97 protein-coding genes, 1 tRNA gene and 1 other RNA gene (2 of these 99 cut by a window edge) are annotated in these 115,343 nt (G+C 49.9%); 49 read left to right on the top strand and 50 right to left on the bottom strand.

Annotated elements, in window-relative coordinates; all coding sequences use genetic code 11:
- The 20 genes from LLG46_05385 to LLG46_05290 form a co-directional block, all read left to right on the top strand.
- Positions 1-564, top strand: partial view of a sigma-70 family RNA polymerase sigma factor gene (locus LLG46_05385; protein ID MCE5322736.1) — the 3' portion only. The gene continues 1,152 nt to the left of window position 1, outside the view; the window shows 564 of its 1,716 coding nt (coding positions 1,153-1,716); the start codon falls outside the window, past its left edge; the stop codon is at positions 562-564.
- A 119-nt stretch (positions 565-683) separates the two neighbouring features.
- Entirely contained in the window at positions 684-1,595 is a 912-nt protein-coding gene (locus tag LLG46_05380) for an AEC family transporter (protein ID MCE5322735.1), read from the top strand.
- A gap of 67 nt (positions 1,596-1,662) precedes the next feature.
- Positions 1,663-2,697 (top strand): NAD(P)-dependent oxidoreductase, encoded by a 1,035-nt coding sequence (locus LLG46_05375; GenBank protein ID MCE5322734.1) that lies wholly within the window; start codon positions 1,663-1,665, stop codon positions 2,695-2,697.
- Positions 2,698-2,971: 274 nt separating this feature from the next.
- On the top strand, positions 2,972-3,262 hold the full coding sequence (gatC, locus tag LLG46_05370) for an Asp-tRNA(Asn)/Glu-tRNA(Gln) amidotransferase subunit GatC (GenBank protein MCE5322733.1): 291 nt from the start codon (positions 2,972-2,974) through the stop codon (positions 3,260-3,262).
- A 2-nt stretch (positions 3,263-3,264) separates the two neighbouring features.
- A complete protein-coding gene (gene gatA / locus LLG46_05365) occupies positions 3,265-4,734 on the top strand; it encodes an Asp-tRNA(Asn)/Glu-tRNA(Gln) amidotransferase subunit GatA (GenBank protein ID MCE5322732.1) in 1,470 nt (489 codons plus the stop codon).
- Between the two features lie 72 nt (positions 4,735-4,806).
- On the top strand, positions 4,807-5,169 hold the full coding sequence (locus LLG46_05360) for a four helix bundle protein (protein ID MCE5322731.1): 363 nt from the start codon (positions 4,807-4,809) through the stop codon (positions 5,167-5,169).
- A 46-nt stretch (positions 5,170-5,215) separates the two neighbouring features.
- Positions 5,216-6,667, top strand: a complete 1,452-nt coding sequence (gene gatB, locus LLG46_05355) for an Asp-tRNA(Asn)/Glu-tRNA(Gln) amidotransferase subunit GatB (protein MCE5322730.1) — start codon at positions 5,216-5,218, stop codon at positions 6,665-6,667.
- A 101-nt stretch (positions 6,668-6,768) separates the two neighbouring features.
- Entirely contained in the window at positions 6,769-7,272 is a 504-nt protein-coding gene (locus LLG46_05350) for a hypothetical protein (protein MCE5322729.1), read from the top strand.
- 126 nt (positions 7,273-7,398) lie between these two features.
- Positions 7,399-8,136 (top strand): sugar phosphate isomerase/epimerase, encoded by a 738-nt coding sequence (locus LLG46_05345; protein ID MCE5322728.1) that lies wholly within the window; start codon positions 7,399-7,401, stop codon positions 8,134-8,136.
- A gap of 58 nt (positions 8,137-8,194) precedes the next feature.
- The gene (locus tag LLG46_05340) at positions 8,195-8,842 is read left to right on the top strand and encodes a creatininase family protein (GenBank protein ID MCE5322727.1); all 648 of its coding nucleotides are present in this window, start codon (positions 8,195-8,197) and stop codon (positions 8,840-8,842) included.
- Positions 8,843-8,956: 114 nt separating this feature from the next.
- On the top strand, positions 8,957-11,443 hold the full coding sequence (locus LLG46_05335; GenBank protein ID MCE5322726.1) for a TIGR03960 family B12-binding radical SAM protein: 2,487 nt from the start codon (positions 8,957-8,959) through the stop codon (positions 11,441-11,443).
- 339 nt (positions 11,444-11,782) lie between these two features.
- A complete protein-coding gene (locus LLG46_05330; protein MCE5322725.1) occupies positions 11,783-13,504 on the top strand; it encodes an Rne/Rng family ribonuclease in 1,722 nt (573 codons plus the stop codon).
- 101 nt (positions 13,505-13,605) lie between these two features.
- The gene (gene rplU, locus LLG46_05325) at positions 13,606-13,917 is read left to right on the top strand and encodes a 50S ribosomal protein L21 (protein MCE5322724.1); all 312 of its coding nucleotides are present in this window, start codon (positions 13,606-13,608) and stop codon (positions 13,915-13,917) included.
- 71 nt (positions 13,918-13,988) lie between these two features.
- On the top strand, positions 13,989-14,246 hold the full coding sequence (gene rpmA, locus LLG46_05320) for a 50S ribosomal protein L27 (protein ID MCE5322723.1): 258 nt from the start codon (positions 13,989-13,991) through the stop codon (positions 14,244-14,246).
- Between the two features lie 268 nt (positions 14,247-14,514).
- Positions 14,515-16,365, top strand: coding sequence for a hypothetical protein (locus LLG46_05315; protein ID MCE5322722.1), 1,851 nt, complete (start codon positions 14,515-14,517; stop codon positions 16,363-16,365).
- The gene (locus LLG46_05310) at positions 16,362-16,931 is read left to right on the top strand and encodes a hypothetical protein (GenBank protein MCE5322721.1); all 570 of its coding nucleotides are present in this window, start codon (positions 16,362-16,364) and stop codon (positions 16,929-16,931) included. Before LLG46_05315 ends, LLG46_05310 begins: the two co-directional genes overlap by 4 nt.
- A gap of 250 nt (positions 16,932-17,181) precedes the next feature.
- A complete protein-coding gene (locus LLG46_05305) occupies positions 17,182-19,914 on the top strand; it encodes a glycosyl hydrolase-related protein (protein MCE5322720.1) in 2,733 nt (910 codons plus the stop codon).
- Positions 19,915-20,113: 199 nt separating this feature from the next.
- Positions 20,114-21,298 (top strand): MFS transporter, encoded by a 1,185-nt coding sequence (locus tag LLG46_05300; GenBank protein ID MCE5322719.1) that lies wholly within the window; start codon positions 20,114-20,116, stop codon positions 21,296-21,298.
- A gap of 81 nt (positions 21,299-21,379) precedes the next feature.
- The gene (locus LLG46_05295; protein MCE5322718.1) at positions 21,380-22,501 is read left to right on the top strand and encodes a site-2 protease family protein; all 1,122 of its coding nucleotides are present in this window, start codon (positions 21,380-21,382) and stop codon (positions 22,499-22,501) included.
- 102 nt (positions 22,502-22,603) lie between these two features.
- Positions 22,604-23,737, top strand: a complete 1,134-nt coding sequence (locus LLG46_05290; GenBank protein ID MCE5322717.1) for a hypothetical protein — start codon at positions 22,604-22,606, stop codon at positions 23,735-23,737.
- A 3-nt stretch (positions 23,738-23,740) separates the two neighbouring features.
- Here the strand turns inward: LLG46_05290 and LLG46_05285 are convergent, their stop codons facing one another.
- The gene (locus LLG46_05285; GenBank protein ID MCE5322716.1) at positions 23,741-25,180 is read right to left on the bottom strand and encodes a hypothetical protein; all 1,440 of its coding nucleotides are present in this window, start codon (positions 25,178-25,180) and stop codon (positions 23,741-23,743) included.
- Positions 25,181-25,273: 93 nt separating this feature from the next.
- Here LLG46_05285 and LLG46_05280 point away from each other — a divergent pair, with 93 nt between their 5' ends.
- Positions 25,274-27,217: a hypothetical protein gene (locus LLG46_05280; protein MCE5322715.1), complete on the top strand. Its 1,944-nt coding sequence runs from the start codon at positions 25,274-25,276 to the stop codon at positions 27,215-27,217.
- Between the two features lie 72 nt (positions 27,218-27,289).
- Here LLG46_05280 and LLG46_05275 read toward each other — a convergent pair whose 3' ends face one another.
- The 3 genes from LLG46_05275 to LLG46_05265 form a co-directional block, all read right to left on the bottom strand.
- Positions 27,290-27,997, bottom strand: a complete 708-nt coding sequence (locus tag LLG46_05275) for a ComF family protein (protein ID MCE5322714.1) — start codon at positions 27,995-27,997, stop codon at positions 27,290-27,292.
- Positions 27,994-29,259: a hypothetical protein gene (locus LLG46_05270; protein ID MCE5322713.1), complete on the bottom strand. Its 1,266-nt coding sequence runs from the start codon at positions 29,257-29,259 to the stop codon at positions 27,994-27,996. The genes LLG46_05275 and LLG46_05270 overlap by 4 nt, the downstream gene beginning before the upstream one ends.
- Positions 29,260-29,416: 157 nt before the next feature.
- Positions 29,417-30,151, bottom strand: a complete 735-nt coding sequence (locus tag LLG46_05265) for a DUF975 family protein (GenBank protein MCE5322712.1) — start codon at positions 30,149-30,151, stop codon at positions 29,417-29,419.
- Positions 30,152-30,375: 224 nt separating this feature from the next.
- Between LLG46_05265 and LLG46_05260 the strand changes: the two genes are divergently transcribed.
- Positions 30,376-30,921: a hypothetical protein gene (locus LLG46_05260; GenBank protein ID MCE5322711.1), complete on the top strand. Its 546-nt coding sequence runs from the start codon at positions 30,376-30,378 to the stop codon at positions 30,919-30,921.
- Between the two features lie 104 nt (positions 30,922-31,025).
- On the opposite strand, the gene LLG46_05255 is transcribed toward LLG46_05260, so the two are convergent.
- Both LLG46_05255 and LLG46_05250 read right to left on the bottom strand, forming a co-directional pair.
- Complete coding sequence (locus tag LLG46_05255) at positions 31,026-31,979, bottom strand: sugar phosphate isomerase/epimerase (protein ID MCE5322710.1); 954 nt, start codon at positions 31,977-31,979, stop codon at positions 31,026-31,028.
- 2 nt (positions 31,980-31,981) lie between these two features.
- Positions 31,982-33,220, bottom strand: coding sequence for a glucuronate isomerase (locus LLG46_05250; GenBank protein MCE5322709.1), 1,239 nt, complete (start codon positions 33,218-33,220; stop codon positions 31,982-31,984).
- Positions 33,221-33,579: 359 nt separating this feature from the next.
- Here LLG46_05250 and LLG46_05245 point away from each other — a divergent pair, with 359 nt between their 5' ends.
- The 8 genes from LLG46_05245 to LLG46_05210 all read left to right on the top strand — a co-directional run bounded on the left by LLG46_05245 (position 33,580) and on the right by LLG46_05210 (position 49,864).
- The gene (locus tag LLG46_05245) at positions 33,580-37,041 is read left to right on the top strand and encodes a DNA polymerase III subunit alpha (GenBank protein MCE5322708.1); all 3,462 of its coding nucleotides are present in this window, start codon (positions 33,580-33,582) and stop codon (positions 37,039-37,041) included.
- A 421-nt stretch (positions 37,042-37,462) separates the two neighbouring features.
- Positions 37,463-38,752, top strand: a complete 1,290-nt coding sequence (gene obgE / locus LLG46_05240; GenBank protein MCE5322707.1) for a GTPase ObgE — start codon at positions 37,463-37,465, stop codon at positions 38,750-38,752.
- Positions 38,745-39,854, top strand: coding sequence for a glutamate 5-kinase (proB, locus tag LLG46_05235; protein ID MCE5322706.1), 1,110 nt, complete (start codon positions 38,745-38,747; stop codon positions 39,852-39,854). The genes obgE and proB overlap by 8 nt, the downstream gene beginning before the upstream one ends.
- 292 nt (positions 39,855-40,146) lie before the next feature.
- Positions 40,147-41,298 (top strand): FIST C-terminal domain-containing protein, encoded by a 1,152-nt coding sequence (locus LLG46_05230; GenBank protein ID MCE5322705.1) that lies wholly within the window; start codon positions 40,147-40,149, stop codon positions 41,296-41,298.
- A gap of 2 nt (positions 41,299-41,300) precedes the next feature.
- Complete coding sequence (locus LLG46_05225) at positions 41,301-44,486, top strand: EAL domain-containing protein (GenBank protein ID MCE5322704.1); 3,186 nt, start codon at positions 41,301-41,303, stop codon at positions 44,484-44,486.
- Between the two features lie 107 nt (positions 44,487-44,593).
- Entirely contained in the window at positions 44,594-46,252 is a 1,659-nt protein-coding gene (locus tag LLG46_05220) for a tetratricopeptide repeat protein (protein ID MCE5322703.1), read from the top strand.
- A 47-nt stretch (positions 46,253-46,299) separates the two neighbouring features.
- Positions 46,300-48,045 carry an ABC transporter ATP-binding protein/permease gene (locus tag LLG46_05215; GenBank protein ID MCE5322702.1) on the top strand — a complete coding sequence of 582 codons (1,746 nt, stop codon included), beginning with the start codon at positions 46,300-46,302 and terminating at the stop codon, positions 48,043-48,045.
- Positions 48,035-49,864, top strand: coding sequence for an ABC transporter ATP-binding protein/permease (locus LLG46_05210; GenBank protein MCE5322701.1), 1,830 nt, complete (start codon positions 48,035-48,037; stop codon positions 49,862-49,864). The genes LLG46_05215 and LLG46_05210 overlap by 11 nt, the downstream gene beginning before the upstream one ends.
- On the opposite strand, the gene LLG46_05205 is transcribed toward LLG46_05210, so the two are convergent.
- The 3 genes from LLG46_05205 to LLG46_05195 form a co-directional block, all read right to left on the bottom strand.
- Positions 49,861-50,361 carry a GNAT family N-acetyltransferase gene (locus LLG46_05205; GenBank protein ID MCE5322700.1) on the bottom strand — a complete coding sequence of 167 codons (501 nt, stop codon included), beginning with the start codon at positions 50,359-50,361 and terminating at the stop codon, positions 49,861-49,863. The two genes, LLG46_05210 and LLG46_05205, sit on opposite strands and share 4 nt — an antisense overlap.
- A 256-nt stretch (positions 50,362-50,617) precedes the next feature.
- Complete coding sequence (locus LLG46_05200) at positions 50,618-51,829, bottom strand: hypothetical protein (GenBank protein MCE5322699.1); 1,212 nt, start codon at positions 51,827-51,829, stop codon at positions 50,618-50,620.
- Between the two features lie 26 nt (positions 51,830-51,855).
- Entirely contained in the window at positions 51,856-53,808 is a 1,953-nt protein-coding gene (locus tag LLG46_05195) for a hypothetical protein (protein MCE5322698.1), read from the bottom strand.
- 130 nt (positions 53,809-53,938) lie between these two features.
- Between LLG46_05195 and LLG46_05190 the strand changes: the two genes are divergently transcribed.
- From LLG46_05190 to LLG46_05180, 3 genes are all read left to right on the top strand, one after another.
- Positions 53,939-54,721, top strand: a complete 783-nt coding sequence (locus LLG46_05190; GenBank protein MCE5322697.1) for a L,D-transpeptidase — start codon at positions 53,939-53,941, stop codon at positions 54,719-54,721.
- A gap of 73 nt (positions 54,722-54,794) precedes the next feature.
- A complete protein-coding gene (locus LLG46_05185) occupies positions 54,795-55,427 on the top strand; it encodes a redox-sensing transcriptional repressor Rex (GenBank protein ID MCE5322696.1) in 633 nt (210 codons plus the stop codon).
- A 144-nt stretch (positions 55,428-55,571) separates the two neighbouring features.
- The gene (locus LLG46_05180; GenBank protein MCE5322695.1) at positions 55,572-58,295 is read left to right on the top strand and encodes a site-2 protease family protein; all 2,724 of its coding nucleotides are present in this window, start codon (positions 55,572-55,574) and stop codon (positions 58,293-58,295) included.
- A gap of 51 nt (positions 58,296-58,346) precedes the next feature.
- On the opposite strand, the gene LLG46_05175 is transcribed toward LLG46_05180, so the two are convergent.
- From LLG46_05175 to LLG46_05155, 5 genes are read right to left on the bottom strand one after another with little or no spacing between them, the layout of a single operon-like run.
- Positions 58,347-58,967, bottom strand: coding sequence for a dienelactone hydrolase family protein (locus LLG46_05175; GenBank protein ID MCE5322694.1), 621 nt, complete (start codon positions 58,965-58,967; stop codon positions 58,347-58,349).
- Between the two features lie 9 nt (positions 58,968-58,976).
- Positions 58,977-60,968 (bottom strand): alpha-galactosidase, encoded by a 1,992-nt coding sequence (locus LLG46_05170; protein ID MCE5322693.1) that lies wholly within the window; start codon positions 60,966-60,968, stop codon positions 58,977-58,979.
- Positions 60,969-60,970: 2 nt separating this feature from the next.
- Positions 60,971-61,945 (bottom strand): D-2-hydroxyacid dehydrogenase, encoded by a 975-nt coding sequence (locus tag LLG46_05165; protein MCE5322692.1) that lies wholly within the window; start codon positions 61,943-61,945, stop codon positions 60,971-60,973.
- Complete coding sequence (locus LLG46_05160; GenBank protein MCE5322691.1) at positions 61,942-63,048, bottom strand: hypothetical protein; 1,107 nt, start codon at positions 63,046-63,048, stop codon at positions 61,942-61,944. Before LLG46_05160 ends, LLG46_05165 begins: the two co-directional genes overlap by 4 nt.
- A 60-nt stretch (positions 63,049-63,108) precedes the next feature.
- A complete protein-coding gene (locus tag LLG46_05155) occupies positions 63,109-63,555 on the bottom strand; it encodes a hypothetical protein (GenBank protein ID MCE5322690.1) in 447 nt (148 codons plus the stop codon).
- Between the two features lie 317 nt (positions 63,556-63,872).
- Between LLG46_05155 and clpB the strand changes: the two genes are divergently transcribed.
- Entirely contained in the window at positions 63,873-66,500 is a 2,628-nt protein-coding gene (gene clpB / locus LLG46_05150; protein MCE5322689.1) for an ATP-dependent chaperone ClpB, read from the top strand.
- 136 nt (positions 66,501-66,636) lie between these two features.
- A complete protein-coding gene (locus LLG46_05145; GenBank protein MCE5322688.1) occupies positions 66,637-67,287 on the top strand; it encodes a class I SAM-dependent methyltransferase in 651 nt (216 codons plus the stop codon).
- A 57-nt stretch (positions 67,288-67,344) separates the two neighbouring features.
- Here the strand turns inward: LLG46_05145 and LLG46_05140 are convergent, their stop codons facing one another.
- Together LLG46_05140 and LLG46_05135 are read right to left on the bottom strand one after the other, a co-directional pair.
- Positions 67,345-68,448: a permease prefix domain 1-containing protein gene (locus LLG46_05140; GenBank protein ID MCE5322687.1), complete on the bottom strand. Its 1,104-nt coding sequence runs from the start codon at positions 68,446-68,448 to the stop codon at positions 67,345-67,347.
- Positions 68,449-68,458: 10 nt separating this feature from the next.
- Entirely contained in the window at positions 68,459-68,797 is a 339-nt protein-coding gene (locus LLG46_05135) for a helix-turn-helix transcriptional regulator (GenBank protein ID MCE5322686.1), read from the bottom strand.
- Positions 68,798-69,028: 231 nt separating this feature from the next.
- Between LLG46_05135 and LLG46_05130 the strand changes: the two genes are divergently transcribed.
- Genes LLG46_05130 through LLG46_05120 form a run of 3 tightly spaced genes read left to right on the top strand, consistent with a single transcriptional unit; the run spans position 69,029 to position 73,691 of the window.
- Complete coding sequence (locus tag LLG46_05130; protein MCE5322685.1) at positions 69,029-70,456, top strand: efflux RND transporter periplasmic adaptor subunit; 1,428 nt, start codon at positions 69,029-69,031, stop codon at positions 70,454-70,456.
- On the top strand, positions 70,453-71,166 hold the full coding sequence (locus LLG46_05125; GenBank protein MCE5322684.1) for an ABC transporter ATP-binding protein: 714 nt from the start codon (positions 70,453-70,455) through the stop codon (positions 71,164-71,166). The genes LLG46_05130 and LLG46_05125 overlap by 4 nt, the downstream gene beginning before the upstream one ends.
- Positions 71,160-73,691 (top strand): ABC transporter permease, encoded by a 2,532-nt coding sequence (locus LLG46_05120; protein ID MCE5322683.1) that lies wholly within the window; start codon positions 71,160-71,162, stop codon positions 73,689-73,691. Before LLG46_05125 ends, LLG46_05120 begins: the two co-directional genes overlap by 7 nt.
- A 2-nt stretch (positions 73,692-73,693) precedes the next feature.
- Here the strand turns inward: LLG46_05120 and LLG46_05115 are convergent, their stop codons facing one another.
- The 6 genes from LLG46_05115 to LLG46_05090 form a co-directional block, all read right to left on the bottom strand.
- Complete coding sequence (locus tag LLG46_05115) at positions 73,694-74,098, bottom strand: hypothetical protein (GenBank protein ID MCE5322682.1); 405 nt, start codon at positions 74,096-74,098, stop codon at positions 73,694-73,696.
- Positions 74,099-74,295: 197 nt separating this feature from the next.
- On the bottom strand, positions 74,296-74,676 hold the full coding sequence (gene trxA, locus LLG46_05110) for a thioredoxin (GenBank protein ID MCE5322681.1): 381 nt from the start codon (positions 74,674-74,676) through the stop codon (positions 74,296-74,298).
- Positions 74,625-76,097 (bottom strand): glutamate--tRNA ligase, encoded by a 1,473-nt coding sequence (gene gltX, locus LLG46_05105; GenBank protein ID MCE5322680.1) that lies wholly within the window; start codon positions 76,095-76,097, stop codon positions 74,625-74,627. Before gltX ends, trxA begins: the two co-directional genes overlap by 52 nt.
- A gap of 227 nt (positions 76,098-76,324) precedes the next feature.
- Positions 76,325-77,221, bottom strand: a complete 897-nt coding sequence (locus LLG46_05100; GenBank protein ID MCE5322679.1) for a tetratricopeptide repeat protein — start codon at positions 77,219-77,221, stop codon at positions 76,325-76,327.
- Between the two features lie 141 nt (positions 77,222-77,362).
- Complete coding sequence (locus LLG46_05095; protein MCE5322678.1) at positions 77,363-77,503, bottom strand: DUF5679 domain-containing protein; 141 nt, start codon at positions 77,501-77,503, stop codon at positions 77,363-77,365.
- Between the two features lie 168 nt (positions 77,504-77,671).
- Positions 77,672-80,899 (bottom strand): FG-GAP-like repeat-containing protein, encoded by a 3,228-nt coding sequence (locus tag LLG46_05090; GenBank protein ID MCE5322677.1) that lies wholly within the window; start codon positions 80,897-80,899, stop codon positions 77,672-77,674.
- Between the two features lie 627 nt (positions 80,900-81,526).
- On the opposite strand from LLG46_05090, the gene LLG46_05085 reads away from it, so the two are divergent.
- The gene (locus LLG46_05085; protein ID MCE5322676.1) at positions 81,527-81,697 is read left to right on the top strand and encodes a hypothetical protein; all 171 of its coding nucleotides are present in this window, start codon (positions 81,527-81,529) and stop codon (positions 81,695-81,697) included.
- Between the two features lie 10 nt (positions 81,698-81,707).
- On the top strand, positions 81,708-82,085 hold the full coding sequence (locus LLG46_05080) for a hypothetical protein (GenBank protein ID MCE5322675.1): 378 nt from the start codon (positions 81,708-81,710) through the stop codon (positions 82,083-82,085).
- 57 nt (positions 82,086-82,142) lie between these two features.
- Here the strand turns inward: LLG46_05080 and ispD are convergent, their stop codons facing one another.
- The 25 genes from ispD to LLG46_04955 all read right to left on the bottom strand — a co-directional run bounded on the left by ispD (position 82,143) and on the right by LLG46_04955 (position 100,974).
- The gene (gene ispD, locus LLG46_05075) at positions 82,143-83,294 is read right to left on the bottom strand and encodes a 2-C-methyl-D-erythritol 4-phosphate cytidylyltransferase (GenBank protein MCE5322674.1); all 1,152 of its coding nucleotides are present in this window, start codon (positions 83,292-83,294) and stop codon (positions 82,143-82,145) included.
- Positions 83,242-84,432, bottom strand: coding sequence for a TRAM domain-containing protein (locus LLG46_05070; protein MCE5322673.1), 1,191 nt, complete (start codon positions 84,430-84,432; stop codon positions 83,242-83,244). Before LLG46_05070 ends, ispD begins: the two co-directional genes overlap by 53 nt.
- Positions 84,433-84,496: 64 nt before the next feature.
- Positions 84,497-85,603 (bottom strand): NADH-quinone oxidoreductase subunit D, encoded by a 1,107-nt coding sequence (locus LLG46_05065; GenBank protein ID MCE5322672.1) that lies wholly within the window; start codon positions 85,601-85,603, stop codon positions 84,497-84,499.
- The gene (locus tag LLG46_05060) at positions 85,587-86,030 is read right to left on the bottom strand and encodes an NADH-quinone oxidoreductase subunit C (protein ID MCE5322671.1); all 444 of its coding nucleotides are present in this window, start codon (positions 86,028-86,030) and stop codon (positions 85,587-85,589) included. The genes LLG46_05065 and LLG46_05060 overlap by 17 nt, the downstream gene beginning before the upstream one ends.
- Positions 86,031-86,079: 49 nt before the next feature.
- On the bottom strand, positions 86,080-86,277 hold the full coding sequence (locus LLG46_05055) for a type II toxin-antitoxin system HicA family toxin (GenBank protein ID MCE5322670.1): 198 nt from the start codon (positions 86,275-86,277) through the stop codon (positions 86,080-86,082).
- The gene (locus LLG46_05050) at positions 86,274-86,474 is read right to left on the bottom strand and encodes a type II toxin-antitoxin system HicB family antitoxin (protein ID MCE5322669.1); all 201 of its coding nucleotides are present in this window, start codon (positions 86,472-86,474) and stop codon (positions 86,274-86,276) included. The genes LLG46_05055 and LLG46_05050 overlap by 4 nt, the downstream gene beginning before the upstream one ends.
- A 35-nt stretch (positions 86,475-86,509) precedes the next feature.
- Positions 86,510-87,007 (bottom strand): NADH-quinone oxidoreductase subunit B, encoded by a 498-nt coding sequence (locus LLG46_05045; protein MCE5322668.1) that lies wholly within the window; start codon positions 87,005-87,007, stop codon positions 86,510-86,512.
- Positions 86,998-87,375 (bottom strand): NADH-quinone oxidoreductase subunit A, encoded by a 378-nt coding sequence (locus LLG46_05040; protein MCE5322667.1) that lies wholly within the window; start codon positions 87,373-87,375, stop codon positions 86,998-87,000. The genes LLG46_05045 and LLG46_05040 overlap by 10 nt, the downstream gene beginning before the upstream one ends.
- Positions 87,376-87,393: 18 nt before the next feature.
- Positions 87,394-88,821 carry a lasso peptide biosynthesis protein gene (locus LLG46_05035; GenBank protein ID MCE5322666.1) on the bottom strand — a complete coding sequence of 476 codons (1,428 nt, stop codon included), beginning with the start codon at positions 88,819-88,821 and terminating at the stop codon, positions 87,394-87,396.
- A 66-nt stretch (positions 88,822-88,887) separates the two neighbouring features.
- Positions 88,888-89,304: a F0F1 ATP synthase subunit epsilon gene (locus tag LLG46_05030; GenBank protein MCE5322665.1), complete on the bottom strand. Its 417-nt coding sequence runs from the start codon at positions 89,302-89,304 to the stop codon at positions 88,888-88,890.
- Positions 89,305-89,320: 16 nt separating this feature from the next.
- Positions 89,321-89,773 (bottom strand): hypothetical protein, encoded by a 453-nt coding sequence (locus tag LLG46_05025; GenBank protein ID MCE5322664.1) that lies wholly within the window; start codon positions 89,771-89,773, stop codon positions 89,321-89,323.
- A gap of 31 nt (positions 89,774-89,804) precedes the next feature.
- Positions 89,805-91,205: a F0F1 ATP synthase subunit beta gene (gene atpD / locus LLG46_05020; GenBank protein ID MCE5322663.1), complete on the bottom strand. Its 1,401-nt coding sequence runs from the start codon at positions 91,203-91,205 to the stop codon at positions 89,805-89,807.
- 93 nt (positions 91,206-91,298) lie between these two features.
- On the bottom strand, positions 91,299-92,150 hold the full coding sequence (gene atpG, locus LLG46_05015; GenBank protein ID MCE5322662.1) for an ATP synthase F1 subunit gamma: 852 nt from the start codon (positions 92,148-92,150) through the stop codon (positions 91,299-91,301).
- Positions 92,151-92,152: 2 nt separating this feature from the next.
- On the bottom strand, positions 92,153-93,667 hold the full coding sequence (atpA, locus tag LLG46_05010) for a F0F1 ATP synthase subunit alpha (protein MCE5322661.1): 1,515 nt from the start codon (positions 93,665-93,667) through the stop codon (positions 92,153-92,155).
- A 243-nt stretch (positions 93,668-93,910) separates the two neighbouring features.
- Positions 93,911-94,447 (bottom strand): F0F1 ATP synthase subunit delta, encoded by a 537-nt coding sequence (locus LLG46_05005; GenBank protein ID MCE5322660.1) that lies wholly within the window; start codon positions 94,445-94,447, stop codon positions 93,911-93,913.
- The gene (gene atpF / locus LLG46_05000) at positions 94,444-94,938 is read right to left on the bottom strand and encodes a F0F1 ATP synthase subunit B (protein MCE5322659.1); all 495 of its coding nucleotides are present in this window, start codon (positions 94,936-94,938) and stop codon (positions 94,444-94,446) included. The genes LLG46_05005 and atpF overlap by 4 nt, the downstream gene beginning before the upstream one ends.
- 91 nt (positions 94,939-95,029) lie before the next feature.
- Positions 95,030-95,299, bottom strand: a complete 270-nt coding sequence (atpE, locus tag LLG46_04995; GenBank protein MCE5322658.1) for an ATP synthase F0 subunit C — start codon at positions 95,297-95,299, stop codon at positions 95,030-95,032.
- 18 nt (positions 95,300-95,317) lie between these two features.
- Entirely contained in the window at positions 95,318-96,049 is a 732-nt protein-coding gene (gene atpB, locus LLG46_04990; protein ID MCE5322657.1) for a F0F1 ATP synthase subunit A, read from the bottom strand.
- Positions 96,028-96,501 (bottom strand): hypothetical protein, encoded by a 474-nt coding sequence (locus tag LLG46_04985; protein ID MCE5322656.1) that lies wholly within the window; start codon positions 96,499-96,501, stop codon positions 96,028-96,030. The genes atpB and LLG46_04985 overlap by 22 nt, the downstream gene beginning before the upstream one ends.
- Positions 96,488-96,715 (bottom strand): AtpZ/AtpI family protein, encoded by a 228-nt coding sequence (locus tag LLG46_04980; GenBank protein ID MCE5322655.1) that lies wholly within the window; start codon positions 96,713-96,715, stop codon positions 96,488-96,490. Before LLG46_04980 ends, LLG46_04985 begins: the two co-directional genes overlap by 14 nt.
- Before the next feature lie 183 nt (positions 96,716-96,898).
- Entirely contained in the window at positions 96,899-97,903 is a 1,005-nt protein-coding gene (locus tag LLG46_04975; GenBank protein MCE5322654.1) for a Gfo/Idh/MocA family oxidoreductase, read from the bottom strand.
- On the bottom strand, positions 97,900-98,247 hold the full coding sequence (locus tag LLG46_04970) for a hypothetical protein (GenBank protein ID MCE5322653.1): 348 nt from the start codon (positions 98,245-98,247) through the stop codon (positions 97,900-97,902). Before LLG46_04970 ends, LLG46_04975 begins: the two co-directional genes overlap by 4 nt.
- On the bottom strand, positions 98,244-99,212 hold the full coding sequence (locus tag LLG46_04965; GenBank protein ID MCE5322652.1) for an ABC transporter ATP-binding protein: 969 nt from the start codon (positions 99,210-99,212) through the stop codon (positions 98,244-98,246). The genes LLG46_04970 and LLG46_04965 overlap by 4 nt, the downstream gene beginning before the upstream one ends.
- Positions 99,213-99,218: 6 nt before the next feature.
- On the bottom strand, positions 99,219-100,598 hold the full coding sequence (locus LLG46_04960) for a M56 family metallopeptidase (protein ID MCE5322651.1): 1,380 nt from the start codon (positions 100,596-100,598) through the stop codon (positions 99,219-99,221).
- Positions 100,579-100,974 (bottom strand): BlaI/MecI/CopY family transcriptional regulator, encoded by a 396-nt coding sequence (locus tag LLG46_04955; protein ID MCE5322650.1) that lies wholly within the window; start codon positions 100,972-100,974, stop codon positions 100,579-100,581. The genes LLG46_04960 and LLG46_04955 overlap by 20 nt, the downstream gene beginning before the upstream one ends.
- A gap of 242 nt (positions 100,975-101,216) precedes the next feature.
- On the opposite strand from LLG46_04955, the gene LLG46_04950 reads away from it, so the two are divergent.
- The 5 genes from LLG46_04950 (at position 101,217) to LLG46_04930 (ending at position 106,265) form a co-directional block, all read left to right on the top strand.
- Positions 101,217-103,211 (top strand): RecQ family ATP-dependent DNA helicase, encoded by a 1,995-nt coding sequence (locus LLG46_04950; GenBank protein MCE5322649.1) that lies wholly within the window; start codon positions 101,217-101,219, stop codon positions 103,209-103,211.
- Between the two features lie 392 nt (positions 103,212-103,603).
- Positions 103,604-104,308 carry a PEP-CTERM sorting domain-containing protein gene (locus LLG46_04945; protein MCE5322648.1) on the top strand — a complete coding sequence of 235 codons (705 nt, stop codon included), beginning with the start codon at positions 103,604-103,606 and terminating at the stop codon, positions 104,306-104,308.
- A gap of 227 nt (positions 104,309-104,535) precedes the next feature.
- Positions 104,536-104,611, top strand: a tRNA-Gly gene (locus LLG46_04940).
- A gap of 308 nt (positions 104,612-104,919) precedes the next feature.
- Positions 104,920-105,270, top strand: a transfer-messenger RNA (tmRNA) gene (gene ssrA, locus LLG46_04935).
- A 485-nt stretch (positions 105,271-105,755) separates the two neighbouring features.
- Positions 105,756-106,265, top strand: coding sequence for a class IV adenylate cyclase (locus LLG46_04930; GenBank protein MCE5322647.1), 510 nt, complete (start codon positions 105,756-105,758; stop codon positions 106,263-106,265).
- 233 nt (positions 106,266-106,498) lie between these two features.
- Here the strand turns inward: LLG46_04930 and LLG46_04925 are convergent, their stop codons facing one another.
- Positions 106,499-107,962 (bottom strand): hypothetical protein, encoded by a 1,464-nt coding sequence (locus tag LLG46_04925; GenBank protein ID MCE5322646.1) that lies wholly within the window; start codon positions 107,960-107,962, stop codon positions 106,499-106,501.
- 623 nt (positions 107,963-108,585) lie between these two features.
- Between LLG46_04925 and LLG46_04920 the strand changes: the two genes are divergently transcribed.
- The 3 genes from LLG46_04920 to LLG46_04910 all read left to right on the top strand — a co-directional run bounded on the left by LLG46_04920 (position 108,586) and on the right by LLG46_04910 (position 112,031).
- Positions 108,586-109,719 (top strand): Gfo/Idh/MocA family oxidoreductase, encoded by a 1,134-nt coding sequence (locus LLG46_04920; GenBank protein MCE5322645.1) that lies wholly within the window; start codon positions 108,586-108,588, stop codon positions 109,717-109,719.
- 173 nt (positions 109,720-109,892) lie between these two features.
- The gene (locus tag LLG46_04915) at positions 109,893-110,336 is read left to right on the top strand and encodes a pyridoxamine 5'-phosphate oxidase family protein (protein ID MCE5322644.1); all 444 of its coding nucleotides are present in this window, start codon (positions 109,893-109,895) and stop codon (positions 110,334-110,336) included.
- A 462-nt stretch (positions 110,337-110,798) separates the two neighbouring features.
- Positions 110,799-112,031: a hypothetical protein gene (locus tag LLG46_04910; GenBank protein ID MCE5322643.1), complete on the top strand. Its 1,233-nt coding sequence runs from the start codon at positions 110,799-110,801 to the stop codon at positions 112,029-112,031.
- A gap of 280 nt (positions 112,032-112,311) precedes the next feature.
- Here LLG46_04910 and LLG46_04905 read toward each other — a convergent pair whose 3' ends face one another.
- Both LLG46_04905 and LLG46_04900 read right to left on the bottom strand, forming a co-directional pair.
- Positions 112,312-113,313, bottom strand: coding sequence for a Gfo/Idh/MocA family oxidoreductase (locus LLG46_04905; protein ID MCE5322642.1), 1,002 nt, complete (start codon positions 113,311-113,313; stop codon positions 112,312-112,314).
- The gene (locus LLG46_04900; GenBank protein ID MCE5322641.1) at positions 113,298-114,254 is read right to left on the bottom strand and encodes a Gfo/Idh/MocA family oxidoreductase; all 957 of its coding nucleotides are present in this window, start codon (positions 114,252-114,254) and stop codon (positions 113,298-113,300) included. Before LLG46_04900 ends, LLG46_04905 begins: the two co-directional genes overlap by 16 nt.
- A gap of 267 nt (positions 114,255-114,521) precedes the next feature.
- Here LLG46_04900 and LLG46_04895 point away from each other — a divergent pair, with 267 nt between their 5' ends.
- Positions 114,522-115,343 carry the 5' portion of a PQQ-binding-like beta-propeller repeat protein gene (locus LLG46_04895; protein MCE5322640.1) on the top strand. 7,002 nt of this gene lie beyond the right edge of the window, so 822 of the gene's 7,824 nt are visible here — the first part of the coding sequence; it begins with the start codon at positions 114,522-114,524; the stop codon falls past the right edge of the window.

Raw genomic sequence — 115,343 nt, 5'->3', positions numbered from 1 at the left:
TGGCGTGAAGTCCTTGGCAAATGGGTGCCTACGGGTGAAGTATCAGGCGCCGTACACTGGCAAGAGCATATCACAGCAGTGCAAGATTCAGAAGTGCCTGAAGGTGCATTGACACAGAGAGTTTGGACAGGCCAAAGCAGTGATGGAGGCCAGACTTGGAATCATAGGGTATGGAAGCCGCAGGAGTATCCCGACAACTCAGGATTGACGATATACCCGCTGCCCGAAAAGCCCGAGCCATTACTTGTCAAGGCGCTCGATATCGCAAAGCCTTATTACAGTAACAGCCTGCAGTTCGCATCATTCGGCAAAGTAATGGCACTGGCGCAGGAGGTAAGGAGAGATGATGCCGCCGTGGAGGTCTGGGTAACGTTTAGTCGTGATAGCGGAAAGACCTGGCTTCAGAAAGCCGTCTATTCAAAGGGCGCTCTTGGCGAACCGGCAATTGCTTTTGATCCTACTGGCACGTTGATGCTTGCAGGCAGTTCGCGAACGAACAAAGAGGCGCATCCATGGGTGGTCCAGAGTCGTATTGGTAATGAAGCCGGCAAACCAGTGACATAAGTTTGCTTCCGGTTGTGTTATCTGTCAATCACGGCTTGCGGTTCGTTGCACGCCGTGATATTATTATCCTATCCGATGCTATTGCGAGGGTTCATTTGTCATCTCACTAGGAATTATACGTGGATAATACATTATTAACAGTGGCATCGATCTTCATTCTGCTCCTTATCGGCTACAGTGCAAAGAAAATAGGCGTCTTGAGTCATAAGGACGCACCGCTGATTACCTCATTAGTTATTAACTTTACCATGCCGGCGTTTGTTATATTGGCGATCCATGGCAAGCCGCTGAATATGGATATGGCAAAAGCGCCATTTCTGTTTTTTGCCGCTGAGATGGTCGTGATGGCTCTGGCATATCTTATTGCCCGCGCTCTAAGGCTCGACCGTCGGACCACTGGTGGGTTGATGCTTGTTTCGGCATTTGGAAACACGGGTTTTCTGGGATATCCGGTGGTCAACGCTGCATTTGCAGGGAATGTTCATGCCATGCCGTCTGCTGTGTTGATGGACGCATTCGGGATGATGGTCGTATTGTGCACGGTCGGCATAATTGTGGTGGAGAACTGCACAGGTTCGGCATTCGAGTGGCAGAGCATGCTGGGATTCCTTAAGACGCCACTGTTGTTCGGCACACTGCTTGCTTTGGTATTACGGACGGTTCACATACCCGATTTAGTTATGTCCTCGCTGCAATATTTATCCGCTGCGACTGTGCCGCTTGTGATGATAGCTATTGGACTGAACCTTTCGACATATTCTGTGAGGCAGTTTCCTGGGGCGCTTGCGGCAGCAGTGACGCTGAAACTGGCGCTCTTGCCTGCACTTGTTATATTGGTTATGCATCTTGCGGGTGTCAAAGGAACAGTGTATCAGGTGGGCGCGACTCTTGGCGCAATGCCTGCGGCTGTGGTGTCGGGTGTGATTGCGTCGAGATACGGTGCAAATGGAGCGTTCGTGGCTGCGGCAATCGCACTGGGCACACTTATAAGCGTGGTAACGATCCCGATTGTGCTGATGATTGTGCATTGACATTGGTCACCCACTTATAAACGTGTTAGTATTACTCTAGCAGAAAAAAACCACGAGAGAGTATATTATGAAAGTATTCGTTACCGGCGGGTCCGGTTTTCTTGGGATCAACTTAATTCGCTATCTATTGAGGAATAACTGCGAAGTCGTATCCTATGATATTGCCCCGTTTGATTATCCCGAGGCGGATCAGATTACATGGATACTCGATGATATACGCAAGAGCGATATGGTCGAGCTGACGATGAAGAGCTGCACACATGTCGTTCACTGCGCAGCCGCTCTGCCTCTGTATAGCAAAGAGGATATATATTCCACCGACATAGACGGCACAAGAAATGTACTGGAAGCTGCATCGAAGCTGGGTGTTGAGCGGGTGGTTCAGATATCGTCCACGGCTGTCTACGGCGTCCCGGACCATCATCCCATCTACGAGAATGACCAGCTTATCGGTGTGGGAGACTATGGTCAGGCCAAGATAGAGGCCGAAGCTGTGTGTGGCGAATATCGCAGCAGGGAGATGTGCGTGCCGATAATCCGTCCCAAGTCGTTTATTGGTCCAGAGCGTCTTGGTGTGTTCGCGCTGCTATATGATTGGGCGAAGGACGGCAGGGGCTTTCCACTGCTGGGAGATGGCAAGAACAGATATCAGCTTTTGGATGTGGAGGACCTTTGCGATGCAATATGGGCGAGCTTGACTCTGCCTTGCGAACAGGTCAATGATGTATTCAACATCGGAGCGGCTGAGTATGAGACGATGAAAGCAGACTTCCAGGCAGTGCTCGACTGCGCCGGTTTCGGCAAGCAGATCAAGTGTTTCCCTGCAGGTCCGGCTGTGGCAATCCTTAAGCTGCTGGAAAAACTCAAGCTTTCGCCGTTATACAAATGGGTCTATGATACTGCCTCGACCGATTCTTTTGTCTCCATAGAGAAAGCGCAAAACACACTCGGGTTCTCGCCCAAGTATTCCAATAAAGATGCCCTCATCCGCAACTACAAGTGGTATCTGGACAACTTGAACAGTTTTGAAAATACCAGCGGCATATCTCACCGTGTGCCATGGAGCCAAGGCATTCTAAGCATCGCGAAGAAGTTTTTCTAGCCTGATGGGAGGGCGAGGCTCCCGCCGAGCCTATACGGATGAACGTAACAGCTCACAAATTGCAAGTAAAAGTGAACATGCTGAGCATCGTCGAAGCATGCGGGTAAATTTTCACCTCTGATTACACTTATCCGCACCCTTCGACAAAGCTCAGGATGCTGGGGCACATATTTTTTCTCACAAAGTGCGAGCACTTAAGGATGAACAAACAACTTGTTAGCTGTTCGGCACGATGCTATAATTAGGCAAGCATATTCAAACTAGGAGATTTGGTTTGCAGCTCACAAAAAAAGACATAGAGAGCGTCGCTTATCTCTCCCGGCTGGAGCTTTCGGAAGAAGAAAAGGACAAGCTCACAGGACATATAAACCGCCTGCTGGAAAATTTCCAGACACTGCAGGAAATCAACACCGACGATGTCGAACCGACCTCACACGTCATCCCCGTCTCAAATGTTTTCCGCAAGGATGAGGTCAGACCATCGCTTTCCGCTCAGGATGTCGTATCGAACGGTCCTCAGGTGGCGGAAAACTGCTTCGTGGTGCCGAGGGTGGTGGAGACATAACAATGGCGGATAAATTATATGAACTGACTGCGCATGAGATAGCCGACCTGATCGCAAAGAAGCAGGTCAGCGCCGTCGAGGCAGCTGAGAGCTATATCCAGCGGATAGGCTGTGTTGATGACAAGGTGAAGTCATACGTCACCACCACTTCCGAACTGACTCTTGAGCAGGCAAAGGCCGTGGACGAGGCGATAGCTCGTGGTGAGAAACTTGGTGCGCTTGCGGGTGTTCCCGGCGCTATTAAAGACAATATGAGCACTCGCGGGATTCTGACGACCTGCTCTTCAAAAATTTTATATAACTACAAGCCGGTGTATGACGCCACCGTTGTGGAGCGCCTTGTCCAAGCGGGTGTCACCACTCTGGGCAAGACCAACCTCGATGAGTTTGCTATGGGTTCCTCGACTGAGAATTCAGGCTTTTTTGTAACCCATAACCCATGGGATTTGAACAGAGTGCCGGGCGGCTCGAGCGGCGGTTCTGCTGCTGCAGTAGCGGCTGATGAATGTGCTTTCGCACTCGGCTCGGATACGGGCGGGTCAATCAGACAGCCTGCATCGTTCTGTGGAGTGGTCGGTATGAAGCCGACGTATGGCCGGGTCTCACGATATGGACTTATCGCATTTGCATCGTCGCTCGATCAGATTGGACCGCTTACCAAGGATGTGACGGACTGCGCCCTGGTTATGAACGCGATATCGGGCAGGGACTGCCGTGACTCGACATCGCTTGATGTGGAGACCCCGGATTTCACTAAGTCGCTTGTGGAGGATGTCAAGGGTCTCAAGATAGGCGTGCCCAAAGAGTTCTTCGGGAAAGGAACCGATCCTGACGTAGAAAAAGCAATTCGCGGTGCTGTGGAACTGCTTGCCGGTCTGGGAGCGGAGCACAAAGAGACCAGCATGCCAAGTGTGGACTATGGCCTGCCAGTCTATTATATAATCGCTCCGGCTGAGTGTTCGTCCAACCTTGCCAGGTTCGATGGTGTGCGCTACGGTCTGCGCAGCGCAAAGTCGAAAGATACCATCTCTATGTTTCAGCGGACTCGTCAGGAAGGGTTCGGCCCTGAGGTCAAACAGAGAATAATGATCGGCACCTATGCCCTGTCTGCAGGATATTATGATGCATATTATCTTAAAGCGCAAAAGGTGCGCACTCTGCTCAGACAGGATTTCGAGAAGGCTTTCGAGGAGTTCGATGTGTTAATTACGCCGACGTCACCAAGAGTAGCGTTCGGCATAGGCGAACTGGTGGACGATCCGTTTGAAATGAAGCTGGCGGATGTGTGCACAATTCCCGTAAACCTCGCTGGGATCCCCGCCCTTTCGATACCGTGCGGATTCAAGGATGGAATGCCGATAGGTATGCAGATAATGGGCAGGGGTCTGGATGAGCAGACACTTTTGCGCGTAGCATATACGTTCGAGTGCAATACGGACTATCATCGAAAGAAGCCGGTTATTGACGGCTGATACAGCATAATTTAATTAGTATTGCCGTGCGTAGTAAATGCAGTTGGCGGCATAGCAGGAGGCATTAGAGGCATGGAAGCCGCTGACATGAAACGACGCACGAAGCTGTTTGCTTTGGGCGTCATCAAAACTGTGCAGGGTCTGCCGCGTACGACGGAAATGGGTGTCATCAGCAGGCAGTTGATAAGGTGTGGAACATCCGTGGGCGCTAACTATCGAAGCGCATGCCTGGCAAGGTCGAAGGCGGACTTTATTGCCAAGCTGGGTGTGGTAGCCGAAGAGGCCGACGAGGCTTTATACTGGATGGAGCTGTTGATCGATGGCGGGGTATGCAGGCATGAGAACTTGAGCGTTCTTATGCAGGAGGCGAGAGAACTGACCTCGATAATGATCGCGTCGATCAAAACAACCCGCACCACCCAATCTAAATACTAGAAATACTAAATATAAAATCCAAAATACTAAATCAGTCGGGGTTTTTATGGTTGAATACGAGCCTGTAATTGGTATGGAGGTCCATGTCGAACTCCAGACCAAATCAAAGATGTTCTGCGGATGCAAAGTCGACTTCGGCGGCGAGCCGAATACGCGGTGCTGCCCGGTGTGTCTGGGTCTGCCTGGGAGCCTGCCGGTGGTCAATGAGCGCGCGATCGAGTATATGGCCAAGGCCGCACTGGCTCTGAACTGCACCATCGCGCCGCAGTGCATCTTCCACAGGAAGAATTATTATTATCCCGACCTGCCCAAGAACTATCAGATATCGCAGTATGATAACCCTCTGGGCGCGAACGGTTATGTGGAGATATTTGCCGGCGGCAAGCATAAGAAGATCGCCATCCGCCGGGTCCATATGGAAGAAGATGCGGGTAAGCTGCTGCACATTGAAGGCGGCAAGAGCCTGGTCGATTATAATCGCTCCAGCATGCCTCTTATGGAGATAGTCACACTCAATCCGCCTCCTGCCGGCCTGGATCAGATCGAATCGGCTGAGGAAGCCAGAGAATATCTGCAGCGTCTGCGCCAGATATTGCTTTACCTGGGAGTCTCGGATGTCAAGATGGAAGAGGGCAGCATGCGATGCGAACCCAATATCTCCATCAAGCCTAAGGGTCAGGTCGAGTTCGGGACAAAGACCGAGATCAAAAACCTCAACTCATTCCGCGCGGTCTATATGGGTGTCGACTACGAGATCAAGCGCCAGGAGAAGACACTGCGTCGGGGAGACAAGGTTGTCCAGGAAACCCGTCGATGGGACGATGCGCGCGGTGTCACTGCCGCAATGCGCAGCAAAGAGGTCGAGCAGGAATATCGCTATTTCCCCGAGCCCGACCTCGTTCCGATGATCTTCAGTAATGAATGGGTCGAAAAACTCCGTTCGGAACTGCCCGAACTGCCTTTGGCAAAGATAAAGCGGTTTGAAGATCAGTATGGCCTGTCCGTGGCGGATGCTGAGGTATTGGCCGATTCACCCGAGCTTGCAGATTTTTATGATAACTGCGCCGAGTGCTCGAATGATCCAAAAGCCGTTGCCAACTGGATCACGGGTGAATTTCTTCGCCTGATAAATGCAACCGGCACATCCATTGCCGACACGAAGCTGACTCCGGGTCATATCTGCGGCATGCTCGATCTTATCGACGCGGGAACAATTAATCGCAACATTGCCAAAACAGTCTTCGAGGATATGTTTACTACCGGCAAGCAGGCCGCCTATATAGTCAAGGAAAAGAGCCTTGAGCAGGTTACCGATACCGGCGCAATAGAAGCCGCGATAGACAAAGTGATTGCAGCCCACCCTAAGGAAGTCGAACGGTTCAAGGGCGGCGAGGAAAAGCTCATTGGCTTCTTCGTCGGCCAGGTGATGAGAGAGAGCAAAGGGAAAGCCAACCCTGGCGTCGTAAACAAGATATTAAAGGACAAACTGCAGTCCTAGTGGAAAGTGGAAAGCTGATAGCCAAACAGAACTCTCTCCTGGGGGAGAGGACCGGGGTGAGGGCGCAGCGCTTAGTCGATGGGTTGAATGGACACCACTAGATGAGGTCAAGGAGAGCCTTTTTCAAAATTGGTTTTCTGGCAGCTTTTGTATGCCTTGCTGTCTTGCTTTGGTGGGGAATATTTTCCCACGACTGGAATCTGATGCGATTGCGCCATCGGTTTTTGCGAATCGAGCATCCCGCTGGCACAAAATTGGTGATGAAAAAGAGCGATCTTGGTTTGCTCATTGCCGCGAGTAATCACATGGATTATTTTGTTGGTGAAATGCGCAGTTATTCGGGAAGCCAAGCCAGAATTCGTCGCTTTTACTCAAATAAGACAATTTGGAATCCTATCGCTGGCAGACGGTATGATATCCAAGTCCTGTTTCCTGATGAATTGGATAAGTTGAGGGCTCGCGATCCTGTTGTTCTAGAGTTTGAAATACCTAGACCCGCTCTTGAAATGGCAAAGAATTGGAGTAACAAGAATCGCAATCATTTCTATATAGTATATGTATTTGATCCTGGTTATGCTTGCAGATTTGACCTAAGAGGTTGCTGACTGAGATGCCCCGTAGTTCGGTGGCAATATCTGATCGCAACCGAGCAGAGCCTCGCAATTGTCGTGGACTGACGACCGCCGACAGATGACTGCCGACGAATTTCGGCTTTTTGACTGAGAGAACATATGAGATTCGGATGCTGTGCGAACCTGGATGATATCCAGGCCGTTCAGGATGCTGGTTATGATTACATTGAGCTGCCTGCTGCTCTGGTCAAGGCGGAGTCGCCCGACTCCGAGTTTGAGGAGACGCTCGCTCTCGTCCGGTCGTATGAAATAGTCCCCGAAGTCTGGAACTCGCTTCTTCTTGAAGATATGAAAGTAACCGGCCCCGAGGTTGATACATATCGCATAGAGAGGTATATGCGCACAGCATTCCATCGTATCGAGGAACTCGGAGGCGAGATTGTTGTATTCAACAGTCCAGATGCAAGAAATATTCCCGAAGGCTTCTCTGATGATGAAGCCAGGCAGCAAATAATCGAGTTTGTCACTCTGGCCGGACGTATATCCGGCACCCATGGAATTACAGTTGCGATTCAACCTATAAGCTCTGCCGAATGCAATATGGTAAACACACTTGCCGATGCTCTTCAAATCGTGCATGATGCACATCACCCGTTTGTGAAACTGACTGCTGATCTTTATCAGATGAACCAGGAGAATGAGGGTCTGGATCAAATAATCAGGGCGCGCGCCGAAATCGTTCATGTTCACACATCCGACTATTCGCAGCCAGACTTTCTGGAAGTCCTCAAAGAAATTGGCTATAACGAGCGTATTTCAGTCAATTGTCGTGAAAGTGGCTCTGGTTCCGAGGCACTTCACCATCTCCGCAGACTCTACAGCGAAATCTTCTACTGAAATCTGATGCACTTGGGTATGAACATGGCGCATTACTCTCTAATGTGAGGGGAGCGTCATGAGATACGAACTGACAAACCCGCCAAATTTTGAGCATGCAAGGCAATCGGCGCCAATAGCCTATCTGCCATGGGGCGCTCATGAGTGGCATGATAAATATAATCCTCTCGGGACAGATACATTGAAAGCCCAGGGAATATGTGAGGAGTTGTGCGCTCAAACCGGCGGAGTGGTGTTTCCAGGAGTATATTGCGGTCATGGCACGATCAAAGGTGATGCCGAAAGCAGCTTCACCCTAGAGTTCAGCAGGGAATGTGTTGAACTGCTGGCCACTGAGTATCTACGTCAACTTGCAAAGGCTGGGTTCAAAGTAATTGTGGTCCTGATGGGTCACTACGGCTGTGAGCACATGGAAGCCATACGCGAGGTGGTATCCGATTTTAATGATAGCCATGATGATTCGGTTGCATGGGCATTTGCCGATTTCGATATGGTTGGTTCCGGGGGCTGCCCAAACATTGGTGATGCCTGTTTTGAGACATCATACATAATGTATCTCCATTCCGAGCTTGTGGATACTTTGTGTTTACCGGGGGAATGCGAATCTCTTGCGTCGTCGGCAAGAGGCAGAGCTGCAGTGAATATGGTAGTCGAAACAGCTTCGGCCGAGATTCAAAGACTGCTCAAGTCCAAATTGTCTGCCTGATTGAATATTTCTGTTCCTGCCATGCTGAGTTTGACGATCAAACACTTCGATGATATAATACGACGGTGGACGGCTGGCGAAACGTAATGATCGCCGGCTTTTTTGCATGATACTATGACATTATCAGCTACGGCGTTCAGCTTGAGGGGACGGATTAATGGAGTTCTGCCCCGAGTAGCGAAACCCGCGAGATATACAGGCGGCGAACTCAACTGTGTTGTGAAGCCGCTGGATGAGGTGAGCGTAAGGATTGCGCTCGCTTTCCCGGATGTTTATGAAGTCGGCATGTCGAATCTCGGGTTGAGGATTCTCTATCACATCCTCAATTCCGATGCGCACACTGCCGCCGAGCGTGTTTTTGCGCCTGCATTCGATATGGAAGAACAAATGCGGAGCGCGGGCATTCCTCTCTTCTCGCTGGAGTCATCGCTGCCGGTAAAGGACTTCGATATAGTAGGCTTTTCATTGGCCTATGAGATGAGCTACACAACCGTCCTCAACATGCTGGATCTCGCCGGGATTCCCATATTTGCGTCTGAACGTACGAATGATGATCCGGTCATAATCGCCGGGGGTCACTGTGCTGCAAATCCCGAGCCTATGGCTGATTTCATCGATGCGTTCGTGATAGGTGACGGCGAGGAAGTTGTTCTGGATATAGTGGGCACCTATCGCACGGCAAAGGGCGATAGGAAGCGCGTGTTGCATGCGTTATCTGAGATTGAGGGCGTGTATGTGCCGAGCTTGCGTAGTCTCGATACCCATATAAATGCCAGGCGCGTGGTTGACTTGGAGCACGCACCGTTCCCGGACAAACTGGTCGTGCCGTTTACAGAAACGGTACATGACCGGGTTGCACTTGAGATAATGAGAGGCTGCAGCAGAGGCTGCAGATTTTGCCAGGCGGGCATGTTGACCCGGCCTGTGCGCGAACGCTCTCTGCCGACGCTGTGCCGTCAGGCGAAGACGCTCCTTGACAATACTGGTTATGAAGAGGTTGCCCTTACATCGCTTTCCAGCGCTGATTATTCGCGCATAGGCGATTTGGTGCACACTTTGATAGACACACACGAGGCTGATAAGGTGGGTATATCGCTGCCGAGCCTGAGAGCCGATGCTGAGTGTGTGCATCTGGCGGCTGATATTCAGAGGGTCAGAAAGAGCGGGCTGACGTTTGCGCCCGAGGCCGGGACTCAGCGCCTGCGCGATGTGATAAACAAAAATGTGACTGAAGATGATTTGCTAAATGCCGTCGAGGCAGCCGTAGATTACGGCTGGAGAAGGATTAAACTATATTTTATGATTGGGCTGCCGACCGAAACTGACGAAGATCTCGAATGTATCGGCAGGCTGGTAACAAGTGTGATCGATATTGGTCGAAGACACAGGGCTCCACTGACCCTCAACGTGACGCTCTCGCCGTTTGTGCCCAAACCTCATACACCCTTCCAATGGCGTGCGATGGCGACTTTGGAGGAACTGGAGCGCAAAATTTCCGTTGTAAGGCCACTGTTGCGCGGTAAGAATATTTCACTTAGCTGGCATGACCCAAGGTGCAGCCGGATTGAGGCTGCGCTTGCCAGGGGCGATAGACGACTCGGTAAAGTGATTTTTGGTGCATGGGAGCGCGGCGGCAGGCTTGAGCAGGATAATTTCGATCATGAGCGCTGGCAGTGTGCATTTGAGTCGGCTGGGTTGAATATTACGGATTTTGCTAATCGTGAGATTCCAAAGGATTCGGCTTTGCCTTGGGATCATATAGATGTGGGTGTATCGAAAGAATTTCTTGCGCGCGAAGATGAAAAGGCTTCGACTGGCGATACGACGCCGGATTGCCGTTTGGGAACATGCTCGGCCTGCGGTGTCCGCAAGCAGATGGTTGGAGCGAAGTGTCCGCCTGAAATGTACCAAGCAACCCTTCACCCCCAACCAAATACTCAATCTAAAATACTAGATACTCAATTTTGTCGTGTGATGATTACCTTCAGCAAGGGTGAAAGCATTCGATGGATTGGTCATCTCGATCTGTTGAGAGTATTTGAGCGTGCAGTCAGGATGTCTGGAATTGACATTGTATACAGCCAGGGGTTCAATCCCCGGGCGAAGATGTCAATCGCATCCGCGCTTCCTCTTGGCGCGACAGCTGATGCCGAACTGATAACTCTGAGCATCCATCCTCCAATCGACCTCAAAGATATCGTTTCAAGGCTTCAGTCAGCGCTGCCCGAGGGGATAAAGCTGCATAATGCCGAGGTTCTTGCTGAGAATAAGAGAGGACCCGACGTAACAGGCAGCGAACTTATAGTTGAACTCAGCCTGCCGAGCGGTCGGTTTGCCGCCGATCTACAAAACGCAATCGATCGGCTCCTGAGCAAGTCTGCAATAATTCGTGAGCGTGAAAAGCGTGGAACCATAGATATTCGCCCCGGAATAGCGTCTATAGAGTTGTGTGACCCGCAAGGCAATCGTATTCGTATGAGGCTCAGGCACCTTCAGTTCACCGTAAAGCCCGCCGAGATTGTTGAAGAGTTAGCCGGAGATATTCCGGAAATACGCATTATATCGGTCCATCGGTCGGCACTGCTGAATGGTGAGCTTTAATTATAACTAGATAGAACTTTGCGTTGTAGAATGTCATTACACAATGCGAAATCTGCTTTTACAATGCCAGGTTCATAGCAGGTTGCATTCCTTACAAAGTGAAAGCAGGCCTGTGTCATTCTCGCGAAAGCGGGAATCCAGATATTAATCTTTCGTCAGAACGCCGATTACTGGATTCCCAGTCAAGCTGGGAATGACAAAAACCTGAGACGTTTTTTGTTGTGCAATGAGTAGCGCAATCTGAAATTGCGTTATTTATGATTCGGTCGCGATCGGATATCGCGCCCGAACTTGTAAGAAATTTACTGAACACTGGACAACGAAAGGAGGTGATAATGCATGTCCAAAGAGATAATTGTAAATGTTGACACACGTGAGACCCGCGTGGCTCTCGTCGAATCCGGCAAACTTGTCGAGCTTCATGTGGAGCGTGAAGAGCGTGTGGTCGGCAGCATATACAAGGCCAAGGTCGCGAATGTGCTTGTCGGGATGGATGCGGCGTTTGTCGATATCGGGTTGGAACGCAACGCGTTTTTGTATGTCGCGGATGTTTTGCCGGAGATGGATGATGAATATCCCAGCGCCCGAAAAGAGAGCGGCAAGCATCATCTGAAGATTCGAGATGTCGTAAAGACCGGCCAGGATGTTCTGGTGCAGGTCGTGAAAGGTCCGCGGGGCACCAAAGGCGCCCGTGTATCGACCAGAATATCACTGCCGGGCCGCTATCTTGTGCTGATGCCCGAGGCCGACAACATCGGGATTTCGAGGAAAATTGAGAGCGAAACTGAACGTGACCGTCTCAAAAAAATAGCGGAGGGCATAAGGCCGCTCGGTTATGGAATGATAGTTCGGACAGAGGCGGAAGGCCGCGGCGAAAATGAGCTTCGTGGTGATCTGGAATTCCTGATGAGAATGTGGAACCAGATACAGGAAAAGTCCACAAAGGTCGCTGCGCCGGGGCTGGTGCATCAGGATTTGAGTCTGATCTACAAGATGATACGCGATGTATTCGGTTCGGACGTATCCAAGATGATTATCGATTCCCCGGTCGACTACGAAAAGGCTGTCGAACTGATCGAACTCAGCTCTCCAAAGATGCGTTCCAGGCTGTTTTTGTATGACGAGCCTGAGCCCATCTTCGAACATTTCGGAATCGAATCTGAGATAGAGAGTTCGCTGCGGCGCAAAGTTTGGCTCAAATCGGGTGGTCACCTGACCATTGACCCGACAGAGGCCTTGACTGCGATCGATGTCAACACCGGCAAGTTTATCGGTTCCACCAGCCTGTCGGACACAATTTTGAAGACTAATCTTGATGCCGTCAATGAGATCACAAGGCAGCTTAGGTTGCGTGATATCGGCGGTATCGTAGTGCTCGACTTTATAGACATGGTCAATGTAAAGGACAGGCAAAAGGTCGTAGCGGCCATGGAACGCGAACTGCGCAAGGACCGTACGCGGACCAAGATATGTCATATCAGCCCGTTGGGTCTTATCGAGATGACCCGAAAGCGCACCGGCGAGACTCTCAACGAGATTGTGACGGAACCATGCCCGTATTGTCAGGGTAGGGGACGGGTTGAGAGTGCGGACACGGTGAGCCTGCGGATCGAGCGCGACCTGCGGCATCTGGTTGCAGATATGGATGAAGAAGCGTTTATGGTCACAGCAAACCCGGATGTGGTGATGTATCTGATCGGCAGCGGCGGCGAAGTGATCGACGAGATCGAGCGCCGCCTCAAACGTGCGATATATGTACGTGCAAGCGAGACTCTCCATATCGAAAAATACGAGATCGTTCCGGGCAATTTGCAGGAGATGGACGCTCAGATGACACCTTGGCGCAAGGGGGAGACCATCGAGTGCCAGGTTGTACGCAATCCGTTCTCGATGCTTCCCAAGGCGAGCGCATGGCTGGACGGATATCTTGTGGAGCTTGAGAACGGCGGCAAATATGTAGGTCGCCGTGTGAAGGCGAAACTTACCGATATTCACCGGTCGTATGCATTTGGAGAAGTTGCGACTTCCGAAAAGTCTATTGACAAGCCCGCGCGCTCGTGATAATATAGGTGGTTAGTCAATCATGGAGTATACTCATCCCTCCAGGTGCGCAACATCTGGGGGATGCTGGTGAATAGTTTATTTAGTAATGGGGGTTCGAAGTGTACGCCATAATCAAAGCTGGTGGCAAGCAATACGCAGTAGCACAAAACGATGTGATCGCCGTCAACAGACTTGCCGCGAATGAGGGCGATGAGATAGTCATAAATGAAGTGATGCTTGTCTCTGATGATAAGGGAGTCAACATCGGTACCCCGTATGTAGCTGGGGCGAAGGTCGTGGGCAAAGTGATGAAGCACTATAAAGGCCGCAAGGTCAACGGCTTCACCTACAAGCCAAAGAAAGATTCGCACAGACGTTACGGCCACAGGCAGTGCCTTACTAGTCTGGCGATTACAGATATCAAGGGTTAAGTGTTATGTTATGAGTTAGGTGTTTCAGACACAGTAACTCATAACTCACAACTCATAACAGAGGTTTTATCATGGCTCATAAAAAAGGTATGGGTAGTACCAGAAACGGCAGAGACTCCAACCCGAAACGGCTTGGTGTCAAAGAATTCGCCGGCGAGAAAGTGACTGCAGGAAGCATACTTGTCCGCCAGCGGGGCACTCCGCTGCATCCCGGCATCAATGTCGGCAAGGGCAAGGACGATACGCTATACTCTCTGATCGATGGGTTCGTCAAGTTCGAGACAGGCAACGGCAGAAGGAAAGTAAGCGTATATCCTGAAGCCGGGTAGATTTATCTAATAGTTTAAATAATAAAGGGATGTCCATATGGGCATCTCTTTTTTTGTACTACTATTATTTGTAGGAATTGCGCTGATAGCCACCAATGTATTGGGATTGCAACACGAACAACCGCAGCCAAAGCTCCAGCAGTCGGTAAATTTCGTTTCTCACAAAAAAATATGGATAAGCAGCGTCTTAATCTATGGAGGTCTTTCCAGTGGCAATATGAGCGTGAATGCGGTAGACCGGACAATGAAACTAAGGAGTAGACGATCTATGATGCGGACGATATCGTTTTTGTGCTTGATGATCGCAATCGTATTGGCTCCGGCCAATTGTCTATGGGCAGTCGGGAGGGTCAATGTTGACCCAAATGTCACAGGCGTGCAAACGGCAGCCGATTCGTCGGACATTGCCACGAAACTTGAGCAAAAGGCAGCTTATCAAGCCGAGCAGAAAAGCGTCAGTTCCATATTGTCTGATTTGAGCGTTCTATCAGGAATTAAATTCCAAGCAGGCATAAACAAAAACGACTGGCAAGTGCGCGATCGTAAAATGGTCATCCTTGCAAAAGATACTCCTCTTGTCGACCTGATGAACTCCATTGCCCGCGTTATGAACTTCAAATGGAAGCGTACTGAAGATAAAGGAACATGGACTTATCTTCTGTATATGGATAGAAAGGCCATTCTTGACAGCAGTCTCAGATGCGAACGCGAAGAGACTAAACGTAATGAGTCACGCCAGAAAGTGCTTGACGAGAGTGCGCAGGATGCGGAACTGAGCGAAGAGGACTTGGCAAAACTGAAGGAAGCGGATCCGGCCAGGTATCTCTATTCGGAGATGGGCTTTTCCAACTTCTTTAAAAAGTTTGTGAGTGAGTCTTCGGCTGCTGCAAACGCCTTTGCAACAGGTGATGTAGCTGTGGTAAATGCTTCGCAGCTCTCAGCATCCACCAAAGAAGCCATGCGCCAGTTTCTCTTGAACTTGTTGGCAACCGCATATGATGGACAGAACTTATCTGAGCTTGTTGAACGCGTAAACGATGTTGATAACGTGTATATTCATGTCAATAGAAACTCGATTCGCATGTGTCCGTCATATGTGCTGGGCGTTTTGTCGTTTACCGACGATGAATCGAATGGCATATGCGGTCTGCCTATTACGGATCCCAACAGCCGCACTGGGCAGGTGGCTGCGGAAATAGGGACCCAGGCGCTTGAGGAGGAGCGGCCTGTCACTTCTGAGGAAGAACAGGCAATCGAAAAAGCAACGGAGGTGGATGATAAAGCAATCGAGACTTTGGAACCGAAGGTGGACCATACGGATGGCCTTACACCTGATCCCAAGATCAAGTTGAGTGTCACAAATGGAACACTTGCCGATGTCCAAGATGCCGTTTCTGAGGCGACCGGATTTGCAGTTGTATCAGACAGCTTCGTAAGCAATTCAAAGAAGATCAGCATTGTTTCCGATGAGATCGAGCTTACGAGTGTCTTGAATATGATTCAAAACACATATAACTATAACTGGACTAAGAAAGGCTCAACACTCGAGTTTCAAGACAGAGACTGGGTTAGAAAAAGACGGGTTCAAATCCCGGACGCCTGGGTGGATTGTTGGCGGGAAGCGTTAATGAAAGATGGATATCTGAACATTAGTTATCTTGCGCAGTTGGCAATGTTGGAACCCGACCAACTTTCTGAAAATATTAGTGATGACAGCGTGCTTGGAGATACCACACTGACGGATACGGTCACAGACAACAGATCACTGCTCAGGTTTTATGCGGCTTTGAGTGCTTCAGAACGAAGGGCACTGTCTTCCCCAAAAGGGCTTGCCTTATCCAATCTTGACCCAAGCAAACAGACAGCCGTAACTGCATTGCTTTCAGGATATCCTTCGACGTTGCTGCAAGACGATAATGAGTTTGTGGTGGCAGTCAGCTCTTCACAGACTCTGGATCAGCACATATACACGTTCAAAATAACCTCGGCTGATGGACAGACTATTATTACCTCACAGGTTGTCGCTCCCAGTTGGAAGAAATCCAAAGAGCCGACGGCAAAGTCTTGTTCCGGCAGTGTGCAACACAACAACGATACATTACAAGGAGAAAACAAATGAACAAGAAACACTGGATTGCAGTATCTGCGATAGTAGTCATGACGCTTCTGATAGGTGGCTGCGTTAATAGGTCCAGGGCCAATTTGCCTGAATGGGCGCCCAAAAACCCATCGCCTGAGTTTTGTAATGCGTCGAAAGTTTTATCGGGATCATTACCACAAGGCGTGTCCCAGGATTCAGATGAAGCCCGTTTCCATGCTATTCTGGTGCCTGCCTGGGAATTTTTTGGGACATTGAGCAGTGATCAGATAAATAGTCTAAAAGCCAGCAAAAGTGTGACTTTGCCTTGCACTTCATTGACCGCAAAACAACGAGGGGCACTTGATAACTATTTCAAGATATACCGGCAGGTTATGATAAATCCCACTGGTGAATGGCCGAGTGATGAACTGGCAGAACTGTATAAGTTAGGAGCAAAGAACGATTTGTCGAATGTGGACTTGGTCGTAGACATTCGCGCAAGTGGTTTGGTGCGTTTCGGGTGCACAATACGGCAGCAGAATGGAGCGACAGGCAATGTGCTGCCACTCACTGGCTTGGGAACCGTTAAGCTAGACCACAAATAACTGCCGGCGGAGGTCACATCTTTCGAAATGCCTATTGACAAGTTCTTGCTTGTATGACAAATACATTATGGTTGACTCATATTTTTATGATCGGGGATACTCCTGCTCCGGCCTGTTTTTGTGGGCATCCGTGCCCACAACTCCACTCTACTAATTTCAACTCCTCAGAAGGAACTCGCGCCCGACCGCAAGAACGGTAATATGTGCGCACAATGTGCGCATGAAAGACTGTGAATTAAGGAGTTTGATCGTGCCCGATAAATATTATTTGTGTTCGGAGACCCATTGGGACCGCGAATGGTATGGAGAGTTTCAGCAGTTCAGGATGCGTCTGGTGCGCCTTATGGACAAGCTGCTCGATATATTCGACACTGATCCCAACTATAAATGCTTCAATCTTGACGGCCAGAGCGTCGTGCTCGAGGATTACCTCGAGATAAAACCGGAGCGTGAGGCGGAGATCCGCAAAAGGATAGGCGAGGGCAAGCTGGTAGTGGGGCCATGGTATATCCTGCCCGATGAGTTTCTTGTTACTGGCGAGTCCACCGTCCGTAACCTTGAATTTGGCCGCAGAATCGCAGAAAGGTTCGGCAAACCGAGTAATGCAGGCTATCTGCCGGATACATTCGGCCATTTCAGCCAGATACCGCAAATCCTGAATCAGTGGGGGATAGACAACGCCATTTTGTGGCGCGGTATATCGGGCGATGAATATAAGAATGAGCTGATCTGGGAGTCTCCCGACGGCTCCCGCGTGCTGCTGACGCATATTCATGAGCAATACGGATACTGCACGGCTGCGCTCTTTGTCGGATCCACCCCCTGGATCATCCGAAAGCAGCTCCTGGATTCCGGTAAGCGTCATGATGAACTGGCCACGGGCAATATGGCTGCCGAGACGCTAATTGCCGCATGCGCTGATATCAAGAAGAAAGCGGCGACAAACTGCCACATTCTCTTTAACGGCGTCGACCACATGGAGGCCAACCCAGAAATCCCGAGTATCATCAAGAAAGCTAATGAAAAGCTCAAGGACGGCGAGATTGTCCAGGCGTCGTTTGATGAGTATGTCGAGGCGCTCAGGGAAGCCGTCAAGGGCAAGGATCTGCAGGTGATTTGTGGTGAACTGCGCGATACTGTATGGGCGGAGATCGGCACCGGGATCATCCTTAATGGTGTATTGTCGTCCCGGATATATCTTAAGCAGCAGAACCAGGAATGCTGCACGCTGCTCGAGAACTGGGTTGAGCCGTTCAGCGTTTTCAATACGCTTATCGGCGGCAGTTATGAGAAAGGGCTTATCGAAAAGGCATGGCAGTGGGTCCTCAAGAACCATCCTCACGACTCAATTGGCGGATGTTCCATCGACGCCGTGCATCGACAGATGGAGACCCGCTTCGAGTGGGCGAAAGATATCGCGGATAACCTGCTGCAATTTGTGTTTACGGACATACTGGAGAACGTAAAGATAGACGGCCTTGCCGATGATGAATATGCGTTTGCGGTCTTTAACCCGAGCCAGGAGCAGCGTTCGGACTGGATGGAGGTCGAAGTCGAGATTCCATACAACGCAAAGGACCCGGCGAATGATGCCGACATCCGAGGGGTTCTGATTACCGATATGGACGGCAACCAGCAGAAGTTCTGGCTCAACAGCTTCGAGCGCAAAGTGATAAACAGGCCGTCCGCTCGCAAATTCTGCACCGCCGATATGCGCCCCGTCTTCAATTTCAGCTTATGGGCACAGGATATTCCGGCGTGCGGCTACAAGGTATTCAAGTTCAAGGTCATAGACAAGCCCAACTGTATGTTTGGCAGCATGATCCCTGAACGCGATGTCATGGAGAATGACTATCTGCGTGTGGAGATAAATCCCAACGGCACGCTTCGTCTCAAAGAGAAGTCGACAGGTCATATCTATGAGAACCTGCACTACTTCGAAGACGGCGGTGACAACGGCGGCGGATATGCATACTCATTCCCCAAGAGCGATGAGGTATATACCAGCCTGTCCGAAAATGCCGAAATATCCATGATCGAAAACTCACAGGCCAGAGCCGCATACAAGGTCAGGATCACTATGAACCTGCCCGAGTCGCTGGACGCTACGAATCAAGCCCGCTCGACAGTCAGAAAGCCTCTAGTGATCGAAAGCGTCATCTCTATGGGAGCGGATTCACGACGTGTGGATATCGAGACGAGCCTGATGAACACAGTCAGTGACCACCGCCTGCGGGCTGTCTTCCCATCATATCTGGATGCTGATATATCCTCCGGCGAGGCTCAGTTCGATGTGGTCGACCACCCCGTGTTTATAAAGCAGCCGCCTCTTGAGTTGTGGAAAGAGGACCAGCCAAAGCAGTTTGCTCAAAAGAGTTTTTCGTCAGTAAGTGATGGAACGAAAGGTCTCACCATTGCCAATATCGGTCTGCCTGAATACGAAGTGACCGCCGACCATGAAAGAGCCATTGCGATCACGCTGCTGAGAGCTGTCGGTTATCTGTCGACCGCATATAAGAACACACGGCAGGGACCCGCCGGACCCATTATTGCAACGCCTGAGGCTCAGATGCTGGGTAGGAGACTTACATTCAAATACAGCATAATACCGCACGCGGGCAAATGGAACGAGAGCCATGCTCAGCATGAGGCTCATGCCTTTGTGCAGGGGCTGAGGGCTATGCCGGTGCTGTATACCGGCGAATCAGCCAAACTGCCGACTCAGTTCTCATTTGTGAGCATCGAGTCGGACAATGCGATGCTTTCCAGCGTGAAACAATGCGAGGATGGCAAGGGATTTGCTTTAAGACTCTGGAACGGCACCCAGAGTCCTGCAAAGGCCAAAGTGTCGCTGTTCAAATCACTTTCCCAAGTGTGGCTCTCTAACTTGCGAGAGGACAGCGTTGAAGAGCTTGCCAGCGGCAACGAGTTGACTATCGATCTTCCGGCAAAGAAGATACAAACGCTCAAGCTGGCTGACTAGACCTGGACGAATTAATTGCTAATGGGTCGGGGCATCTTTGTCCCCGATCCATTTTTGCAAGTATTCCCGGTGGCCTGCTGCTATGACTCAAAAATGCTTAGATTCACCAATTCTGTAATGCAGTTATCACTTCACCGCCGATCCTCAATGCTTGACAGTCATGATAGACTGTTAATGGCTCTGGAGAAGTCTTTTAGCAATGCCATACTATCGACGTAACTTATATGTGCTCTCACTCACGATCTTCCTCGCGGCGGCAAGCTGGAACCAGGTAATACCATTCCTGCCACTTTTCCTCAAAAAAATGAATGTGGGTAATAACCTGCTTGAATGGGTGGGCATCGTATTTGCTGCTCAGTCTGTTGCGGCGATCATCGCTCAGCCGTTTTGGGGCAAGGTGGGAGACAGTTACGGGCGTAAGGCGATGGTTATACGGGCGGGCTTTTGTCTGGCCGGTGTCTACCTTGGGATGAGCATGTCCACAGCGCCATGGCATCTGGCTTTTTTCAGATTTTTGAACGGTGCTCTGACAGGTTTCATTCCCGGCTCCATCACTCTTATTGCGACGAATACACCTGAAGAGTATGCACCGCGCTCAGTGGCGACTGCTCAGACAGCTTCCGCCGCAGGGTTGATAATCGGTCCGGCAATCGGTGGGCTCCTTGCTGCAGCGGTGGGCTATAGAGGCGCAATGCAGATATCAGCGATAGTTGACCTGATCGCAACATTGCTCGTATGGCGGCTGGTCCAGGAACCCAATAAGCCGGTTGCCATAGAAAAGACGAGCCTGATACAGGACTTTGAAGTCGCGTTCAAGTCGCCTGTGCAAGTCTCGATACTTTTCGCAGTGTTTCTGGCATGGGTCTTCAGCAATGCGATCAATCCATATCTGCCGCTTCATTTGGGCAGTCTTGGCGCCAAGGAATGGCTGGTCGGCATTATATTCACACTGCCTGCGCTGGCGTTCATACTTGTAGCCCACCAGTGGACCGGCCTTGGAGAACGCATCGGTTACGAGAGAGTAATCATAATTGGCCTCTTGGGGTGCGGGGTTTTTACGGCCATACTGACTGTTATGTCCAGCGTGTGGCTGTTTGCGGTTGTGTACTTTATGAACGGACTATGGATAGCCGCAGTCCAGCCGAGCACGGGTGCGCTCACCTGTACAAAGGTTGAAGAGAGTTTTCGCGGAAGAGCATATGGCATCCAGCAGTCGGCAGGGACACTGGGCGCTCTGTTTGCTCCACTCGCTGCCGGCAAGATCGGCGGCATATTTGGTCTCCGTTCAATTTTCCTCTTTACAGGGATGTGTTTGCTGATCGGTGCGGGTGTATTCAAATGGCTTGTCGCCAGGTGGAGATCGGCCATCAAACTCAACGGCTAGCTGAGTTTGTTTGCTGCTTAGGATTGGGTAAAGCCATAGTGACATAATCCAAATTTTCCCTTGATGGTTTGGAGGTCACATATGGGCGGGGTTAAACTGGGTCGGCTTTTCGGCTTTGAGATAAGCATAGACTGGTCATGGCTTTTGATTTTCTTCCTGGTGGTCTACACTCTGGCAAGCGGATATTTTCCACATTTCTATCCTGAACTGGACGTCGCCACAAGTTGGGGGATGGGTGTGCTGGCGGCTCTGCTGCTCTTCGCGTCCGTGCTGGTGCATGAACTCAGCCACAGCATAGTCTCCAGAAAATACGGCACGCCGGTAAGAGGGATAACACTCTTCCTGTTCGGCGGTGTATCCCAGATGAGCGATGAGCCGAAATCCGCCAGGGAAGAGTTCTGGATGGCGATAATAGGTCCTATAACGAGCTTTGCGTTGGCCGCATTCTTTTATCTGCTTGGCGGGATAGGTGAAGGGTCTGACTGGCCTGTGCCGATAGTTGCGGTGTTGGGCTATTTGGCATTTATAAATCTCCTCTTGGGTGCGTTCAATCTGGTGCCTGGATTTCCTCTTGATGGCGGAAGGGTGCTGCGCTCGATCATATGGGGCGCCACAGACGACCTTGCCAAAGCGACACAGTGGGCGTCATATTCGGGGCAGGGCTTCGGATATGCGATGATGGCCTTTGGTTTCTTTATGATCCTCGGAGGAAACCTGATAGGTGGGCTATGGCTGATCTTTATCGGCTGGTTTCTCACCGGTGCGGCTCGGCAGAGCTATGAGCAGCTTCTTATCAGGCGGGCTTTATCCGGGGTGCGAGTCGATCAGGTGATGACTACGGATGTCCCGGAGATACCCGCCGACCTGAGCGTGAGACAGTTTGTGGACGAGCAGCTTTTGCGCCATGAATATTCGTGTTATCCGGTTATGGCGGGTGAGAATGTGGTCGGGGTGGTAGGCGCAGAAGAGGTGCGGACTGTACCGTCGAACCTTTGGGATATGACCAAGGTCGGCGAGATCATGCACCGCATAGACGGTGAGTACGAAGTGACCTCAGAGGATGATGCATGGGTTGCGCTGACAAGGCTCAGCTCTGAAAATGTCTGCCGGTTGATGGTGGTTGAAGGCGATCACCTAAAGGGCACTGTGGGGCGCGACTCGGTGTTCAGGCTCATCCAGACCAAGCTCAGGTTGGGAATGTGATGCAAGTGGAAAGCTGAGAGTCCAGAAATCTTTTGAATAAACGAAGGTATGTCCCGACTGTCGTCTAACTATCCTACTGAAACCAACCACTCAGAGGATAATATGACACCCAAAGAACGAATGCTCATTGCAATGCAAAATGGCAAACCGGATCGCGTACCCTGCGCGCCGGACATATCGACCATGATCCCCATGCGCCTGCTCGGCAAGCCATTTTGGGAGACTGAGATGGAGTGGAACCCTCCGCTCTGGAAAGCCTATATCGAGGCAGTCAAATATTTCGGGATTGACGGCTGGTTCACATATGGTGACCTCAGTCTCAGATGCGATGATAAGAATAAATACGAGCAGAAAGTGGTCAGCCGGGACTCCGAGCGGATAGTGGTGGCATATAAGTGCGAGACCCCTGCGGGAGTATTGACTTCCGAGACCACATTTTTTGTCGCCGATTCCGCTTCTCCCACCGAGAAGCCGATCAAGGACATAAAGCAGGACTTCGACAAACTCAGATACCTCTACCCGGACATTCTGGACTCGGACACAACCCGGCTGGAAGAGATGAGAACCGAACTTGGCGACCTGGGTGCTCTCGGTGTGCCCATCTCTTATCCGGGGTTTCAGATATGGTTCACTCTGGTCCAGAGCGGACTGGAGGGGCTTACATATGCATACATGGACCACTCCGACCTCATAGAAGAATGGCGGGTTATGGAAGAGAAGCGGTCTCTGCGTATGATGGAACTGGCTCTGGATGCAAAACCCGACTTCGTATTGCTGGCAGGCAGCGGATCCATCACCATGCAGTCCCCGGCTATCTTCAAGGAACTGTGTGTGCCGACGATCAAGAAGATGACTGCAATGGCAAAGCAGGCCGGAATCCCGACTATGATCCACAGCTGCGGCAAGGAGAGGATATTGATAGAGATACTTGCCGAGGAGTCGGATTTGAACTGCGTGAACCCTCTCGAGATACCTCCGATGGGTGACTGTGATCTTGCCGATATCAAGCGCGACTTCGGTCACAGGTTTGCGCTCATGGGCAATATCCATACGACTGATGTGATGCTCAACGGCAGTGTGGATGATGTCGAAAGGGCTGCAAAAAAGTGTATCGATGACGCGGCAGAGGACGGCGGCTATATCCTTTCGACCGGTGATCAGTGCGGCAGGGATACGCCGGATGAAAACATATTCAAGCTGGTGGAAGTATGCAAGAGTTACGGTAAGTATGACTGAGAGCTATTTGTTCATTATCAATACAAAGCGCCTCTGAGTCACCGGCTGGCCCGTATCGGATGCGGACTCGATCACAATCTCGTGAAAGCCGTTTGCGAATCTGGTCGTATCCCATCCATACGCTGTGGCGTTGTCGCTAGTCGTATAGACCGTGCGGCCATCGACATAATACGTGGTTATGGAGTCCTCGACCTGCCGCTGCGGCTTTATATCGTATATCCCATATGCGGGTTGGATGCCGGATTTTATAGATGTTCGGCAGTAATCCTCGGCAGTGCGGTTGAGTTCTTTAGCGGCGTAATCAGGGTCGAAAGATGGGAAGAGCAGCCGAATGGCTGTGACTCCCTTTTCCACTTTTCGCGGCTTGCCGAGTTTTTCAAAATAGCCGGTCATGTAGCCAGCGGCAAAAGCATTGTCTATCCTGCCGACCATGCTGGGCACGTCTTCCCACTCGCCGTCATCTATACGCACTTGCGCACGATATGACTGGTTGGGTTTGCCGGGCTGCCATGCAAGGTTGATATAGCCAAAAAAGAGCGGCGGCTTACCTTCCAGAATTGGTTTTGATGAATCCTTTGTCCCGATTATCATGACTTGCGGCTGGTTCACGCCCTGGTCATGAGCATGATAATACGGCTGGACCATAAACCCGCCGCGTGTTTCGACTGCTCCGCCTTCCTGCGTGCTCCATGGGCATACAGGCACGGTCGATATTGTGAGCACTCCCACGTGATTGGTGTTCACTGCTCCGACTCCGGTGAAAGTTGTCGCGTCATATCTGCCTATTCCGAGGACGGGGCTGTCTACCTTCGTGATCTGTTCGCGTGTCCCGTCAGGGTAGATTGCAGTCACATCCCCGCCAATTTTATTCTCAAAGTCTATTTCACGCGGCAAGCGGGTCGGGCGCTTGACCACTATCACGAATGTTTCTCCAGTTATGGGCAGATAGTCCTGCGGCAGAGCCAACAGGTTGTGGTCTCGTTCTACAAAGACAGCGTTGCCTACATACGGCGAAAAGTCACGAAATATAGACTGGCCGGTATGAATATCAAGCTGGATCGCCGATGAACGCGGTATGTGTCCGCCATACCCGTGCGGGATTGACGAGAACTCGCGCGGTGATATGCTGAACATCAGCGGCATCTGAGCTTTACCCACACCCATGGCTGCCTGACCTGTTTTTATCCTGATTCCATGGACGGCGGTTGCCGCGACCGCACCATGAGGAGTATATGAAGAAGCGCTAAAGCCTGTTATCCGTGCGTTGGCAGCTACTTTAACTCGGCCTACCGTGCTGTAGCTGCGGCCTCTATCCAGGCTCACCTGCACAAGCCCGCCGACCTGGTTCAGTATACGAATCCTGTATATTTCTTCTGCCGGAAAATCCATATAGGAAGCCTGACAGCAGATGTTTGGAAATATCAACAGAAACAAACTTGCCAAAAAGTATCTCATAGATAAATTATAACAGGTGAAGGTGATTGGGTCGCATTAATTAAACAGTACATTGCAAAAGCAGTATGCAAGAGGAGTGCAATGAAAAAGACTTATGATCTTTCAACGCTGGACTGGAGTCTTTCCGGTTACACACCGTATGTATGGTGGCTGACCAAGTCTATGGAGGTCGGTGCGACACCTGAAGCTGAAGTGCGATCTATATCGGCGAAAGTACCAGGCTCAGTGCAGGGCGCACTGAGAGGCGCCGGCATCATACCCGATTGGAACGAGGGACTCAACTATCGGGCATGCGAGTGGGTTGAGAACAGACATTGGGTATACAAAGCGGTTTTGCCTGATGATATGATCGAAAGCGGCAAGACCTACCGCCTGAGATGCGATGGCCTCGACTATTCCGGTTGGATTTATCTCAACGGCAAGGAGATAGGCGGGTTTGAGGGCACTTATATCCCACATGTATTCGACATTACTCCTGCCGTCAAGGAATCGGACAATATTCTGCAGATAGTATTCGATCTGCCGCCCAGGTGGCTCGGTCAGCAGGGCTTTACATCTGAGATGACCGAGTGGAAAGCCCGGTTCAATTACACATGGGACTGGGTCGTCAGGCTCGTTCAGATAGGCATATGGGACAGCATCAGCCTGGAAGTGGTGGATGGTGCGGAGATATCCGAACTGAAGTGCTATACCCAGGCCGACTCTGCAAAATCGCTTGAATCGATAAAGATAAAGGGCAAGGTGACCGGCGACAGTGCCTCAGTGCAGGTTGTTCTTTCAGATGGCGGCAAGGCTGTCTGCCAGAAGAGCATATCAGCAGTTGAATTTAATGATAATGGCATTGAGCTTGACGATATGCCTGTCAAGCTGTGGTGGCCTAACGGGCATGGAGATCAGCCTCTTTATGAGCTGGCCGTCAAGCTGCTGGACAAGAATGGAACGGAGCAGGATGCAGTCACAAGGAGGGTCGGGTTCAAGGAAGTGACCTGGCAGCCATGCGAGGGCGCACCTGCGGAGGCCGATCCATGGATATGCGTGGTCAACGGCAAGCCGATCTTCCTGCAGGGAGCCAACTGGACACCGATCCATCCCAACTTTGCCGATACCACCTGTGAAGACTATCGCAAACGCCTGCAAGTCTACAAAGACCTGGGCTTTAATGTAATGCGCGTGTGGGGTGGGGCTATTCTCGAAAGAAAGTGGTTCTATGACTTATGTGATGAGATGGGGATTTTCGTGTGGCAGGAATTCCCGCTCTCATCTTCAGGCTGCGATAACTACCCGCCCGAGGATGAAAAGAGCATCGACGATCATGAAGTCATTGCACGATCATATATAGCGCGCAGACAGCATCATGTTTCACTATTGCTTTGGTGCGGCGGCAATGAGCTGATGTATATCGGCACCAGCAAACCCGTAGATTTCACCCATCCGCTGATAAAGAGATATAAAGAAGTGGTGAAGGCGGAGGATCCGACCAGACGTATTCTGCCGACATCTGCAAGCGGACCCAATGAGTGGGCCGACCCCGCCAATTTCGGTAAAGGTGAGCATTGGGATATTCATGGACCGTGGAAATGCGACGGCAAACTTGCCGAGGACTGGGACCCGCTGTGGGAAAAGGATGATTCCCTCTTCAGGTCGGAGACCGGCGCACCCGGCACAAGCTCTGTTGAGATCATCCGAAGATCGCAGGGCAATCTGGACCCAATGCCCATATCGATCGAAAACCCTCTGTGGAGAAGAACTTCGCTCTGGTGGCTGGAAGCCAATCAATTCAATGCAGAACATGGCCGTCAGCCGCATAATATCGAGGAGTATGTGGCATGGAGCCAGGAGCGTCAGAAGCAGGCGCTTATGTCGGTGGCAAAGGCATGCAAAAACAGGTTCCCGCGCTGTGGGGGAATCATTATATGGATGGGGCACGACTGCTATCCATGCAACGCCAACACATCCATAATAGATGTTGACGGCAACCCGAAGCCTGCTGCTATCGGCCTTGGCGAGATATTCAAAGGCGGCTAGCCCGGATTATGCGCTTAGTGCATAATCCGGGTCTCTGAGAGCATTATTCACGTTTCTCGTGAATAATGCGGGCTAGAAATTCCGTGCTAGAGTATATACATAAACGGACTCGGCTCCCGATTCTTTAAGGACTTTTGCGGCTTCGTTAAGCGTGCTGCCGGTTGTAAATACATCATCGACCAGCAGCACGCGCCTGCCCATCACCAGATCGGGCTGGCGTACTGCGAACGCGCCTTTGATGTTAAGCATACGTTTATCCTCAGGTAGACTGACCTGGTGGCGTGTATTTCTGATTCTGAAGAGCGCGTCAGTTTCCATCGGCACGTATATACGTTTGCAAAGCAGCCTGCACAGTTCTTCGGATTGATTGAACCCACGCTCAATCAGCCGGTTGCGATGAATGGGTATCGGTATGACCATATCGACATCACCGTTAAGCTCCTTGTGGGGGTAGCAACGGATCATCAACTCTGCCAGTTGGTCGACTATGGCAATGTGCATATCATATTTGAGTGCATGGATTGCTTTGCGCAAGGCACCTTCATATAGACCGGCGCTGCATGCCCAATCAAACGCAAATTCCCGGCTCAGGCAGTCCGAGCATATATAGGTTTCGCAGGGAATTGCGCACTTGTAGCAATGCATATCGCCTATGATATCGATCATCTCCACACACTTTGCGCATAGATAGTTTTCGTCTGCAGCGCCGCATGCCAGGCAATATGTTGGGTAGACCAGATCAAGCAGACCGGACCAAAGATCGCGTGCAAGGGTCATCATGTCACTGTGTATTTCAGCAATACCAGGTATTTGCGATTTCCTGGAAACATTGCTGCGACCTGAACTTCATTGCCTCTAATGAGCGCCTGTCCCTCGAACACGTTTCCAATCTTCTGAAGATTTGTCCATTTGCCGTCAATGATTACCGCGACGGCAACAGCTTCAGGGGCGCTGATCTTGAATATCTCGGTTGATCCGGACTTGAGGGATCCGCACATTGGTTGGTAGAGGTGTGCATTTCTTTGATGGAATGTCTCAAATACGGTTGGGAAAGTTTTGTTGTTACCTTGTGAGCTGGCTCGCACGCAGTAATCCGCCGCCCATTCATAATTGCCCGGATCATCGGCGTGCTTTGTGTATAGACGCAGAATATATTCACCAGCCGACGGCAAGACTGCGTTCACCGCAACATGGCTTGCATCTCGCTGGACAAACACCGATGCGCCAGGCACCTTGGTATCACCCCGGTCAACTTCTGCTTTTAGCAGCACGTCGTCCGGTGTTTCCAGCTCAACATTACATGTGCCGGTGCAATTTATTACTCCCTGTGTATGGCTGATGAGCTTGAGCCTGTTGCCAAAGAAAGCCGGTCTGATATATACCAGTAGCTCGAATTCGGACTTTGTAAGAGGCTTGTCAAGAAGCTGCCATGCCGAATTTTCTGGGAAATGGTCGTATATGAACTCTTGTGGATTTGTGAGGAAGTAATGATCTCTTGGTTTGCGGATGAACTTGTTATCGTTATCGACATATCCCGCTCCCCATATACAGTCCAGCAGCCGCCACGATCCATCAATCTTGACCGCATTCCATGCGTGGTCATATTTATCAAATGTGGAACCTGCCCGGTAGCCTTTGCCTCGTGAGTATCCCTCGATCATAACAGACTCAAGCCCCATTCTTTTTGCCAGGGCATTGAAGAAGTTTCCGTATCCGCCGCAGACAGCCAGTCGCGTCTCGAGTATTTTCTCGGGACTCTGGTCGCCGTAATCGCCGGATGTGTATGTTTCCGGGTCGAAGTCAATATTGTGTGTGATCCACGAATAGATCGCACGTGCCTTTTCTACGTCGCTGCAGGCCGGTTTTGAAAGATATTCGGCAAGAATGTCCAGCGACTTCTCAGCGCCGGCCGGCGTTTGGGCTACATATTCATCGATCTGGGCAAAGCGGAACTCATCACAGTATGCGTCAACGCATATTGTGCAAAGCAGCGCCGCCAGGCAAATCGAGAAAGCAATCACACTGATATTTCTTTTGTTCATGCCCTCTCATTCTCCGTATAAATTACAGGCTTACAATTAGCCGATCCCATAATGCCATGTTTTTCTCAAGTTGGCAAGCGCTGAGTTTGATTTTGTGTTTGTGCGAACAAAAAATAACCCCGGCCAGTTTTTTGACCGGGGTGAAGTTTGTATTTATTTACAGCGTGGGAGTCGATGAATCGGTGGGGGTCTCGATCTGTTGATCGCCTGATCTCATGGTTTTTGTATTCAGGTAAAGTGCAGTCATTATGCAATAAGAAAGTGGTATGGTGAACAACACACCCACACCAAACACTATTGCTCCTGCTACAGCAACAAGACCGGCCACAAGCGTCACCCAAAATACCTGTGGCCTGATCCCGGCAGTCAGCTCTTCGCTTCTTACAATCGCAGCCTTGGCAGTCAGTCCTTCATCGGCAGCAGCATAGAATACATATGCCCAACGAATAACTATACAATACAAAATTACGACTGATATAAAAGCGCCAATGCCTAATAGAATCTGGAAAAGCGATGATTCTTTGCCGGCCGCAAGTCCGATCAGAGCAAACAATCCGCAGGGTATAGCGCTAATTATCGCAGCGATAAGAGTATAGAGGATGAGCAGCCAAGCGACACCCAACCATCTGACAAAGTCACTGAACTGACTGAAAAGATCGCCAAAGCTGGGATTTTCAGACTTGAGCACCTTCAAGAAGAATAGAACAAAGCCTCCCGCCAATACAAAACCACCTGTCAGTTGCCATATCTGCCCTATCACCGGTATATAGCCTGCCGCCATATTTATTGCCGTATATACTACAAATACGCCGATTGATATGCCTATGTATTCCTTGAAAGCCTCCCAACCATCAGAGAAACATCTGCCTAAACTGATAAGCTCTAGATTCATTAAATTCCCTCCAACCTCGTTATGGGCCGTCTCTGCCGGCCTCTGTAATGATGAAATAGTAATACTTGCTATATACAATGTCAAATTGTAAACATACGAGACAACTGCAAAGTCTTGAATACCAATCATTAAGACCGAGAAAAAGGACTATTGTGATATTGACATCTAGCTGAACAAATCGTAATATGACCTCATAGTGCTGATCGTGTGAAAGGGGAAGAAATATGCGCATTACAGGCCGGATATTAGGGCTTCTGACACTATTTTTAGTCGCAGTCGGACCTGCGTTGGCGGAAAAATCGGAGATAACCTTTGCGATTGGTGGAGGAATATTCAAACCTACAGACTCGGCGACAAAGGATAAGTTTGACGACACTTGGACGCGGATAAGTTTCACCACGTTTGAGCCGAATAAGACAAACAAGTGGCGGTTTATATCCGAGGGTGGCAAGTATAATCTCGACGGAGGGACGTCTGATGTGAGTTTGTATCCGATTTCGTTCGGGTACGAGCGTGGATTCGGCGAGGATAACAACGTGCGTCCGTATGTCGTGTTGCGCGCCGGTCCATATTATGGGCAGCTTAAGGACGATACTCTCGGCATCGATGACAAGCACATTGGCCTCAATACCAATATGTCGCTTGGACTTGTTTTCAGCCGCCGTTATTATCTTGAGGCAAGATATGACTATTTCAGCAAGTTGGCCGGGTATGATTTCAGTGGGTTTTCTATCTACGCGGGTATGAAGCTCTTCACAGTCAAGTTGTAATACAATAATCCCTCCAGGTAAGATACCTGGAGGGATTTTATAAGATAGAGGGATTTTGTAAGGTACCTGGAGGTATCTTGTTACCTCTTACCTATTTCCTGTTTTTATATCATCGCCCAGGCTTTGTTGAGTGCACGCTTAGCGTTGGCAATCACTATCTCAGACGGTTCTCCGAATGCTGCAATAGGTTTGACCTCAAAGCTCATAGGCTTGGGGCCCTTGTCGTTGAAGTATCCGATTTTGAATAGTCCCTGAATGAAATCGGCAAGCTCATCCACGCCGTTTTCTCCGCCGCAGATTCCGAACCTTGGGTGCTCATCGCCGTATGCAGGGTGAGAGGGGTCCTTCATCACGCAGTTGCCGATATGAATATGGACCAGCACGTCCTTAGCGGGCTCAAGCATTTCCTTAGTTGTCTCGCCGAGCAGCGGCATGTGGCTCAGGTCGAGCATGAGGCCGAAGTTAGAGTATTTCGCCCTCACCTTTTCTGCGAATGCCACCGAATCCTTCGTCGGACCAAGTATGGTGTTCTTACCGTATTCTACCTGGTCGAACGTTTCGAGCGCTATGGGCATATTGCCTTTGCCCTTGGCGTATTCACAAATTTCGGTTACTGATTCATAGAGCAGTTCAAGGCCTTTGGCTTTGCCTTCAGGGCCGGGATCCTTACCGCTCAAAAATGCCGTGGCCATGCAGCCCATCTCATATGCCTCGTCTATATCGGCTTTGATCTGTTCGACAGCCTTTTTCCGTCCGGCTTCGTCGGGGTCATTGAGATTGAGCTTCTGGGTCATGAGTGTCGGCTGGCCGCCGAATGCATACTTCATACCAGCCTGTGTGAGCATAGCTTTTGCAGCCTTGCGAACCTCGGGGTCTTTCATCCATGTGATTTCGACGAGTGTGAAATAGTCGTCCTCACAGATTTTTTGCAGGGTTTCAAGGATTGGTCCATCGCCCTTGATCGTCTGCGGATAAGCCATGAAGTGAATCAGACCGACGTCCGCATACTTGTAGATTGATCCTATCGCGTCGTTGCAGCACATGTCTACTTTCTCCATTTCTATTTGATAAACTGCCGGAAACTGCCGCCGAAGAGGTCGGCGACGTCGCGGCTGATTTCCTGTTCGGTCACCTGCCAGCCGGTTGCGGCGAGGTCCATGTATTTGTCGACCAAAACATCTTCTATTATATGACGAGAGTGCGCCCACTTGTATATAAGCTGATCCAGCACACGCGCATCTGAATGCTGAGGGGTTATGCTCAGCCCGAGGAGTTCAAGGCGCATCCTGGTCATCTCGTTAATGAGGCTGGGGTTGTTAAGGAACCACCAGCATCCGAATATATGAAGGTTGCGGAACTTGCGTGCGGCCACGCATAGCTCATGCTGGTTTTCTCTGGCGAGCATGGTCACCAGGAATTTGACGTTGGGATGATTGCTGCACAGATTTTCGATCACGTCGATGTTGCTTTTGCCGACTGAGTCGCCTGCCAAGCGCAGTGCAGGATTAGTGAGTTTTTTTACCCCGAGCATTAGTGCAAACGGTTTGCCTGTCTCTGCGGCAACTGGCAGCACACAGTCTTGTATCAGCCGCCCTCTCGATGATTCCTCTGGGAATGCGAATGTAGGAGGGAGCGATACAGCCATATACGTAGCGTCAATTTTTGTGATCCAGTCGACAAGGAAACGCCTGGCTTCAGAATATGTATTGCCTCCGAAGCTTGTTTCGACCTCGTATCCCCAGTTGTTGAGTGCAGGTGCGGCGGTGCTCCAGTCGTTGAGTAATCCGTCTATACGAAGTGCTGCTTTGAACCTGGGATCGACCGGCCTGCTTTCGGTCCAAGATGGTCTTTCCAGGTCATCGAACGGATCGTTGGTCATGATCGCGCTGTCCAGGTTAGCGATTTTGAAGACCATGTCCACATAGTCTTCGACTTTCTTTTCGGCAAAGAACCGGCGATATGATGCCAGGTCACGCGATGAAGTGTCCAGCCCAAGCATATTTAGGGTGGTGAGAACACCTCTGCAGGACTCGCTGACCGGCGAGTGATCTATAAACAGCGTTTTCCATACAAGGTCGGCCTGTTCGGTTTTGGACATAGCCCAGAACTTCTCGTATGTTACGTCCACCCAGCGCATGGTCTCGGCGACCAGGTAGTGATAGGTGAGCAGTTCGTCAATTCCCCAGAGTAGGATTTCTCCAAAGCTTGGTGAGTAAAGATGGGTATGTATATCAGTCACCGCAGTCTCTCTGATAGCCTGCGCGACCATATCTCGAATCTTGGTAATAGTTGTCTCCATTATTCTCCCGTTTTGTAACCGCTTACATTAGGAATAGGATAGTTCCATTCTCGATAGTTGTCAACAGTCGTGTCTATTGTTGTGTGTAAAATCAAGCTTTTGGATTTCCTTCCAGCTATTGTTTTTCAGAAAGAAGCCTATGACAACTTTCTGTGTTTTGAAATCCGGCCAAACCATATGATCAGGTGCGAATATCTTGGTTTAGCCGTCCTGTGTGAACACACTCCAAGGCGACTGTGGTCAAGAGAAAAATGACAGCTACTTGTTTCCAGGAAATATCTCCTGATTTGGCGGCATGAAAAGGCTCGGCTGTGGTAAAATGATGTCTGTCAGCCAATTGCATCACACAAGGAAGTTCCATGGACGCGCCAGGTTTTGTTCATCTTCATACCCACACAGAATACAGCATTCTCGATGGTGCAAGCCGGATCAAGGACATCATCAAGACTGCGGCAAAGTATGAGATGCCTTCTGTTGCCATCACAGACCATGGTGTTATGTATGGCAACCTTATGTTCTACAGTGAGGCGAAATCGGCCGGCATAAAGCCGATCTTGGGATGCGAGGTATATGTGGCGCCGCGCCATCGCACTCAGAGAGACCCAAGGCTGGATAAGGAACAGTATCACCTTGTTCTTCTGGCTAAGAACGAAAAGGGCTATAAAAACCTCATCAAACTCGTCAGCACTGCATTTTCCGAAGGATTTTACTACAAGCCCAGGGTGGATAAGGAACTGCTCGCCGACTGCGGCGACGAACTGATCGCGCTCACTGCCTGCCTTGGCGGCGAGATCCCAAACTTGATTATGAAAAATGACTTTGAGGGGGTCGACAGGGCGCTTGGCGAGTATATAGACATTTTTGGCAAAGATGACTTCTACCTCGAGCTCCAGGACCATGGTCTGCGCGAACAAAAGCCCGTCAATGAGGCTTTGATTGATATTTCAAAGCGCATGGGTTTAAGGCTGGTCGCGACAAACGATATTCACTACACAAATAGGGAAGATTCCCAAGCTCACGATGTGCTGCTTTGCATTCAGACTGGATCCACACTTGATGATCCCAACAGACTCCGATTTGGTTCGGATCAGTTTTATATGAAGAGCCAGGAAGAAATGGCCAAGCTCTTCCCGGATATGCCGCATGTGCTGGAGAATACTCTTGAGATAGCCGAGCGATGCAATATCGACTTCGACTTTGGACGGTCCAAGTTGCCGGATCCTGGTGTTCCTGAGGATGTTACCCCCGACGAGTATATGCGCGAGCAGGCTTGGGATGGCTTGAAGCAGCGCCTGGGTACAGAGCCGCCGGGCGCATATAAAGAGCAGTTTGAGTATGAGTGCAAGATCATCAACGACTGTGGATTTCCGCTGTATATGCTCATTGTGCGCGACTTCACAGACTTTGCAAGAAATCAGGGCATGTATGTCGGGGCAAGAGGGTCTGCAGCATCGAGTCTTGTGGGATATGGGCTTGGAATTACTGATGTCGACCCGATAGAATACGGTCTGGCGTTCGAGCGTTTTTTGAACCCTGAACGTGTGGAGATGCCCGATGTCGACCTCGATATTCAAGACGACCGCCGCGAAGAACTGATACAATACGTCTGCGGCAAATACGGCCGCGACCGTGTGGGTCAGATTGCTACATTCGGATCTATGAAGGCGCGCGCAGCCGTGCGCGACTGCGGGCGTGTGCTGGGAATGGATCTGCCTGAGGTTGACCGCGTGTGCAAGATGATCCCGTCGCTGCCGATCGGTATGACGATAGACCAGGCGATGGAGGTCAATGTCGACCTGAAAAACGCATATGACTCCACCTATTCCGTCAGGCGGTTGATAGATACTGCAAAGGGACTGGAAGGGATCAACCGAAACGTCGGAGTGCATGCAGCGGGTGTGCTGATCTCGTACGATCCGTTGATAGATCACGTGCCGGTCCAGCAGGGCGGCAAAGGTGAGTTTGTTGCTCAGATGGCCAAGAAGGACATCGCAAAGGTCGGACTGCTCAAGATGGACTTCCTGGGTCTTGCGAACCTCACAATACTCGCCAATTCGATCAAGAACGTAAAAAAGAGCCAGGGAATCGATATCGATATAATGGATATCCCTCTGGACGATGCCAAGACGTACGAAATGCTCGGCAAGGGAGACACGAACGGCGTGTTTCAGCTCGAGGGCGCGGGAATGCGCCGAAATGTGATCGAGCTTAAACCCAACTCCATCAGGGAACTTGCAGCTATCGTTGCTCTGTATCGACCCGGTCCGATGGCATTCATCCCCAAGTTCGTGCGTTCCAAATTCGGTCATGAACCGATCACTTATTTGCATCCATCGCTTGAACCAATCCTAAAAGAGACTTACGGCGTAATCTGCTATCAGGAGCAAGTGCTGCGTATTGCGCAGTCCATTGGTGGATTCACCCTTGGCCAGGCGGACGTTCTGCGAAAGGCCATGTCCTCCAAGAACAAAGAGATCATGGACAAGCAGAAGGAAAAATTCCTGCAGGGCGCAAAGGCAAACGGTGTCTCTGAGAAGATCGCGACCAAGATATATGAACAGGTGGAGCCTTTTGCGGGCTATGCATTCAACAAGGCGCATGCGGTCTGTTATGCGTTTGTTGCATATCGCACTGCTTACATGAAGGCAAACTATCCTGCGGAATACTATGCTGCGCTTATCTCGGCAAATATGGACGATAAAGAAAAGCTCTCTATCTATATAGATGATTGCAAAAGGTTCAACATTCCTGTATTTCCGCCTGATGTTAATGCAAGTAGTGCCGACTTTGAAGTGGAAGGCGATGGGATCAGGTTTGGGCTTGGAGCCGTCAAGGGCTGCAGCAAAGCCGTAATCGAAGGCATGGTGGCGGCAAGGAACGCCGGCGGCAAGTTTAGGGACCTTTTTGATTTTTGTGAGAGAGTGCAGGCAGAGTCAGCAATAAACAAGAGCAGTGTGGAGTGCCTGATAAAGGTGGGGGCGTTTTCATCCATCCTGCCCAATCGTGCTCAACTTATGGAAATGATGCCGGATGCCATGAGCGCTGCAGCATCCAGGCTTAAAGACCAAAAAAACGGTCAGACCGGCTTGTTCGGCTCGGACATGGATGAAATTGTTAATGGGTTTGACGCAGGCAAATATGCTCATATAGGTGAATATCCTCAAGACCAAATATACACGATGGAAAAGGACCTGGTTGGACTGTATTTGTCGGGACATCCGCTCGATAATATGCGTGGCCAACTCGAAAAGAACTGTTCGGCGAACGCATCGAACTATAAAGAGCTGGACAACGATCAGGAATGCACAATCGGCGGTATCATTACTGATGTGCGAACCAAGATCACACGCAGAAATGATAAGATGGCATTCGCAAAACTTGAAGACTTATATGGAACAATCAACGTCACGTTTTTCCCGCGCGACCTCAAAAATTGTGAAAGCCAACTGGTTAAAGACAGGGTTGTAATCATCAAAGGCAGAGCGAGTCACAGAGAGAGACTTGCCGCTGATGAGGAGGACAACACTGTTGAGGTCGAGATAAGGGGAGAGTCGGTCACTCCGCTGGCTAACGGCAACGGCAAAACGAATGGCAATGGCCATCGCAGTGTGCATATCAAGATCAACGGCACTCCTAAGATTCGCCTCGACATACTAAAGCACATTCTCGAAGCCAATCCCGGCGAATGCAGCGTGTACTTTTGGATGTTTCACTGCGGCACTCGTCAGAAGATCGCCACATCATATAAAGTGACTGCAACAACCCATTTTGTGGAAGAAGTGGAGAGAGTGTTGGGCAAATCGACCGTTAAGGTTGGATAGTGTGTGAATCGATGAGTATCCGGGGTGTTTATACCCCCGAAGTGTCTTAGCATCTCGACAAACAGTATTAGGAAATAACACTTTTCCATTGTTGGTGCGGTAATGAGCATTGATGAACTTATGTTAGTCCATATATGGTTGATCTTCTGGATAGGCATATGCGTCTGGTATATATGGGGCAATGGAGCAGAGCAAAGCTATGAGTCGAGGATGAAATTGAGCAAGTGGCTTATGCCTGGAAGGTTTTCTGATAAGGATTACTATGTTATGTGGGTCAGAAGGTTAGCCGCTCTATCGTTGCCGCTTGGGATCATTATATATTGCCTCTTCATATTCAAATAACTTCCATACAAGAAATATGCACCTCCGTTTACCTTTGAACTTCCCTTACTCCGCGTGGTAGAATAGTGGCGGAGAAAATATGCAATTCGTAGACCAGGTAGAGATAACAGTGAAGTCGGGCGACGGCGGCAACGGCCTTGTCGCATTTAGGCGGGAAAAATATATTCCTCGCGGTGGTCCGTCTGGCGGCAACGGCGGCAAGGGCGGCGATATCGTAATAGAAGCTGATGCGCGCCTCAACACTCTCGTCGACTTGAGATATAAGAAACACTATAAGGCCGGGCGCGGCGGCGACGGCGGTCCCAATGACAGGCATGGTAAGAATGGCGAGGAGCTTGTGCTGCGAGTGCCGGTGGGCACGCTTGTATATCGCTCCGACACTGAAAAGGCCATTGCCGACCTCACGCATGATGGTCAACGTCAGGTCGTCGCTAAGGGCGGCGAGGGCGGCAGGGGTAATGCTGCGTTTGCTACGTCCACACTCCAGACACCCAAATTTGCCGAAAAGGGTGAGCCGACGGATGAAGTATCACTCACTCTGGAACTCAAGCTTATCGCGGATGTCGGGCTGATAGGCTACCCAAGTGTGGGCAAATCGACTCTCATATCGAGAATTTCTGCCGCAAAACCAAAAATAGCGGACTACCCGTTCACTACACTTACCCCCAATCTGGGAGTGGTTTCGGTCGGCGATAAGTCATTCGTGGTTGCCGATATGCCGGGGCTGATTGAGGGCGCACATGAGGGCGCAGGTTTGGGGCATCAATTTCTGCGTCATATCGAGCGTACCAGACTCCTCGTTCATATTATAGATGTAGCCGGCTTCAGCGGTCGCAATCCCATGCACGACTTCGACGCTATTAACGATGAGCTTCGCGCTCATAGTGAAAAACTATCATCACTGCCTCAGATGGTCGCACTCAATAAAGTTGATTCTCCCGATGCTGCAGCGATCGTTGAGGAGTTAAGACCCGAATTGGAAGATAGAGGGCTTGAGGTCTTTGAGATTTCAGCCCTGACCGGCCAGGGAATAGGCCCGCTGCTCTATCGCATTGCCGATCGTCTGGAAGAACTGCCCAAAGAAGAGATCGAACTTGCTGAACAGGTCGTCCGCTTTACCGTCGATAAGGAAGCCGATACTTGGGATGTAGTCAGGGAGGGCGACAGAGAGTTTGCGGTCACAGGACATGCAGTCGAGGTGATGGTGAGGCGGACCGATATAAATAATGAATATGCCCTTCGCAGAATGCACCGCCAGCTCGATAAAATGGGTGTGATAAAGCGCCTCAAAGATATGGGCGCTCAGCACGGCGATACGGTTCGCATAGCAGGTATGGAGTTCGATTTCCATGATGAAGCCTATGAATAAGTCGATAAAGCGAATAGTGGTGAAGGTCGGGACCAGCAGCTTGGTGAGCGATAACGGCTCCCTTAATGTCGAGAAAATGTCTGCACTGGTCAGCCAACTGGCTGAGGTGAAAAAGCAGGGTAGGGGAGTAATACTGGTCAGTTCAGGCGCAATTCGCGCAGGCATGGAGCGCATAGGAATGACTGTCCGGCCAAAGAACATACCCGTCCAACAGGCGACAGCAGCCATAGGCCAGAGCGCGCTTATGCAGACATATAACGAACTGCTTTCGACATACGGGATCGTGCCCGGTCAGATACTGCTTACTCGCGATGATTTCGATCACCGCACACGTTATCTGAATGCACGCAACACACTTCGCACGCTGCTCAAACTCGGCTGTATGCCTGTTGTCAATGAGAATGACACAGTGGCCACCGAAGAGATCAAATTCGGTGAGAACGATACACTTGCCGCTTTGGTTGCCGCATGTGTGGATGCCGATCTGCTGATCAATCTCTCAGACGTTGATGGTCTGTTTGACGGCGACCCCAGGTCGAATCACACCTGCAAACTCATCGAAGAGGTCAAACAGATCACGCCCGAGATTGAAGATATTGCCTGTGGAACCAATGGAGACTGCGGCAGCGGCGGCATGCACACCAAGATCGAGGCTGCAAAGATCGCCACCAGTTCCGGCGTGAAGATGGTGATTGCAAATGCATCCCGGCCAAATGTTATTGTTGATATCGTTGCCGGTATGTCTATAGGTACGCAGTTTTTAAGAGGCGAGACACTAAATCACCGAAAGCGCTGGATCGCCTTCGGCAACCGCGTCAAAGGCAGCATTGCTGTAAACGAAGGCGCGCGGAAAATGCTTGTCGAACGCGGCAAGAGCCTGCTTTCGGCGGGCATTACAGGCTGCAACGGCTGTTTTGACGTCGGCGATCTGGTATTAGTGATCGATGAAAACTCCAGTCGTATAGCGCGTGGGCTTACAAACTACAGTTCACATGACATTCTCCTCATAATGGGCAAGCGAAGCAGTGAAATTGGTAAAATTTTGGGACACAAAGATTTTGATGAGGTAATTCATCGAGATAATCTTGTGCTCGGTATCTAGGTACATTACCGCATAATCCGGGTCTCTGAGAGCATTATTCACGTCCCTCATGAATAATGCGGGCTAGAGATGTTTATTCTCAATACGGAATTCAGACCGAGACTTGCAATTTACTGTGCGTAAATTGCTAAGACCATAATTTTATTCATTCGGCAATCCCTCAACAAGTCATAATTCTCATTCATTTGACCATATCACCTGAAGAGCGCCATATTAGTCAGCCGATAATATAATGTGCTCACAGGAGAGTTGTATATCCATGTGGCAGAGCTTTAGGGATGGTATGGATACAATGAATGTCGAGCAATTCAAATGGACAAAATCCAATGGCTGGCAGCCGAATTTTCCTGGTGAACTATCAAATAAGGCACAACTGGTTCTTCTGTTCGGTGCACGCTCTATTCTAGAAGAACGCGGCATTGATGACATAGTAAAAGCATATCCTCATGCCAAAGTATTCGGCTGTTCAACAGCAGGCGAAATAATCAACACTCAAGTTTTGGATGACTCACTTGTTGTTACGGCAGTGCACTTGGAGAACACACGAGTCAATGGCGCCTGTGTCAAGATAGCCGACTTTGAGAACATATTCGCGGTTGGGGAGCGTCTTGCCGAGTCTATTGCCGGTGACGGGCTTGCGCATACAATGGTTCTATCCGAAGGCATAGGTGTCAATGGCAGCGATCTTGTGCGTGGTATCACTAAGCATTTGCCCAAAGGGGTCACGGTTACCGGCGGACTGGCCGGAGATGGCGCGGACTTCTTCAAGACTTGTGTTATTTATGACGGCAAACTGGAGTATGGTTCTGCGGCCATTATAGGCTTTTATGGCGATAAATTGTTTGTAGGTTATGCATCGGCTGTGGGATGGGATCCATTCGGACCGGACAGGCTCATCACAAAATCAGACGGCAATGTCCTATATGAACTCGACGGACGTTCGGCATTAGAACTGTATAAGAAGTATGTGGGAGAATATGCGGGGAAGATGCCTGGCGGGTTGACGGCGATGAGCCTTTTCTTTCCATTGGGATTAAGAATGAAGAGCGGTGATGAACGTAGAGTGGTCCGGGCGTTTCTTGCATTTGACGAAGAAAAACAGTCAATGTCCTTTGCGGGCGACGTTCCGGTCGGCTGTTATGCTCGCTTGATGAAGGCGAATTTCGACCATTTACTAAACGGTGCAGTGGATGCTGCACAGATCAGCCGTGACGCGATCGGGCATGATAAGGCAGAGATTGCATTGCTGATCAATTGTATTGCCCGTAAGCTGGTTTTAAAACAGAGGACCGAAGAAGAAATTGAAGCGGTACACAATGTTTTGGGTTCAGAGACGGTAATGACCGGTTTTTATTCGTATGGGGAGATTGCGCCGTTTATGCCCGGCGTGGACGCAGATTTACATAATCAATCCATGACGATCACCACACTAAGGGAGAGTTAGTAGTGAGTGAGTATCACAGCCTGCTCCAGAGGCAGCTTAGGAAGCTGTTTGGCAGGCCGGATCAGTATCCTGAGCAGTTGGAGTCATTTCTACAGGCAGTCAACTCAGCCTATCATGACTTCGAGACAGACTTGCGTCTGCTTCAGCATTCGCTGGATCTGAGTTCGGAAGAACTGCTCCATGCAAACTCGGAATTACGGGCGATATTTCAGGCACTGCCCGATGTTCTATTTCACATGGATGCCGGTGGCACGATTCTGAATTGCAAGGGTGGCAGTGCTGCCGATTCACATCTGCCATTAAGTGAACTTGCGGGTAAGCACATCAACAGTATTCCCATCAAGAGTGTCGCTGATAAATTCAGACAAGCCCATGCCCAGGTGCAGGAGACCGGTGCTATGGCGGTTTCAGAATATTCTATTCGGCATCATGGCAAAGATAATTATTATGAAATCAGATTACTCCCACTGCCGGAAGGCCATTCGGTAGCAATTGTCCGCAATATAACCGGGCGCAAACAGATCGAGACGGCGCTGCAAGAGTCAGAGCGCCGCCTTGCTGATATTATCAACTTCCTACCTGACGCGACATTTGCAATAGACCTCGAAGGCAAGATCATTGCTTGGAATCATGCGATCGAAGAGATGACAGACTGCAGCGCGCGGAAGATGATCGGCAAGGGCGATAATGAGTATGCTATGCCTTTTTATGGAAGGAGAATACCCATACTCATCGATCTTGTGCTTAATCCATCCCTAGATATACAAGGTAAATATTCAAACTACAACAAAGAGGGCGATATTCTTGTCGGCGAGAGCTATTTGGAAGATTTTGGCGGCAAATATTGTTGGGCAAAAGCCAGCCCGCTATATGATTCGGATGGAAATATAGTCGGAGCCATTGAGACTGTAAGAGATATTTCGGACCGCAGGAAGATTGAGAAGGACCTTCTAGACAGCGGAGAACGCCTCAAGAAGCAGCAGGCCATGCTGGTTGAACTTACTCATAACAAGGTCCTTTTCCTTGGTGATCTTGCTGCGGCTATAAGAGAAATTACTGAAGCATCTGCGCGAACACTCGACGTAGGTCAAGTCAGCGTTTGGCTTTTTAATGATGAGCAAAGCAGTTTAGTCTGTATTGATTTATATGAGCGTGCATATGATCGGCATTCGGATGGTTTGATTCTCAATGTTGTGGATCATCCGGAATATTTCAAAGCCGTTGATCAGGAACGGGTGGTTGCTGTTACTGATGCGAATAATGATCTCCGCACAAAGAGTTTCGTAAATTCATACTTCAAACCGTATGGAATCAGCTCAATGATGGATGTGCCGATATTGGTGAGTGGACACACTATTGGAGTTGTATGTTACGAACATGTTGGCGGTTGTCGTGAGTGGACGGCGGATGAGCAGAGTTTTGCGGCATCCATAGCCGACCTTGTTTCATTGTCCTTCGAAGTGGCTGAACGTAAGAAAGCAGAGACTGACCTCAGAATCAGGACATCTGCTATGAATGCGGCCAACGACCAGATTGTGATTACGAACATCCGAGGTGGCATTGAGTTTGTGAATCCGTCATTCGAGCGCGAGACAGGATATACGCTGAGCGAAGTAGAGGGTGAATTGCCGGACTTTCTCATCTCGGACAAGCACGATTCAGAGTTTTACCATGACCTCTGGGAGTCGGTCTTGAATGGCAAGACATGGCATGGCGAGATCACTCTCTATCGCAAGAATGGCAGCACTGTGGTTGAGGATGTCACAATAACACCTATCAAGAACGAGAACAAGGTGGTTGAGCGATTTATCGCAATCAAGCGCAACATAACGGACAAGAAAGTCTATGAACAGAAGCTCGATCATCTTGCTCATCACGATCACCTGACCGGCTTGCCAAACCGTCTGCTTTTCAGTGACAGGTTGACTCAATGCCTTGCGCATTCTGAACATCGCAAAACTGCACTGGCTGTGCTGTTTCTTGATCTGGACAGGTTTAAGCTCATAAACGACTCTCTTGGGCATAGTGTGGGCGATCTCTTGCTGAAGGCAGCCGCTGAGAGGCTTCAAGGCAATTTACGTGAGGCCGATATGATAGCCCGAATGGGAGGAGACGAGTTTACAATCATTTTGTCGAGTATATCCGATGCCAATGAAATCGCTTCCGTGACCAGTCGTGTTGCCCAGATCATGTCTGCTCCATTTGTGCTGGGGGGGCAGGAACTGTTTGTGACGACAAGTATAGGCGTAAGCATATACCCGACAGATGGTGACGATGTCGAAACACTGGTAAAGAACGCCGATTCCGCAATGTATCGTGCAAAGGAACAGGGGCGCAACAACTATCAGTTCTATACCGAGGCACTTAACACTGCGGCAGTAGAGAAGATGCAGCTCGAAAGCAGTCTGCGCAAAGCAATAGAACGCGATGAGTTTGTGTTGCACTATCAGCCGCGAGTGGATGTAAAAACTGGTGCAATTTTGGGTGTCGAAGCGCTCGTAAGGTGGCGTCACCCGGAAATGGGTCTGATTCCGCCTGCCGCGTTCATACCCCTCGCGGAGGAGACTGGTCTTATTGAGCCGATAGGCCGATGGGTAATGCGCACAGCATGTGCACAAAATAAGAAATGGCAAACGGATGGTCTCGATCCAATCAGTGTTGCTGTAAACGTATCTGGTCGGCAGTTTGTAAATGGCAGTCTGACCGACGATGTCTCTCATATACTGTTCGAGACCGGTCTTGATCCGCAGTTTCTTGATTTGGAACTTACGGAAAGCGTGCTGATGCACAGTATAGACCTGGCAATAGTGATTTTGCGCAAATTCAAGGAGATGGGGGTTCGCCTCTCGATCGATGATTTTGGCACAGGCTATTCCTCGCTCACATACTTGAAACGCTTCCCCATAGATGCAGTCAAGATCGACCAGTCGTTTATACGTGATCTGACCACCAACTCCGACGACGCAGCAATTGCACGAGCTGTAATAGCCATGTCTCAAAGTCTTAAGCTCAAAGTCATTGCCGAAGGTGTTGAGACCATCGATCAGCTCCAGGTGCTTCAATCAATGGCGTGCGATGAGATACAAGGCTACTTTATAAGCCGTCCACTGCCTGCCGGCGAACTGGAATCCATCATGCGCGACCATACATACTTAATTGACAGCGATTACCTCGATTTTGCCGCATAGCATAACCATCAGAGTCTGTCGCAGCGCTCACCTTATGGCATAAATCAGTAGCATCAAAATTGCCGCTGTGCTATTATGATCATAAGATAAAAGCGGAGGCGTCTGAATTGGGTAATTTGCGGCAGCCAAGACTCGAATACCTGATTTGCTTATTTTTGATATTGATTACTGCAGCAGTCTACTGGCAGGTAACCAATTTCGACTTCGTGAATTTTGATGATGATGTATATGTCCAGAAAAATCCTGCAGTGCGTGCTGGGCTCTACGAGTCCACAGCAAAGTGGGCGCTGACAACTGTAACACAATCAAACTGGCACCCGCTTACATGGATGTCTCTGATGATGGATTCGAGCTTGAGTGGAGTATTGTCCTGCTTCGATGTCGAAATCGGCAATACCGATGCCGGTGTCTACCACCTTACCAACCTTGTGCTTCACGAAGCAAATACAATACTTTTATTTGTTCTGCTGCTGTCTATAACGAGATGCCGTTGGCGAAGCGCATTGGTGGCAGCTTTGTTTGCCGTGCATCCGCTTCATGTCGAATCGGTCGCCTGGGTGACAGAGCGCAAGGATGTCCTGAGCACTTTATTCTGGCTGCTGACTATGCTGGCCTACATTCGCTACGTACGACAACCCAGAAAGTCTGCATACTGGTGGATTATTGTGTTCTTTGGTCTTGGTTTGATGGCAAAGCCCATGCTTGTGACGCTTCCACTGGTTCTTCTGCTTATCGATGTATGGCCGTTGCGCCGTATCGATATATCCGGCGATTATATGAAAAATTTGCGAGCGGTGGTAGTTGAAAAAATTCCACTGTTTGCCATGACTGCCCTCAGTTGCGTAGTTACGTTCTATGCCCAACGTGCAGGTGGGGCAGTGGGCACATTTCAAAGTTACCCTTTAGGCGTGCGCATTGCAAATGCTGTGGTTGCTTATGTGATGTATCTGGTTAAGACCATATGGCCTGCAAATCTTGCGATATTGTATCCGCACCCGGGCAAGTCTTTGCCTGTGTGGTTAGTTATTATATCTTTTGTAGTGTTGATAACAATAACTGTAATGGCGCTGCGTTCGCTGCGCAGATTTCCAAGCGTTGCAGTTGGGTGGCTGTGGTATCTGATAACGCTGATTCCCGTGATCGGCATTGTCCAGGTCGGCAAGCATGCCATGGCTGATCGCTATACATACGTTTCATTGATTGGAATATTCATGATAATTGCCTGGGGTATTCCTGATCTGCTGCGACCCGGTGTTTGGGCGACCAGGTTACTGAGTGCGGCTTCGGTTATTGTGATTTTGACCTTGTCTGCCGTGGCATACAGGACTGTCGGTTACTGGCAGGACAGCGCCACTCTTTTCGGACATGCAATTAAGGTGACCGACGGCAACTCGCTTGCATATAATAATTTGGGTAATGCTCTGCTGGATAGAGGTGAATCCGAGAGCGCTGAAAAAATGTTCAGGCAGGCACTGCGCTATCATTCTGAATACACTGATGCCAAATATAACCTTGGCAATGCTTTGTGCGCTCAGGGCAAAGTAAAAGAGGCGATGTCTTTATATTCGGCCATAATACGTCAATATCCGAAGCATACAAAGGCACGCAACAATCTTGGTGTATTACTGGCTCAGCAGGGTAGAACAGATGAGGCCATTGCACAGTTTACTGCTGTCCTGAAAATCAATCCACATGATACCAGCGCTCGTGATAATCTTGAGCTTGCAAAGCAGTCCAGGCAGTCTGTGCCTGCCGAAGTAGAGTAGATGCCAATGCACTTAAAGCACAGTCGGCGAAATGAGAACGGCACGAAATGAAACAAGTAAAACGAATGTCTTATTACCTGAGACCGTATTGGGTATGGGCGCTGCTGGCGCCCATTTTTATGATAGTCGAGGTCTCGATGGACCTGTCACAGCCCCGGCTGCTGCAATCGATTGTCGATATAGGCATTGCCCGCCACGATGTGGGCTATGTGCTTCATCATGGGCTGATAATGATTATTGTAGCCCTGATCGGTCTGGTCGGAGGCGCAGGATGCACAGTTTTCTCGACAATTGCGGCTCTGAATTTCTCGACCGACCTGCGTGCCGATCTGTTTAAGAAAGTCCAAGCGCTCTCATTCGGCAATATCGATCACCTCGGCACGGGTTCGCTCATAACCCATCTCACGAACGACATTGATCAGGTGCAGGAAGCGGTAATAATGTTCCTGCGGGTTCTGGTGAGAGCGCCGCTGTTGATGGTGGGCAGCCTGGCGCTTGCAATTGTGACTTCTCCAAAACTCTCGCTGCTGTTGGTTGTGCTCAGTCCGATCCTTCTGCTGATGATACATGTTGTCAGGCGCAAGGCAAATCCGCTGTTTACATCTGTTCAGGAGCGGCTGGATTCGATAAACTCGATTGTTCAGGAAAACCTTGCCGGTGTGCGTGTAGTGAAGGCATTCTCGCGTTCCGGACATGAGTGCGAGCGCTTCGGCAAAGCAAATGAGAATCTTTGCGATATGACCACGCATGCATCTTCGCTGATCGCTGTCATGTTCCCAGGCATGCTGATGGTTATGAACCTCGGTATTGTGGGGGTGCTGTGGTTCGGTGGCATATCAGTCAACAATGGGAGCCTCAAGGTCGGCCAACTGCTGGCTTATGTGAACTATCTGACCCAGATGCTCGGATCACTGATGATGGTGAGCATGCTGTTGATGCGAATATCCAGAGCCGATGCTTCTGCTGCACGGATCATAAATGTGCTCGACACCACTCCCGAAGTCCAGGACACAACAACTGCAAAGGAAGCCCCAAAGCTGCGCGGAAGCGTGACATTCGATAATGTCGGGTTCAGCTATAATGGCTCTGATGGAAACGTGCTCAAAGATATATCTCTTGAAGCCGAGCCGGGGGAGACGATAGCGATTCTGGGCGCAACTGGTTCGGGTAAGTCCAGCCTGGTTCATATGATTCCCAGGCTTTATGACGTGAGCGCAGGCAGCATCCGGCTTGACGGCATGGACATCCGCGAACTGACCCAGGAGAGCCTGAGGCGCCAGATAGCCATGGTCTTGCAGGATACGATCCTGTTTTCTGGAACAATACGTGACAACATACGCTTCGGCAGTCCGGATGCGACGGACGATGAGGTCATCAAGGCTGCCAAGATGGCGCAGGCGCATGAGTTCATTACAGGTTTTGCAGATGGTTATGATTCTATGCTGGGTCAGCGCGGAGTCAATATCTCCGGTGGGCAGAAGCAGCGCCTGTCGATTGCCCGTGCACTGGTCAGCCGCCCTGCAATATTGATTCTGGATGACTGCACCAGTTCGGTCGATATGATTACCGAGCGCAAAATATTCGACGCTCTGAATGCCTGGTCGCATAAGTGCACACGGTTTGTGATAGCGCAGAGGATCAGGTCAGTCGTCGATGCAGATAAGATACTTGTGATCGAAGACGGTATGCTTGCCGCCGTAGGCACTCATGACGAACTGCTCAGGTCCAGTGAAGTTTATCAGGGGATATACCAGTCGCAGGTGGGTGCAGTGGAGGTCGACAGTGGCAAATAAACGCACAATGACCGACCACATGGGACCCAGGCATGGTGGATTTGCGAGCACCGTGTCGGTTAAAAACCGCCGCGTGCTTCTCAGGCGTCTATGGAAGTATCTGCGCACATACAGGCTCGAACTTGTCTGGATCACATTCCTGGTCGCAGCCACGACAGGCTTGTCGTTGTGCGGACCGTTTCTGATAGGCCGGGCGATAGACAAGTATATCTCTCATGGCGACCTGCCGGGTTTGGCGCGTGTGATCGGGTTGCTGATTGTTGTGTATCTGCTGAGCGCGGGCGGGACATGGCTGCAGATGATAGGTATGATCCGCATCGCTCAAAGGTGCGTAAAAGATATCAGAGCAGACCTCTTCGGCCACCTGCAGACACTTTCACTTCGATTCTTCGACCGCAATCCGCATGGTGATCTGATGAGCAGGCTGACCAACGACACCGACACCATCAGCTCTACACTTGCCGACGGTGTGGCTCAGCTTATCGGGAGTGTGTTGGCGATTGTGGGAGCCGGGATAATTATGTTCAAGCTGAACTGGCATCTGGCGATTGTCAGCCTTGTGACGATGCCGCTGATTATGATCTCGACCAGGCTGATGGCCGACCGCACCAGGCAGGGATTTCGTGCAAGGCAGGACTCTCTGGGTCAGCTCAACGGCATAATCGAGGAGTCGATCTCTGGCCAGAGGGTCATCAAGACATGCTGCCATGAGTGCCAGGCTGTTGAGGACTTCGGCAGAGCCAATGTCGACCTGAGAAAAACGGCGATGAAAGCGCTGATATATATCGGTCTGATGGGTCCGATGATGAACATGTATCGCAACATAGGCTTTGCGATAGTGACCGGCTCGGGCGCATGGATGGTGGCGAAAGGCATGACCACAATAGGTATCGTTGCAGCATTCATCAACTATGCCGACTATTTCAACAGACCGCTTATCCAGATTGCGAACATATACGGCACGATCCAGCAGGCTCTCGCCGGTGCCGAGCGTGTGTTTGCAGTCATGGACGAGACATCCAACGATATAGACGAAGTGGGAGCGCTGGATACGGGCGATGTGCGCGGCGAGATAGACTTCAAGGGTGTCAATTTCGGCTATGATGAAGATGCATTGGTGCTCAAAGACATAACGTTCCACGTTGATGCCGGGCAGACAGTGGCGCTTGTCGGCTCGACCGGTGCGGGCAAGACCACGATCATCAACCTCCTGACTCGCTTCTATGATATAGGCAAAGGCAGCATAGTCCTTGACGGCAGGGATATCCGCGACCTCAAAAAAAGTGCTCTGCGCACGTCTTTAGGGATCGTGCTGCAGGATACGTTCCTCTTTACCGACACCGTCCGCGAGAATATCCGCTACGGCAGGCCGGACGCCACCGATGAACAGGTGGAAGCCGCTGCCAAATTCGCCAATGCAGATTCGTTCATCCATCACCTGCCGCATGGCTATGACACTCTGCTCACTGATGCGGGAGGGAGCCTGAGCCAGGGTCAGAGGCAGCTGCTTGCCATAGCCCGCGCACTGCTTGCAGACCCGGCTGTATTGATACTGGACGAGGCGACCAGCAGCGTGGATACGCGCACCGAAATCCACATTCAGCAGGCTCTGCACCGGCTGATGGAGGGCAGGACCAGCTTTATCATTGCGCACAGGCTGAACACTATCCAGCGCGCGGACAAGATTATCGTGATCGAGAACGGCGAGATAGCGGAGCAGGGGACGCACAAACAGCTTATTAAGGGGCGCGGCCATTATTACAAGTTATGCACGAGCCATCTTGGTATTGGGCAGACAATCAGCAAAGAACCGAATTAGGGTATCCAGTATCTGCACTCTGCGTCGGTAATATCTGCCAGCTTGCCGCCATTGCGCTCAATAATTTTTCTGGAACGTATGTTGTCTTCCCGGCAGGTGACGAGGGCTTCCTCGATTCCCTTCTCGCGCGCTTTGATCAGCAGTTCCTTTAGGATGAGTGTGCCATAGCCTTTTCCGCGTTCAGATGGTCTTATGGCATAGCCGATATGCCCGCCGATTTTCATGAGATAGTCATTGAGATAATGCCTGAGTTTGCCTATTCCTACCGGCCTGCCGTCCACATAGAGCCAATACATGGTCTGGGGGACATATCTGGTAAGGTCAATGCCTATTCCCTTGGCCATATTTGCATGGCGTTGCAGGTAGGCGGGAAAGTCCACATACTCAACGTCATACCCTGAGTTCACAAACCCATTTTCACCCGGTCCGATCTCCTTGAGCATATCGAATATTTCCCGGCCGTCGGATGGGGTGAGTTCTTTTAGTTCGGATGTCATAGGTGTAACTTTGCTGGAACTGGGGTGTTTTCCTTCACTACAGGTGTCTCATCTTGAGGTTGTATTGCCAAACCCTCCAGGTAGGGATAAGATCAGAAGAAGCCCCTCACGCTTGTCATTCCGAACGAACGTGAGGAATCTGCTTTGAATCTGACTTTGCGCAAAGCAGATTTCTCGCTGTGCTCGAAATGACTGGATTTATTAGGTGCTAGATTCCCCGGACAATCAGGTTTTTTACGTCTCCGGATAACAATTGCTATGGCGTCAAACCAAGAAAATCTAGACTCCCGCCCGGTTCATCTTCACGCATTGCTCTAACTCCATCAATAAATACTCTGGTTGCAGATTCGAATTTTTCTTTACCAAGGGGGAGAACACAGGAAAGCCACAGTCTACCACCCAGAACAGGGAAAAACACCAGTTTGGTTTTTAGCTGTGCCCTGTAATGTATTTGGATAGCTTCCACTGGTAGAGAGCCAGAGTATGTTATCACTCCTCCATCTTGCCAAGGCATCCATCCGATTTGTCCAATAAAGTTATTATCCTCTTTTCCAAAAAGATTGAACCGTACACTTGGGCCTGCAAAATTTTCATCTGTGTGGTAGCTTTCAGTATTAACAAGTTCCCGGGTAAGGTTGTATTGGTAGCTTTGTACGGTGAAGACTTCAGTTGTTTGCGACCCCAACATTGCCTTATACTTAACAAACGGTTGCTCCCTATAAACAGCTAGATGTTCAATCAAGTTGAATAAGAGTCCGTTTAGCGCTAGTTCACCAAGATTCTCGACACCAAGATGCACATAGTAAGGTGGGATCAAGAAATTGTCATCAGCAGCACCGCCAAAGCAAGCAAGCTCACTGCTGACTGGTGACTGGCAGAAATATCCAATCACTGCTACATCCAAAATGAGGATAACATCTATCCATTCTGATGTTGGTCGGGCTGAATTGATTTCGACAAGGTTTTTTGCAACTGTCTCAGGTTTTGTCTTTGCGCTAAATGCAAAAACTACTCCCAGTGGGCGCTTCATAAATCGAGCCAATTCACCGCCCTTTCTCTGTGGAAGCTCAGTTCGACGAAGGCGCTTTACTGAGGCAATTTTTTCAGCCGCATCATTCAACTCGTGTTTGGTCAACTTGGATTTGACTTCGAAAACACTGGCAACATTGTCAGATGGCAAGATCATTGCCCGGCTGCCTACTCGACAAACGGGGCTATTTAGAGCATCGTAAATTATGATATCGCACTGTTTACTTACCCCTCCTTCATCGTCAACTACAAATCCCGTCTCAGCAGAAAATCTCTTTGGAAGGTGATCATTCAGAAATGCCTTTACAATGTCTTCCGCTTCACCACCACGCTCGCCATAATGCGGATTCGTTTGCAAGAAGCGGAATTGCGTTCTCAGTTGCTTTCCGGCATCCATAAACAATTCATGTATATATTGCCCCTGTTTTTTGGGGTTCATTTGCTGTGTCCTTTCTGAGCTTAGGCTCAGATATTGTTTATATTGACTCCCAAAAACTCCTTCACTCTCTCCACCTTCTTCGTCCCCTTGCAGTGCGGCAGGTATTTGAGGAACTCTTTGCCGTAGAACTTCATGTGGATTCGAGAGTCCAGTATGGCGACCACCCCGTGGTCTGTCTTGGTGCGTATCAGCCTGCCGAAACCCTGCTTCAGACGGATTTGAGCCTGGGGGATGGAGTATTCGGCAAACCAGTTGCCGCCCTCTTTTTCGATCTGCTCGCATCGGGCTTTGTTGGTAGGCGTGTCCGGCACTGCGAACGGGAGCTTGTCAATAATCACGCACGAGAGCCTCTCACCCTTCACGTCCACACCCTCCCAGAACGAGTGCACACCCATAAGGCACGTGTCATCGTTCTCGCGGAACTCGGTTATTAGGCGATCATTAGACATATCGCCCTGCTTGAGGAGCCTGAACGGGACATCATCTACCAACCGATTGAAGACCTCATTGAGCATCCGGTATGATGTGAAGAGCATGAATGCCCTGCCGTTAGATGCGAGCAAAAGCTGTCTGATCTTTTCGGATACGGCATCGGCATATTCAGGAGCATTCGACGGAAACGCAAGATCGTCCGGCACATACAGCAGCGCCTGTCGCTCGAAATCGAACGGCGAGCCGAGGATCAGTTCATTGCAATCGGGTGTGCCGAGTCTCTTTTTGAGGTAACAGAACGTGCCCGAGTTGGATAGTGTTGCGGAGGTGGCAATTACGGATTCTGGGTTGCCCCAAAGCGCATCATGGAGTATATCCGCCACATTCACAGGCGACAGGTGCAGGTAGCAGCTCACGAACTTGCCGCCGGAGGGCTTTTCGCACCATCTGAAGTAATTGGGTTGATCCGCAAAAAACAGATCCGAAAGCTCACCGCGCATACGGGCAAGCATCTTTCGGTATCCGTCTATGCGGTCCTTGAGTTCGGGGTTATCCTGAGTGTCCTGACCCAGCAAGGCGGTGTTCAGGCCGTCCAGGTGAGTTATCAGGTTATTGACTGACTCGTCCACGGTGCGCTTTTCGACGGACTGATACATCTCATCAAGGAAAAACTCCGACCTGTGCATCGAATCGAACGGACCGAAGAGCGTGTTATTCAGACTGAGGATATATTCAAGCTCACCCTGAGGAATGTCTATCTCCCTGCGCTTGCGGATGCGGCTGATGAGCTGAGGCACGCGGTAGTTCGAGAACTCGATGCCGAAGATATTACTCGCCACATCTTCCAGGTGATGCGCCTCGTCGAAGATAACGGCTCCGTAGTCGGGCAAAATTCCATTCTTGGGATCGGTCATCTTGAGGCCGAGGTCACTGAAAAAGAGCGCATGGTTCACCACTATGATATCCGCCAGCTCTGCGGCTCGGCGCATTTTGTAATAGAAGCACTGCTCGGAGTTGTAAGGGCACTCTTGGTGTCGGCAGGTGTCCTGGTTGCAGCAGACCTCGGACCAGTCGGGGAATGTAAAGTCCAGTTCACTGACATCACCAGTTTGTGTCTTTGATGCCCATTCCTGAAGCTGTTTGAACAAAGGGTCTTCATGGTATATGACCGACTTGGCGGCATGATCGAGTTCCTGCAGACAGACGAAGTTGCTCCGGCCTTTCATCAGGACAGCCGTAAAAGGATGGTCCTCCATCACCTGCTGCATCAGGGGGATATCTTTGTTGATGAGCTGACCCTGGAGGTTGATCGTATGGGTCGATATGATGATCGGTTTTGCGCCGGATGAATAGATGACGGCAGGCGTGAGATAGCCGACCGTCTTGCCGACGCCGGTGCCTGCTTCCACAAGCAGGTGTTCTTTGTGCAGCATTGCGTCAGCGACAGCCGATGCCATCTTGAGCTGTTCATCTCTATATTCGTAACCCTCGCACAGACGCGCGAACCGTCCGTCCGTCCCGAGGCATTTGGTTATTTCTTCAAACATCCTGCCACAATTCTATACGAACGCACATTCGACAGTCAAGGATATTATCAAGTAATTACGCAATGACCTGAATTTCGTTTCAGAGAGTGCGCTGCCGGGGGAAAGTGCTATTGTATGGAGGTAATGGGGCATGCGCACCGGATTTATGACCATCTTCTGTATGCTGTGTCTCCCGGCCTGCTCGGCCATGGTCGATCCCAAGCCGATGACATGCCCGGCGGAAGACAGCGTTGTGATCGGTCAGCTAGACGCGGATGTGACGGGCGACGGGGTCAAGGACCGCATTATACTGATGGGCAGAAAACAGGATCGTGCCGGACATTATGTGGTCGAAATGTCGGTGAGGCTGACTGATCTGGATGGTCAAAATGAGCTTTGCACCCGCCTGCCGGAAAAGTCCGGTAGCGGCATCAATCCACAGCTCAAGGCCATGGACTTCACCGGCGACGGCACGCCGGATGTTCTCATTTCATCTCCCACAGACGGCGGGATTATCAACTGCGTTATATATTCGTTTATCGACGGGCGGCCGAAGCTGCTGTTTGACACGAATCGTGGGGTGATGCCGGCAGTCACGGGTCATTTTTTGTCCGATTACAAGGCTGAGATCATTGTCGGCGGGCAGTCGAGCACTGTGGACCTTGCCGATCACAGGAAATATTATGATCAGGCGGGCTATTATAATAACGGCAAATTATTGAAGTCTACTGAAGTCATAACAGGCGGCTATGGCCTGATTACTCCTGTTGATGTGGATCATAACGGCGTTTATGAACTTGAGGCAATACAAGAAGCGCGCGGCATTTCCGGTGCGGACCCCATAGCCGAGATCATTTCTCATATAAAGTGGGATAAGGACGGCTGGCAGGTTATGGATGTGAGTGTAAGAAAGACCGTTTTGGATATAGAGTGACCATCTCATTTGCGCTGAGCAGCACAGTTTGATATACTGGCTTTGCGAAATATTTCACAAAGATGGATGTAGTATGCCGAGCATAATCAAAGTCCCAATACCCACACTCGAACGGTTGGCGACCTATCTGACAATTCTTACCGGCCTAAAGACCAGGAATATCGAGACAATATCCTCCATTGATATCGAGATGAGCACAGGCATCAGCGCGGCAGCGTTCAGGAAAGACCTCTCATATTTCGGTGAGTTTGGCCGTCCTGGAATAGGCTATAATGTCAATGAACTGCACTCGCGCATAAGTCGGATACTTAAGATAGAGAGGACTCAACCTGTTATATTGGTCGGCGCGGGTCATTTGGGTTCGGCTCTGGCGGGTTACCATCCGCTTAGGGCGGAAAACTTCCATATAGTGGCGGCGTTCGATAACAATCCCAATAAGATCGGCAGGCAGCTCTGGGACCTGACGATCATGGATGTCGCCGATATAGTAAGTCAAAACAAGGCAATTGGCGCAAAGATGGGGATAATAGCTGTCCCTGCGCCTGCAGCCCAGGCAGTTGCCGACAAAATGGTGGAAGCCGGTATTGCCACCATCCTCAATTTCGCCCCCACACTTCTCCGCCTGCCCACAGGCATCACCGTGCGAAACGTAGACTTCCTGCAGGAGTTGGCGGTGTTGTCATATCATCTGCCGGAAAGAAGTTGAGGGTTGGTAGTAATCCGATGCTTTTATGTGTGCAATAGATCGACAGCATTACACGGCAGAAGGAATCCTTACATGTTTGCATAAGCATATGTTAATAATTAGGCTTTGCAAATACAGTATCTGCCACAATCTGGGAGGATTGCTTTGAAAGCATTTTATCATCTGAATGCACCACGTATCACAATAAGAGAGTATTTGTTTGGTACCCCGTGGATATTGCTGCCTGTTATTTTGTTTGTGAAGCTCTTTCGAATATCGCTCAGTTCTTCAACAGATGATCCGATTGTTGAGAGCGTAGCTCCATTTGAGGTCGGTGAAGCAGAGCTGCCAGCTGATGTTCTTGAACGATTCCAAAAAGCTATTGTGGAATTGTCTGCATTGGGGTTTCACAGTCCAATTTACCATGTAATCAAAGACCCTTTGCGTTCAACATATATATATTGGGCAACATTTCTTCACTCGACCGGTCATCACATCGCACGCATTCATAACCGAGTCTGGATTGCTCCTGCAAAGGTCAAGAACCACTTCTTCCCCATTTTTTGCATGCCATGCCAAGACGGCAGCTTTCTTGTATCAAGTGCAGGCAAACCGGATTTGCTCTCTCCAGCATCGGTTTCGGCACGCTATCACATTGGCATGTCGATTCAGAAACTGTGGTCGTTGCATGAGTCTGCTGTGCAAAAAGCATCAGTGGTTCCGTTATCGGTGTCTACGCAAGATCAACTGCGGCAGACCATTGAACAGTGGCATATACTGGTTCGTGATTTTCATATCGCTCGGGGCATATTCCAACCCCTGAAAGAGGATGAGATCAAGCGTTTGGACCTGACGGATGAGTTGTTAAAGCAAGAGGACATCAGCATTGATGATGCGCAAGTTTTTGCCAATATTTATCGCATCCAGCAGAAAAAGACAAACGCTTTGAGTACATTATTGTTGCTGGCCATATCACTTATTGTCTTCGTAATGGTCTGGCGCTTCTCCCGCCTTACCGGCATTCTGCTAATTGTGCCGATTCTAATTTTGCATGAACTCGGACATTATCTGACCATGCGTGCTTTTAAGTATCGCAATTTGAATGTGTTTTTTATCCCCCTGCTTGGTGCAGCGGTGAGCGGGCAGCATTATAATGTGCCGGGATGGAAGAGAGCCATTGTATCTTTAGCTGGTCCCGTCCCGGGGATATTAATTGGGACTATCTTAGGAATTGTCGGGGCAGTCCTCGGCATAAAACCATTGCTGGCGCCAGCGTTGATGCTGCTTGTGATAAATGGGTTCAACCTCCTTCCAATTATGCCTTTAGATGGCGGCTGGTTGTTTCATACAGTGCTCTTTTCTCGCCATCCATATTTGGATACTGCCTTTCGAGCATTGGCAGTTTTCGGGTTATTTCTTCTTGGCATAGGTACTGGTGACAAGATACTCACAGCCATATGCATCCCCATGGCAATGGCTCTTCCGACCTCTTGGCGGCAGGCCTCTATAGCGTATCGTCTGCGCAAGAGCGGGTTCAACAGTGATTCAGCTGATGAGGCCACCATTCCGATCGAGACAGCCAAAACAATTTTGCGCCTGGTTCGTGAAAAACAGCCTAAGCAGCAGGCGCCTGGATTGTTGGCACAGCAAGTATTGGGTATTTTCCAGACTCTCAACACACGCCCTCCAAAGATATTGGCTTCCATAGGACTTCTTACAGCGTACTTGGGTGCGCTATTTATTGCGTTTGTTGTAGCCGGTTTTCTTTTCCTTGTCTCGTCAGGGAATATGAAAGATATGCTTGGCATGCTCGAAAAAGGAGGCAAATATGAATATAGACAAGGCTCCACACAGCAACATATTCAAAGTAATTACTCAGCAGTTCCAAACGCAGCGCGGACTACGATAATCGCTATTTGCAAGAATGATAGTGAAGCGGGCGCGCTATACAAAGAGTTTTCTGGAAAACTACCTGCAACGGCATCACTTAGACTCTTTGGGCAAAGCCTGCTGCTCTCGCTGCCGGAGGACGCAGCTTCGGATCGTAAAAGACTGGTCAAAGCATTGGAACCTAAGGTTAAGCGTATTCTTGTAGACAGGGAAGGAAATCGCCTCAGCGTATCATTTACTTGCCTTTTATCATCGAAGAAGATGTCGAAGCAGTGTGAGCAGGAGTTTGACGGCTGTTTTCCTTACAGTGATTCTGAATATCTGTATCTATCCACTGACTCACTTGTTCAACCCTGGACGAGTGCATGGAAACAGCTTTCACCTGAGCAGAGATCCAAGTTTACTTGTGCTCGAATCACCTATTACAGACTGCAGAACTTATATACTGAAGCTTATCAAACACCTGATGTAAAAAAAGCTCAGCAGCATATAACTCAGCTTCGAGAAAAGGGCGATGTTGAAGAGGCTTCTCGCTTAAATAAGAATATTACAAAGACGGTGCGGGCAGAAGAAGAGCGCCTGCTGAAAGATATCTGTTCTGAGGCAACCACCGACACGAGTGTTGTCGACCTGTGGAAGAAGATCCGTGATTTCGATGTGAAGATTGATCAGGTGGATGCTTCAACTGCAAAGAAGATGTTGATGACAAAAGCAACAATAAATTCCAGCCCAAAAGACAAACAGATCAAAGCCTTGATTGACCAGGGTAACTCTATTACAAAAATGCTTGAGGAACGTTTGGGTGCACGTCCAAACAGCAAAGGCAACCCTGAAAACATTAAGAGCGGCTATGCGCGGAGTGAAGGCCGGATGGTCTTAGTGCAAATTTATAGCTTTAGCGATATCTCGAGAGGTCTTCCACTTATCGCAGAGTGGTTATGCCAACAGGGTAGTGTCAAAGTTCGTTACGATATCAATTCCCTGGGATCTGCAGACTAGAATTGGGCCGGTGTGCAGGTGGTCTCGCAGCCGGTCCCATAGAACTACAGCTCAAGGCCGTTTTTGCTCAAGCATCCACTGCCAAAATTCATCACTCTCATAAGTGGCTGTCCATGAGTCATGTTCGATGCCGGGATATATAGTAAGCTTTGGGCTTCCGCCTGCTGATCGCACTGCATCAACCATCTCCTGGGACTTTTCAATTGGGACAGTCGGGTCTTTGTCGCCATGAAAGACCCACACAGGGATATTTTTGATAATGCCGGCACTTGCAGGGTCGCCCCCGCCGCATATGGGCGCTATGGCAGCCAGCCTGTTTGGGATTTTGGCTGCAAGATGCCATGTGCCGTAACCACCCATGCTTATCCCAGTCAGATATATACGGTTCTTGTCCACATTGTAATTTGAAACAGTCTCATCTATCAGTTTTATGGTTTTGTCGGCCTCGTTGTTCCACCAACAATCTTCCGGACAAAGTGGAGCCAGGATAATGAAAGGAAATTGCTTGCCCTGCGCAGCCAGTTTTGTCGGACCATGCACTTTCAGTTTTTCGAGGTCGTCACCTCTCTCACCGGCTCCGTGAAGAAAGACTACCAGCGGCCAGAGTTTGCCTTTTCCCACTTCATAACCTTGAGGCAAGATGAGACTGTATTTCAACTGAGATTTATTCATGTATATGGCCTATGACTTCCTATAGATATATAAAGCGCTGCCCGGTTTTTCGCTGATCTCTATCGTCAGCCCGTCTTGCGCAAGCTCGCTTCCCTTTGCCTGGATCGTGCCGGTTCCATCAGCCGGGTGCAGTTCATAGATCGCATCAGCATCCAATCCATGCAGCGGCGCGATCATGCTGGTGAAGGGACTCTTCGGTCTGCGCATTGCCAATACCATACCTTCGCCCAAATCCGGCCTGTCATACTGCCATGCAGCCCATATGTCATCTGCCAGGCTGTATGACAACAGAGGATAGAAATCGCCATAAAAATATTTGCGCACCTCAAACTCTTCGTTCATAGACCTCTTCACCCAATCGACCGGGAGTCGGGGTGATGGGTTAAAGCCGTATGTATTCAGATTCATAACGATTCCTGGCCCGAGCGCACTTCTGAGAGCGTATGTGTCAGGTTCTTCGATGCGATTATAGCAGCCCGTGCTCAGAGGGACCCATGGCGCAAGACCCTGCGTTTGACCCTGCATGCCGATCGGGTCGAAGTCCGATGCACACTGATAATCACTGCGCCATAGAGGTATGCTGCGCGATATAGTCTCCAGATCGATCCTGCGTCCACCGCTGGCGCAGTTGTCTATAACCAGGTTCGGAATTCTTGCTCTCAGCTCATCCCAGAATGCGTATAGCCCCTCTATGTGGCGTATTTCGCTCATCCCGACTCTGTCCGGCGCATCAGCTTTTTCCCAGTATGGAGACGGGTCGAAGTTGAAGTCCTGCCTGTAGCAAGTGACCCTGCCCTCGACTAGAATACCTAGAACCAAATCGGTCAATGCCTGTCGCGCTTCAGGCATGCCCAGGTTGAAGAGGTAGTTGTCGCCATCCGGTCCCAGGAGCCACTCGGGATGCTCACATACCAAATGGGTGTCTTTGTAGACTCTTTCAGGTTCCATCCACAGCACGAACCCGTATCCCATCTCTTTATAAGCTTTGCCGACGGGAGCCAGGCCATTGGGGTAGATAGCCTTGTTTGGCCACCAACTTCCCACCTGTGTACCCCAGTCTCCTATTTGTTCCCACCAAACATCGAGTGTGGTCGAGTTCTCATCATATACGCCGTTGCCATGCCATCCGGCATCGATCCAGATATACTCCAGGGGGATATTGTTGTCTTTCCACCATCGAGCCTTGGCGATTTGCACCTCTTCCTTGTTCTTTCCCCAAAACGCGTCACAAATCGGTGCCTGCAACACTTTGTCATCATAATAGGGAGTGTGATGAGTAAGTATGAACTGCCGCAGCATGTTATGAGCGCCCGTCCGGTCATCTTCCCAAAACAGCAGTAGAATTCGAGGCGTCCTGATTTCCTCACCAGGCATGAGCCTCAGATGGGTCTTCTTCATTCCTGCGCTGAGGTTAATGTGGGTGTCGTCCTCACCGCGAGAGATATCGGCTTTCCAAGCACCGGTCCAGCCTATTGCTCCGATTACGCCTTCGCTGCCCATCTCCAGGTTAAAGAACGGCAGCGTGCAGTCGGATGATCTGCCGCACTGCGGAGCCAGATGCAGTGGATATATTATTCCTATCTTGCTTTCGAGCGGCTCGAAGTCGTCGATTTTGCAGTCGCTGCCCTTTGCATGGTGGACTATCGCGGGCTGGTCCTTTCCAATCTCCAGGTCAGTATCCAGCGGCAGAATGTCGTCAATTATCGGCGAAGGCGCACTGCCGTTATTTTTGAAGTACATGACCCACTCGACAGCCGGAAAGTTATCGAATGTGGTTGCTTCGCACCTGCATTCGAGTTTTGTTTCTGGGTCGCTGAGAGTGAGAATCTGCCGAGACAACCCCTCCTCAGACTTTCCAGTGTTCCATCTCGACTTCCAACTCTTCAGGAAAATCGCCGACTTGCCATCGTTGTAATTAAATGAAAACGGAAACATGATGTCTTTGGATTTGAAATGTTCTTCAAACCAGGCTTTGGCTTTTTGCTGCTCTTGCTCGGTCATTGTCAATAACCCCTGTCTCTCCGGTAAATATTAATCATTTGTCCGCCGGTCAGGAATGCGTCCAGATTGTGCTTTAGAATTTTAATTGCTCGCTCGCCGTAACGTGCGCTGGATGCGCCAGTGTGCGGCGTGATTATTGTGTTTGGCATATCCCAGATCGGGCTGGTCGGCGGGAGCGGCTCAGTTGGAAATACATCCAGCCCCGCTCCGCCCAGTCTGCCGCTTGCAAGAGCCTTGCCCAGCGCATCATGGTCGACCATTGCTCCCCGAGCCACATTTATCAGATAAGCTCCCTGTTTCATCATATCGATCTGATCTTGACCGATTAGAGCGCTGGTCTCCGATGTGAGGGGCACAGTGATCACCAGATAGTCGGATATTGGGAGAATCTTATCGAGCTGGTCAGCACAGTAGAGTTCATCCACATTCGGCAGATTGCCCTGCACTGTCCGTTTCGTCCCGACAACATGCATCCCAAAAGCCTTTGCCAGCCGCGCGATATTGAGCCCTATCTTGCCGAGGCCGATTATGCCGATGGTCTTGTCGTACAGCTCCGTGCTGGTGGCTGCAAGCTCTGTGCGGTCAAAGTTATGGGCGGATTGAAGTCTGGCTGCCACATCGAATCTGCGTGCCAGAGCCAGCATCATCCCAAGCACATGCTCTGCGACCACTGTCGTATGAATCCCGCTCAAAGTGGTCAGGATAACATCACTCTCAATAAGTTCGGGGAAGAGTGTATGGTCAATCCCTGCGCTTCCGAACTGGATCCACTTAAGCTTCTTTGCTTCAGCGAACACCGAGGGGATGATTTTCCAGCCGATCATTACATCTGCGTTTGTGATCTCGCGTTTGATCGTGTCTAAATCATTGCAGACTACAAGTTTATGTCCGCTCAGAATATTTTTGATTATTGATATATAATCATCAATGATTTCATTTGATTCCAGGTGATATGCTCGCCAAATTACAAACTTCACAACTCTTCCTCTTCGTTTATTTCACGGATCTTATACTTGGACGCCGCCACTCTATCCGGCAGCACAGCGACTGTTCGTGCCCCTGAGATTACAAGTTTTTCCAGATAATTGGTCCGTCTGCCTATGAGCAGGATTACGTCCTCCGGCTCCCTGCCGCGCAGCCATGCAGCAGCCATTTCTGCCATCTCTTCCAAACTAGTGGCGTCCGTCAGTTTGGATTTCCGCAGGTCGAGCGCAAGTTTTTGGGTAGTGGTGAGCACGGGTGCATCAGGTTCCGTACCAAGTGCGATGGTGCCGACATCGACTGTCGCGGCATCGGGGTCGTTCTCTATTTCGGCAAGGGTGGGATCGATCTGGTTGAACAGCTCTTCAAACTTATCAGTAGGAAATATTACCGTGACCTGACCCGGACCGGAATATTGCGCGGCAGTCTTCAGCAGCTTTGCGCAACCGAAGTCAGCGGCAAATACAAGAGGCTTGCCCGGCGCGGCACGCATGACGGCCTTATAGTAGTCCGCATCTTCGTCTTTGCCTCTGATATCCAGCAGCAGGCCGTCTGCACCTTCGGCCAGCGCCTGATCTATCTCACCCTCGTTCTTGATGTAGGCGAATACGTTGACTGTGTGACCTGTCTGGGTGCGAGCGGGAATATGCTCCGAAGCGATAAAAATCTTGGATGCTGTGTGCCGCTGTTCCTCCATATTTTGATAGTAGATGAGTGTCTGCGGGTCGGGGTCGATATAGACGATGCCGTTGTTGCCGTCCAGAATGACTATATCGCCCGCCGACACCGATGCCATAATACCTTCTACACCGGTTACGGACGGCACCTCGGGGTTTAGGCCGGGGATGTTCAGGTCCTGCTCCGCGGCGATCCCGATAGTGCTGATCCCCGGGATGTGCAGCGATATACCCATCACCAGGTTATCGCATATGATAACCGCTTCAGGATAATCCTGCGGCGACAATCCACGTTTGAGCGCACGCACTCCATCTTCCAATATGGTGGGAGCCACGCCGTTTATGCCGTTTTTTGTGTCGACTAGAGCCGCCACCGCGATAGCGACTCCGTCCTTCCGAGCCTTACCATGAATAGTAATCATCTCTGCGCACTGCCAACTTATCACAGATTAGTGAGAACCACTTCAGATTACTTTAGTCAACTATTCCTCGGTTTCCTTGTCAGGCTCGAATTTGTTGGGCATTACTTCCACTTCCGTTTCAACTGGCACATCATCAGAGGCCAGGTGCCCCATCTCATGCACTCTTTCTTCCACGATCTCGTCCATATTGTCCGTGGCAAAGGTCGTGCTTCCGCCTTCATATCCGTGTTCATAATCTTCTGGCTGAAAGTCCTGATCGATCATGTCCCAGTCTTCATCAGTGTCTTCCTTGTTGAAAGCCGGGCCGATCTCGCCAGTTTTCTTACGCTTCGGATGCGGAAATGTGAGCACATCATTGATGTCCAGCTCTTCGTCAATCTCGACATCCGGCTCAAACGCATCGACATCGCCTGCATAATGCGCTCTGCGCTCATCGTGCTTGTTTATTATATCTTCAGGATTGTGTATCCTGTCTGTTTCGTCTCGCGTTCTGTCTTCTCTCATCATAAACACTTCCTATAAAGCTGAGATTTGAGAGATAAGAGTCCGAAATCACCACTTCCTCTACAATAAAATTACCCTTTGACACGTGATAACGAAACTGAAAAGGGTAGGAAATGAGGGATTATTGGATAGGGGCCATTAAAAACCCGAGTTTAGTTTCTGCATAAACAGGGAATATATAACTTGACAACAATGCACTCAAGTAGTATGGTGTATACAGTCTAAAGTAAGCAGCGGTTTTCCGCTCCTATAACACTGACCGAGTGGTTATGTGTAAGGGCTTTTGCCCTCCACTCTCAGCTATTCAAGGAGAACGAACAATGAGGTTGGATAAGCTCACGATCAAAGCTCAAGATGCACTTCAGGATGCGCAGCACATTGCGACCGAAAGCGGTCAACAGCAGATAGAGCCCGAGCACCTGCTTCTGGCTCTGCTTGGGCAGGAGGGCGGCATTGTCGGTCCCATAATGGAGAAGCTGGGCGTAAATCCACAGAGCCTTGCGTCTCGTGTCCAGCAGGAGATAGACAAGATGCCCAAAGTGACGGGTGCGGTTGCCGGTTCGCAAATTGGTCCGCGCCTGCAGCGTGTCCTTGAGACCTCATTTCAAGAAGCCGAACGCCTCAAAGACGAATATATAAGCACGGAACACCTTCTTATCGGAATTGCTTCGGAGACGACCGGCAAGGCGTCGCAGATACTCAACTCGGTCGGCGCGACACGTGACGCCATCTATCAGGCAATGGCCGAGGTCCGCGGTACCCAGCGCGTCACTGACCAGAACCCCGAAGATAAATATCAGGCTTTGGAGCGATATGGCCGCGACCTCACTGAGGAGGCTCGTAAAGGTAAGCTCGATCCAGTAATCGGCAGAGATGAAGAAATTCGCCGAGTCATTCAGGTCCTAAGCCGCAGGACAAAGAACAACCCTGTCCTGATCGGCGAGCCGGGCACGGGCAAGACTGCGATTGTTGAGGGGCTTGCCCAGCGTATTGTTAACGGCGATGTTCCAGAGTCGCTAAAAAACAAGAAAGTAGTGGCACTGGACCTCGGTGGGCTGGTCGCGGGGACAAAATATCGAGGTGAGTTCGAGGACAGGCTCAAAGCGGTCCTAAAAGAGATCAAAGAGGCCGAGGGTGAGATAATCCTGTTTATAGACGAGCTTCATACTATTGTGGGTGCTGGTGCGGCTGAGGGTGCAGTCGATGCTGCGAACCTGCTCAAGCCTATGCTTGCAAGGGGTGAGTTGAAGTGTGTCGGTGCTACCACTCTTGACGAATACCGCAAGCACATCGAAAAGGATGCGGCACTTGAGAGACGTTTCCAACCGGTGATGGTGAATCCGCCGAGTGTGGAAGACACAATCGCCATACTGCGCGGCCTCAAGGAGAAATATGAAGCCCACCATGGCGTGCGAATCAAAGACTCCGCTCTGGTTGCGGCTGCGGTGCTGTCTGATCGATATATTTCCGACCGTTTTCTGCCGGATAAGGCTATAGACCTGATAGACGAGGCAGCTTCCCGTTTGAGGATTGAGATCGATAGCATGCCCAGCGAGATAGACACGGTAGAGCGCCGGATCAGACAGCTCGAGATCGAGCGTGAAGCTCTCAAAAAAGAGACGGACGCTCCGTCGAAGAAACGACTTGATAAACTTGAAAAGGAGCTTGCCGACCTGCGCGAGAGTGCGGGTGAAATGAAGGCACACTGGCAGAACGAGAAGGATGCCATCACCAAGATTCGCGAGGTCAAGGCCAAGATAGAAGAGGCCAAGCAGTCCGAACTGACTGCCGAGCGTGCAGGCGATCTTACCAAGGCTGCAGAGCTTCGCCACGGCACAATTCCCGGCCTTGAGCACGAGCTTGCCGAACTTGATACCAAGCTCGCAGGGCTTCAAAAAGACCGCAAGATGCTCAAGGAAGAGGTTGATGAAGAGGACGTAGCTGAAGTCGTGAGCAAGTGGACAGGGGTTCCTGTCACCCGAATGATGGAGGGCGAGATCGAAAAACTCGTTCACATGGAGCAGCGGCTGCAAGATAGAGTTGTCGGCCAGGAGATGGCGATTGTAGCCATATCGAATGCTGTCCGCCGTGCGAGAACCGGCCTGCAGGACCCGAACCGTCCTATCGGCAGTTTTATCTTCATGGGTCCGACAGGTGTCGGCAAGACTGAGCTTGCGCGGGCGCTGGCCGAGTTCCTGTTTGATGACGAGCGTGCTATGATCCGAATAGATATGTCCGAGTTTATGGAGAAACACTCGGTGGCTCGACTGATCGGGGCTCCTCCCGGATACGTGGGCTATGAAGAGGGCGGATATCTGACCGAGCATGTCAGACGCCGCCCGTACAGTGTTATATTGTTCGATGAGATCGAGAAGGCTCATCAGGATGTATTCAATATCCTTTTGCAGATATTGGAGGATGGTCGTTTGACTGATGGCCAAGGCCGAACGGTGGATTTCAAGAACACTGTGATAATCATGACCAGCAACATCGGCTCGGATGCGATCCGTGAACATGGCGTGTTGGGTTTCAAAGGCGGGATTGATCAGAAAACGGCTGATGATGAGATCAAACGCACTGTGATGGATGCCCTGAAAGCGCACTTCAGGCCGGAGTTCTTGAACCGTGTCGATGAGATTATCGTGTTCAATACTCTAAGCGAGGAAGACATCAAGAAGATAGTTGATATTCAGATCGCTCTGCTCAAAAAGCGCTTGGCCGACAGGCATCTCGATATAGAGTTGACGGGTGGGGCAAAGGATGTCCTTGCAAAGGAGGGCTACGATCCCGTATACGGTGCGCGGCCACTCAAGCGCGCGATTCAGCGTGAGATTCAAGATAAGCTCGCTATGGAGCTTCTGGAAGGCAAGTTCAAGGAGGGCGACCGCATCACAGTCGATGCGAACGATAAAGGCGAGATAGTCTTTGAGCATGCCGCCAACAAATAGCGAATTCTGAGTTACACCACTTATGCTGGGCCAGGATTTTTGAATCCTGGCCCTTATGGCACATGAAGGGTTCATGCAACCACGCAGTGAAATACCTCATAGTGAATCGATCAATGTCTCTACTGAGGTATTTCATATGGCTGCTCAATCTAAAGCATGGAACTGGACCAAAGTAACAGATGACATCTGGACGAAGCCCTCAGAGGATGTTTACTATTATGTGAACCGCTGGCGGAGCATGGGTTTTAACAAATTTTTGGACCTTGGATGTGGTTTGGGGCGTCACTCGATTCTGTTTGCGGAAAGTGGTTTTGAGACCGATGCATTCGATCTGTCGCAGGATGGGCTTGACATCCTGAATGAAAAGGCGAGTGAACGGGGACTGAGCATTAAAATCGCGAAAGGCGATATAAACAGCCTCCCGTACAATTCCGATACCTTTGACTGCCTGCTTGCATACCATGTCATCTCGCATACGGACTCGCAAGGGATTGCCGGAATCGTTGGTGAGATAGGTCGCGTAATCAAGAATGGCGGCGAGTTCTTTGTCACTCTCTGCTCAAAAAACAGCCCGTCTTTTCTTACTGGAAAATATCCCAAGATCGATGAGAATACGATCATAAAAACGAAAGAGCCAGAGGTCGGAATACCACATCTTTATGCGGATGCGGATGGCATCCGACAGATCTTCCATGCTTTTGAGATTATCAAGCTTCGGCAAGTTCAGGACTTTTTTGATAACACTTCCAGTTGGCACTATTTTGTGCATGCAAAAAAACCGTATTAATTTGGGCTGGATATCCGATCCAGCCCGACAAAAAGTCGCGATTTCCAATCGCAGCGCTTACTGCGCTATCTCGATACGGTCTCTACGTCGCTTAAGACGCTCCAGTATGATAGGTGTACTTACTGGTATTGCAGCAGCTACAGTACGGATCATTGATTCAGCGGCAAACCTTTGTATACTTGACGGACCTGAGTGCGGTATTGATGAAAAGCTGATACTCACCAATAAATAGTGCACAAAAAGACCGATCAAAGACGATATAAGCTTTATTTGCCAGCTTGGCGAACGAGTGAAAAGCACTGCTATCAATCCAACAATCAGTGAATTGCAAATCACCAGACCAATGCCGAGATGATCCGGCACAAAATGAAAGACAATCGTGTATTGTGTCAGCAGAAAAAGCGCTGCTTGAGATCCATTCCCGTAATCATGCAGTGCAAATACTCGCATCGCAAATAAGACGAACAGAACGCTTTCTCCAAGCCAGATGCAAAGAAATGCATATTGGACAGGGTTTGAGCTGTCATAGCGGTGCAAATTGGGTGCGTTAATTGCCACATAAACGGAACTGCAAAGCACCATCAAGCATAATATAAGGCTTACCGGCCTCCACTTAGGCATTTTCCAGAGAACAAGGAGCATTATTACGACAATTGGAATATTCTGCAGTGCATTGGACATTATTCCATTTGTTGCAATGTCCATTTTCCAAGCTCTGAGCAGGAGTGAAATAAGTGGTACGTTCATCACAAAAGCCCCTGCCAGCCAGGTTGCCAGCCATATAGGACGGCGACCTGTCAGCAGTTCTCTCAGGCTTCCCGCCAACATAACACTGCCGAACAATAATCCGACCAGCCAATGGGGCGGCTTATCTACACTGCAAAGGACGGCTGAAAGCAATCCCCAAGCCAGGAACGGCACAGCAGCCATCAGTGCCGACTGCCAGGTAGCCGAGTTATGTACTGGCGCAAACCTTGCCGCCACATCTTCCGGCGAGCCCAATCTTTTTTCGGCCTCATCTGCCGCTTCAGCAGTGCTCATACCGGAGGCAACCAACTCATCACGCAGATCAAAATAGTGAGACTTTAGCTCCCGCATTACAAGGTTTTTTTCAGCAGAAGGTATATCTAGCAGCTTTTCGACTCTCGTAAGAAAATGCATCAGCTCCTCCTTATGATTCCTGCGCAAGTCCGAGCACACGGTTTACATTACTCTGAAACTCCTGCCACTGTTTCAGTTTGTGGGATAGTTCCATCTTGCCGCGTTCGGTAATGGCGTACATCTTGCGTTCGCGCCCACCAGACGAACTTTCCCAACAGCCTTCGATCAGACCGTCCTTTTCGAGCTGATGCAGGTGCGGGTAGAGCGTTCCCTCTCGCATTTGAAAATATCCTTCGCTCATCTGTTCGAGCTGTTTTACTATTCGATATCCATGCATAGGTTCGATCGCCAAGCACGATAATATCAATACCAGCGCGTTTCCCTTCACCAATTCCGTTGGAGCAGGCATATTATACCTCCTATGAAGATACATTGGATTTAGATGTATTATATCATCATACAGCAGTTTGTCAACTTCTATTTGCGACATCGCAAAAAAATTTGCGTTCAAACTCGAGCCATTTTCATACTATCTTGTGCATTACCAGAGTTGATGTAAAAGACAGAACGATTACATAAAAAGGACTTGTTCAGTCTAGTGTTTAATTACAAAAGTACAAATCCAAGAGGGGAAATCTCATTGAAATCTAAGCGCAGACGCAAATTTCCATGGTGGGTGCTTATTGTAATTGCGATAATAGTCCTCGTCGTCAATGCGGCGATTCCCAGGCCGTTTGCGGTCAAGACCGTGCCGGTGACTGAAGGAGTTCTGACACTGAATCTTTCCAGCACTGGTGTCGTCGAGGGCGAGCTTTCTGATATCAGTCCAAGAGTGACTGCCAGGATAGTGAAGCTATATGCTCAGGAGGGCAACCATGTCCGCAAAGGCCAGACGCTGGTCCAGCTTGAGGATAGTGATCTGCTGGCGGCTGTGGACAGTGCACGAGCAGCCGCTGCGGCAGCCGACCGGGATGTAGAAGCCGCCGAAGATTCAGCAAAGGCTGATTCCGGGCAATTATCCGCCGCAGTCGACCGTGCACGCGCATCTCTTAATGCTGCAAGGCACAATCTCCGTGACTTGGAAGCAGGTTCGCGTTCTGAGGATATAGCGGCTCAGCGTGCAGTCCTGGCGCAAACAAAGGCAAATGCGATTGATGCAAAGCAGAAATATCAACGGGCAGAAGCGCTCTTCAAAGGCGGGGCAATCTCAGCTCAGGAGCGCGACAGTGCCAAGGCAAGCAACGATGCAGCGCAGGCTGCAGTCGATTCTGCTCAGCAGCAACTCAACAGGCTCATCGCAGGTCCTCGCAAAGAGACTGTTGACGCATCCCGCGCTCAGGTTAGGGAGGCTGAAGCAGCGCTTCGAGAGGCTCAGGCTTCAATGCATAGGGCTTCGGCAAGCAAGCGTCAGGTCCAGGCCGCTCGTGCTCGTGCAGTCGAAGCACAGGCGGCGCTTGCCAATGCCCAGTCACAGTTATCATTTACAACCATCACCAGCCCTGTTACGGGCATAGTCGCTCGAAAGCATAAAGAGGTCGGCGAGACATCTATGCCTCTCGACCCAATATACACGGTTTCGGCTCTCGACAAAATATGGGTGACTGCTGAAGTCGACGAAGAAGACGCTGCCGCAGTGGCTCTAGGCCAAAAGGTAGATATAACTCTGGATGCATATCCCGGCAGAAAGATTTCAGGCAGTGTAATTATGGTCTCTCGTATTGCCGAGCCTAAAGATGTCGGTCGGGTGCGGGCGAAGATAGTCCGTGCGAAGATTCGTATTGACGATAAGAGTATTACGCTTCGACCAGGCATGGAGGTCGATATCAACGGCTCCATACCAACAGGTGGGCGAATGCTGCTTGTTCCGAACGATGCCGTGATGCACGACGGCGACAAAGACATTGTCTATGTAATAAGGGGCAAAAAGGCGCACCGCGTGGAGGTGAGGGTCGGCCAGTCCAACTTCGATTTCACCCAGATTCTCTCAGGTCTCAAAAATAGTGACAGAGTGGCAGTCACGGAACTAGACAAACTCTCAGACGGCATTGAGGTCAAAGTGGTTAAGTGAACACAAACAATACTCTGCTTCAACTAGAGAATGCGGCCAAAACATATGGCACGGGCGAGGTAAGTGTGCACGCGCTCAAGCCGACTACATTTTCGGTGATGCAGGGCGAGTTTCTGGTAGTGCTGGGTCCGAGCGGATCGGGCAAGACGACTATGCTCAACATCATCGGTGGCATCGATACACCGACTGAAGGGCAAGTTATATTCGATGGTCAGGACTTGGCCTTGATGACGGACGACGAACTCACCGATTATCGCCGTTACAGTGTCGGGTTCGTGTTTCAGTTCTTTAACCTGGTTCCCACCCTCACAGCTCGTGAAAATGTCGATCTTGTGGCAGAGTTGGTTGCCAATCCTCTAGGCTCAACGGAGGTGCTGGAGTCTGTGGGGCTGGGCGACAGAGCCGATCATTTTCCGAGTGAACTTTCGGGAGGCGAGCAGCAAAGGGTCGCGATAGCCCGCGCGCTGGTCAAGCGGCCTGTGATACTGCTTGCCGACGAGCCTACAGGCAACCTCGACTTCGAGACGGGCATTAAAGTGCTCAAGGTGCTCTCGGACCTCACCACGTCAGGCAACATCACAGTCTTGATGGTCACCCACAACTCCGCCCTAGCTCCTATAGCCAACCGAGTGGTGCGTATGCGCAGCGGTGAGATTGTAAGTGTTGAGGTTAATGCAACTCCGCGGGACCCCGGTGAACTGCAGTGGTAGGCTCGAAACTCAACCTAAAGCTCCTGCGCGACCTGCGGTCTTCGCCGTGGATGTTTCTGGGGATAGTCCTGCTGGCGGCGGTGGGGATCACACTATTCGGCACGGCTTATGAGTTATACCTAAACCTCGGCAGGTCATATGAGCTTTCGTATGAAAAGCTCAAACTGGCCGATTTCAGCATCCAGATGCAGAGCGCACCGGACGACATTGTGAATAACCTCAGGCGGATTCCCGGCGTGAGGGATGTTCAGGGTCGCACTGTCCAAGAGATCGAGATAGACCAGCCGCTTTCGTCGAGCAAAAAGGTGATCGGGCGAATAATCGGCCTGCCCGATTACGGCAAGCCCGCGATAAATCAGTTGAAGCTCATTTCCGGCACTTATCCGCGGGCAGGCAACTCCCATGAAGTGCTCATGGAGGCCGGGTTTGCCGAGTATCATCACTACAAGCCCGGCGACACGATCAATATCGTGGTTATGGACGAGAAGATTCACTTCAAGATAGTCGGGGTAGTCCAGAGTCCTGAGTATATCTATGTTGTCCGCAGCAGCGAGGACTCTTTTTCCAATTCACGCACATTCGGTGTGATGTGGGCACGCACGGCCACGGTTGATGAGCTTTTCGGCACTGACGGTTCGATCAACGATGTCCAGGTTTTGATGGCTCCCGACGGCAATAGACGCACTGCCATGCGCATTGCCGAACGCATAATGCAGCCTTATGGTGCGGACGAAGTGGTCACCCGTGAAAAACAGCCCAGCGTCGAGTTTCTCCGTCTCGACCTGCAGGGAATGCAGACTCTTGCTGTTTTCTTCCCGATACTGTTTTTGACCATATCCAGCCTGAGCATATATAACATGCTCGGCAGGATGGTACATGCCCAGCGCGGCCAGATTGGTTTTTTGCGTGCGGTTGGGTTTTCAAAATCTGCAATAGCCGTGCACTATGCGCAATTCTCACTGATAATAGGCATTCTCAGCGGGCTGATAGGCAGTCTTGCCGGCCACTATTTCGGCATCCTGACCACGAGGTTCTATACCGGTTTCATCCAGGTGCCGTATATAGATGCCAGCCCGCGTTGGGGTATAGTCGCAGCGGGCTTTATCTCGACATGCCTGGTCATGCTGATTGCGGGAATACTTCCTGCAGTTCATGCGGCGAACCTTGCGCCTGCAGATGCGATAGGCATAGAACTCCCTTCAGGTGGACGGAAGCCGATATTTGAGAAAATCCTGCCGTTCTTGCGCTTGTTGTCACTTATGATGCGGCTGCCGATGCGCAACTTTATCAGAAACCCGCGCAGAACTTTTTCCACTGTGGCGGGGGTTGCTTCGGCGCTTACTCTGGTGCTCGTTGCTGCTTCCATGCTCGACTCCAGCGTGGCTGCAATAGACTTCTATTTCAAACACAGCATGCACTACAGCGCAATGGCGTCATATCTCAACGCCCAGAGCGAATCGACTATCAGCCAAATCGCCACATGGAAAGGCGTCAGACGGGTTGAGCCTGCGCTGATCGTTTCTGGTAAGTTTGTTAAGGGAGACGCCTCAAAAACTGTCCTCATATACGGCCTGCGTAAGGGCGACAGACTTTTCTCCCTTACCGACTTGGATATGCAGCCCATCCAGGTTCCAAGCAATGGCCTGATGCTCGCCAATTCGACCGCAAACAGGCTCGGCTTGTGGAAAGGCGGCAGAGTCCATTTGACCCTGCCTGAAAAGACCATGCCCGAGCTTGCAGAGCTGGCCGACAACAAACAGACGTCACTCGCTCAGTCATTGATGCTGGGTTATCCTGTGAGCTGGTTGAATCTGGAGTCCTACAGCGACAGCGTGCTCAAGCCAAGCCGGTCGCTGCTGGAGGTGGATATGGATCGTCTGGTCCCGATAGACTCGATTGCGTATGAGCCGGTCGGGGATGCTGCATATGCGTCAATCAATCAGGTCAGGCGGTGGTTTGCCGGCGCAATGGAACTGCCTCCAAATGCGGTCAATACGGTAGCAATAGACGCCGACCCGAAGTATATGAACGCAATAAAGCACAAGCTATATAACATGCACGACATAGCTGCCGTTATAGTCACCAAGGAGATATACGACGAGATAGCAGAGATGATGAAGTCATCGCGTGTGTTTTTCTATATCATGCTCTCATTTTCCATAGCGCTTGCCGGGATCATTATGTTCAACTCGACCCTGATGAATGTCATTGAGCGCACGCGTGAGATCGCCACATTGCGCACGGTTGGGATCAGTGCCGGGTCAATAGGATTAATGATATTGCTGGAAAACCTGCTGGCATTTATGTGCGGTGTCATTGTCGGGCTGCCCTTTGGGACATGGCTGGCGGGTGTTTTCGTGCACATGTATGACAGCGAGTCATTCAGCCTTCAGATGGTGATTTTTACCAGGACATATGTGATAGCCGTCTTGTGCATTCTCATAACAGTGCTGATTGCACAGGTACCTGGACTGCGTTATATACGCAAGATCGAGCTTGCCCGTGCGACTAAGGACATAGGATAAGTTTACATTCCCTGCGGCTGCTCATAATCATCAGGCGGCTGATTTCTCGGAGGTCGCGGCTGCTGCATCGGCCTACCCGGAGGCGGGGGTGTCGCAGCCGGTGGGGTGACGGCGGGCGGTTTGATTGTAGGTGCCGGTGTTCTGGTCTGATATGTTGTTGGAGCAGGGGCTTGGGTCTTCGCGAAAACCACGAAGTATGCGATCACCAAAACAACGATTACACCCACAGCCACTATCACGGCGGATAATTTACGTGATTTTTCTTTTTCTGCAGACCTAGCTTCGTTTTCTTTATCCGAGGCTCGCCTGCTTTTCACTTCCTCCGTAGCTTTTTTTACATCGGCAAGCAGGTCTTCACCTATCTTATCCAGATCTACGCTCAGATTCAGTCTTTTATCATCCGGCATTGTGACTTCAACTCCAGTATATGGGCAATTCGCTACTGCCCAGTGCATCTCTATTCCATGATACCCAAGTTTTCTGATAAGCTCAAGTATCTTGCGACTCTACTTCTTAGACGACCAGCACCAGTTTTTTGCTCCATCGTCCAAGTGTTCAATCTAAATATCCCTCAAGGTGTCTTGCCTGGAGGGAAAATCATTGTCTACAGTTGTGCGTCCAGACGCGAAGTAATGTTGCCTTTGGGCTGCAGGCCGACCATTCTGTCCGCTACCTCGCCTCCCTTGAATATCAGCAGCGTGGGTATGCTTGATACGCCGTATTTGCTGGCGATTGCAGCCTCGTTCTGCACATCCAGCTTAAAGACTTTCATCTTCCCCACGTAGTCCGCTGCAATTTCGTCAATAGTGGGTCCGAGAGCCTTGCAAGGTCCGCACCATTCGGCCCAGAAATCCACCAATACTGGCGTTTCGGACTGAAGAACTTCCTGCTCAAATTTGTCGGCTGTAATTGCCGGTGCTGCTGACATTTTCATTACCTCCTTGAGTCGAATTCCATTGCTGCTCTGTTCAGACGTGCGATGCATCTGTCTTTGCCTAAAACGTGCATCAGTTCAAAGAGACCCGGGCCCCAAGTTCGTCCGGTCACGGCCATGCGGACTGGATGAATAATATGTCCGCCTTCTAGGCCATGCTCTGCTCCGCCCTCGCGGACGGCAGTTCCTATAGATTCCACATCCCACATTTGAACGCATGAGAGCTTATCACTAACCGACTTCAATGCCTGGGGCACACTCTCCTTCGCCAGATGTTTTTTTGCGCCTTTTTCGTCATACCCGAAATCGTCGATATAGAAGTATGAGACCATGTCGACGGCATCCGCCAGTGTGACGAGCCTGTCCTGTATCAGAGCGGTGATGTCCTTTAGGTAAACAACCTCCTCATCAGATGGCGATCCACCTACATATCCAGCTTCCTGAAGCCTGGGCAGTATCATTTCCGCAAGCTCATCAACGTTCAGCATCCGTATATACTCGCCGTTGAGGTCATTGAGCTTGGCAAGATCGAAGATTGCCGGATGATTTACAATACCTTCGAGGTTGAACTTTTCAATCAGCTCAGCGCGGCTATAGAGCTTCTTGTCTTCTCCTGCGCTCCACCCCATGGTCGCCAGGAAGTTTAGCATAGCCTCAGGCAGATAGCCCTGCTCGATATAGTCGATGAATGCCGTGGAGACGCCGCTGCGCTTGGCAAGTCTCTTGCCGGATGTGTCGAGTATTGAGGTCGAATGCACCCACGTCGGCTGCTCCCATCTGAGAGCCTCATACAGTTGAACATGCTTGGGCGCGCTGGATAGCCACTCTTCACCACGGAAGACATGTGTGATCTGCATAAAGTGATCGTCGACTACACAGGCGAAGTGATATGTTGGAAATCCATCAGCTTTAATTATGATGAAATCGTCCTGCAGCGAGTTATCGAACCCGATCCTGCCTCGAACGACATCGTCCAGTTCTGTGCGCCCCTCGAGTTTCATCTTGAACCGGATGACTGGGGTGGGGCACTCTTTTGCGAGTTCCTGCCGTTGGGTATCTGTGAGGTCACGGCATCGTCTGTCATACCCGGTAGGTCTTTTTGCCGCTGTCTGCACCTTGCGCATCTCTTCCAGACGCTCACGCGAGCAGTAGCAATAATACGCTCTGCCCTCATCTACAAGCTGCTGAGCGTATTTGTGATATATATCGAGCCTTTCTGACTGGAAATACGGTCCATAGTTGCCGCCGACCTCCGGTCCCTCGTCCCACTGCATCCCGAGCCACCTCAAGCCGGTCATCATTTCTTCAAGTGAGTTTTCGACATAGCGCGTGCGATCTGTGTCTTCAACACGCAGTATGAATGTTCCATCCGCATGCTTTGCAAAGAGATAGTCGAATACGGCGGTCCTTATATTTCCGATATGCGGCGAACCAGTCGGGCTGGGCGCAAATCTCACTCGTGGTTTACTCAAAACAAATACCTCTCAAAAATAAAACCCGTGGTATTATACCACGGGTCGGTAATCTCAGTCATGGTTTGTTTGGGTACAAGAGGCAACCAAGCTTATGTCATTCCCAGCTTGACTGGGAATCCAGGAACTGGCGCAGCGATGGAAGCAGGGTGTCTGGATTCCCGCTTTCGCGGGAATGACATAGACATATGAGCTTCCCCTTAGTTTTGGTATGCACCTAGTTTGGTTTACAGCCGATCCAGCCGCTCACGAGCCTCCAGGTTATCGGGGTCGATTTCCAGCGCTCGTTTATAGAAGAGAGCTGCCTCATCCGGCACTTTCATCATTTCACAGGCGATTCCCGCATTAATAATTGCCGCGGTATAGTTGGGATTAATGTCCAGTGCCTTTTGGAACTGATCGAAAGCCTTCTGAGGTTCCGCGCATGCCATCAATGCGAGTCCATACCAGTTATGTATGTCGGGATATTTTTCCTCCAGGCTGAGTGCCTGCTCGAAGGCCTCGGCAGCCTCTTTGTAATCACCTCTGCGATACAGCTTTTTGCCGACACCAAAATGGAATGAAATGTCGTCCACGTTTGTAGTCGGCATCTCCTTGAACAGAGTCAATGCGCCTCGATGGTCGTTTTTCTTATGTGCAGAAAGACCATCGCTGTATATCTGGGTGTTGTAGCGGGGTTCCTGTTCGACTGCATGAGCTATATGTTCGGCTCCTGCGTCATACTCACCTATTTCATATGCAAGCACTCCAAGCATCAGCAGAGCCTTTGCATAGTTTGGGTTAAGTTCAAGCGCAGCTTCAAGCTCGACCATAGCTTCATGGATTGCGCCGGACTCGGCTATTATCTCGGCCAGTTGATAGTGCAAATCAGGAAACTTCGGATTGCGGACGATAGCCTCTCTCAGATGCTCCTCAGCTCGCTGACGCGCTCCCCTGCTGAGGTTTTCTTCGGCAAGTCTTGCATGTGCCTGCCCGATATAGAACGCGGCCAGTTTGGCTTCGGGTGCTTTCACAGATGTGTTGGCCAGCACTTCCTCGAACGCCGTTATTGCATCAAGGAGCAGCCCCTGGTCATAAAATTCCAGTCCTTTTTGATATGACTTACTCAGTTCTTGAACTCCCATAATGCTGCAAAGCTCCTGTAGTGTTTGATTGTTACCATACACTATTATTGGCTTTGGCAGCCCTTATCTTACCCCAACAAGCAAAAAGAGGCGGAACCTCTTTTGGTTCCGCCAAGGATAAAAACTTATAGGAAACTACGATTAGGCCTTACCGATCTTGAACATTTTGGTGCCACAGGTCGGACAAATGCCCTGAGTCGCGGGTTTACCGTTCTTCATTGTGACGGCTTTCGCGTCCTTCATCTCTCTCTTTGCCTTACACTTAACGCAATAAGCTTCCATTTGCCAATCACCTTCCTTCTCTTGTTAAGGGAGAATATGACTGCCCCCCTGGCTGTTTTCAACGTCATATGCGAGAAATCCTTCTTGAATAACCTGTATGCGCTCGAAATATTCAAAAAAGGGGCTTTTTTTGTATCTTCTGAGGTTGTAAGTTCCAATTTGGGCTGTTTACAGAGCGATATCGACCCTGACCAGACCAGTGGTTACAGCAATATCGGTTAACCATGTGGTAGTATAACCTGTGGCCACAACTTTGATCTTGTATGTCTGATTTGGTTCGAGCTGATTGATGCAATACGCGCCCATGCCCACGGCATCCGTTTGTGTGCTGCCCACTGAGAGGACATAACTGCGTGCAACTTGTGGGTCGGAGTATGGCGCATATACCGATGATCCATCGTTTTTATAGATAAATATTTGCGCGCCCGAGACAGGCGTTCCATCGTGGCTTATTATGCCCTGAATGGAAGCGTTGACAGGTGCAGGGACACTGGTGGCGCATCCTGACCGTCGATTGTCTCGGTGGAATGTCGGCCATGGATAAAGCGATGAATCTGATGAGTGTGATGCATTAGTTTGGAAGAGGTAGATTCCCTGGTTGCCCGCCACCAAGATTTCAACCAACCCATCATTATCGATATCATCGATTACAGGTGCGCTATGCCCTTCAAATTCAGCTGTGCTTGATTGCGTGCAGCATCCCGCCCAGGCAATAGGGCTGGTACTACCTGCATGGTTTCTTCCGTCTGCGTAGATGGCGTATGCAAAACCATCATCACAGACAGCAACTACGTCTATCTGCCCGTCTCCTGTTATGTCGCCGACGCTTACGGGTGCACCGATGGGATTGTTTTCTTCTGGATCAAGACAAATGCCATCTTCCCAACCAGCGAGCGATTGCCCAAGATAATTGAATGCATAAACATATCCGGTATCCGAACCCACTATCACGTCCAGTTTCCCGTCGCCATCCAGGTCGGCCAATGCTGGTGAGGATTTGACGGCTTTACTTATTTTGATAAGTAATTGAGAGTCTGTGCTCGATAGCAAAATGTGCAAGTTGCCATCACCAGCTCCCCATGCCACGTCATTTTTGCCATCGCCATCTATATCCCCGATGGCTGGAGCTGTTTCGATCTGTCCGCCGCCGGTCTTTGGCCAGCCGTCGAGATAATAACCGCTGCTTGAATAGTTGCCCCATGCGTCTCCCGGAAAACCGAAGATGTTTCCAGGTGTGGTTATAGTGCCTACAATAACGTCGAGAATTCCATTCTCGTCATTATCCATATCTCCCAGTGCACATGTTGAGGAGTGGATCACAGTATTACAATTTCCCGTAAGATTAACCCAAAGGCATGGCGCATCTGTGTCAGCGCTTGCGGTCCAATTTCCGGTTGGATTCCATGACCACACGTAGCACGATTGATCACCGCATACAAACTCCGGGCTTCCATCAAGATTTATGTCTCCGATCGAGCATGCCATATCGAAAAATGAGTATCGTGAATACGTAGGCCAGCCTGCCAATGGGCTGCCGTTGTAGGAAAACGCATGGATTGCCTTTGGACTTTCTGTGGGCAGAAACACGCAAGGTTTTCCCGATCGCTCACTGTCCGTAGGAGCACACGATGGGCTTGTGTTGCCGCAATTGTTCTCTGAAACGAACGGCCCTCTTGACCAGTATAGATCTCCGTTTGCCTTGAGTGCCACCAGGTATCCTGTGCCTGTCAGCACGACAACTTCCTTCTTGCCGTCCGCATCGCCATCCAAATCTTCAACCAGTGGGTGCGATTGTTTGATAGGCACGTCGTACCAGGGCTGAGCCGTGCATGCAACCACAGTCCAATCTTTTGCTGTGTTTAAGCAATTATCTTCAAAGCTCGCCGTCACTATTGCAGTGCCTTGTTCTGATAGAGTTAGGGTGGCGGTCGCATAGCCGTTGCTGTCTGAAAGTGTGGTGTAGCTTTGGGAGCTGTTTCCCTCGAACTGCCCTTTATCGGTGACAAAGGTAATTGGAACGTTCTGCAGAACCACATCGTTTAGCTCTACATGTGCAGTTACTGTTGATGAACCAACTGCATCGAGGATCTTTGGTGATGCAAATACACTAATTACCGGTCCTTTTAGCTCAACACTTGTTTCAGCCGACTGATCTGCCGACGGATATGTTTCAGCCGTAACTAGTGCTGTGCCCGCGCCGTCAGTTCCCGCCGAAAGATGCACGTACAAGCACCCTGCAGAATCGGTTGCGCCGATGAATTGGGTCGAGTTCGACTCTGTGAAGATTCCTTTCGTAGTTGTCAATCGCACTTGCAGTCCTTCCAGACCTTTACCTTCACAATCACGCCGAATAACGCATATATGTGCGGTATCTTCAGAACAGATTGCTATCGAATCTTTATCGCTCGCAATATCCGTGTGAGTGTCGGATGGCTGCAATTCAAAATCAACACCTGCATCACCAATGTTAACTGCTCGAGTTGCGGATTTATAGCCATTAGCGGAGGCACACACGTTTACTCCACCGGACGGAATATTGCTGAGTGTGAACGACGTCCATTGATCGGTCACGTTGTTTAGGACAATGCTGCATTTATCAGAATATATTCGGACAGGCCTGCCGGTGAGTTCTCCTACAAGTCGAATACGACCGGAGACTGAGGCATAAGTTGGAGTTGTTGATGTAGTCTCAGGAGCAGCCAGATCAGATTCCTCTGTAGTCAATATACAGGGTATATAAGTTTCATCACCAGTCATGGCTGAGTTCGGATCATACGATTTGGTGGATAGGACACCATTTACGCACATAGTTTCGCCTGCATCCAGCGTTTTGTTGACATATACTCTCACACCTTCTGCATTGATATCACTTCCGTCGAATTTGCCCCAACCGTCATCGATATAACAGAAAGTGTCGGCATTTTCGTCGTAGGTGCTTCCCTGTGTGATTATTCCCCAGAGCCTAACATACAGGCCATAAGGAAGCAGACCGGTTATTCTGGGACCGAATGGTTCTGTATATTTCACGGGCCAGCCCATAATTGCGGCAACATTCATACCCAAAGGTTTTATCATTACGGATGAACTGGAGTCGATCTCGATATCATTTTCTTCAATAACCACGCGTTCGTTGTTGACGGTGGACATATAACCCGACAGAGTTACTAGATTTCCTCTTCTAAGTTCCAGAGGGACATAACCTCCAGGACTCATTATGACCTTAATGCCGGCTGACCTGTCGGGTTCTTCTATATAGAACGAGCTGCTCATAATGCAGGAGACGACTTTCTGATTCAAGTAGACATATGCACCATCAGGCAGCCTTTTGATACACGTCAACGCTGTCGAGTATTTGTTTACGGAGGAAGTGGTGGATTTGGAGGCGTTTTGTCCCATTGAACTGTTGCATAATAAGAGTATGCATACAGCCGCTGATAATGGTACTAGTGTACGTACAAAAAAAGTTGCAACGCCCAACCGCAGAGTTCTCATCGAACTCCCCCTTTCCACCCATGGCGACTACGAGAGCACTTTCGCGCTCAAGACATAAAACAAGCCCTGCCAGAAGCTTATCCTATTGTCGCCTGTGTGATACCTTGGTGCTGCAAGTTAGCTGCGGACCCATATCACATGTGTGGAAAATCAAGTCGAAGTAGTTCACTCAATTAATCTTCTGTCACTAATCTTACCACACTTGATTCTCAAAGTCAACACAATCTCTCTGAATATGCATAGGGTTGGCTGCTATCTTTCACTGCACCTGTTTCTTTGAGTGTATGAACGCCCGAAATGTTCCCAGATTTGGTTATTTCCATGGGATTATTCCTTAGTGTGAGCTTGTTTCGATGTTGTAAACTATACATTAAGTTCTCTTGTTGTCTCGTTTACTTTATAGGGCGCGTGGGTAACCCTTCTTTGGGCGTCTTCAACTTGAGAGAGGTGATAAAAATGCGGGAACCCAGCCGCTTGTTATTGACAAGTAGTGGGCAGGAATCTCCGAGTAAGGAGTTTGAGGAGTTTCCCATGCCTGTGGCTGAGGACTGGGAGAGCCTGGTCCACAGAGCCGACAAGATGACAGATGTGATCGATAGACATCTTGATTTTGAATCAAAACTGCAAGGTCGGGAGCTGAGGCCCAACACGCTGTGCCCCGAGCAGAAGGTAAGTCTGGTGAGCGATCTCACTGCGCTCTGAGGTGAAGTAAGTGAAGAAGCTATTTCCCGAGACGCCTGATGTGCCTCAGACGATGGCAAATCGCGCTGCCAGAGTTATCGAAAAGCATATGAAAATGCATCGGGTAGAGAGGGCTAAAGACCTTCCCGAAGAAGCGCGGATTAGATTATATCGCGATCTAAGATTCCTCTTTGACGGAGGCGAACAGCCATCTGCGGGAGGAGGGGGATTTTGCATTCGTGGCTTTTTCTCACGAATGTGGGAAAAGCTGGAGGATTTCCTCAGTGCGTTTGAGGCAGATAGCGGCGAATCGGTTAATCTACTGGCCTGGATCTCTATAGGCGACACAGCGAGGATGGCGATGGTGACTTGGTGTCATCCTCCAAGAGGCTGTAGAGAGTCTGGTTGAAAATGTAATTGAGCAAGACCGGGTTCATACAACCCGGTCTATATTTTTATCTGCTGGCTAGACTTTATTAAGTGTGGCAATTGCCTGACATGCAATTCCTTCACCCCTGCCCGTAAACCCCAGTTTTTCAGTTGTTGTGCCTTTTATGTTTATGCAGCCCGTCTCAATCTTCAGGCACTCCGCGATACCTTTGACCATCTCCTTGACGTGCGGGGATATCTTAGGCTGCTCACATATTACCACAGCGTCTATGTTGCTTATGTGCCAGCCGTCTTTTGCAAGCAGGTTGCCGACATGCGTGAGCAGTTTTATGCTGGAAATTCCTTTATATGACGGGTCGGAGTCGGGGAAGTGTCTGCCGATGTCTCCAAGTGCTGCTGCTCCCAACAGAGCGTCCATTATGGCGTGAATAATTACATCTGCATCTGAGTGGCCTGCCAAGCCTTTCTCATATGGTATATCGATTCCTCCAAGGACCAACTTACGGCCTTCGGCAAAAGCATGTACATCGAAGCCGATTCCCGATCTGTGAATTCCTGCGCCAAGTTTCATTGATGCCAGTTCCATATCCGATGGGGTAGTGATCTTGATATTATCGTATGATCCCTGCACTATCGCCACTTTTTCACCGATTCTCTCCACCAACGCCGAGTCATCCGTAGCATAATAACCGTCGGCGTAAGCCTGGTCATATGCCTTTTTGATAAGCTCGATCTTGAATGTCTGAGGTGTCTGAATGCAATAGAGGTTTGAGCGGTCGATCGTGTCCGAAACCATACACTGCGGCGTCACCGACTTAATAGTGTCAATTACGGGCACAGCAACAATACATGCGCCGGATCTTTGCGCTTCGTCAATAGACCGAGAGATTATGTCACACGTGACCATAGGCCTGGCTGCATCGTGTATCGCCACAATCTCCGAGGTGACCTTTTCAAGTCCCCGATAGACTGAATCCTGCCGCTCTTTTCCACCTTCCGTGATATGCGTAACTTTGCCAAAACCGAAGCGGTCGACCAACTCGCCGACCGCTTCGATCTCATTTTTGCCCGCGACTATTATTATCTCACCGATGGCTTCGCACGATTCAAAGACCGATATTGTGTGCGCGAGAATCGGTTTGCCTGCGATCTCTGCGAACACTTTGTTTACGGGTCTACCGAATCTTTCTCCTCGTCCTGCCGCCGGTATAAGAGCGCATGCCTTCATCAAACGAGTCGCTTTCCTGATCAGAGTTTTCCTTGCTCTTGCCGAATATCATTTTCCCCTGCACTGTCTGCAAAACGCTCGTGACAGATACATCGAGGGTTTCGCCGATCAGTTTTCTGCCGCCTTCGACCACAATCATCGTTCCATCATCGAGGTAGCCGATGCCCTGGTCTTTCTCCTTACCCTCGCGAATGATGGTCACACGCATTTCTTCGCCAGGCAGCACGACCGGCTTGAGCGCGTTGGCCAGTTCGTTTATGTTCAACACATCCACGCCCTGCAGTTCGGCCACACGATTGAGATTGTAGTCATTTGTGACGATTGCACCATGCACCTCACGTGCCGCCACAACCAGCCTTGCATCAACTTCATCGTTCGGGTCTACTGATGAGAACTCGGGGATGTGCAGTTCCATTTCTTTCTGCATCTGGTTCAAGATATCCAGACCTCTTCTGCCTCTTGCCCGCTTAAGTGAATCGCTGGAGTCAGCGATCTGCTGGAGTTCTTCCAGCACGAATTTGGGCACATAGACCGGACCTTCGACGAAGCCTGCACGTGCAATATCGGCGATCCGGCCATCGATTATGACGTTGGTATCGAGTATTTTTGGTCGGCTGTTGATGTGCGAACTGCTTTTTGAGGCCGGCATCGAACCGGGAAAGTAGAACCTCACCTGTTCCATCAGACTTTCGAGTGCCACCATCGACATATAACATAACAACGCGGCGATAATGATATTGACCCATGACGGAATAGGAAGAATGCTGCGGAGAAGTAATGTTAGTAAAAGACCCAGTACGAGACCTGAGACCGCGCCGATCTTTTCCTGAGGAGCCATGATATCCCATTTAGACTTTGTGCTTTTGATCTGCAAAAATGCAAATCGTTCGAGCGCAAAGCCAAGCAGTGCTCCGGCAACGATAAATACTGCGTACAAACGCCACTTTTCGCCCGAACTCAGTTCCACGGGGTTTATTGGGATAAACCCAAGGAATTTGAGATTTTCGGTGCTTGATGCTTTAAGATAAGCGTCAAATCGCAGCAGCGTGTGAAAAGCCAGGGCATGACCGATGACTCCACCTATGATTACAAATGCAAGAGTAAATAGTGGTCTAACTCGCCTACTGCTGATTGCCATTCATATCACCTCCTTTCTATACACCAAAATAGTAAATATAAAATCCAAAATATAAAATCTAAATTTATCTGTCTACTTCGCCCATGACAACGTCGATGCTGCCCACGACGGCAACAATATCTGCAATTTTCCAACCCTTGACCATCTGATTGACGGCTCCCAGGTTGATAAATGACGGTGCGCGCCACTTAAGTCTGTAAGGCTTATCGGAGCCGTCACTTACCAGATATACCCCGACATCGCCTCTGGCGGACTCGATATGGAAATAAACTTCACCTTCCGGGACTTTCAGCTTGAGTGGAGTCTTGTAATCCAGTTTACCTTCTGGAATCAAATCCAACGCCTGCTCGATAATATTCAGACTCTGTCTGATTTCGTCGATACGGCACAGATATCGAGCCAGACTGTCGCCCTCAGTGCGAGTGGCGATCTTCCAATCGAGTTTGTCATATACGCAGTATGGGTCAGCCTTTCGCACGTCATATGCCACTCCCGATGCTCTCAGGCTCGGTCCGCTCATGGAGTAGTTGATTGCATCCTCGGCGGATATTATTCCCACATTATGCATTCGCGCTTTGAATATCTGGTTGTTGGTGAGCAGGTCATCGTATTCAGGAAGTTTTTCACGCTGCTTCTTTACATAGGCTTTGCATTTCTCAAGAAAGCCGCCGGGCAGGTCTTTGGATACTCCGCCGGGACGGAAATAGTTATATGTCAGCCTTGCTCCACACGTCATCTCAAAGAGGTCGAGTATGTCTTCGCGCTCGCGCATGCCGTATATGAATGGCGTTGTTGCCCCGAGGTCTAGTCCCATGGACCCGAAAAAGATCAGGTGGCTTGCTACCCTCTGAAGCTCCATCATGATCACGCGGATATATTCGGCTCGCTCAGGGACTTCGATATTCGCAAGTTTTTCGATCGCTCCCACATACGCCATATTTCCGAGCATGGACGCGAGGTAATCGAGCCTGTCGGTGATTGGGATAAACTGTATATACTGCCTCATCTCGGCGAGTTTTTCAACGCCGCGGTGCAGATATCCCACATCAGGCCGGCACTCCACCACCACCTCGCCGTCGAGCTTAGTGTCCAGTCTGAGCACACCGTGTGTGCTGGGGTGCTGCGGACCCATATTTATTTCGAGTAGTTCGGTTTTAATCCTCGATGACATAATCTTTCCTTAATGGATAACCCTGCCAGTCCTCCGGCAGCAGAATTCGACGAAGGTCCGGGTGGCCTGTAAATACGACCCCCATCAGGTCATAGACCTCCCGTTCCTGGAAGTTCGCACCCTTCCAGATGCTTGTCACTGACTCAACTTCCGGTTTATCTTTGTCCAAGTCGACTCTGAGAGCAAGTTTCGTATTGCTTGCCAGAGCCGTCATATGATAGACCACTTCGATGCGGTCTTTCCAGTCGATTGCAGTGACATCGGCCAGGTAATCGAAAGGCGTCTGATCGAGCGAATGGAGCATCTCGCAGATTTCAACAAGAGCTTCCGGCTTGATCTTGATATTGAGTGTCCCGAAAACGTCTTTACTTTCCAACACAGCATCAGGGAAGCTATCTCTAATTGTTTTTTCTATAATTTCAGACATAATAGTTATCAGTTCTCAGTTATTAGTTTTGTCTTGATATGGCATAAATCTAGATTTCAATTCCAGCAGCTTTTAACAGAAAGCGCTGTAGTCCCGGCTTGAGCGGCGAATTGCCATGGATTGGCACAGAAATACGCTCGACCCGGCCAGGTTTTGTGTATACATGATGACTGCCGCGGATTCGAGCCAACTTCCAGCCGTTCTGTTCAAGCAATTTGGCCAACTCTTTACCGGACAGGGGCTTCATACGGCTATGTCCATGATGCGCGTTTTCTCATCTGTGGGCAATTGCTCCATATCCACCGATAGGCATGCTTCTACGGCTTCGTAAACATTTTGAAGCAGTTCCTCGAATGTATCTCCCTGTGTTGCACAGCCGGGAATTGCAGGGACTTCTGCCCAATATCCGCCATCTTCCTCATGAACATGTATCTTCAGCTTCATATCGGTTCACCAGCCTTTTGCTCAACCGCTCAGAATTATTTCCGTCCCACTTCGGCTCTCATCTTCTCTTTAAGCTGAGAGACTGCATACATGATAGCTTCAGGTCTTGGTGGGCAGCCAGGAACGTAGACATCAACAGGAATGATCTTGTCCACACCTTTGACGACCGCATAAGAGTCTGCAAACGGCCCACCCGCGTTGGCGCAGCTTCCTGTGGCGATCACATATCTCGGTTCCGCCATTTGTTCATAGAGCCTCTTTACGCATGGAGCCATTTTCTTGCTGACTGTTCCAGCCACGATCATAAGATCGCTCTGGCGTGGTGTCGATCTGAACATCATTCCGAACCGGTCGAGGTCATACCTTGCGGCACCTGCGGCCATCAGCATCTCTATCGCGCAGCATGCCAGGCCGAACGCGAAGTACCACAGTGAAGACTCACGTCCCCATTCGAGCACTTTGTCTACCGTCGTGGTTATGATAGTCCCGCCGGGCACTCTTTCGATATAATCAAACGGGCGGTCTACTTCCATTCCAAAACACCTTTCTTGTACGCCCACACAAGGCCTACCGCCAGCACGGCGACAAATATCACCATATCGACCAGACCCAAGACGGCCAGGGCATGGTTTTTGCTGAAGTCCAGCATCTTGGCCGCCCATGGAAAGAGAAACACTGCCTCAACGTCAAAGATCAGGAAGACCAGTGCATAGATGTAATATCCTACCCGAAACTGCAGCCAGGCGGGTCCGATTGGTTCCTTGCCGCATTCATATGTTTTGAGTTTCTCTTCGGACGGTCTGTATGGCCTTATGACCCATGCCGCAATCAATGTGATGGCGACGAACGCAATCCCTACAATTATAAATATCGCTACCGCAAGAAAGTCTTTTGCCAGCAAAGTTGCCCCCAGCAAGTTTTATTTTATTTCTGCTTTCAAGCTGCCAATCACCTTTGCCAAACCAAACATGGTCGGCGCATCGCCCTCGGCCAGCTTTATGTGTGTGGCATCCACAAAGTCGGTTGGCAGCGTGGCGTCGAACGGGATCCACTTGCCTACATAGCACTCTGTCCACACATGATAATAAAAAGCATTATCGATATACAGCAGCCCGGCTACAATCCTTGATGGAATTCCAGCAGCACGAGCAAGAGTCGCGAACAGGATTCCATAGTCCCTGCACACACCCCTTTTAGATTTTAACACATCCGAGGCAGAACGGGTAATCCCTATGGTCTTGTCGACTGTCATATTGCTGTAAATCCAATCACGGATCTTTGCGCAAGCCCTGTATGCGTTATTTTCAGCGCCTACGATATCACGAGCCTGCTGACGTATTGACGATGTGTCCCAATCCAGATAGGCAGTGCTGGCAAGATCGTCTGCAAACTCCTTATCATCAACCGGCAGAGTTATAGACTTTTCCAAATCGAAATTTAACGCCTTGACATTGAACCGAACCTTTTGAGAGGGCTCGTCAATCGATGTAGTCTTCTGCCGACTGTCATTTATGGCCATTTGCTTTTCCAGCCCGGTGAATATGATATCGAGATTTTTGAGATCACGAGGATCGGCTATCTCTTTGTCGGGCTTTACGCTTGTGAGGACCGCGAAGTCTTCGGATGCGGCAGTCTCCAGACCCGATGTCGCCTCGCTTTCGCTCTCTTTTACCATGCGGATTCCCATTACTGCCTCAAGCTGTATGCAGTCACCAGTCTCGTCTTGCCAGATGGTCATATCACCCATGCCTGTAGTATTTGTAAGGACGACAGTGTCATAATCCTTGCCGCCTACGGTAATTTTCTCTCTTCGTTCAACCTTTACTAAAAGGTCCTCAATGGCAAGCGTTAGAGGATTGAAGTAATGGAGCGTGTGCTGGTCACCGACGTTGAGCTTTTCGTTGGGCATCACAAACATTGCGTCACCAACAAGGCTTATTCCCTTGGGAATAGGCACGCTTTGTTTAGATACGCCGCTGCCTGCCGATACCACGCAGTCGATGGTATCTTTATTGAAAGTTGCGCGAATAGTAGTGGTCTTGCCGCCGCTTGACACTGAGAAGTCTTCGCGAAGCGGAGCATAATTGGTGTCGGTGTAGACAACGGTGGTCACCAGCTGCGTGAGGTCTGCGCCGAGGATAGTAAGGCGGTTATTGAGGACACTTGCAATCCGGTAGCCTTTGGCCCCCTCAAAGACGGCATCGTCTATCTTGTAAGACATATAGCCGATCTTTTTGTCTGCCACATATGAGCCCATCCAACTCTCATATGGGATATCGAATGCACCGGCTCGCGCGGCAATGGTGATGAGCATAATGGTGATGACTACAACGGCTCTGCGTCGCATAGCGCCTCCTGGCTTGGTGGTGCGATGGTAACAATACAAACCATCATACTATAATACCATAAAAGGCTATACGTGCCGCTGGGCAATTTTGATCCGGTTAATGGCTCTCATGAGTGCGGCCTGAGCCCGGTCCATGTCGATGTCCGGTTCATGTGAGGCAATCCTGCGCTCAGCCCTTTGAGCAGCCTGCTTGGCTCTCTCGAGGTCGATTTCACTCACAAGCTCTGCGCTGTCCGACAGCACAGTGACCTTGTTGTCCAGCACTTCCACAAACCCGCCGCAGATTGCCATCACATCGCTGGTGCCGTCGGGTCTGCGAAAATCGAGCTCACCGCAGCCGAGCGCAGTCATCAACGGCGCATGGCTGGCCAGCACCCCCAAGTATCCCTCGATACCCGGCAGCATCACGGAGGCGATCTTGTCGTCTGAAAGGACCTTGCGGTCCGGTGTTATCACTTCAAGTTTGAATGTTCGTTCTGCCATAATTGGTTCTCGGTTGTCAGTTGTCAGTCTTCAATTGCTTCTTGTGTTGGCCTATCCCAGTACCGAAAATCAGGCCCACAAGACCAGCTACCAACGCAAACACAATAATCGCGCCCTGGTAGAAGAAAAAATCTTCGTGATTGAGGGCAAAATCAGGATGCGGCGCAAAAACCAAAGAATGAAAGATAGGATATACAATCTGCATTCCGATGAAACCCCCTGCCAAAAATGCAATTAGCCCAGATAATATGCTTGCCAAGCTACGTATAAATACGTAATTACGCTTTGCTAAAGTGTTCAAGATGAAGAACACACACTCGCCTACAATTATCCCTGTCACAATCGGAATTGCAAAGCTCCAACTACCAGCAACTCCTGGATCGTGACAAAGTATTCCCAGCGTAACCACTATCATCAACGGCACAACAATTGTGAGCCCTGCGGAAATACCGAGAACCTTCCAGTTCATGGTCCATGTTCTCCACTCTCAAACTCTCCGACTAAACTTCCACTCCCATCTGCTTGGACTTCTCCACAGCTTCTTCTATTGTGCCTACCATATAGAATGCCTGCTCGGGGAGCATGTCCCATCTGCCTTCAAGGATTTCCTTGAATGATCGGACGGTGTCGTTTCTGGAGACATACTTGCCGGGTAATCCTGTAAAGACCTCAGCCACAAACATCGGCTGCGACAGGAAGTTCTCTATCTTTCTGGCGCGCGAAACAGTGAGCTTATCTTCATCGGAGAGTTCATCGACACCAAGGATAGCAATGATGTCCTGAAGTTCACGATATCTCTGCAATATCTGCTGGACTGCGCGTGCCACGTCATAATGTTCCTGACCGACAATATTCGGGTCCAGAATTCTCGAAGTCGAAGCCAGCGGATCGACAGCCGGGAATATACCTCTCACGAATATGCGTCTTTCAAGATATGTTGTGGCGTCCAGGAAGCTGAATGTCGTCGCCGGAGCCGGGTCGGTCGGGTCGTCTGCAGGGACATAAATAGCCTGAATCGATGTGACCGAACCGCGAACGGTCGATGTAATCCTCTCCTGCAGCGCGCCCATCTCAGTGGAGAGGGTAGGCTGGTAACCTACCGCGCTCGGCATTCTACCAAGCAGAGCCGATACTTCGGAGCCGCCCTGTGTGAATCGGAAAATGTTATCTATGAAGAGCAGCACATCCTGCCCCTCTTTATCTCTGAAATACTCGGACATGGTAAGGGCCGACAGAGCTACACGAAGTCGCGCTCCAGGCGGCTCGTTCATCTGGCCGAAGACCATAGTCGTCTTCTCGATAACGCCGCTCTCCTGCATCTCCAGCCAGAGGTCGTTACCCTCACGGGTTCGCTCTCCGACACCTGCAAATACCGAGAACCCGCCGTGCTCAGTCGCTACGTTTCGGATCAGCTCAGTGATAAGAACGGTCTTGCCGACACCGGCTCCTCCGAAGAGTCCGATTTTTCCACCTTTGGCGTAAGGACATATCAGATCAACGACCTTCATACCGGTCTCGAAGACCTCGGTCGCAGGGATCTGTTCCTCAAATGGCGGGGCAGGGCGGTGAATCGGCCACTTGTCGGTCGCGGTGAATGCTCCCTTGTTGTCGATTGTCTCCCCGAGCAGGTTAAATACGCGTCCCAGAGTCTCGCGGCCAACAGGAACTTCGATAGGCTTACCCGTATCAATCGCTTCCATTCCGCGCACAAGACCGTCTGTGGACTGCATTGATACGCATCTGACGACATCGCTTCCAAGCATCTGTGCGACCTCTGCGGTCAGCGTTTTTCCCTGCACATTGGGGATATGTATAGCATTCATCATCTCCGGCAGTTCATTCGATGGGAACCTGATATCGACAACCGGTCCGATTACCTCAACAACTTTTCCTGTAGCCAATTCTTACCTCCGGGAAGGGAGTTTTTAGTTGTTAGTGATTAGTTATTAGTGCCTTCATCATGATACTAATAACTAAAAACCAATAACTGTCTCTTATTTGAGCGCTTCCGCGCCACCTACAATCTCCGTGATCTCTTTAGTAATAGCAGCCTGACGAGCCTTGTTATAGACAAGAGTCAGGTTATCAATCATTTCACCTGCATTCTTTGTGGCTGCCGACATAGCGGACATCCGTGCTCCATGCTCACTAGCCTGTGACTCCACCAGCGACTGATATACTTCTGTATCCACATACCTTGGCAGCAGTGTAGCAAGCAGCTCACCTGCATTCGGCTCAAACTCGAATTCAGCAGGTGTTTGAGCATTTGCTTCAGGTGCAGCCATAGGTAGAAGTCTTACACAAACCGGTTCCTGGTGCATTGCTGAATGGAACTTGGCGTATACCAGATATACTGCATCCACCTCACCGCTCTCGAACATAGAGCGCACCTTTGCAGTAATCTTGCGTATATCGGTGAAATTGACTTCCGTGCCCAATTCGAGTGAACCGGTGATCTCATACGGCCGTTTCTTAAAGAACGCGACGGCCTTTCTTCCAATGGTCAGCAGCTTAACACTTTCAGAGTCACGATCACCGATCTCCTGAATGGCTTTGCTCATAACGCTGCCGTTATAACTGCCTGCAAGCCCTCGCTCAGCTCCGATCACAACATAAGCGACGTTATGTTCCTCACGTATTTCAAGCAGCGGGTGCTCAATCTCACCGGCGCTTCTGGCGAGGTTACCCATCACCTCATGCATTTTCTCAGCGTAAGGGCGTGCTGACTCAGCACGTTCCTGAGCCTTTCGCAGCCTTGCAGCCGCCACCATCTTCATCGCGCTGGTGATCTTTTCGATATTTTTGACAGTGCGTATGCGCCGTCTAATGTCTCTCGCGCTAGCCATAACTAAGCCTTAAACTGTCCCTTGAACGTTTCGATGGCTGATTTCAGAGTTTCAGTAGTCGCATCATCCAAAACGCCGGTTTTTTCGATAGTGTGGCCTACATCGGGATATTTATCGGCCATAAAGGCATACAACTCTTTTTCAAACCTGGCAATAGCCGCCACCGGCAGATCGTCCAGATAGCCGTTAGTAGCAGCAAATATGATGATACACTCGTTTGAGAGCGTCATAGGCGTATACTGCGGCTGCTTCAGGATTTCTACGATCCTTTCGCCGCGCGCAAGCTGAGCAAGAGTGGCCTTGTCGAGGTCACTTGAGAACTGTGCGAACGCCTGCAGTGCCCAATACTGTGCCAAGTCGAGCTTGAGCTGACCTGTGACTTTCTTCATAGCCTTCTTCTGAGCGCTGGATCCTACTCTCGAAACAGACAAGCCGACGTTAATGGCCGGTCGTATACCCGAATAGAAAAGGTCCGGCTCCAGATATATCTGACCGTCCGTGATCGAGATAACGTTTGTCGGTATGTAAGCCGAGACATCTCCTGCCTGGGTCTCGATAATCGGTAGTGCGGTAAGTGAGCCTGCGCCCAACTCATCGTTTAGCTTGGATGCTCTCTCAAGAAGGCGCGCATGCAGATAGAAAATGTCTCCAGGGTAAGCTTCACGTCCCGGCGGTCTTCTCAGAAGCAGGGAAACCTGCCTGTAAGCCACAGCGTGCTTGCTGAGGTCATCGTAGATCACCAGTGCGCTTCGCTTGGTGTCTCTGAAATACTCGCCCATAGCGCATCCCGCATATGGAGCGATATACTGCAGCGGGGCAGGGTCACTGGCAGATGCTACGACAATTGTCGTATACTCCATAGCGCCCTTCTGCTCAAGTGTATGAGCAATGCCTGCTACAGTCGATAGCTTCTGGCCGATAGCTACATAGATGCAGTAGACGTCCTGGCCTTTCTGGTTCAAAATTGTATCTACGGCAATGGCTGTCTTGCCTGTCTGGCGGTCGCCGATTATAAGTTCCCTCTGGCCTCTGCCGATAGGGATCATGGAGTCGATGGCCTTAATGCCGGTGGCTAGCGATTCTTTGACCGGCTGTCTTTCGACAACACCTGGCGCACGAGTCTCGACGTGTCTACGCTCGCTGGCGACAATCGGTCCCTTGCCGTCTATGGGGTCTCCCAGAGCGTTTACAACACGTCCAAGCATTGCCTCGCCCACTGGAACGTCGATAATGCGTCCGGTCCGCTTGACCTGATCGCCTTCCTTGATCTCGGTATCCGGTCCAAGCACGACGCAGCCGACGTTGTCCTCTTCCAGGTTAAGGACCATTCCCATAACGCCGTTGGGAAACTCGACCAGCTCGCTGGCCATTACGTCCTGCAAGCCGTAGATTCGCGCAATTCCATCTCCGACCTGGAGGACGGTTCCCACGCCTACTTCGGCAAGTTCTTTTTCATATGATAGGAGGTGGCTTTCGAGAACCTGCGCAACCTCATCCGGCCTTATGTTGACTGCCATAATCTCACTCCGTTCAAAAATAGCTGAGAGTGGAATGTGGAGAGTGGAGAGTCCAGACCCCACATATTCGTACTCAGCAGCGAGCCGACAGGCTCAGCCTTAATTTCTAGCAAACTTCCTCGTTCCTTGTTCGGGCTGGATATCTGATCCAGCCCGAACAAGAACTACGCGATTTATGATCGCGTGATTCCACTGACTCGTACTATCCCAACTTTTTGACTTTCCAACTTTCAAACTTTTAGACTAACTAAGCATTTTTTCTTTAAGCGCGTCAAGCTGACCCTTGATGCTGCCGTCAATAACCTTGTCACCCATGCGGACTTTCAATCCACCAATGATTTCAGGGTCCACGTGCTTTTCAAGGTGAATACTCTTTCCAGTGACCTTGCTGAGCTTGGCGACAAGTGCGGCCTCTTCAGCTTCACTGAGCCTGACCGCCGATATTACCTCAACTGCCAGTATTCCTCGCGCCTCGTTTGCCAGGCGAATATATTCGCTTTCGGTCTGACCGATCGCACCCTCACGCTGCTTGTCAATAAGCAGGTCGAGATAGGTAAGCGTGATCTGATGGACCTTGTTCGCAAAGATATCTTTTATGATTTCGTGCTTCTTGGACGAGGGGATCATCGGCGACTCGATGGACTCCATAAGGCGCGGCGATGTCTCGAACACATACGACACCAGTCCGAGGTCGCTTTCGACCCGGTCGACTGCGTCCATCTTTACAGCGGCTCCAAACAGAGCCGATGCATACCTGCGCACGATCCTCGGCTCGATCACTGCTTCACCTCGTCCAGTCCGTCGATGAAACTGCTGACCATCTTGCGATGTTTATCGTCATCCATGCTTTCGCCTATGAGCTTGCCCGCTGCTTCAACCGTAAGGTCTGCAACCTTTGTCTTAAGCTCAGTCATAGCTTTCTCACTTTCACGGGATATTTCTTCCTGTGCCCTTGTGAGAATATGCTCGGCCTGCGCGCGTGAATCAGCGAGTATTTCCTCTCGCATGTTCTGGCCTTCCTTGACTGCCTCGGCAATCTTTGTGCGCGTCTCCTCAGCTATAGCGGCAAGATGGCGCTCATATTGAGCCTTAAGTTCATCAGCGGACGCATGCTGAGCCTCAGCAGCCTCATATTCAGAGGACACCTCCCTGCGCCTGGTCTCCAGAATGCTCAATATGGGCTGAAACAGGAAGTATTTGAACACTCCCAGCACCAGCAGGAAACCCAGAGCCTGCACAATCAATACTTTTGGTTCGGGTATTATCTGCACGGATATACCACCAACTTTCTATGACCGAGATGCCTTACGCGCGAATATGCGGCTAGTCAAAAAGCATAACGGTCTCAATCCAATGATTATATTACTTTACGACTTTCTCAATGATAGCCGTTGCGCTCGGCACACCCAAGAAGAGCAGGATCAGAGAGATCAGCAGGGCGTAGATGACCAGGGACTCGATAAGTGCGAGACCAATAATCATAGCGGTCTGAATCTTACCGGCTGCCTCGGGCTGCCTTGCGATGCCCTCAAATGCCGATGCTGCGGCTTTACCCTGAGCGAGTCCGCCTCCGATAACGGCAATCGGTACGCCGAACCCAATGGCGATAACCAAAGCTACTAAGTACATCATATGTGTGTTTCCTCCAATTTAATGGTGTTCTTCGTGGCCTTCCAGAGCCACGGCAATATATATGCAAACGAGCATTGAAAAGACCAGCGCCTGAATGAACCCGCCGAATATGGCGAAGAGCATCATAGGGAACTGCAGAGGTATCAACAGTTTGCCCAGCACGCTGGTGACAATAAGCACGAAGACCGCAATGACGGTCTCCTCGCCGAAAATGTTACCGAAAAGACGGATCGAGAGCGACAGCGGCCTTGCCAGTTCCCCGATTATGTGCAGAGGCAGCATAAGCGGAGCCAGCCATATCGGTTCGCCCAGGAAATGCTTGCAATAGTTGATGAAGCCGTTCCGGGTGATCCCATAATACTGGACCAGCAGAAAAGCCATAAGCGCGAGCGAGACTGTCGTGTTGGTGCTTGACGTGGGGCTCACGAACCCAGGCACCAGACCGATAAGGCTCAGCGATAGGATGAATATGAACGTAGTGCCGATGATCGGGGTGAGCGTCTTGGCTTCGCGCCCGACGATGTTGCGCACAAACCCGTCCAAAGACACAACGATAAATTCCAGAGCCGTCTGAAACTTGCCGGGGTTGCGCACACTGAGTTTTCGACTGGCGATGATTGCGGTGATGCACAAAAGGACAACCACAAACCATGTTACAATTGCCATCTCCGGTACCCATCCCGGCAGCAGCTTATACTCAAGCAAAAACCTGAACCAGGTTGGGTGTTCTAATGATGGTCCCTCGTGCATTGTGGCCCTCCTTTGCCCAAATCGTTAGAATGCTCACAAATCAGCTTCCCTATTACTTTAAGAAATATTACAGCCTGAGTCAATACCACTCCGGCACAAAATGCCCCAATCAGCGCAAAACTTTTTCCGCCCAGCTTGACTATCAATCCCATAAGCAGGATTATCACTATCAGCTTGAGGATCGAAAATTTGACCAGGCTCTTTTTGGCATGCCTGTTTCCCGGCACAAAAGCCCGGCTGACGATCCATTCCAGGCTCCAGAGCGTACCTATTGACACAGCCGATCCAAGGCTCCAACCGATTGCAGCCATCCATCCCCAGTGCGGATTTAGCCTTATGCCATAGCCGGTCAGAATATGCCACAAGCTCAACCATACCAGCACACCAAAAATCCACAGATATGCACTGCTTATATAGGTGCGCTTGATGAAGGCGTTGTCAATCTCCTTCATTTTCGGTTGCCTCGATCAAAATCTTGACCGCTTCATAAAGTCCTGCCGCCAGCCCGACGATAGTCAAAACAAAAGCAAGCCACGGTTTGGTGCCGAGCTTGCCGTCGAGCCAGTAACCCAGTCCCAGCCCAATCGCCGTGGAGACTAAGATGAGTAGAGCAATACTGCTCACTTGCGCCAATGTTTTTGCCCATCGGTAATTCGACTGGTTCATTATAAAGTTGCCGCCCTAGCCCGGGTTATGCGCATACCGCATAATCCGGGTCTTTGAGAGCATTATTCACGTTCTTCGTGAATAATGCGGACTAGCTGAAGTCCTGTGAATTATAGCACAATCTCAACAACACGAAAAGCAGCCGACCGCACACCAATCATATAAAATATAAAATCTCAAATACTAAATCTCAACTCCTTTGCCGGTAACTGTCGATTCGTATATCGCATCAAGAATGAGCTGTATATGCAGCCCGTGTTCACCAGTCGCAATTGGTGTTTTATTCTGCCTTATACACTCCACAAAATGCACAATCTCCATCTCATGCCCCGAAACATTCGGGTAGCTCATCTCGATATTTGCCGTAGAGCCGTTGATGTCTGTATAAATCTTCAGCGGGTCAACTTCCGCTCCGCCTTTTGTGCCGATCAACTGAGTATAAATTCTTTCATTCTCCACATGCGATGCCCAACTCGCTTCCACGAACACAGTCGCGCCGTTTTCGAGCTTTACCATACCTGTCGCCAGGTCTTCGACATCATATGTTCCGCCATTTTTCTCAGCAATCTCAGGTCCGAATTTGGCATAAGACGATCCCATCACATATACCGGCTTCGGGTTGCCCATCAGCCAGAGTGCAAGGTCAAGGACATGCACACCAAGGTCGATGAGGGGCCCACCGCCGGAGAGCGCTTTTGTAGTAAACCATCCGCCCATTCCAGGGATGCCTTTGCGCCTGAGCCAGCCGGTCTTGGCGTAGTAAATATCACCCAGGTCGCCGTTTTCGATGCACTTTTTCAAGAGCTGAGTATCGCCTCTGAACCTGTTATTAAAGCCCATCATAAATATCTTGCCGGACTTCTTACCTGCCTCGACCATCTTTCGCGCATCCTCAGCGCAGGTCGAAATTGGTTTTTCACACATTACATGCTTGCCCGCCTCAAATGCAGCAATCACGACCGGCGCATGCAGAGCATTCGGCACTCCAACAGTTACGGCCTCTATTTCCGGGTCCGCAAAAAGCTCATGATAATCGCTGCAGATATTTTTGACATCATAATCCTTAGCAAACTTCTCTGCGCGCTCTGTGTTGACGTCACAAACCGTCTTGATCTCGACATCCTCACACTTCTTGAAGCCGTTTGCATGCATCCGGCAGATTCCCGTACCGATAATTCCAACTTTCATCTTATCAATGCTCCTATTATCACACCAAAGATAATCATTTGACCTGAGAAGATCGCTGCTCCAGCCAGCACACGCGACCATATCATGCTTGAGTCCGAGGCAGGTGTGCTCCTAAGCCCGATTTCTAGGTCCAACGCTCTGTCAATTGATATTTGTGCCTGCAAGACCGCCCAAACCAGGATAGCACAGACGAACGGACATAGCCATGCGCATACCAGCAATGCATATGACTTTGCGAATATGATCCGCAATATAGCAGCAATGGCCGGCAGGCCGTACAGCGCAATCATTAGTTGCTTTCGTCTTGCTATCCTTTTAATATTGTAATAAGCGAGTGTGGTCACTGTCCTGCTCGCTCCTCACTTACATCCGCCATAACCTTCAGCCCACCCATCGCAACCACATCCAATGCATCCTCCAGTGTCGGGCGCTTGAGATATACACAGCTCAGGTCCGAGCCATACTCGGCCAACAGGTTACCGATCATCTTCTCGCCGTTTGAGACCCTGAATGAAAGAAATCCGTCCTCTTCCTGGATCACTACCGACAACTGTTCTCTGATCCTGCTCTTGACTGATGGATTTGTGATATCACCGAGCACGACCATATCCTCGCCTGCCAATCGTCTGAAATCGTCCGGGCGGCCTAAGAAGTTGATCCTTCCGCGATGGATCACGGCTATCCTCGGGCACATCTCGGCAATTTTTCCGCGCGAGGTCATAACGATAAATGATTTCATCTCAGCCCGCCGCAGGCTCAGCATATGGTCCCAGAGTTTTTCGAGAATGTCGGGGTCGAGTGTGTCCAGCAGCGAGTCGATTATTGTGACTGGTGCGTCTGCAATCAATGCCCTTGCAATCTCAAATCGCCTGAGCATGCCTGTGGAAAGGCGGTCGGCCATGATTGTTGAATAATCGCTGAGTTTCATCAGTTCCAGCACAAAACTGATCTGTCTCGCCCGCTTTTTTTTTGGCACTCGCCAAAGCGAGGCAAACATATCGAGGTTTTCGTAGACTGTCAGGTCAGGGGCAAATGCAGGTTTGTCAAGAGCAATGCTCACGCATCCAGGGTTTTGTTGACCGTTCCAAAAAATCGAGCCGCTGGTGGGTTCATCCAGCCCACATATAATTTTGGCGAGCACGGACTTCCCCGAGCCTGCCCGCCCGAATATGGCCGTAATCTCGCCTTCACCTATTTCCAGATTGACGTCCCACAGCGCCCAGGTCCCGCCTGCGCGCATGCTCAGACTCTCAATATTAACAATCGCCATTTCAAGCAGAGTATATCGCTTCAGATAGTCTGCCGTCAATGAAAATTAGAGTCCACCTCCACCAATTCCTCCATCAGCCAGATTGAACTCGTAAAATTTCAGTTTCCCATCTTGCACACCCAGGCCGATCCGATACTCTCCATTTTCCGCTTTGACTCTCCACGTCGATACTTCCGTGTCTGCAGCGGGTACAAATTGCGGACCGGTTGAAAAACCTTTTCCGGTTAATCCTGGAAGTATCTTGCCCTTTGCCTCGAGTTTCACATCCTTGACCCGACCGTAGCTCTGGAGCTTTTGTGATATATAGTTCCATGCGGGATCATGGCTGAGAGCATTTTTGTTGGCTGGGCATATCCGGTGAATTGTCCTTAAGTCTTTGTTGTAGACTGCTTTTGCCAGCACATCAGCAATTTCTGCAGATGTCAGTTTGTGGTCTTTTGCGCTCAGCATCCAGGGCACAATCCCGATGAGTGCCAGTGTGCAGATACCAATCCAAACAGCAATTTTCTTTTTGCCGGTGATGGGTGCAAATTTGGTCATTGCATTGATCCTCCTTTGTAGCGTTTCGTAAGGCTCGGCAATTCCTATGCCGACAGGTTCAGCAGTTGTTGTGCGCCGGGTCACGTAGCCGAGGAGCATTCTGCCGTAATCCGTGCATGGTGAGCCGGTAGTCTGCATGGCAAGCTGGTCGCATGCCGATTCCTGTGTGAAAAGCCATTCTCTGCGAAAAAGCCAAACAAGTGGATGAAAGAAGAAGAACACTTGAGCTACAATTGGCAGCCATATCCATATCACATCATATCGTTTTACATGTGCCAGTTCGTGTGTAAGGATCATACGGAGATCGTTGCGGCTGGATGTTGCAAGTGCTTTGTTCGGTAAAATTATGTCCGGCTTAAGGGCTCCGCAGATCATTGGACTCCGTATATCACCGGTCAGCAGTCTAGGCACATGCTTTATTCGCATTTGTAGGCATAGCTGCTCAAGCTCAATTTGCAGATCAGCATCATCGATGTTTTCGCAGCCTTGCCGCAATCTTTTTGCCCTGCGCAGTGCAGCTAGAATTTTCATAGTTGATAGTGTGACACCTGTCCACCATACCAAAACTAATATGTTTGCCATGTTTTGCGCTTGACCGGAATGAACTGCTTTCATGTTCAATGTGCGGATGTTACTTGGCGAGAGCACACTGTTTACCGCTGCAGATACTGGTCTGCTGTATGGACGATTAAGCACAGGCAGGCAAATCGAGCCCACAAAGATAAACGCGACCATCAGCTTGAGATAAGCAAGCCGCCAAATCCAGCTCATTGCGTTGGGCTGCATCTTTGGCAAAAGCCTGCATATTCCATATGCCAGCAGCAGAGCCACAGTGCCCTGCAAACACCCGTTCCAGATATGCTGCTCAATGCAAGCGCTGTTCATTTTTGTTCTTCCTTTTTCCTTCCAACAGACGCTGCAATTCGCTTATCTGCTCGTCACTCAAATCGGCATCTTCCGCCAGGTATGCCACCAGCGGATCAATTGAGCCGCCAAGCACCTTGTCTGCAAACGAACTGATGAGCTTCTTGAGGAGATCACTCTTCTTAAGGTAAGGCGAGTATTCAAATACTCCCTTACGACTTTTCCTTTTCAGATAACCCTTCTTTCGCAGACGTTCCATTACAGTAAGGACAGTAGTGCGCGCCAGTTCTCGTTCTTCCCCGAATTGGATTGATGCATCCCTTACTGTAATTGGAGAATGATCTGTAATGAACCTGAGGAGTTCCAATTCCAATTCACCAAGATTTGGCAGTTCCATAATTCCTCCAATCTCAGACTACAATTGTCGTCAGTAATTATACCCTTGCCTACGCACGTAGTCAAGTGCTTGAGCAAAAATTTCTGACAAACAAATTTTTCAGGAGCATGTATCTTCGCTATCAGTGGAGTATAATGATGTGGTCGTATCCTTAGCCCGCATTATTCACGAGGAACGTGAATAATGCTCTCGGAGACCCGCATTATGCGAGAAGCGCATAATGCGGGTTAGTGGGGGCAACCATGGCAATCACGTCCGAAGTTTATAAGTCCAATGCCGAGCTCGAATCACAGCTCAAGCGTCTCTTCGGCTATGACAAATTTCGCAAAGGCCAGCAGCAGGTGATCGAGTATATTATGGCGGGCAGAAGCGTACTTGCAGTAATGCCGACAGGTGCAGGCAAGTCTCTGTGCTATCAGCTTCCCGCGGTGCTTTTGGACGGCCTCACTTTGGTTGTTTCACCCCTGATCGCGCTCATGAAAGACCAAGTAGACGGTCTGCCAGAGGAAGTGCAGAAGCAGGTCACTCTGATAAACTCCACACTCGATAGTGACGAGATAGACCGCCGCCTCAGCCAGATACGCGAGGGCAAATACAAACTGCTATACGCAGCGCCAGAAAGACTGCGGCAGGTGCCGTTTTTGCATGCTCTGCGCAGCAGGGGTGTCTCACTTATGGTGGTAGATGAGGCTCACTGCGTAAGCATGTGGGGTCATGATTTCCGTCCGGACTATCTCTTTATAGGCAATGCCCTGAGGTATTTGTGTGAACCGGTAGTCCTTGCTATGACTGCCACAGCCACACCCAAGATGCGTGTCGAGATATCCAACAATCTGGGCTGCCAATTTAAAGTGATCAGCACCGGCACTTATCGGCCAAATTTGTATCTAGAGTCAATGATCGTGCGGTCGGATGAGGATAAGCTGCGCTCTCTAATTCACCTCTGCCGTGAAAACGAGGGCTCCGGCATAGTCTACACCCGTTCTCGCAAAAAAGCTGAGCAGTTAGCCATGCTTCTGCGCCGTGAACGTATAAAGGCTGCTCATTATCATGCCGGGATGGACGCTGCTGATCGCGCCCGCACTCAGGAAGAATTTATGGACGGCAAGTGGCGTGTGATATGCGCGACGGTTGCTTTTGGAATGGGGATCGACAAGTCGGATGTGCGTTTTGTGATCCACTACAGTTTGCCTGGAGCCCTGGAAGATTATTATCAGGAGGCTGGAAGAGCAGGTCGTGACGGCCTGCCCTCGCGCTGTATTTTACTGTGTACGCCGTCGGATAAAGCGAATAACACTCGCTGGATGCATCAGGGGCGAGTGGACGCCGACCTGCCCCGCCAATGCTATAAGATCATTCGCGAACTTACTCTCGATTCTCCATTTGCTGCCATCCACTCTGACGATCTCGAACGCGAGCTGGACGAAGAAGAGACCAAGGTCCGCGTAGCGATCAACATGCTCGAAGATATCGATCTGGTACGCAGACATTCTGATATTCCTATGACCATGACCATCGGCCTCACCGCAAGAGGTATGCAATATGGAGGCGATGAGCTTGCCGAGTTCGTAAAATGCGCCCGTCTCAAACCTGGCCAGCGTGTCTCGGTTGAATCGATAGATCTGAGCCATCGTGCCGACATTTCTCCATATGTGCTTGAGGACAGACTGCTCGACTGGCAGGCGAAAGGTTATATTACCTATTGGGGATCGGGACATATGATGCTTATCGAGCGCCTTCCGGCCCCCAGAGACTCCAAAGCCAGGCTTAATGATCTGGTGTCGCGTTATGAGAATGTTCAGCGCAGGCGCATCGACGAGATATATCGTTATGCCGAGGATCGTCAATGCAGACACGATATTATTGCAAATCACTTTGGCGAGCCGCCTATAAACAACTGCCATTCATGCGATGTCTGTTTGCCTTCTCGCGAATCATATGAGCAAATAAGCCGCCAGGCATGCCCCATTGAGTCGTCACTCAGCGATGAGCAGAGACGCTCCAAAATCATTGAGACGGTGAATATGATACCAGGTAGGGTGGGCTTTACCGGATTGGTTCGAGTTCTGAAAGGCTCAATAACAAGTCACATTAAGCGTGACATATGTCCCAACTTCGGCATCTTCGCGAATCTTCCCAAAGCTGTTGTCGAGCGATGCGTAAGCGACATGCTCGAAGATGGCTCGATCCGCCGTGACGACAGCGAATACCGTCTCATATGGCCTGCAGACAAATGAGCCGCGTTTGGCATGTCTGTTGAATGCGAACGGGCGGGCCATGCTTTTGGCCTAAAATATACCCCGACAGTCATGGCATGCAGGCTGCCGAAGATTACAGAAAAGAGCGGACAAGCTCACAACAAAGCGAACATATTGTGAATTACTGCATAATTTTATCGACTGGTATTGTATATAGTCTCGCTATAATCAATAAAAGGCATTATTATCGCTGAACGCAATAATGTTGTGCTACGTATAATTACCTGTTTTTTGCAATTCTACAATTACGCATTGACATTGCGATTTATGCGGGGTATACTCCCAAAAATGCGATTTACATAGATTGTGTTACAAAGTGGGCGAAAGACTCACGAATATCAAATTGGCGCTGCACTTTAAGGAGAAATGAGATGAAAAGAATAATTATAGCAGTCGCAATTTTCGCAGCAATGGCAGTTTGCAGTTCGGCTATGGCGATTCAACTTCATTGGGATGGCATTACTGGTGGTATTGGCGGATATTACAATACCCCATCAACCAATGGAATTGGATACGGCCTCACCGATTATCATGACATGTGGTCTTGTGAAATTGTATTTGACTCGGTCAGCGGCATACCGGGTTATGTTGACGGTTCTCCTCTGATAACTTTCTGTGTGGAATGGAATGAAGACCTCATCGGTGAAAATGATTTCACTGCCACCCTGAATACCGGTGCAGTTAAGGGCGGGGTCAGTGGTCAGACAGAGACCGACTTTGACCCGCTGTCTGATCAGAGTGCATGGCTGTTTACTCAGTATTCCAACGGCGCAACATTTGGGATTGCTGATGTTAACAGGCGTGCCGCAGTTGTTCAAGAGGCAATATGGTCGCTTGAAGATGAGTTGACATGGTCAGATGACTACACTGAGACAGCCGGTGTCATCGCAAGTGCAGATGCTGCTGTAAACTCAGGCTGGACAAATCAGAATGTCAGAGTGCTCAACATAGTTTGGGCAGATGAAGAAGGACATGATGGCCAGGATGTATTGGTTATTGTTCCTGAGCCTTCTTCGATCGTAGTGTTGTTTGGCGCTCTTGGTTCGTTTGTCATTTCCAGGCGCCGAAAAAATTAAAGCATCACCTTTGAGTTTGTCGTGTCAAGCCCGCCAGCAGCAAGTCCGGCGGGCTTTTTTGTGTATGCATATAGATGCCGGGTTGCCTTTCCAAACCTTGTCAATGCCGGAACACCCGATCTGCTGAACCATAGTGCCATATTATGATGAGACGTGTGATTTGATGATAATGTGTAACTCAAAGCGTTGACATCCATTGTGTCAGATGATAAAATCTCCTTGGTGGTGCGGGAGTAGCTCAGTTGGTAGAGCGCTAGCCTTCCAAGCTGGATGTCGCGAGTTCGAGCCTCGTCTCCCGCTCCATTTTTATGTACCTGCTTTTTGCCAATATCGAGTTCAGTCCGCAGCTTTTGTATGTGCCCCTTGCAATGTTAAATTTGTGACTTTTGCATGAAGCTGGACGTCACAAGATAAATCCTAAGCAATATACGCTGAGTGGATTGTTGTTTTCATCCTGGACTTCGTATATTCAGAACGCATATCTCTATGCATATATTTTGGTGTCCTGCTGTAACAATGACTGTCAGCTTGCATTTTGCAATTTTAGTTGTTTATGAAATTGGAATTTGGTATAATTGAATGTAAAAAACATTTAGGTTCCTCTTGCCTATGGGGGCGATTGGTGTCGACAGGGAAGAGGTTGGCTTAAGTTGCGAGCCGAGGCGCCGCTGGCCTCGTAAAAAGCGGCAAACAAAGTAAACGCGAACAATAGTTACGCACTCGCTGCCTAATTAGGCAGCCATCCGCCTATCCTGGGTCGGCGTGGATAGAACCGGGTGTCATTTTAGCCGACTTGCTCGACATTTTAAGTCCGTCGACTGTCGAGGACCACCTTACGGACTGGGGTCCGAGCATCCCGCCTGCAGGAGATGAAGACCCGAGACTTAAAATGCAGAATACGCTCGTAGACGCTTTTGTCGACGCTTCTTTGGACGGGGGTTCAAGTCCCCCCGCCTCCACCAGTTTAGAAGTTAGAAGTAAGATGTTAGAGGTTAGAAGACCACGCTCACACGTCAAAATGTGAGCGTGGTTTTGCTTTATCTGCCATCTGGGGCTGTGACAAACTCTTTTGGACTGGGTTGGGCCGGATGTTAGCCGAAAACGCTCTTGACGGTTCTCTTTGCGCCAGTGTTTCTGTATAAGTCCAAAGAAATCCCGACCGACGCGTGTTAATGAGGCACATTCATGTGGTAGTATACTTGTGGTATTGATTGAAGGATGCCACCTGGTCTGCGGAAAGAACTTAGTGTTCGACAAACTAAGATCAGCTGGTGGAAACAGCGGCTTCGGCTGCAGAGTCACAGTGGGACGCCGCTGCCGAAGCATCTATCACGGGAGTCTCTGTCCTCATAATTAAGTTTGTCGAACACTAGCCATGGGTGAAGTGAAGCGAACTCGTGGAAATATGCTCTTCCCGAATATCGGAAGCGCCGAGGTACTGTCAAGAATGCCCCGAAATATCGAAATAAAAGCTCGAGTAAACGACCCGGAAGAAACTCGGAAACTCCTGGACTCGTTGAATGATAGTCCATATGAGATACTCAGTCAGAAGGATATGTTTTTCCATACAAGGGAAGGACGTCTCAAACTGAGGTTCTTAGGAGACGGTAGCGCCGAGTTGATCTCCTACAATCGCCAGGATGAGGTGGGGCCGAAGCAATCGGAGTACACTATATGCCCCGTTCAGCATCCTGATCTACTGTTGAAAGCGCTTTCGGATTCTCTGGGTGTGGCAGGGATCGTGGAGAAGACACGTGTTCTCCGCCACGTAGGTCAGACCCGTGTGCACCTGGATAGAGTGAAGGGGCTGGGAGATTACCTTGAGCTTGAGGTAGTGTTGAGGCCGGATCAGTCAGAGGAAGAAGGACGTTCCATCGCCGAGGAATTGATGCGCCGGTTGGGCATCCGATCCGAGAGCCTGATCGCCGGGGCGTATGTGGATATCCTGCCACACTGAAGTTCTCGATTCTGCCGCCTCTTCGAGGCTTATCAATTCATAGGTAATTCGGCTGTCCACGGGTTACTCTGGATTCGAATGTAGTGAAAATCCCGATACGATTGATCTTTGGACTTAGGGAAAACTGCTGACGATTGTTGCGGAGGGCACGTCTTCTCCACCAAGCAATTGAAAACAAAGATTCTCTCTGCGAAGAGCCTCGGCGATGTGATTGTTGGGGCTTTTGCCGACAGTTATTCTGATTGCACATATTGTTCGACCTGGGTGCCGAATACGGCATTAGCGTGAAGATTGCCGATTTTTCCATTGCCGGTGACTAGCGGCTTTTCCATTTGGGTGCACAGGATGTCATTCAGACACAGAGCACCTATGCTTCCTTCGGGGTGATGGATCAGGGTGTTCAGACCAGCAGCGGTCAAGCTACTGACGTGAAGCAAGCCAATTTCTGCTTGTTTGGTTGTTTCGACAAGACATCCGCCATGCGCAGGCTGATTTTGCCTAATATCAGTATCTCTAATTATCAAGTTATCGACGCGGCAGCCAAGTTTGATGTGACTGATCTCAGTGGAATGCACCTCGCTCTCGTCTATATGCAGTCCGTCTATTGTGAGTGTGCCAATATGGGAATGTTCCGATCTAGGGTCATCAACGGGAGTGTAGTACGGAATGCCCGCCTCAATGAGACACAGGGGCTCGTTGGGATTGTGATGATTGATGTTCTTGAGAGTGAGCGCTTCAATGTTGCCGCCCAGACGAAACAGGAACGGATTGGTGTGATTATATTTGTGCTTGGTTTGCCTGAGATCAACGTTCTCGATCGTGATACAGCCGAAGTTTCCGCTGGCGCCTGGGAACCAAGGGTTAATGAAGAAACCGAAGCTCTTGAATGTTCCGGTTACGTTCCTGATGATAACCCGGTCAAGCCGGCCCTTGTCTCTGGAAAGCAATCTTATGCCCTGGTCTGCGTTATCTAGGTAGACGCCGTCAATTACCACATCTGTAATATCCGATACGCTGTCGTGCTCGTCCGGAGCCAGCGCGATGAAGTCGTCGCCCGAACAGCCGGTAATGTTTCTCATGCTCAGGAATTGCCCCGGTCCCCAGAAATGTATCCCATCCTGATTTTCACCATGCATAATGTCCGGCAGGTCGATTGTGATGTTTTCCATTGTAACATGGCGCCAGTTGGCTATCAGCATAGCGAATGTTCGCTGATTGCGGATCGTTACATCACGCATAGTCAGATGCTCCACACCATAGAACTCCATCGTGATGATCCATTTCTCGTCCTTATATATAGTCGAGTCGGGTTCGGGGATTACATGATGCAGTTGCCCGGCACAGTTGTGGTTATAGGTTCCTCCTGAGAGGGTGATGTTTTTGTCGTGACGGACTTTCTTGTCCAGGTTGACGTTTTGGATAAGCGAACGGTTCGATCCCGATGCAAGGAAGAATCCACAGTCTCGTGTTTCGCACTCAATAGTCGTGTTCGAATGCACGCTAAGTCCGCGCACAAGCGCAGCGCCATCCATTATCAGATGCAGTCCACCCCATTCCAGAGCTTTGTCCAAAATAGCTTGAAGTGCTTCGGTGTCGTCTGTGCCTCCTCCGTCGATTACGTTGCTATTGAGCTTAGCATAACTACTTGCGTAGACCACGTATCTGCCGTTGTCTCTGCTCGCAGTGATCTGATTCATTTGGTTGCCTCGATCCCGGGTTTCTTTATGCTCTGTTGCTGCAATATACATCAAGCAGCCCTGTTATGTGGCAGATTATAGCATGTTTAGTGGTCCGTCATATAGTTGCTCATATAAAATTGTCGTGTTTATTGAGTAGGGCAAGAAGCCGAACCGAACATCCTTGTCCTGTGGACCTCATGGTTCATGGTGTTCTCCTGTCACGTGGCACACTGCACAGTAGTTGTAAATTGTAAGCACTTCTTCTGTGGACTACTGCGGACTATATTGTAGCAGATATATGGTATGCTGTCCGGTTGATATATTCTGCACACGTTGGGCTTGGTTCATCTCCAGTGTGAGGCCTAAACGTATTTATATGAACGTCGCCACGCTCGTATTTTGACAATATGAGCGTGGTTTTGCAATTTGTGCCCAGCAAGTCTGTGGCAAACTCCTTCGGACTGGGTTTGAACGAGCACAAAGAAGCCTGTGATATGTAATCTGACTGCTAGCTGTTGCTACCTTGAACAAAGAAGGGAGGCGTACAGTGAATGTCGTATGCATGCTTAGGTCGCATAACTATCAGCAAGCGAGACTCGGTGTGTCGAAAAAAAGACGGTGTTCACCGTTTGGAGGATTAGATGAGCAAGGTCAGATTGGGGCTAGTCGGCGCAGGACGAAGATCTAGATTCTTCTGCCAACTGGCCAGAAAACTGCCGGAATTGTTTGAGGTGGTTTCTGTGTTGGTGCGCGATCCTGAGAAGAGGGAGAGGTTTGCGCAGGAATGGAAAGTGGCAACTCCAGACAGCATGGAACAATTGGTTGCTACAAAGCCAGAGTTTGTGATAGTCTCTGTTCCTAGGGCAGTAGCGCCTACTATCATCAAGGGGCTTTTTGACCTCCATATGCCTGTTCTGTCAGAAACTCCTCCTGCCGCTGATCTGCAGGGGCTGACTTGGCTCTATCAGCAAACCGAGGGAGGTAGACACGTGCAGGTGTCAGAGCAGTTCTACCGATTCCCAATGCACGCCGCTCGAATATCAGTAGTGGAATCAGGTGTCTTGGGCAGGATAACTGAAGCTCAGGTCTCTGCAGCGCATAACTATCATGGTATAAGTCCTATGCGTAAGCTTCTTGGTGTGTATTTCGAACCTGCAATCATAACTACGCGCTTCTTCAATGGGATCATGGCTGTTCGTGAAGAAGGGGGGGCAGAGACAGTAGAGGAAAAGCAAACCCTGGCACACTTCGACTTCGGTGATAAGTTAGGTATATACGATTTTTGCTTTTCTCAATATGATACACGAATACGCGCATCTAGAGTCTTGGTGCGAGGAGAGCGTGGAGAGATATGTGGAACAACTGTGCGATACCTGGACCAGGATTTTAAACCTGTAATTGTGGAACTAGTTCGTCACGACACAGGTAATGATGCGCACCTGAGAGATATTTATAACAATCGAATCTGTTCGGAAACAACGAATTCCGCCTGGAGCTGTCCCAAAGACTGTCACCATGAAGGCATAACTCTTGGAAAAAAATGGGTCTACCGCAATCCCTTTGTATCTACCTGTCTGTCTGACGATGAAATTGCCGCCGCCCATGGTCTTCAAAAGATGGCTGAACATGTCCAAGGTGGCCCGAGTTTCTACAGTCTAGCTGAGGCATCGCAAGATCACTACCTCCACCTAATGATGGTCCAAGCCGTGGCTACCGGCAAGCCGGTAGCCACGGAGCCACAGGTTTGGTCTAGTTGGCTTCCGACAAAGGAATGAGCTTGTAATGGTCTCTGGACTTGGGAGAAAACCGTTGACAATTGTTGTGGAGAGATGTCTCCTCCATCATAATGCAATGGACTCGACAAGCTTAATGGGGTTGTTATAATAAATGCATTCTTTATAATTAAATAAGTTGCTTAAATTAAATAATTTTGCAGATCGGAGACGCTATGATTGCTATTGATTTTGATGCATTAAGCGAAGAAATAATACACATTCTGGAAAAAGAACAATCCGTAGTTTTGGCCACATCATCAGACGATAAAGTAACCGCAAGGACAATGTGCCATGTAAATGATGGTTTAGACATTTATTTTGGAACAAACAACAAAAGCAGAAAATACGAGCAAATGAATATCAACCCTCAAGTAGCATTGGCTGTTGGAAACATGCAAATAGAAGCCATTGCCACAATATGTGGACATCCCAGTAATAATCCTGAATTCAAAAATATATATAACGCAAAATTTCCTCATCTTGCTGGTCTTTATCCACCTCATGAAGATGATGTAGTAATTAAATGCACACCAACAAAAATCACCTTATTTAAATATGATGGCAAACCGTTTTGGGATATTCTTTACCCTGATCAAAAAAAGGCATGCCGCGAATAACATAGATTATTCCTGGTGCTTCTGAAACCAATCGTCTCTGATTGCATTCTGCCACGCTCAGATTTTGGCTATGTGAGCGTGGTTTTGCTTTGTATACGGTCTTGTCTGTAACAAATCCCTTTGAGCTGGGTTGGAGCGTATGTTACCAAAGACGCTCTCATATGGTTCTCTTTTGCGCGGTTTTTCTCTGTTTCTTCTTCTCGACTTTGTGAGCAATTCCAAAGGTTGAACAGAGAAATTACACGCAGCTATTGACAAGGCGCTCGATTCAGTTTAGCATTTCAGAAAAGAATGCTGTTTCTCTAACTCACGAGAGACCATGCGACGCATATGCCGTAGTCGGGTCGTGCTCATGGGGCCGGTAGGCCACGTGTGACTAGATCTGGACTGACGGCGTTTTGTTTTCTAGTCGGTCTATACTGATGACCTTCCTCTGAGAACAGACTGAAGGAGAGGAATGTTATGGGCGTTATAGAACCGACTTACCACAGTCTACGTTACAGAGAGATCGCTGCACATGCGTGGCCGGAGATAGTCCTGCCACACCTGCGAAGATACTTTCCGGCCTTGATCGAGACTGCTTTCTACGCAATTTGTTCGTCTGTAGCATACGGACTGGCCGACGAGCATTCGGACATTGACACACTACTCATCATTCCATCCGACGATTACAATGCCCACGAAACAGAATTGGTGAACTGGGCATACAGCAGTCCTGAGATAGCAACGTTCAGCCAGAGCAAGAAAGTGAATCTGAGAGTGAAAGTCAGCACTTGGCAGCGAGAAGGCGTCAGTATTCTTTTCGATGGTAATGGAAGCTGGGACAACTTCTACAATTGTCACCAACACTGGGTCCAGAGCCTCATTCCCGTCTACGATCCGCGTGGTCAGATGCAAATTGTGTATGCCTCACTAGCTCGAATGCCAGAGGGACTGGCTGAGCGGGCTGCAAAGCAATGTGCAAGTCAACTCGCAGATATACGCTGTGTTCTTCAGGAACTAGATATGCTATGTCGGGAGCGTTTCGTTGGGCTACTCGCATACAGCATTGTCTCGCGGACGCTTCCCTTTCTGTTCCATCGCGAGAAGGCTCTGCTGCCATTTCACAAATGGCAATGGCCACTAGCAGAACGGCTCAGTGAAGAGTCCAAAGCTGTGCTTCAACAACTTCGGGCAATGCTAGAAGGACAGATCCACAGTATCTCCTTTCCACAGGGCTTGATTGGCAATGAGGTGGAGAGAATCGCAAGCCGAGCACTTCCTCTTCCGATAGGAATCGACCTCTCGCCTGAAGAGACAGAGCGGGCTTTGGCCTCAATCCAGTGGCATCTTGACGAGCGCGGTTGCTATCAGATGGTTCGCGCTCGCGCGCGAGGATGGCGTGAAGCATCACTTCAGTACATGTGCGCAACTCGCTGTCTATTGATCAAAGGCACCATATTGCTGGAGATAGGCCGGATTGCTTGCGGCGAAGGTGTGAGCGTAATGTGGGAACAAGTCCATAAGCGTGTTCCGGGCCTGGAAGACTGCCTCTGGCCACAGGCAGGTGAAGATCCATTCGGGAAAACACTTCAGGGAATCGATATCCTTCGCCATAGATTTAGGTGTAAACATGCTTTGCCGCAACAATATCTAAATTGCCCGTTGTCAAGCCCGCCATCCTACGATTTGGCATGCATTCTCGAAGAACTATAAAGGTTTGAGTGAGCAGATGAGTCATTATGAGATAGGAAGTGGCACTGCCGATCCTGTCTTTGGACCTAAGCAATTTACGGTCAGTAAATTGCACGATTGTATTTGGTTATACCGGTGTGAAAAACTATAGTGGTATGCAAGCGACCAACCGTGATTTACCTAGAGAAAATCACAGACGATTCGTTGTGGAGGGCACGCTTCCTCCAACAAACAACTGAAAACAAAGTATCTATATATAAGAGCCCCGGCGATGTGAGAGCCGGGGTTTTGCGTTGCTATATCAGTGTTTTCCGTATACAGATGCCAGAACATCGACGATGCCGCAGTAATAATCGAACGGAACGATTCCGGCTTTGCCGCTTATGAAGTTGTTGAGCGTCTCTTCAGTGAAGACTCTGTATACCCTTTGCTCATATGGCAAAAGGTCCACCGTTTCAACATGGTTATCTATCCTCGACCTTATCTCAAGTGCGAATTCCCTGGGTTCTTCTCTGTCGAGTAAGGTGAAGAGGTAGTTTTCAGTATTTACCACGCATGCCAGGTCTCTCCAGTTATTCGAAGTGGGATAGCCGTAACATATCTCGATCACGCACCTAGTGCCATCAGCCGTATTCATGACCACCGTGGTATTGTCGTCTATCGAGCCGCCATATATATGATTGGTCGTAAATCCAATAGAAGATGTGATTGGTTGTCCTGCTATTTGCAGGAAGAGGTCTATGTAGTGAGCGCCCTCGTTCATGAATGGGCCTCCGAGAGCCAGCTCTTTGTCGATCATCCAGGCGTTTCCCCAGTCGACATACCTCTGAACCGGACCTGCCATGTTCCTGAAATAACAGTGGACGACTTTCCCGATATCATGTTTTTCTCGAAATGCGTTGATAGTGAGCAGGATCGGACTGAACCTCAACGGCAGTGCGACGTCTGTGTAGATGCCGTTTTTCTTTGCGGTTTCGGCGAGTGAACGCATAGTATCTGGATCATCGGTTATCGGCTTCTCTGTGCACACGGGGATGTTGCGTGCCAATATTTCTTTCAGGATGCCTGCCATATCGCGATGCTTGCCGAATGAGAAGACGAAGTCGGGTTTTTCCGTGTCGAGCATGACTTTGTAATCGTTGTATCCGCGGCACCCGAATGCGGCTGACTTTTCTTCTATGAATGCTGTGTCCACATCCGCAATTGCCACAATCTCATGAGGCATTTTTTTTATCGTATTGAGAAACATCATTGCATGAAAATGCCTGGCGCCTGCAAAAGCGATTTTCAGTCTTTCAGCCATATTCGTTCTCCTCGTTTCATGGACAGTGCTGCATTTTCCGCCAGTATGGCAGCGTTTATTCCTTCGGATATGCCGGGTTGTGGAGCATTGCCGGACTTCACCGATTCGATGAAATGACTCACCTCGGCGAGATACATTTTATCGTTTTCGATTTCGATCTTATCGGTGCCGTCCGAATTCTCCATAATCACTGTATTCTGGAGAATAAACGTTCTGCCCTTGGTGCCAATGACTTCAAATTCGGTGGTCGATGAGTTGACGTTCCAGTAATTTGCGTCGATGATAGTCTTGCATCCGTTCTCGTGTGAGAGAATGATGTGGGCGTTATCTTCAGCAGACTGCCCGTGGAACGCAGAATCTCCATATGCATCGATACACATCACTCCGCTGCCAATAAGCCATGGTGCAAGGTCGAAATAATGGACACTGTTGACGAGCATTATCCCGCCGCCCATATCGGGGTCGGCGCGCCAAGATCCCTCTATTGCGCTTGGTGCGCTGTATCTGGACCTGATCTGGACTGGGGTGCCGATCTTTCCCTGTTCAATCAACTCGCGTATGGCCATAAATTTTTTGCTGAATCTGAGGCAAAAGCCCACCATAACGCTGACTTTGCCGGTTTCGATAATGCCTTTCAGCCGTTGTCCTTCGCTTGCAGTCAATGGGAGCGGTTTTTCGCACAGAACATGTATTCCTTTTGATATCAGGTGTTCCACGACCCGTGCATGCAGATACGGAGGCAGACTGACGCTGGCGATCTCAGCCATCGAGGCATCCAGTTTTGCGTAGTCGTCAAGGAATGTGCAGTTTAGTTCATCGGCTATCAACTGACCTTTCGGGTTTGTGTCAACTACTACGCTTATCTGCTCATCTAGTTCTTTGTATGAGTTCAGGTGTTTTCTGGCGTTTGCGCCACAGATTCCGATTATTGCAACTTTCATATTTTCATCTCTTTTAGAATGCTCTTGCATTGCATGAGCAAAAACTTTATATGGCAGCCCAACAATGGACTTTATAATATAGCATCTGATGTTTCGCAGTGCAAGCTTTCCGGCGCAAAAAGTCTACAACATCTTTCAATTTCTAACTTCCTGCCTATAACATGGTATAATGTGTGGCTGCTATATGAGCCCAGGAACGGAACAATTGATATATCGGCAAAGTCGAAATAAGTGGAATTTCATAGGCATGTGTATGTGGAGGGACTGATGAAGGGAAGCAGAGTTCGTTATCTTATTCCATTAGTCATCATAGCAGTCTGGGTAATAATATTGGCCAACGCCGGGCGTGCGGACACGGTATCCGATTCGTGGCCGGTGTGGCCTGAGTTTCATGCAGACATGATGCATATCGGGCGCAATCCGAATTCGAGCGACTTGGAGAATCCAGCTTCTTTGGATATAATCTGGGTCTTTCCACGCCCCGATGCAGATTATGCCTCTGAACTTGAGTCCGCAGTTGATGACACCGAATCCAATCCCAAAACAGGTTACAGTCATTTTCATACCGACAAAGGTATTTGGGATGAATGCACCGCAGAAGATGCCTGGTCATACAAATATGTGTTGGATGATGAGGACGATGAATACAGCGACAACTCTGTAGAATATGGCTATCATTCAATGAGTGCCGTTCCCTCGAATTATACTTCCATCACCTCAAAGACCTGGAAAATAGACACAGCGAGCTGGACTTTTCCGTATGGCGGCGAAGAATCCACTATGAAGTTGGGTTACTATTACATATATGTATGGGTCCCGACTGCTCCAGATGATGAGAATTTTTCATTTACCACCAAGGCCGTTTATACAGTCTACGATGACACCGGCAGCACCCAGATAACTTTCGACCAGTCTGATGGAGGCGGCTGGCAGCTTTTAAGCGACAGTCAGTTTTCATTCAAGGACGAGACCAAGACCAGCTATTACGGTGTCGAGCTTACCAATGTGACGGATCAGACTTACAATGAGATGCTGACCGATAGTGATAATAGTGATAGCAGCGATGATGACGACGACGATGATGATGAT

This window comes from bacterium, from assembly GCA_021371935.1.
Classification (GTDB): Bacteria; Armatimonadota; UBA5829; order UBA5829; family UBA5829; genus UBA5829.
The sequence above is the reverse complement of the archived record's forward strand: the minus strand, read 5'-3'. Positions and strand labels throughout refer to the sequence as shown.

Excerpts from the sequence above, each read along its gene's own strand:
- LLG46_05375 (MCE5322734.1), top strand. The coding sequence starts at position 1,663 with ATGAAAGTATTCGTTACCGGCGGGTCCGGTTTTCTTGGGATCAACTTA.
- gatA (MCE5322732.1), top strand. The coding sequence starts at position 3,265 with ATGGCGGATAAATTATATGAACTGACTGCGCATGAGATAGCCGACCTG.
- LLG46_05360 (MCE5322731.1), top strand. The coding sequence starts at position 4,807 with ATGGAAGCCGCTGACATGAAACGACGCACGAAGCTGTTTGCTTTGGGC.
- gatB (MCE5322730.1), top strand. The coding sequence starts at position 5,216 with ATGGTTGAATACGAGCCTGTAATTGGTATGGAGGTCCATGTCGAACTC.
- LLG46_05350 (MCE5322729.1), top strand. The coding sequence starts at position 6,769 with ATGAGGTCAAGGAGAGCCTTTTTCAAAATTGGTTTTCTGGCAGCTTTT.
- LLG46_05345 (MCE5322728.1), top strand. The coding sequence starts at position 7,399 with ATGAGATTCGGATGCTGTGCGAACCTGGATGATATCCAGGCCGTTCAG.
- LLG46_05340 (MCE5322727.1), top strand. The coding sequence starts at position 8,195 with ATGAGATACGAACTGACAAACCCGCCAAATTTTGAGCATGCAAGGCAA.
- LLG46_05335 (MCE5322726.1), top strand. The coding sequence starts at position 8,957 with ATGACATTATCAGCTACGGCGTTCAGCTTGAGGGGACGGATTAATGGA.
- LLG46_05330 (MCE5322725.1), top strand. The coding sequence starts at position 11,783 with ATGTCCAAAGAGATAATTGTAAATGTTGACACACGTGAGACCCGCGTG.
- rpmA (MCE5322723.1), top strand. The coding sequence starts at position 13,989 with ATGGCTCATAAAAAAGGTATGGGTAGTACCAGAAACGGCAGAGACTCC.
- LLG46_05315 (MCE5322722.1), top strand. The coding sequence starts at position 14,515 with ATGATGCGGACGATATCGTTTTTGTGCTTGATGATCGCAATCGTATTG.
- LLG46_05310 (MCE5322721.1), top strand. The coding sequence starts at position 16,362 with ATGAACAAGAAACACTGGATTGCAGTATCTGCGATAGTAGTCATGACG.
- LLG46_05300 (MCE5322719.1), top strand. The coding sequence starts at position 20,114 with ATGCCATACTATCGACGTAACTTATATGTGCTCTCACTCACGATCTTC.
- LLG46_05295 (MCE5322718.1), top strand. The coding sequence starts at position 21,380 with ATGGGCGGGGTTAAACTGGGTCGGCTTTTCGGCTTTGAGATAAGCATA.
- LLG46_05290 (MCE5322717.1), top strand. The coding sequence starts at position 22,604 with ATGACACCCAAAGAACGAATGCTCATTGCAATGCAAAATGGCAAACCG.
- LLG46_05280 (MCE5322715.1), top strand. The coding sequence starts at position 25,274 with ATGAAAAAGACTTATGATCTTTCAACGCTGGACTGGAGTCTTTCCGGT.
- LLG46_05275 (MCE5322714.1), bottom strand. The coding sequence starts at position 27,997 with ATGATGACCCTTGCACGCGATCTTTGGTCCGGTCTGCTTGATCTGGTC.
- LLG46_05270 (MCE5322713.1), bottom strand. The coding sequence starts at position 29,259 with ATGAACAAAAGAAATATCAGTGTGATTGCTTTCTCGATTTGCCTGGCG.
- LLG46_05265 (MCE5322712.1), bottom strand. The coding sequence starts at position 30,151 with ATGAATCTAGAGCTTATCAGTTTAGGCAGATGTTTCTCTGATGGTTGG.
- LLG46_05260 (MCE5322711.1), top strand. The coding sequence starts at position 30,376 with ATGCGCATTACAGGCCGGATATTAGGGCTTCTGACACTATTTTTAGTC.
- LLG46_05255 (MCE5322710.1), bottom strand. The coding sequence starts at position 31,979 with ATGGAGAAAGTAGACATGTGCTGCAACGACGCGATAGGATCAATCTAC.
- LLG46_05250 (MCE5322709.1), bottom strand. The coding sequence starts at position 33,220 with ATGGAGACAACTATTACCAAGATTCGAGATATGGTCGCGCAGGCTATC.
- LLG46_05245 (MCE5322708.1), top strand. The coding sequence starts at position 33,580 with ATGGACGCGCCAGGTTTTGTTCATCTTCATACCCACACAGAATACAGC.
- obgE (MCE5322707.1), top strand. The coding sequence starts at position 37,463 with ATGCAATTCGTAGACCAGGTAGAGATAACAGTGAAGTCGGGCGACGGC.
- proB (MCE5322706.1), top strand. The coding sequence starts at position 38,745 with ATGAATAAGTCGATAAAGCGAATAGTGGTGAAGGTCGGGACCAGCAGC.
- LLG46_05230 (MCE5322705.1), top strand. The coding sequence starts at position 40,147 with ATGAATGTCGAGCAATTCAAATGGACAAAATCCAATGGCTGGCAGCCG.
- LLG46_05215 (MCE5322702.1), top strand. The coding sequence starts at position 46,300 with ATGAAACAAGTAAAACGAATGTCTTATTACCTGAGACCGTATTGGGTA.
- LLG46_05205 (MCE5322700.1), bottom strand. The coding sequence starts at position 50,361 with ATGACATCCGAACTAAAAGAACTCACCCCATCCGACGGCCGGGAAATA.
- LLG46_05200 (MCE5322699.1), bottom strand. The coding sequence starts at position 51,829 with ATGAACCCCAAAAAACAGGGGCAATATATACATGAATTGTTTATGGAT.
- LLG46_05195 (MCE5322698.1), bottom strand. The coding sequence starts at position 53,808 with ATGTTTGAAGAAATAACCAAATGCCTCGGGACGGACGGACGGTTCGCG.
- LLG46_05190 (MCE5322697.1), top strand. The coding sequence starts at position 53,939 with ATGCGCACCGGATTTATGACCATCTTCTGTATGCTGTGTCTCCCGGCC.
- LLG46_05185 (MCE5322696.1), top strand. The coding sequence starts at position 54,795 with ATGCCGAGCATAATCAAAGTCCCAATACCCACACTCGAACGGTTGGCG.
- LLG46_05175 (MCE5322694.1), bottom strand. The coding sequence starts at position 58,967 with ATGAATAAATCTCAGTTGAAATACAGTCTCATCTTGCCTCAAGGTTAT.
- LLG46_05170 (MCE5322693.1), bottom strand. The coding sequence starts at position 60,968 with ATGACCGAGCAAGAGCAGCAAAAAGCCAAAGCCTGGTTTGAAGAACAT.
- LLG46_05160 (MCE5322691.1), bottom strand. The coding sequence starts at position 63,048 with ATGATTACTATTCATGGTAAGGCTCGGAAGGACGGAGTCGCTATCGCG.
- LLG46_05155 (MCE5322690.1), bottom strand. The coding sequence starts at position 63,555 with ATGATGAGAGAAGACAGAACGCGAGACGAAACAGACAGGATACACAAT.
- clpB (MCE5322689.1), top strand. The coding sequence starts at position 63,873 with ATGAGGTTGGATAAGCTCACGATCAAAGCTCAAGATGCACTTCAGGAT.
- LLG46_05145 (MCE5322688.1), top strand. The coding sequence starts at position 66,637 with ATGGCTGCTCAATCTAAAGCATGGAACTGGACCAAAGTAACAGATGAC.
- LLG46_05140 (MCE5322687.1), bottom strand. The coding sequence starts at position 68,448 with ATGCATTTTCTTACGAGAGTCGAAAAGCTGCTAGATATACCTTCTGCT.
- LLG46_05135 (MCE5322686.1), bottom strand. The coding sequence starts at position 68,797 with ATGCCTGCTCCAACGGAATTGGTGAAGGGAAACGCGCTGGTATTGATA.
- LLG46_05115 (MCE5322682.1), bottom strand. The coding sequence starts at position 74,098 with ATGCCGGATGATAAAAGACTGAATCTGAGCGTAGATCTGGATAAGATA.
- trxA (MCE5322681.1), bottom strand. The coding sequence starts at position 74,676 with ATGCATCGCACGTCTGAACAGAGCAGCAATGGAATTCGACTCAAGGAG.
- LLG46_05100 (MCE5322679.1), bottom strand. The coding sequence starts at position 77,221 with ATGGGAGTTCAAGAACTGAGTAAGTCATATCAAAAAGGACTGGAATTT.
- LLG46_05095 (MCE5322678.1), bottom strand. The coding sequence starts at position 77,503 with ATGGAAGCTTATTGCGTTAAGTGTAAGGCAAAGAGAGAGATGAAGGAC.
- LLG46_05090 (MCE5322677.1), bottom strand. The coding sequence starts at position 80,899 with ATGGGACAAAACGCCTCCAAATCCACCACTTCCTCCGTAAACAAATAC.
- LLG46_05085 (MCE5322676.1), top strand. The coding sequence starts at position 81,527 with ATGCCTGTGGCTGAGGACTGGGAGAGCCTGGTCCACAGAGCCGACAAG.
- ispD (MCE5322674.1), bottom strand. The coding sequence starts at position 83,294 with ATGAAGGCATGCGCTCTTATACCGGCGGCAGGACGAGGAGAAAGATTC.
- LLG46_05070 (MCE5322673.1), bottom strand. The coding sequence starts at position 84,432 with ATGGCAATCAGCAGTAGGCGAGTTAGACCACTATTTACTCTTGCATTT.
- LLG46_05065 (MCE5322672.1), bottom strand. The coding sequence starts at position 85,603 with ATGTCATCGAGGATTAAAACCGAACTACTCGAAATAAATATGGGTCCG.
- LLG46_05060 (MCE5322671.1), bottom strand. The coding sequence starts at position 86,030 with ATGTCTGAAATTATAGAAAAAACAATTAGAGATAGCTTCCCTGATGCT.
- LLG46_05055 (MCE5322670.1), bottom strand. The coding sequence starts at position 86,277 with ATGAAGCCCCTGTCCGGTAAAGAGTTGGCCAAATTGCTTGAACAGAAC.
- LLG46_05050 (MCE5322669.1), bottom strand. The coding sequence starts at position 86,474 with ATGAAGCTGAAGATACATGTTCATGAGGAAGATGGCGGATATTGGGCA.
- LLG46_05045 (MCE5322668.1), bottom strand. The coding sequence starts at position 87,007 with ATGGAAGTAGACCGCCCGTTTGATTATATCGAAAGAGTGCCCGGCGGG.
- LLG46_05035 (MCE5322666.1), bottom strand. The coding sequence starts at position 88,821 with ATGCGACGCAGAGCCGTTGTAGTCATCACCATTATGCTCATCACCATT.
- LLG46_05030 (MCE5322665.1), bottom strand. The coding sequence starts at position 89,304 with ATGGCAGAACGAACATTCAAACTTGAAGTGATAACACCGGACCGCAAG.
- LLG46_05025 (MCE5322664.1), bottom strand. The coding sequence starts at position 89,773 with ATGAACTGGAAGGTTCTCGGTATTTCCGCAGGGCTCACAATTGTTGTG.
- atpG (MCE5322662.1), bottom strand. The coding sequence starts at position 92,150 with ATGGCTAGCGCGAGAGACATTAGACGGCGCATACGCACTGTCAAAAAT.
- atpA (MCE5322661.1), bottom strand. The coding sequence starts at position 93,667 with ATGGCAGTCAACATAAGGCCGGATGAGGTTGCGCAGGTTCTCGAAAGC.
- atpE (MCE5322658.1), bottom strand. The coding sequence starts at position 95,299 with ATGATGTACTTAGTAGCTTTGGTTATCGCCATTGGGTTCGGCGTACCG.
- atpB (MCE5322657.1), bottom strand. The coding sequence starts at position 96,049 with ATGCACGAGGGACCATCATTAGAACACCCAACCTGGTTCAGGTTTTTG.
- LLG46_04985 (MCE5322656.1), bottom strand. The coding sequence starts at position 96,501 with ATGAAGGAGATTGACAACGCCTTCATCAAGCGCACCTATATAAGCAGT.
- LLG46_04980 (MCE5322655.1), bottom strand. The coding sequence starts at position 96,715 with ATGAACCAGTCGAATTACCGATGGGCAAAAACATTGGCGCAAGTGAGC.
- LLG46_04975 (MCE5322654.1), bottom strand. The coding sequence starts at position 97,903 with ATGAAAGTTGGAATTATCGGTACGGGAATCTGCCGGATGCATGCAAAC.
- LLG46_04960 (MCE5322651.1), bottom strand. The coding sequence starts at position 100,598 with ATGAACAGCGCTTGCATTGAGCAGCATATCTGGAACGGGTGTTTGCAG.
- LLG46_04955 (MCE5322650.1), bottom strand. The coding sequence starts at position 100,974 with ATGGAACTGCCAAATCTTGGTGAATTGGAATTGGAACTCCTCAGGTTC.
- LLG46_04950 (MCE5322649.1), top strand. The coding sequence starts at position 101,217 with ATGGCAATCACGTCCGAAGTTTATAAGTCCAATGCCGAGCTCGAATCA.
- LLG46_04945 (MCE5322648.1), top strand. The coding sequence starts at position 103,604 with ATGAAAAGAATAATTATAGCAGTCGCAATTTTCGCAGCAATGGCAGTT.
- LLG46_04930 (MCE5322647.1), top strand. The coding sequence starts at position 105,756 with ATGCCCCGAAATATCGAAATAAAAGCTCGAGTAAACGACCCGGAAGAA.
- LLG46_04925 (MCE5322646.1), bottom strand. The coding sequence starts at position 107,962 with ATGAATCAGATCACTGCGAGCAGAGACAACGGCAGATACGTGGTCTAC.
- LLG46_04920 (MCE5322645.1), top strand. The coding sequence starts at position 108,586 with ATGAGCAAGGTCAGATTGGGGCTAGTCGGCGCAGGACGAAGATCTAGA.
- LLG46_04915 (MCE5322644.1), top strand. The coding sequence starts at position 109,893 with ATGATTGCTATTGATTTTGATGCATTAAGCGAAGAAATAATACACATT.
- LLG46_04910 (MCE5322643.1), top strand. The coding sequence starts at position 110,799 with ATGGGCGTTATAGAACCGACTTACCACAGTCTACGTTACAGAGAGATC.
- LLG46_04905 (MCE5322642.1), bottom strand. The coding sequence starts at position 113,313 with ATGGCTGAAAGACTGAAAATCGCTTTTGCAGGCGCCAGGCATTTTCAT.
- LLG46_04900 (MCE5322641.1), bottom strand. The coding sequence starts at position 114,254 with ATGAAAGTTGCAATAATCGGAATCTGTGGCGCAAACGCCAGAAAACAC.